The organism is Rugamonas fusca, from assembly GCF_014042365.1.
GTDB lineage: Bacteria > Pseudomonadota > Gammaproteobacteria > Burkholderiales > Burkholderiaceae_D > Rugamonas > Rugamonas fusca.
Map to the genome: position 1 here is coordinate 227,959 of NZ_JACEZS010000001.1, position 112,692 is coordinate 340,650.

The 112,692-nt window shown below is 65.0% G+C and carries 103 protein-coding genes and 2 tRNA genes (2 of these 105 cut by a window edge); 71 read left to right on the plus strand and 34 right to left on the minus strand.

What is annotated here, in order from left to right; translation table 11 throughout:
* Positions 1-1,265, minus strand: partial view of a putative bifunctional diguanylate cyclase/phosphodiesterase gene (locus H3H36_RS00910; protein ID WP_229219653.1) — the 5' portion only. Its footprint begins 409 nt before the window's first position; 1,265 of the gene's 1,674 nt are visible here — the first part of the coding sequence; its start codon is at positions 1,263-1,265; its stop codon lies off the left edge, out of view.
* A gap of 469 nt (positions 1,266-1,734) precedes the next feature.
* On the opposite strand from H3H36_RS00910, the gene H3H36_RS00915 reads away from it, so the two are divergent.
* The 4 genes from H3H36_RS00915 to H3H36_RS00930 all read left to right on the plus strand — a co-directional run bounded on the left by H3H36_RS00915 (position 1,735) and on the right by H3H36_RS00930 (position 5,144).
* Positions 1,735-3,420 carry an isovaleryl-CoA dehydrogenase gene (locus tag H3H36_RS00915; RefSeq protein WP_182213099.1) on the plus strand — a complete coding sequence of 562 codons (1,686 nt, stop codon included), beginning with the start codon at positions 1,735-1,737 and terminating at the stop codon, positions 3,418-3,420.
* 182 nt (positions 3,421-3,602) lie between these two features.
* Positions 3,603-4,256: a uracil phosphoribosyltransferase gene (upp, locus tag H3H36_RS00920; RefSeq protein ID WP_182213100.1), complete on the plus strand. Its 654-nt coding sequence runs from the start codon at positions 3,603-3,605 to the stop codon at positions 4,254-4,256.
* Between the two features lie 9 nt (positions 4,257-4,265).
* Complete coding sequence (locus H3H36_RS00925) at positions 4,266-4,619, plus strand: Hpt domain-containing protein (RefSeq protein ID WP_182213101.1); 354 nt, start codon at positions 4,266-4,268, stop codon at positions 4,617-4,619.
* 321 nt (positions 4,620-4,940) lie between these two features.
* Complete coding sequence (locus H3H36_RS00930) at positions 4,941-5,144, plus strand: cold-shock protein (RefSeq protein ID WP_107142119.1); 204 nt, start codon at positions 4,941-4,943, stop codon at positions 5,142-5,144.
* 89 nt (positions 5,145-5,233) lie between these two features.
* Here H3H36_RS00930 and H3H36_RS00935 read toward each other — a convergent pair whose 3' ends face one another.
* The gene (locus H3H36_RS00935; RefSeq protein ID WP_182213102.1) at positions 5,234-6,145 is read right to left on the minus strand and encodes a LysR family transcriptional regulator; all 912 of its coding nucleotides are present in this window, start codon (positions 6,143-6,145) and stop codon (positions 5,234-5,236) included.
* A 204-nt stretch (positions 6,146-6,349) separates the two neighbouring features.
* On the opposite strand from H3H36_RS00935, the gene aceB reads away from it, so the two are divergent.
* On the plus strand, positions 6,350-7,942 hold the full coding sequence (aceB, locus tag H3H36_RS00940) for a malate synthase A (protein WP_182213103.1): 1,593 nt from the start codon (positions 6,350-6,352) through the stop codon (positions 7,940-7,942).
* 103 nt (positions 7,943-8,045) lie between these two features.
* Here aceB and gloB read toward each other — a convergent pair whose 3' ends face one another.
* Entirely contained in the window at positions 8,046-8,852 is an 807-nt protein-coding gene (gene gloB, locus H3H36_RS00945) for a hydroxyacylglutathione hydrolase (protein ID WP_182213104.1), read from the minus strand.
* A gap of 20 nt (positions 8,853-8,872) precedes the next feature.
* On the opposite strand from gloB, the gene H3H36_RS00950 reads away from it, so the two are divergent.
* The 9 genes from H3H36_RS00950 (at position 8,873) to H3H36_RS00990 (ending at position 16,785) form a co-directional block, all read left to right on the plus strand.
* Positions 8,873-9,667 carry a class I SAM-dependent methyltransferase gene (locus H3H36_RS00950; RefSeq protein WP_182213105.1) on the plus strand — a complete coding sequence of 265 codons (795 nt, stop codon included), beginning with the start codon at positions 8,873-8,875 and terminating at the stop codon, positions 9,665-9,667.
* A complete protein-coding gene (rnhA, locus tag H3H36_RS00955; protein WP_182213106.1) occupies positions 9,660-10,103 on the plus strand; it encodes a ribonuclease HI in 444 nt (147 codons plus the stop codon). Before H3H36_RS00950 ends, rnhA begins: the two co-directional genes overlap by 8 nt.
* Before the next feature lie 520 nt (positions 10,104-10,623).
* A complete protein-coding gene (locus tag H3H36_RS00960; RefSeq protein ID WP_182213107.1) occupies positions 10,624-11,430 on the plus strand; it encodes a hypothetical protein in 807 nt (268 codons plus the stop codon).
* Positions 11,420-12,634: a cation:proton antiporter domain-containing protein gene (locus H3H36_RS00965; protein ID WP_182213108.1), complete on the plus strand. Its 1,215-nt coding sequence runs from the start codon at positions 11,420-11,422 to the stop codon at positions 12,632-12,634. Before H3H36_RS00960 ends, H3H36_RS00965 begins: the two co-directional genes overlap by 11 nt.
* Positions 12,627-13,841 (plus strand): YbdK family carboxylate-amine ligase, encoded by a 1,215-nt coding sequence (locus tag H3H36_RS00970; protein WP_182213109.1) that lies wholly within the window; start codon positions 12,627-12,629, stop codon positions 13,839-13,841. Before H3H36_RS00965 ends, H3H36_RS00970 begins: the two co-directional genes overlap by 8 nt.
* 113 nt (positions 13,842-13,954) lie before the next feature.
* Positions 13,955-14,668 (plus strand): DNA polymerase III subunit epsilon, encoded by a 714-nt coding sequence (dnaQ, locus tag H3H36_RS00975; RefSeq protein WP_182213110.1) that lies wholly within the window; start codon positions 13,955-13,957, stop codon positions 14,666-14,668.
* A gap of 73 nt (positions 14,669-14,741) precedes the next feature.
* Positions 14,742-14,816, plus strand: a tRNA-Val gene (locus H3H36_RS00980).
* Positions 14,817-15,036: 220 nt separating this feature from the next.
* On the plus strand, positions 15,037-16,626 hold the full coding sequence (locus H3H36_RS00985) for a hypothetical protein (RefSeq protein WP_182213111.1): 1,590 nt from the start codon (positions 15,037-15,039) through the stop codon (positions 16,624-16,626).
* Between the two features lie 84 nt (positions 16,627-16,710).
* Positions 16,711-16,785: transfer RNA gene (locus tag H3H36_RS00990), tRNA-Val, on the plus strand.
* 67 nt (positions 16,786-16,852) lie between these two features.
* On the opposite strand, the gene H3H36_RS00995 is transcribed toward H3H36_RS00990, so the two are convergent.
* From H3H36_RS00995 to nirK, 3 genes are read right to left on the minus strand one after another with little or no spacing between them, the layout of a single operon-like run.
* Positions 16,853-17,461: an SCO family protein gene (locus H3H36_RS00995; protein ID WP_220459553.1), complete on the minus strand. Its 609-nt coding sequence runs from the start codon at positions 17,459-17,461 to the stop codon at positions 16,853-16,855.
* Positions 17,458-18,219 carry a formylglycine-generating enzyme family protein gene (locus H3H36_RS01000; RefSeq protein WP_182213936.1) on the minus strand — a complete coding sequence of 254 codons (762 nt, stop codon included), beginning with the start codon at positions 18,217-18,219 and terminating at the stop codon, positions 17,458-17,460. The genes H3H36_RS00995 and H3H36_RS01000 overlap by 4 nt, the downstream gene beginning before the upstream one ends.
* A gap of 46 nt (positions 18,220-18,265) precedes the next feature.
* Complete coding sequence (gene nirK, locus H3H36_RS01005; RefSeq protein ID WP_182213112.1) at positions 18,266-19,765, minus strand: copper-containing nitrite reductase; 1,500 nt, start codon at positions 19,763-19,765, stop codon at positions 18,266-18,268.
* A 345-nt stretch (positions 19,766-20,110) separates the two neighbouring features.
* On the opposite strand from nirK, the gene H3H36_RS01010 reads away from it, so the two are divergent.
* From H3H36_RS01010 to fabG, 5 genes are all read left to right on the plus strand, one after another.
* A complete protein-coding gene (locus H3H36_RS01010; protein ID WP_182213113.1) occupies positions 20,111-21,163 on the plus strand; it encodes an OmpA family protein in 1,053 nt (350 codons plus the stop codon).
* A 72-nt stretch (positions 21,164-21,235) separates the two neighbouring features.
* On the plus strand, positions 21,236-21,808 hold the full coding sequence (locus tag H3H36_RS01015; RefSeq protein ID WP_182213114.1) for a glycine zipper 2TM domain-containing protein: 573 nt from the start codon (positions 21,236-21,238) through the stop codon (positions 21,806-21,808).
* A gap of 143 nt (positions 21,809-21,951) precedes the next feature.
* The gene (locus H3H36_RS01020; RefSeq protein ID WP_182213115.1) at positions 21,952-23,085 is read left to right on the plus strand and encodes a CaiB/BaiF CoA transferase family protein; all 1,134 of its coding nucleotides are present in this window, start codon (positions 21,952-21,954) and stop codon (positions 23,083-23,085) included.
* A gap of 307 nt (positions 23,086-23,392) precedes the next feature.
* Positions 23,393-24,574: an acetyl-CoA C-acyltransferase family protein gene (locus H3H36_RS01025; protein ID WP_182213116.1), complete on the plus strand. Its 1,182-nt coding sequence runs from the start codon at positions 23,393-23,395 to the stop codon at positions 24,572-24,574.
* A 160-nt stretch (positions 24,575-24,734) separates the two neighbouring features.
* The gene (gene fabG / locus H3H36_RS01030; RefSeq protein WP_182213117.1) at positions 24,735-25,478 is read left to right on the plus strand and encodes a 3-oxoacyl-ACP reductase FabG; all 744 of its coding nucleotides are present in this window, start codon (positions 24,735-24,737) and stop codon (positions 25,476-25,478) included.
* Positions 25,479-25,501: 23 nt separating this feature from the next.
* Here fabG and H3H36_RS01035 read toward each other — a convergent pair whose 3' ends face one another.
* Together H3H36_RS01035 and H3H36_RS01040 are read right to left on the minus strand one after the other, a co-directional pair.
* Positions 25,502-26,203, minus strand: coding sequence for a hypothetical protein (locus H3H36_RS01035; RefSeq protein WP_182213118.1), 702 nt, complete (start codon positions 26,201-26,203; stop codon positions 25,502-25,504).
* An 18-nt stretch (positions 26,204-26,221) separates the two neighbouring features.
* Complete coding sequence (locus H3H36_RS01040; protein ID WP_182213119.1) at positions 26,222-28,588, minus strand: bifunctional serine/threonine-protein kinase/formylglycine-generating enzyme family protein; 2,367 nt, start codon at positions 28,586-28,588, stop codon at positions 26,222-26,224.
* Between the two features lie 280 nt (positions 28,589-28,868).
* Here H3H36_RS01040 and tagH point away from each other — a divergent pair, with 280 nt between their 5' ends.
* From tagH to tssM, 3 genes are read left to right on the plus strand one after another with little or no spacing between them, the layout of a single operon-like run.
* The gene (gene tagH / locus H3H36_RS01045; RefSeq protein ID WP_182213120.1) at positions 28,869-30,497 is read left to right on the plus strand and encodes a type VI secretion system-associated FHA domain protein TagH; all 1,629 of its coding nucleotides are present in this window, start codon (positions 28,869-28,871) and stop codon (positions 30,495-30,497) included.
* A gap of 51 nt (positions 30,498-30,548) precedes the next feature.
* Positions 30,549-31,913 (plus strand): type IVB secretion system protein IcmH/DotU, encoded by a 1,365-nt coding sequence (icmH, locus tag H3H36_RS01050; RefSeq protein ID WP_182213121.1) that lies wholly within the window; start codon positions 30,549-30,551, stop codon positions 31,911-31,913.
* A 58-nt stretch (positions 31,914-31,971) separates the two neighbouring features.
* Positions 31,972-35,502, plus strand: a complete 3,531-nt coding sequence (tssM, locus tag H3H36_RS01055; protein ID WP_182213122.1) for a type VI secretion system membrane subunit TssM — start codon at positions 31,972-31,974, stop codon at positions 35,500-35,502.
* A 13-nt stretch (positions 35,503-35,515) separates the two neighbouring features.
* Here the strand turns inward: tssM and H3H36_RS01060 are convergent, their stop codons facing one another.
* Positions 35,516-36,790, minus strand: coding sequence for a putative glycoside hydrolase (locus H3H36_RS01060; RefSeq protein WP_182213123.1), 1,275 nt, complete (start codon positions 36,788-36,790; stop codon positions 35,516-35,518).
* Entirely contained in the window at positions 36,787-38,658 is a 1,872-nt protein-coding gene (gene ftsH / locus H3H36_RS01065; protein ID WP_446033174.1) for an ATP-dependent zinc metalloprotease FtsH, read from the minus strand. The genes H3H36_RS01060 and ftsH overlap by 4 nt, the downstream gene beginning before the upstream one ends.
* A 339-nt stretch (positions 38,659-38,997) precedes the next feature.
* On the opposite strand from ftsH, the gene H3H36_RS01070 reads away from it, so the two are divergent.
* The 6 genes from H3H36_RS01070 to H3H36_RS01095 are packed head-to-tail and all read left to right on the plus strand — an operon-like array spanning position 38,998 to position 45,681.
* Complete coding sequence (locus tag H3H36_RS01070) at positions 38,998-40,500, plus strand: wax ester/triacylglycerol synthase family O-acyltransferase (protein ID WP_182213125.1); 1,503 nt, start codon at positions 38,998-39,000, stop codon at positions 40,498-40,500.
* Positions 40,497-41,471 carry an HlyD family secretion protein gene (locus tag H3H36_RS01075; RefSeq protein WP_182213126.1) on the plus strand — a complete coding sequence of 325 codons (975 nt, stop codon included), beginning with the start codon at positions 40,497-40,499 and terminating at the stop codon, positions 41,469-41,471. The genes H3H36_RS01070 and H3H36_RS01075 overlap by 4 nt, the downstream gene beginning before the upstream one ends.
* Positions 41,468-42,421 (plus strand): ABC transporter ATP-binding protein, encoded by a 954-nt coding sequence (locus H3H36_RS01080; protein ID WP_375539559.1) that lies wholly within the window; start codon positions 41,468-41,470, stop codon positions 42,419-42,421. The genes H3H36_RS01075 and H3H36_RS01080 overlap by 4 nt, the downstream gene beginning before the upstream one ends.
* Positions 42,418-43,410 (plus strand): ABC transporter ATP-binding protein, encoded by a 993-nt coding sequence (locus H3H36_RS01085; RefSeq protein ID WP_229219654.1) that lies wholly within the window; start codon positions 42,418-42,420, stop codon positions 43,408-43,410. The genes H3H36_RS01080 and H3H36_RS01085 overlap by 4 nt, the downstream gene beginning before the upstream one ends.
* Positions 43,407-44,543, plus strand: a complete 1,137-nt coding sequence (locus H3H36_RS01090) for an ABC transporter permease (protein ID WP_182213127.1) — start codon at positions 43,407-43,409, stop codon at positions 44,541-44,543. Before H3H36_RS01085 ends, H3H36_RS01090 begins: the two co-directional genes overlap by 4 nt.
* Positions 44,544-44,547: 4 nt before the next feature.
* The gene (locus H3H36_RS01095) at positions 44,548-45,681 is read left to right on the plus strand and encodes an ABC transporter permease (protein WP_182213128.1); all 1,134 of its coding nucleotides are present in this window, start codon (positions 44,548-44,550) and stop codon (positions 45,679-45,681) included.
* Between the two features lie 7 nt (positions 45,682-45,688).
* On the opposite strand, the gene H3H36_RS01100 is transcribed toward H3H36_RS01095, so the two are convergent.
* From H3H36_RS01100 to H3H36_RS01115, 4 genes are read right to left on the minus strand one after another with little or no spacing between them, the layout of a single operon-like run.
* Complete coding sequence (locus tag H3H36_RS01100; protein WP_182213129.1) at positions 45,689-46,126, minus strand: universal stress protein; 438 nt, start codon at positions 46,124-46,126, stop codon at positions 45,689-45,691.
* 45 nt (positions 46,127-46,171) lie between these two features.
* The gene (locus H3H36_RS01105; protein WP_182213130.1) at positions 46,172-46,672 is read right to left on the minus strand and encodes a TPM domain-containing protein; all 501 of its coding nucleotides are present in this window, start codon (positions 46,670-46,672) and stop codon (positions 46,172-46,174) included.
* 2 nt (positions 46,673-46,674) lie between these two features.
* Positions 46,675-47,523 (minus strand): TPM domain-containing protein, encoded by an 849-nt coding sequence (locus tag H3H36_RS01110; RefSeq protein ID WP_182213131.1) that lies wholly within the window; start codon positions 47,521-47,523, stop codon positions 46,675-46,677.
* On the minus strand, positions 47,520-48,146 hold the full coding sequence (locus H3H36_RS01115; protein ID WP_182213132.1) for a LemA family protein: 627 nt from the start codon (positions 48,144-48,146) through the stop codon (positions 47,520-47,522). The genes H3H36_RS01110 and H3H36_RS01115 overlap by 4 nt, the downstream gene beginning before the upstream one ends.
* Before the next feature lie 260 nt (positions 48,147-48,406).
* On the opposite strand from H3H36_RS01115, the gene H3H36_RS01120 reads away from it, so the two are divergent.
* Genes H3H36_RS01120 through H3H36_RS01130 form a run of 3 tightly spaced genes read left to right on the plus strand, consistent with a single transcriptional unit; the run spans position 48,407 to position 51,104 of the window.
* Complete coding sequence (locus H3H36_RS01120) at positions 48,407-48,832, plus strand: carboxypeptidase regulatory-like domain-containing protein (protein WP_182213133.1); 426 nt, start codon at positions 48,407-48,409, stop codon at positions 48,830-48,832.
* Between the two features lie 27 nt (positions 48,833-48,859).
* On the plus strand, positions 48,860-49,480 hold the full coding sequence (locus H3H36_RS01125) for a SagB/ThcOx family dehydrogenase (RefSeq protein ID WP_182213134.1): 621 nt from the start codon (positions 48,860-48,862) through the stop codon (positions 49,478-49,480).
* 46 nt (positions 49,481-49,526) lie between these two features.
* A complete protein-coding gene (locus tag H3H36_RS01130; protein WP_182213135.1) occupies positions 49,527-51,104 on the plus strand; it encodes a bifunctional aminoglycoside phosphotransferase/ATP-binding protein in 1,578 nt (525 codons plus the stop codon).
* Between the two features lie 42 nt (positions 51,105-51,146).
* On the opposite strand, the gene H3H36_RS01135 is transcribed toward H3H36_RS01130, so the two are convergent.
* On the minus strand, positions 51,147-51,947 hold the full coding sequence (locus tag H3H36_RS01135; protein WP_182213136.1) for a helix-turn-helix domain-containing protein: 801 nt from the start codon (positions 51,945-51,947) through the stop codon (positions 51,147-51,149).
* 21 nt (positions 51,948-51,968) lie between these two features.
* The gene (locus tag H3H36_RS01140) at positions 51,969-52,760 is read right to left on the minus strand and encodes a helix-turn-helix domain-containing protein (protein WP_182213137.1); all 792 of its coding nucleotides are present in this window, start codon (positions 52,758-52,760) and stop codon (positions 51,969-51,971) included.
* 380 nt (positions 52,761-53,140) lie between these two features.
* Here H3H36_RS01140 and H3H36_RS01145 point away from each other — a divergent pair, with 380 nt between their 5' ends.
* From H3H36_RS01145 to H3H36_RS01165, 5 genes are all read left to right on the plus strand, one after another.
* On the plus strand, positions 53,141-53,521 hold the full coding sequence (locus H3H36_RS01145) for a translational machinery protein (protein ID WP_182213138.1): 381 nt from the start codon (positions 53,141-53,143) through the stop codon (positions 53,519-53,521).
* A gap of 63 nt (positions 53,522-53,584) precedes the next feature.
* Positions 53,585-54,226: a Clp protease ClpP gene (locus H3H36_RS01150; protein WP_182213139.1), complete on the plus strand. Its 642-nt coding sequence runs from the start codon at positions 53,585-53,587 to the stop codon at positions 54,224-54,226.
* A 421-nt stretch (positions 54,227-54,647) separates the two neighbouring features.
* Complete coding sequence (locus H3H36_RS01155; RefSeq protein ID WP_375539560.1) at positions 54,648-54,854, plus strand: YgaP family membrane protein; 207 nt, start codon at positions 54,648-54,650, stop codon at positions 54,852-54,854.
* A gap of 26 nt (positions 54,855-54,880) precedes the next feature.
* Entirely contained in the window at positions 54,881-55,303 is a 423-nt protein-coding gene (locus H3H36_RS01160; protein WP_182213140.1) for a bacteriohemerythrin, read from the plus strand.
* A gap of 18 nt (positions 55,304-55,321) precedes the next feature.
* Positions 55,322-55,759, plus strand: coding sequence for a universal stress protein (locus H3H36_RS01165; RefSeq protein ID WP_182213141.1), 438 nt, complete (start codon positions 55,322-55,324; stop codon positions 55,757-55,759).
* 71 nt (positions 55,760-55,830) lie between these two features.
* On the opposite strand, the gene H3H36_RS01170 is transcribed toward H3H36_RS01165, so the two are convergent.
* Positions 55,831-56,223: a TraR/DksA family transcriptional regulator gene (locus H3H36_RS01170; RefSeq protein WP_182213142.1), complete on the minus strand. Its 393-nt coding sequence runs from the start codon at positions 56,221-56,223 to the stop codon at positions 55,831-55,833.
* Between the two features lie 336 nt (positions 56,224-56,559).
* Here H3H36_RS01170 and H3H36_RS01175 point away from each other — a divergent pair, with 336 nt between their 5' ends.
* The 13 genes from H3H36_RS01175 to H3H36_RS01235 all read left to right on the plus strand — a co-directional run bounded on the left by H3H36_RS01175 (position 56,560) and on the right by H3H36_RS01235 (position 69,301).
* Positions 56,560-58,071, plus strand: coding sequence for a sensor histidine kinase (locus tag H3H36_RS01175; RefSeq protein ID WP_182213143.1), 1,512 nt, complete (start codon positions 56,560-56,562; stop codon positions 58,069-58,071).
* Positions 58,072-58,485 (plus strand): response regulator, encoded by a 414-nt coding sequence (locus H3H36_RS01180; RefSeq protein WP_182213144.1) that lies wholly within the window; start codon positions 58,072-58,074, stop codon positions 58,483-58,485. It abuts the gene before it with no gap.
* A gap of 15 nt (positions 58,486-58,500) precedes the next feature.
* Positions 58,501-59,982, plus strand: a complete 1,482-nt coding sequence (locus tag H3H36_RS01185; RefSeq protein ID WP_182213145.1) for a hybrid sensor histidine kinase/response regulator — start codon at positions 58,501-58,503, stop codon at positions 59,980-59,982.
* Complete coding sequence (locus tag H3H36_RS01190; protein WP_182213146.1) at positions 59,972-60,613, plus strand: response regulator transcription factor; 642 nt, start codon at positions 59,972-59,974, stop codon at positions 60,611-60,613. Before H3H36_RS01185 ends, H3H36_RS01190 begins: the two co-directional genes overlap by 11 nt.
* Positions 60,614-60,799: 186 nt before the next feature.
* Positions 60,800-61,627 (plus strand): fumarate/nitrate reduction transcriptional regulator Fnr, encoded by an 828-nt coding sequence (gene fnr, locus H3H36_RS01195; protein WP_182213147.1) that lies wholly within the window; start codon positions 60,800-60,802, stop codon positions 61,625-61,627.
* Positions 61,628-61,782: 155 nt separating this feature from the next.
* The gene (locus H3H36_RS01200) at positions 61,783-62,232 is read left to right on the plus strand and encodes an Hsp20/alpha crystallin family protein (protein WP_182213148.1); all 450 of its coding nucleotides are present in this window, start codon (positions 61,783-61,785) and stop codon (positions 62,230-62,232) included.
* A gap of 167 nt (positions 62,233-62,399) precedes the next feature.
* Positions 62,400-62,837 (plus strand): universal stress protein, encoded by a 438-nt coding sequence (locus H3H36_RS01205; RefSeq protein ID WP_182213149.1) that lies wholly within the window; start codon positions 62,400-62,402, stop codon positions 62,835-62,837.
* Between the two features lie 34 nt (positions 62,838-62,871).
* Positions 62,872-63,855, plus strand: coding sequence for a zinc-dependent alcohol dehydrogenase family protein (locus H3H36_RS01210; protein WP_182213942.1), 984 nt, complete (start codon positions 62,872-62,874; stop codon positions 63,853-63,855).
* Positions 63,852-64,454 carry a hypothetical protein gene (locus tag H3H36_RS01215; RefSeq protein ID WP_182213150.1) on the plus strand — a complete coding sequence of 201 codons (603 nt, stop codon included), beginning with the start codon at positions 63,852-63,854 and terminating at the stop codon, positions 64,452-64,454. The genes H3H36_RS01210 and H3H36_RS01215 overlap by 4 nt, the downstream gene beginning before the upstream one ends.
* Positions 64,451-65,968, plus strand: coding sequence for an efflux transporter outer membrane subunit (locus tag H3H36_RS01220; RefSeq protein WP_182213151.1), 1,518 nt, complete (start codon positions 64,451-64,453; stop codon positions 65,966-65,968). The genes H3H36_RS01215 and H3H36_RS01220 overlap by 4 nt, the downstream gene beginning before the upstream one ends.
* Positions 65,965-67,341 (plus strand): efflux RND transporter periplasmic adaptor subunit, encoded by a 1,377-nt coding sequence (locus H3H36_RS01225; RefSeq protein WP_182213152.1) that lies wholly within the window; start codon positions 65,965-65,967, stop codon positions 67,339-67,341. The genes H3H36_RS01220 and H3H36_RS01225 overlap by 4 nt, the downstream gene beginning before the upstream one ends.
* Positions 67,338-68,093, plus strand: coding sequence for an ABC transporter ATP-binding protein (locus H3H36_RS01230; protein ID WP_182213153.1), 756 nt, complete (start codon positions 67,338-67,340; stop codon positions 68,091-68,093). Before H3H36_RS01225 ends, H3H36_RS01230 begins: the two co-directional genes overlap by 4 nt.
* Positions 68,093-69,301 (plus strand): ABC transporter permease, encoded by a 1,209-nt coding sequence (locus tag H3H36_RS01235; RefSeq protein ID WP_182213154.1) that lies wholly within the window; start codon positions 68,093-68,095, stop codon positions 69,299-69,301. Before H3H36_RS01230 ends, H3H36_RS01235 begins: the two co-directional genes overlap by 1 nt.
* Before the next feature lie 42 nt (positions 69,302-69,343).
* Here the strand turns inward: H3H36_RS01235 and H3H36_RS01240 are convergent, their stop codons facing one another.
* Positions 69,344-70,258, minus strand: coding sequence for a LysR family transcriptional regulator (locus H3H36_RS01240; protein WP_182213155.1), 915 nt, complete (start codon positions 70,256-70,258; stop codon positions 69,344-69,346).
* A gap of 116 nt (positions 70,259-70,374) precedes the next feature.
* Between H3H36_RS01240 and H3H36_RS01245 the strand changes: the two genes are divergently transcribed.
* From H3H36_RS01245 to H3H36_RS01255, 3 genes are read left to right on the plus strand one after another with little or no spacing between them, the layout of a single operon-like run.
* On the plus strand, positions 70,375-71,466 hold the full coding sequence (locus H3H36_RS01245) for a porin (protein ID WP_182213156.1): 1,092 nt from the start codon (positions 70,375-70,377) through the stop codon (positions 71,464-71,466).
* Positions 71,467-71,485: 19 nt separating this feature from the next.
* Entirely contained in the window at positions 71,486-72,271 is a 786-nt protein-coding gene (locus tag H3H36_RS01250; RefSeq protein WP_182213157.1) for a substrate-binding domain-containing protein, read from the plus strand.
* Between the two features lie 27 nt (positions 72,272-72,298).
* Positions 72,299-73,639 carry an MFS transporter gene (locus H3H36_RS01255; RefSeq protein WP_182213158.1) on the plus strand — a complete coding sequence of 447 codons (1,341 nt, stop codon included), beginning with the start codon at positions 72,299-72,301 and terminating at the stop codon, positions 73,637-73,639.
* A gap of 63 nt (positions 73,640-73,702) precedes the next feature.
* Here the strand turns inward: H3H36_RS01255 and H3H36_RS01260 are convergent, their stop codons facing one another.
* The 9 genes from H3H36_RS01260 to H3H36_RS01300 form a co-directional block, all read right to left on the minus strand.
* Complete coding sequence (locus H3H36_RS01260) at positions 73,703-74,983, minus strand: MgtC/SapB family protein (protein ID WP_182213159.1); 1,281 nt, start codon at positions 74,981-74,983, stop codon at positions 73,703-73,705.
* 714 nt (positions 74,984-75,697) lie between these two features.
* Positions 75,698-76,633: a hypothetical protein gene (locus H3H36_RS01265; RefSeq protein WP_182213160.1), complete on the minus strand. Its 936-nt coding sequence runs from the start codon at positions 76,631-76,633 to the stop codon at positions 75,698-75,700.
* A gap of 117 nt (positions 76,634-76,750) precedes the next feature.
* Complete coding sequence (locus H3H36_RS01270; RefSeq protein WP_182213161.1) at positions 76,751-76,900, minus strand: hypothetical protein; 150 nt, start codon at positions 76,898-76,900, stop codon at positions 76,751-76,753.
* 383 nt (positions 76,901-77,283) lie between these two features.
* Complete coding sequence (locus H3H36_RS01275; RefSeq protein WP_182213162.1) at positions 77,284-77,574, minus strand: hypothetical protein; 291 nt, start codon at positions 77,572-77,574, stop codon at positions 77,284-77,286.
* Between the two features lie 22 nt (positions 77,575-77,596).
* Complete coding sequence (locus tag H3H36_RS01280; RefSeq protein ID WP_182213163.1) at positions 77,597-78,049, minus strand: hypothetical protein; 453 nt, start codon at positions 78,047-78,049, stop codon at positions 77,597-77,599.
* Positions 78,050-78,392: 343 nt separating this feature from the next.
* Entirely contained in the window at positions 78,393-79,148 is a 756-nt protein-coding gene (locus tag H3H36_RS01285; RefSeq protein ID WP_182213164.1) for an LEM-3-like GIY-YIG domain-containing protein, read from the minus strand.
* A gap of 241 nt (positions 79,149-79,389) precedes the next feature.
* Positions 79,390-79,809, minus strand: coding sequence for a DUF4019 domain-containing protein (locus H3H36_RS26815; RefSeq protein WP_182213165.1), 420 nt, complete (start codon positions 79,807-79,809; stop codon positions 79,390-79,392).
* Between the two features lie 213 nt (positions 79,810-80,022).
* Positions 80,023-80,703, minus strand: coding sequence for a hypothetical protein (locus H3H36_RS01295; RefSeq protein WP_182213166.1), 681 nt, complete (start codon positions 80,701-80,703; stop codon positions 80,023-80,025).
* A gap of 247 nt (positions 80,704-80,950) precedes the next feature.
* Positions 80,951-81,385 (minus strand): hypothetical protein, encoded by a 435-nt coding sequence (locus H3H36_RS01300; protein ID WP_182213167.1) that lies wholly within the window; start codon positions 81,383-81,385, stop codon positions 80,951-80,953.
* Between the two features lie 997 nt (positions 81,386-82,382).
* Between H3H36_RS01300 and H3H36_RS01305 the strand changes: the two genes are divergently transcribed.
* Complete coding sequence (locus tag H3H36_RS01305; protein ID WP_182213168.1) at positions 82,383-84,503, plus strand: sensor domain-containing protein; 2,121 nt, start codon at positions 82,383-82,385, stop codon at positions 84,501-84,503.
* 24 nt (positions 84,504-84,527) lie between these two features.
* Here H3H36_RS01305 and H3H36_RS01310 read toward each other — a convergent pair whose 3' ends face one another.
* Together H3H36_RS01310 and H3H36_RS01315 are read right to left on the minus strand one after the other, a co-directional pair.
* Entirely contained in the window at positions 84,528-85,031 is a 504-nt protein-coding gene (locus H3H36_RS01310) for an SRPBCC family protein (RefSeq protein ID WP_182213169.1), read from the minus strand.
* Positions 85,021-85,365, minus strand: a complete 345-nt coding sequence (locus H3H36_RS01315) for an ArsR/SmtB family transcription factor (RefSeq protein ID WP_182213944.1) — start codon at positions 85,363-85,365, stop codon at positions 85,021-85,023. Before H3H36_RS01315 ends, H3H36_RS01310 begins: the two co-directional genes overlap by 11 nt.
* A gap of 276 nt (positions 85,366-85,641) precedes the next feature.
* Here H3H36_RS01315 and H3H36_RS01320 point away from each other — a divergent pair, with 276 nt between their 5' ends.
* The 3 genes from H3H36_RS01320 to H3H36_RS01330 are packed head-to-tail and all read left to right on the plus strand — an operon-like array spanning position 85,642 to position 89,404.
* On the plus strand, positions 85,642-87,003 hold the full coding sequence (locus H3H36_RS01320; RefSeq protein WP_182213170.1) for an MBL fold metallo-hydrolase RNA specificity domain-containing protein: 1,362 nt from the start codon (positions 85,642-85,644) through the stop codon (positions 87,001-87,003).
* A complete protein-coding gene (locus tag H3H36_RS01325; protein ID WP_182213171.1) occupies positions 87,000-88,511 on the plus strand; it encodes a thymidine phosphorylase family protein in 1,512 nt (503 codons plus the stop codon). The genes H3H36_RS01320 and H3H36_RS01325 overlap by 4 nt, the downstream gene beginning before the upstream one ends.
* Positions 88,508-89,404 carry a ribose-phosphate diphosphokinase gene (locus H3H36_RS01330; protein ID WP_182213172.1) on the plus strand — a complete coding sequence of 299 codons (897 nt, stop codon included), beginning with the start codon at positions 88,508-88,510 and terminating at the stop codon, positions 89,402-89,404. The genes H3H36_RS01325 and H3H36_RS01330 overlap by 4 nt, the downstream gene beginning before the upstream one ends.
* A 24-nt stretch (positions 89,405-89,428) precedes the next feature.
* On the opposite strand, the gene H3H36_RS01335 is transcribed toward H3H36_RS01330, so the two are convergent.
* From H3H36_RS01335 to mgtA, 3 genes are all read right to left on the minus strand, one after another.
* The gene (locus H3H36_RS01335) at positions 89,429-90,268 is read right to left on the minus strand and encodes a universal stress protein (RefSeq protein WP_182213173.1); all 840 of its coding nucleotides are present in this window, start codon (positions 90,266-90,268) and stop codon (positions 89,429-89,431) included.
* 37 nt (positions 90,269-90,305) lie between these two features.
* Positions 90,306-90,770, minus strand: coding sequence for a hypothetical protein (locus tag H3H36_RS01340; protein ID WP_182213174.1), 465 nt, complete (start codon positions 90,768-90,770; stop codon positions 90,306-90,308).
* A gap of 130 nt (positions 90,771-90,900) precedes the next feature.
* The gene (mgtA, locus tag H3H36_RS01345) at positions 90,901-93,522 is read right to left on the minus strand and encodes a magnesium-translocating P-type ATPase (protein WP_182213175.1); all 2,622 of its coding nucleotides are present in this window, start codon (positions 93,520-93,522) and stop codon (positions 90,901-90,903) included.
* 239 nt (positions 93,523-93,761) lie between these two features.
* Here mgtA and H3H36_RS26640 point away from each other — a divergent pair, with 239 nt between their 5' ends.
* The 7 genes from H3H36_RS26640 (at position 93,762) to H3H36_RS01380 (ending at position 101,900) form a co-directional block, all read left to right on the plus strand.
* On the plus strand, positions 93,762-96,620 hold the full coding sequence (locus H3H36_RS26640) for a patatin-like phospholipase family protein (protein WP_220459556.1): 2,859 nt from the start codon (positions 93,762-93,764) through the stop codon (positions 96,618-96,620).
* A gap of 144 nt (positions 96,621-96,764) precedes the next feature.
* Entirely contained in the window at positions 96,765-97,265 is a 501-nt protein-coding gene (locus H3H36_RS01355) for a hypothetical protein (protein ID WP_182213176.1), read from the plus strand.
* Positions 97,266-97,323: 58 nt separating this feature from the next.
* Positions 97,324-98,454, plus strand: a complete 1,131-nt coding sequence (locus H3H36_RS01360; RefSeq protein WP_182213177.1) for a cytochrome c oxidase subunit II — start codon at positions 97,324-97,326, stop codon at positions 98,452-98,454.
* A gap of 26 nt (positions 98,455-98,480) precedes the next feature.
* Positions 98,481-100,247 carry a cytochrome c oxidase subunit I gene (gene ctaD, locus H3H36_RS01365; protein ID WP_182213178.1) on the plus strand — a complete coding sequence of 589 codons (1,767 nt, stop codon included), beginning with the start codon at positions 98,481-98,483 and terminating at the stop codon, positions 100,245-100,247.
* Positions 100,244-100,876, plus strand: a complete 633-nt coding sequence (locus H3H36_RS01370; protein ID WP_182213179.1) for a cytochrome c oxidase subunit 3 — start codon at positions 100,244-100,246, stop codon at positions 100,874-100,876. Before ctaD ends, H3H36_RS01370 begins: the two co-directional genes overlap by 4 nt.
* A gap of 21 nt (positions 100,877-100,897) precedes the next feature.
* Positions 100,898-101,578 (plus strand): heme-copper oxidase subunit III family protein, encoded by a 681-nt coding sequence (locus H3H36_RS01375; protein WP_182213180.1) that lies wholly within the window; start codon positions 100,898-100,900, stop codon positions 101,576-101,578.
* Positions 101,579-101,585: 7 nt separating this feature from the next.
* Positions 101,586-101,900 (plus strand): cytochrome C oxidase subunit IV family protein, encoded by a 315-nt coding sequence (locus H3H36_RS01380; RefSeq protein WP_182213181.1) that lies wholly within the window; start codon positions 101,586-101,588, stop codon positions 101,898-101,900.
* A 1-nt stretch (position 101,901) separates the two neighbouring features.
* Here H3H36_RS01380 and H3H36_RS01385 read toward each other — a convergent pair whose 3' ends face one another.
* Complete coding sequence (locus tag H3H36_RS01385) at positions 101,902-104,040, minus strand: ATP-dependent helicase (protein ID WP_182213182.1); 2,139 nt, start codon at positions 104,038-104,040, stop codon at positions 101,902-101,904.
* A 205-nt stretch (positions 104,041-104,245) separates the two neighbouring features.
* Between H3H36_RS01385 and H3H36_RS01390 the strand changes: the two genes are divergently transcribed.
* Entirely contained in the window at positions 104,246-104,797 is a 552-nt protein-coding gene (locus H3H36_RS01390) for an FxDxF family PEP-CTERM protein (protein WP_182213183.1), read from the plus strand.
* Positions 104,798-104,812: 15 nt separating this feature from the next.
* Here the strand turns inward: H3H36_RS01390 and H3H36_RS01395 are convergent, their stop codons facing one another.
* Entirely contained in the window at positions 104,813-105,904 is a 1,092-nt protein-coding gene (locus H3H36_RS01395; protein ID WP_182213184.1) for a LacI family DNA-binding transcriptional regulator, read from the minus strand.
* A gap of 240 nt (positions 105,905-106,144) precedes the next feature.
* Between H3H36_RS01395 and H3H36_RS01400 the strand changes: the two genes are divergently transcribed.
* From H3H36_RS01400 to H3H36_RS27420, 7 genes are all read left to right on the plus strand, one after another.
* On the plus strand, positions 106,145-107,395 hold the full coding sequence (locus tag H3H36_RS01400; protein ID WP_182213185.1) for an Hsp70 family protein: 1,251 nt from the start codon (positions 106,145-106,147) through the stop codon (positions 107,393-107,395).
* A 24-nt stretch (positions 107,396-107,419) separates the two neighbouring features.
* A complete protein-coding gene (locus tag H3H36_RS01405; RefSeq protein WP_182213186.1) occupies positions 107,420-108,049 on the plus strand; it encodes a 3'-5' exonuclease in 630 nt (209 codons plus the stop codon).
* Positions 108,050-108,170: 121 nt separating this feature from the next.
* A complete protein-coding gene (locus H3H36_RS01410) occupies positions 108,171-108,488 on the plus strand; it encodes a hypothetical protein (RefSeq protein WP_220459558.1) in 318 nt (105 codons plus the stop codon).
* Between the two features lie 70 nt (positions 108,489-108,558).
* Complete coding sequence (locus H3H36_RS01415) at positions 108,559-110,034, plus strand: putative porin (protein ID WP_182213188.1); 1,476 nt, start codon at positions 108,559-108,561, stop codon at positions 110,032-110,034.
* 9 nt (positions 110,035-110,043) lie between these two features.
* Positions 110,044-110,961, plus strand: coding sequence for a metal ABC transporter substrate-binding protein (locus H3H36_RS01420; RefSeq protein ID WP_229219655.1), 918 nt, complete (start codon positions 110,044-110,046; stop codon positions 110,959-110,961).
* Positions 110,958-111,740, plus strand: coding sequence for a metal ABC transporter permease (locus H3H36_RS01425; protein ID WP_182213189.1), 783 nt, complete (start codon positions 110,958-110,960; stop codon positions 111,738-111,740). The genes H3H36_RS01420 and H3H36_RS01425 overlap by 4 nt, the downstream gene beginning before the upstream one ends.
* A 241-nt stretch (positions 111,741-111,981) precedes the next feature.
* Positions 111,982-112,692, plus strand: partial view of a tetratricopeptide repeat protein gene (locus tag H3H36_RS27420; RefSeq protein WP_182213190.1) — the 5' portion only. It continues 660 nt past the right edge of the window; 711 of the gene's 1,371 nt are visible here — the first part of the coding sequence; it begins with the start codon at positions 111,982-111,984; its stop codon lies off the right edge, out of view.

Below are 112,692 nucleotides of genomic sequence, written 5' to 3' on the forward strand. Positions count from 1 at the left end.
ATCAGGGTGCCTTCAGTAATTTCTAGAACCAATTGCTCACCAGATAAACCAGAGAATGCGAGCGCGTCATCGAGCACGTCAAGGAATTTGTCGTTGCGGAATTGGCGCGGGCTGATATTGACGGAGATGTACAGGCGCCGCTTGGCCACTTCCTCGAACTGCTTGAGCTGCACGCTGGCCGCCTTGAGCGCCCAGGCGCCGAGCAGGTTGATCAGGCCATTGGTCTCGGCGATCGGGATGAAGCGGGCCGGCGGCACCATGCCCAGCGTGGGGTGCTTCCAGCGCATCAGGGTTTCAAAGCCCTGGATCTCGCGTGTGCGGGCGTCCACGATGGGCTGGTAATACAGCAGGAATTCGCCTTCGCGCACGGCCTGGAACATGGCCGCCTCCAGCGAAATGTCATGTTCCGGCGGGCCGCTGTGCTTGGGGCTATAGACCACGCAGCGGGCCTTGCCCGTCTCCTTGGCGCGCCCCATGGCCGCGTCGGCCAGTGCCACCAGCCGCACTTCGTCCTCGGCGTGGTGGGGATAGACGGACACGCCGACCGAGGCGCCGACGTAGATGGTGTGGCTGTCGACCTCGAACGGCGATTGCAAGGTGGCGATCAGGCGGCCCGTGACCAGCTTGATCTGCGCTTCCGTGCTGGTGCCGGGCAGTACGGCCACGAATTCGTCGCCGCCCACGCGGGCCAGGGTGTCGCTGTCGCGCAGCGTCTTGCGCAGGCGGGCGGCGGCCATGCGCAGCACGGCGTCGCCGACCGGGTGGCCGAGGCCATCGTTGACCTTCTTGAAACCGTCCAGGCCCACGGTGGCCACGGCGAAGCCCTGGCCGGAGCGGCGCGCGTTGGCGATCACCATGCGGATGCGGTCCGACAGCAGCAGGCGGTTGGGCAGCTCCGTCAGGCCGTCGTGGGTGGCCATGTGCCGCAACCGTTCCTCGGTCGCGTGCTGGACCGACATGTCGCGGCCCACCACCAGCAGTTCCGGTACCTGGTCCTGGTTCAGGAAGCAGGATACGCGCAGTTCGAACCACACTTCATGTTCCGGCGTCTTCAGGCGCACTTCGACCAGGCTGGGGGCGAGCGCTTGCAGCACCTCGGCCAGCGCCGCCTTGAGGGCCGGCTGGTCAGCCATCGCCACGTGGGTGGCCAGCAGGTCGCCCTGCAGGTCATGGGGGCTGGCGATCAGGGCCACGGCCCGCTTGCTGGCAAACAGGACCTGGCCGGGCGCATTGAGTCTGAAGACAACATCACCTGCCTCTTCCATGAGGTGATCTAATTCATGACGCGGATCGCGTTGAGGCAGGGATGGGGAACTGGAAAGCATTGTAACGATCTAATCTCTCATTTTGTCACGTAACAAATTTTACAACGTTTGGTGGCGGCCCATCAGGGGTGCGGCACGGCTGACTTGCAAAACCAGAACGAAATGTATCACTGATGGGAAAGCTTTTACATGAAAAAAGACAACATCTGCGCATGTTTTGATGAAATCAGCCAGGTTGTGGAGAAAAATCAGGCGTCAGAGGGGAATGGACTGAATATTTCTTGAAATTACGACCATTTGACGAGCAAATGCTCGGTCATTGTGGTGCGCCGTCGCTTGTCTACAATCAAGGGATGCGCAAACCCTGTCCGGATTTAATCAATCAATCGCTTGCTTGAGAAAGCGTTCTCGGCTAGCCTGTCAGAATCGCCACACCGGCCTTGGACACCAAACTATTCTGGAGCACAACATGCATCCCTTCGATACCCATGCCGTCAGCAATACGGTGCCGCCATTTGAGAACGTCAACCTGTACGCCTGCGATCCCGCGCTGCAGGAAGCGCTGGAACGGGAGGGCGGCGCCAGCCAGGCCGCCTCGCTGCACGCCCTGGGTGAGCGGCTGGGACGCGCCGAGGTGCTGGACCTGGCCCGGCTGGCCAACCTGCACACCCCGCGGCTGCACAATTTCGATCGCGGCGGCCACCGTATCGACGAGGTCGAATTCCACCCGTCCTGGCATAGCCTGATGGCGCTGCTGATCGAAAACGGCGCGCACGCCTCGCCCTGGGAGGGGCAGGGCAGCGGTGGCCAGGTGGCGCGGGCGGCCCGCTACATGCTGTTTGGGCAGCTGGAAAACGGCTCGCAATGCCCGGTGACGATGACGTACGCTTCCGTGCCGGCGCTGCGCCAGGCGCCGAAGATCGCCGCCAAGTGGCTGCCCAAGATCCTGTCGCGCGAATACGATCCCCGTTCGCTGCCGGTCGAGCAGAAGCGCGGCGCGCTGGTGGGCATGGGCATGACGGAAAAGCAGGGCGGCTCGGACGTGCGCGTCAACACCACGATGGCCGAGGCGCTGCCGCCCGAGGAGGCCCGGCGCCTGTTCGGCGACGATGGCGAGGATGCCTGGCGCATCGTCGGCCACAAATGGTTCTTCTCCGCGCCCCAGAGCGACGCCCACCTGATCCTGGCGCAGACCGAGGCGCACGGCAGCGCGGGCCTGAGCTGCTTCTTCGTGCCGCGCTTCCTGCCCAATGGCCAGCGCAATGCCATCCGTGTGCAGCGCCTGAAGGACAAGATGGGCAACCGCTCCAACGCCTCGTCGGAAGTGGAATTCACGGGCGCCTACGGCTGGCTGGTGGGCAAGCTGGGACGCGGCATCCCCACCATCCTGGAGATGGGCAGCCATACCCGGCTGGACTGTGTGCTGGGCAGCGCCGGCACCATGCGTGCCGCGCTGACGCACGCGCTGCATCACGCGCGCCGTCGCCACGCGTTCGGCAAGGCGCTGTCCGAGCAGCCGCTGATGCAGAACGTGCTGGCCGACCTGGCGCTGGAATCGGAGGCCGCCACCGCGTTCGCGCTGCGCCTGGCCCGCTGCTACGACGAGAGCCCCGATCCGGCCCAGGCCCTGCTGGCGCGCGTGCTCACGCCGGCCGGCAAGTACTGGATCTGCAAGCGCGGCCCGGCGTTTGGCGCCGAGGCGATGGAAGTGATCGGCGGCAGCGGCTACGTGGAAGACTGCCCGCTGGCGCGGCTGTATCGCGAACTGCCCGTCAACTCGATCTGGGAAGGCTCGGGCAACGTGATGTGCCTGGACCTGCTGCGTGCGTTCGGCAAGACGCCGGCCGCGCGCGATGCGCTGGCGGCTGAACTGGCGCTGGCCGGCGACACTAACGGGGATTATGTGCGTTACACCCAGGCGCTGCTGGCCGACCTGGGCCAGCCGCAGGCGGACGAATACGGCGCGCGCCGCCTGGCCGAGCGCATCGTGGTGGCGGTACAGGCCGGTCTGCTGCTGCGCCACGCGCCTGCCTATGTGTCGCAGGCGTTCGTGGCTTCGCGCCTGGCCCATGACGTGGGCGGCGCGTTTGGCCGCCTGCCGGACGGCGTCGACTGCGCCGCCATCCTGGCGCGCGCGCTGGTGGAGCCGGCATGAGCCGGCCGCCGCCGGGCCGCCGCTGACGGGCTTACTGCATGAGCGGAATTAATTTTCATGAAACGGTTCCCTCGTGGCGCGAGGGCTGGGATAATGCGGCTTACAACCGATGACGGCAGCGCGCCCCGTCCCGTACCCCTGGGACTGGCCGCCTCCGTCGAGAATATTGCGAGCCCATAACAATGAAACAAGATCCGCGTTTCCCCAACCTCTACATCACCAACCATCCCCTGATCCAGCACAAACTGAGCCACATGCGGGCCAAGGACACGTCCACCCGCACGTTCCGCGAGCTGCTGAAGGAAATTACGCTGCTGATGGGGTATGAGATCACGCGCGACTTGCCGCTGACCACCCGCACCATCGAAACGCCCCTGATGACGCTGGACGCACCCGTCATCGCCGGCAAGAAGCTGGCCATCGTGCCCGTGCTGCGTGCCGGCATCGGCATGAGCGACGGCTTGCTCAACCTGATCCCGTCGGCCCGCGTGGGCCACATCGGCGTCTACCGCGATCCGGAAACCCACCAGCCGGTGGAATACCTGGTGCGCCTGCCCGACCTGGCCGAGCGCACCTTCATCCTGTGCGATCCGATGGTGGCGACCGGCAATTCGGCCGTGCACGCGGTCGACGTGCTCAAATCGCGCGGCGTGAAGGACGAGCAAATCATCTTCCTGGCCCTGGTGGCCGCGCCGGAGGGCATCACCGTGTTCCAGAACGCCCATCCGGGCGTGAAGATCTACTGCGCCGCGCTCGATTCGCACCTGAATGAGCACGCTTACATCGTGCCCGGCCTGGGCGACGCGGGCGACCGCATCTTCGGTACCAAGGGCTGACGGCGCGCCATGGCCACGCTGACTGACCAGGAATTCCACGCCCGCATGCAGGCGCTGGCCGACAAGTTCGCCGCCACCGTGCCCGTCACGCTGGACAAGATCACGCGCGCGCTGGCCGCCTGCCGCGCCGACGGGCCGGACGGTCCCGAGTCCGGCCACCTGCACGACTTGCACGAATTGCTGCATGGGGTGGCCGGTTCCGCCGGCACCTTCGGCTATGGCACGCTGGGCCAGTATTGCCGCGTCGTCGAGCAGCAACTGCGGGCCGTGCTGGCCGGGCAGGCCGAGTGGCCGGCCGTGGCGTCCCAGGTGGACGCGCTGCTGCTATGGGCGGCCCGTGACCCGCGCGCGCCGTCGTGGTAAGAACGCCAAGTGTGGCGCGCCTGCTATTCTTTTTGATGCATCTCAAACCTAACGCTGATTTTCAGGCTATAGTGACACCGTTACCTGTTAAAAGAGCAAGGTTGAGGTCGCTAATTGGCGGTCAGAAATGCGCTAAGTGCCGGTTTCTACAGCCATTTTCAGCCTCGCGCATTTATTTTTGCGAAAACGTCCTTTTCTCTTGTAATTGGGTATAATGCGGCATCGTTTAGATTCAAGAGTAGTGCAGTTTGTCTGTCATTTCTTTCTTGCCTCAAACGATATCACGGGCGCAAGCCCAACTTAACTGAAATAGGAATTGTAATGGCAACTGGTATCGTAAAATGGTTCAATGACTCGAAGGGTTTCGGCTTTATCACCCCTGACGAAGGCGGCGAAGATCTGTTCGCTCACTTCTCGGCGATTCAGACGACCGGCTTCAAGTCGCTGCAAGAGAACCAACGTGTTTCTTTTGAAGTGACCGCTGGCCCTAAGGGCAAGCAAGCTTCGAACATTCAGCCACTGTAATACGCTGAGTCAAACGACATAAAGAAATCCTCGGTATCCGAGGATTTTTTTTCGTCTCAAGGTTTGGTTTTTGCCACGATTTCCTGCCATTATTTCCATGCCTTGCGCCAATAATCAGGCTGGGCATAAGTGTGGCGCAGGAAATCCACGAAGGCGCGGATGCGCAGCGGCAGGTGACGGCGCTGCGCGAACACGGCGTAGATGTCGTTGCCCGGCGCCGAGTACTGGTCCAGCACCGTCTGCAGCTGGCCTGACTCGATCTCGCTGCCCACTTCCCACATCGAACGCCAGGCCAGGCCCTTGCCGGCCAGCGCCCAGTCGTGCAGCACCTGGCCGTCGTTGCAGCCCATATTTCCCGTCACCTTCAGCGTGACGATCTTGCCGCCGTCGCGGAAGGTCCAGCCGCGCTGGCTGCCTTCGCTGGAAATGGCCAGGCAGTTGTGCCTGGACAGGTCGGCCAGGGTCTTGGGCTCGCCATACCGTTTCAGGTAGGCGGGCGCGGCGACGAGCACCCGCTCGTTGTCGGCCAGCTTGACGCTGACCAGGTTGGAATCGGACAGGCTGGCGATGCGGATCGCCACGTCCACCCCTTCGCCGATCAAATCCACCACGCGGTCGTTCAAATTGAGTGTGCACTGCACGTCGCGGTGCTCGGCCAGGAAGGAGGGCAGCAGCGGCGCCACGTGCTGGCGGCCGAAGCCGGCCGGCGCCGAGATCATCAGGTGGCCGCTGGCGCGCGCGCTGCGCTCGGCCACGGCGGACTCGGCATCCTCGAGCTCGGCCAGGATGCGCTGGCAATCTTCCAGGAAAGCGGCGCCTTCGTTGGTCAGCGCCAGCTTGCGCGTCGTGCGTTGCAAAAGCTTCACACCCAGGCGTGCTTCCAGCGCATCGAGGCGGCGGCCTATCATGGCCGGGGCGATGCCCTCGGCGCGGGCGGCGGCCGACAGGCTGCCCTTGGAAACGACTTCGACGAAGGTGGAGATTTGCCTGAACTGACCCATGGATGCCCGTTGCCTGTCACTTGTGAGAAAAACGCAAAGATGAAGTGATCTTTTGTCTTGTTTGTATAACTAAATAGTGAATATACTTGAAATCAGATCGTGATGTAACCGAGTCCCCACACTAAAAGAATCGGTTAGCAACAAGATTAGCAATGCTTATAATTTCGGATAGCAGTTCACATTACCTTATACGGAGAGACATCCATGACGACCATCAACGTACCGGCTGGTATGCAAATTACGGGCGAGATCAAGCCCGGCTATGAACAGATCTTGACGCCGGACGCGCTCGCCCTGGTGGTCAAGCTGTCGCGCGCGTTCGAGTCGCGCCGCCAGGAACTGCTGGCCGTGCGCGTGGAGCGCGCCAAGCGCCTGGACGCCGGCGAGCGTCCTGACTTCCTGCCAGAAACGGCCCACATCCGCAACGGCGACTGGAAGATCGCCCCGATTCCCAAGGCGCTGGAATGCCGCCGCGTGGAAATCACCGGCCCGGTCGAGCGCAAGATGGTCATCAATGCCTTCAACTCGGGCGCCGACAGCTACATGACCGACTTCGAGGATTCGAACACCCCGAACTGGGACAACCAGATCACCGGCCAGATCAATATGTTCGACGCCGTGCGCCGCACCATCTCGCTGGAGCAGAACGGCAAGTCGTACAAGCTGAATGACAAGATCGCCACCCTGGTGGTGCGCCCACGCGGCTGGCACCTGGACGAGAAGCACGTGCTGGTGGACGGCAAGCGCATCTCCGGCGGTATCTTCGACTTCGCCCTGTTCATGTTCCACAACGCCAAGGAACAGCTGGCCCGCGGCGCCGGTCCCTACTTCTACCTGCCGAAGATGGAATCGCACCTGGAAGCGCGCCTGTGGAACGACATCTTCGTGATGACCCAGAACGAACTGGGCCTGGCGCAAGGCACCATCAAGGCCACCGTGCTGATCGAAACCATCCTGGCCGCGTTCGAGATGGACGAGATCCTGTACGAACTGCGTGAACACAGCTCGGGCCTGAACGCCGGCCGTTGGGACTACATCTTCTCCTGCATCAAGAAGTTCAAGCTGGACAAGGACTTCTGCCTGGCCGACCGCGCCAAGGTGACGATGACCTCGCCATTCATGCGTGCATACGCGCTGCTGCTGCTGAAGACCTGCCACAAGCGCAACGCACCGGCCATCGGCGGCATGGCCGCGCTGATCCCGATCAAGAACGATCCGGAAAAGAACGAAGTGGCGATGGGCGGTGTGCGCAACGACAAGGCACGCGACGCGACCGACGGCTACGACGGTGGCTGGGTGGCGCACCCTGGCCTGGTGGACCTGGCCATGGCCGAGTTCAAGAAAGTGCTGGGCGACAAGCCTAACCAGATCGACAAGCAGCGTCCGGACGTGAACGTGACGGCCGCCGAACTGCTGGACTTCAAGCCGGAAACGCCGATCACGGAAGCGGGCCTGCGTTACAACATCAACGTCGGCATCCACTACCTGGGCAGCTGGCTGGCAGGCAACGGTTGCGTGCCTATCCACAACCTGATGGAAGACGCGGCCACGGCCGAGATCAGCCGCTCGCAAGTGTGGCAGTGGATCCGCTCCACCAAGGGCGTGCTGGAAGATGGCCGCAAGGTCACGGCCGAGATGGTGCGCGCCATGATTCCGGAAGAGCTGGCCAAGGTGCAGCGTGACGCGCCAGGCGGCGAAGGCCCGACCTACCCGCGTGCCGCGCAGATCTTCGAAGAGATGTCGACTTCGGAGTCGTTCGCCGAGTTCCTGACCCTGCCGCTGTACGAAGAAATCTAAGCCAGCGCACATGCCGCTCCCGGGCGGCATAAAAAGCCAAGGGCAAGTCCAGTACATGGACTTGCCCTTTTTTTATATTGGGGACGGACCCCGATTATGTCGTTCAGAAATCGTTTTTCCACAGGCGCAGGGCCGTGAAGGTGGCCAGCGCCGTGTCGCCGGGCGACAGGCGGTCGGCCTTGACCAGCTGGGCGGCGATGGCCGGGTCGCGGTAGCGCAGGAAAGGATTGGTGGCTTTTTCCACGCCAAGCGTGCTCGGCACGGTGGGCACGTCGTGTTCGCGCCGGTCCGTTTCCAGCACCACGCGCGCGCGCAGGGCTTCGTTGTCCGGGTCCACCACGCGCGCGAAGCGCAGGTTGGACAAGGTGTACTCGTGGGCGCAATAGATCCTGGTGTCGTCGGGCAGGGCGGCCAGCTTGCCAAGCGAGCTGATCATCTGCGCCGGCGTGCCTTCGAACAGGCGCCCGCAACCACCCGCGAACAGCGTGTCGCCGCAGAACAGCCACGTGGGTTCGTCGCCGGTCGCTTCGCGCACGTAGGCGATGTGGCCCATGGTGTGGCCGGGCACGTCGAGCACGGACAGGCGCAGATCCAGACCGGGCACATCGATACGCTTGCCTTCGCCCACCGGCAGCGTGACGCCGGCGATGCGTTCGTTGCGTGGCCCGAAAACAGGAACCGGATAATGCTGTAATAATGCAGGCACGCCCCCGATATGGTCAGCGTGGTGGTGGGTGAGTAAAATGGCAGTGAGCTTGAGGCCGTTTTCTTTCAGCGCCGCCAGGATGGGCTTGGCGTCACCGGGGTCGACCACGGCGGCATGCTTGCCATCATGTATCAGCCACAGATAATTGTCATGAAAAGCAGGTACCGTGAGGACATGTAACGTGTGGGGAGATGAGATGGTCATTGGGTCACGAAAGGCTAGACATGGATAACGCTGCATCCGACCAATCCATTATAGCGCTGGACGGCTGGCTGCAAACCCCGGCAGGCAGGTACTTGTGTGCGTGGGAACAAACCTGCCTCGATAATCTGACGGCGGATATCTTCGGTTTCAATGCCCTGCAAATCGGTATGCCGCAAATTAATGCGCTGGCCGCGAACCGCATGCCGTATCAGTGGCTGGCCGACAACCGTGTGCGCCCGCGCAGCGTGGGCGCGGCGCCGGAAGACGTGCCGCGCCAGGTGGCCGTCGCGCTCGATTACACGGAACTGCCGTTCGCGTCGCAGAGCATCGACCTCGTCGTGCTGCCCCATGTGCTGGAATTTTCCGCCGAACCGCACCAGGTGCTGCGTGAAGTGGAGCGCGTCCTGATTCCGGAAGGGCAGGTCATCATCTGCGGCTTTAATCCGGCCAGCCTGTGGGGCGCGCGCCAGGCCGTGGGGCGGGTGACGGGCTCGGATTTCCTGCCCCGGGCTCAGGAACTGATCTCCATGCCGCGCATGCGCGACTGGCTAAAATTATTGAATCTGGGCGCCAGCCAAAGCCACTTTGGCTGCTACGCGCCCGCCTGTCGTACGGAAAAGTGGCTGCACCGCTACGCCTTCATGGATAATGCAGGCGCGCGCTGGTGGCCTTATCTGGGCGGCGTGTATATCGTGCAGGCCATCAAGCGCGTGAAAGGCATGCATTTGATCGGTCCGGCATGGATCAAACGAACGGCGGCGGCCCCGGTGGCCGTGCCGGTAACTAACAAGAGGCGGAAGCAGCAGGATGGATAAAGTCGATATTTTTGCCGATGGCGCATGCAAGGGCAATCCCGGTACGGGCGGCTGGGGGGCGTTGATGGTGGCCGAAGGGGCGGAAAAGGAAATTTTCGGCGGCGCGTTGAACACCACCAATAACCGCATGGAATTGCAGGCCGTGATCGAGGCGCTCAACGCGCTCAAGCGTCCCTGCGCCGTGACGCTGTACACGGACAGCCAGTACGTGCAAAAAGGCATCAGCGAATGGATACACGGCTGGAAGGCGCGTGGCTGGAAGACGGCGGCCAAGGAGCCGGTCAAGAACGAGGACTTGTGGAAGGCGCTGGACGCGGCCCAAGCCGTGCACCAGGTCGAATGGCGCTGGGTGCGCGGCCATAATGGCCACCCCGGCAATGAGCGCGCCGACATGCTGGCCAACCGCGGCGTCGACTCGGTGCGCAGCAAGCGCTAAGCGCGTAGGCGGGCATCCAAGGGGCTGTCATCTGGAATGTTGACCTGCGTAACAACGGATGGTACACGGCTATCACGACGCGCTGAATGCTTCCTGAAGATCAACGCTGCGTCTCCCGGAATTTCGTGGAGACGAAAAAAAATCCCCGTAGCCCTGGGGAGGCCGCGGGGATAAAAGCCTTGAAATAGGCCTGCTGTCATACCCAGATGCATAATACATTTGTACAAATGTATTATGCCGTCCTATAATTTGTCAAATGTATCGACCTAATCAACTGGTTTGCCCCACTGTATGGGGGCGCGCCATCCTGGCTGCGCTCATCTGTTGCGGTTTTGCCGACATGGTGCGGGCTGCGGCACCGGCTGCGGAACCTGATCTTGCTGCCGTCGTCCGCTCGCTGGCGACAATGAGTCGCGACCGACCGGTCTTGTGCGACTTGCCGCCGGGTCCCGCACCGGCCGGCTGGATCGCAGCGCCCGCGCAATGCGCCTGGCACAAACGGCTGACTATGCGACGGTGGGTGCTCGACCCGAGCAGCAAGTCCGGTTGTGCCAGCCCGCAAGCGGCCTGGTGGCACTGGCAACAGCAACATGACCCGGCCGCCGGCAGTTCGCCCGTGTGGGATGCGTCATGGCGGCGCCAGGTCCTCTTCCAGGGGGGCGCCGACCAGAGTTCCGCCCAGGTTGTCACGTTCATCGCCCAAGGTGCGGATAGCGGCTGGACCGTCACCACCTGGCGCTGGGATATGCCCGACCGGGCCGCCACGCGCCGGTGGGAGCAAAAGCGGTGGGACGAGCTCAGGCAAGCGCTCCAGCGATCGGCCGACGCGGACCGGACTGTCGCACCGCGCTCGCTGTTGGGGCTTGGCTATCGTAATTTGCGCAATCGGCCAGCCGAGCGGCTGGAAAATGGCTTGGTCTGGCAAGCGAACAATCAGTGCATGCGCCTCTCGGTGGCGGACATGTCAAGGGAGTCCGACATTCCTCTTCCTTATGTGCGTGAAGATAGCCGCCTCGAACAGCGCGCGGCCATCCAGGTGCAGCTGGCGCGCAGCGACCCCAGCCAGACCTGGCCGGCGGTGTTTCACTTGATGCTGCCCATTTTGCCGCATCAGCGCAGCGCCACCTATGCGGCAGTGTCGCGGAAGGACACGCAATTGATCGGCCATGTTTGGTTGCCGGCGAAAAACGAAGAACCCCAACAGCTGCGCATCGAGACGGCAGTGGCTGCGAAGCCCGGTTCGCCTGGGGAGGCGCAGCGCGTTTCCGAACTGGATCGCGAGCTGGCCGCGCTGGCCGCATTATGGGTAGCTGACCATGAACGCTGATATGCTCTCGTGGCCGCTCTGGTTGTCGTCACCGCTTGCACTGTTGGGCGCTGGCCTGCTGCTCGCGCAGGTGCTCGGCCTGGTGCTGGAAGCGCGCGGCTTACCCAAGTTGTACGGTGCCGTGGTCGCCGGCCTGGTGCTCGGCGTCAGCGGCGTGGGGATGATCGATACCGCTGTCGCCACCCAGTTCCAGGAATTGTTCAACGCCGCCACGGCCCTGGTGCTGTTCGAAGTCGGGCGCAAGATGGACCTGGCCTGGCTGTGGCGCAGCCGGCGGCAGGGCGGGAGCCTGTTGCTGGCCTGTTTGTTGCGCGGCACGGTCATTTGGGGCGTGCTCGTTGCCTGCGGACTAAACTTGGCCGAGGCCAGCTTGATGGCAGCGATGCTGATCGCCTCCAGCCCCATCATTTACGCTTCCATGGTGTCCGATTCTCAAGCCAGTGGCGTGACGGTCTTCGCGGGCGCCAATTTCATTGGCCTGGCCAATGTGACGGCCTTGCTGCTGCTGGTGCCGACCGTCGCCTGGCTGCGCAGCAGCGCCGATGGCGAGCTAAGCAGCTATGGGGCGGAGTTGCTCAAGCAATTGAGCCGCCTGGGGTGGGGCGTGGTGATCGCCTTGCTGTGCTACGGCCTTTACGTGCTGGCCACGCGCCTTAGCCGGGCCCGTGCACGCATGCGCCCGGGTATGCTGCTGGCCGTGCTGCTGATGGACTTGGGCTTGTGTTCGGTGAGTGCCGCAAGTGCATTGCTGTCGCTGCTATTGATGGGGGTGTTGCTGCGCAATGCGGAAAAGCGCGACAACGTATTTCAGGCAGAGCTGCGCACCGGCCAGGATATGGGATATGCGCTGCTGTTCATGATGTCGGCCTCGCTGGTACAGATCCAGCAGCTGTTGCATTGGCAGGCGCTGGCGGCGGCGCTGATCTTGTTCGCGGCGCGGGTGGTGGTGACGCGTGCCGCGCTGGTCCCGGCGACAGCCTGGGGTAAGGAAAAAAAGAACGCGCTGGCTTTGTCGATGTGTTCGCTCGTCAGTTTTGGCTCCCTCATGGTCGACAATTCCATGAACGGCTACCCTGGCCTGAGTGAAGCTGCGCAACAGATCATGGCGGCGCTGCTGGCCATTAATGTGCTGGCTGCGCCTGGCCTGACCTGGTATGGCTTGCATCTGGCCGGCGAAAACCACGAGGAGAATCTGCATGTCTGAGGCTGCCTTGCATTCCGCTGACGCGCAGGCGGCGGCCGTGGCCGGAAGCGGGCCGGCCTACTTGCCCCCGTTTGGCCAGGCCCGGCTCGGCACCATGGGCATCGAACTCGAACTGATGGTGCTGGACCGCCTGACCTTCGACCTGATGCCGGCGGCGCCCGATATCCTGCGACTGCTCGACAGGCAGGAGAAACGTTGGGTGGCGACGCCGGAAATCACCACCTCGATGCTGGAGGTGGCCACCTCGATCCTGGAAAGTTATCAGCAAGCTGCTGCGGAGCTGGAAGAGATACGCGCCAGTGTCGAGCGGGCGGCGTTTGAAGTGGGGGCCGTGATTTCCGGTGGTGGGGCCCATCCATTCCAGCAATGGAGCGATCAGCGCATCTATCCAAAGGAGCGCTACCGGGCCTCGGCCCGCAAGTTCGGCTATCTCGCCAAGTTGTTTACCGTCTTTGGCATGCACGTCCATGTCGGTGTGCCCGGTGGTGATGAGGCAGTGCGGCTGTGCGCGTGGCTGACCCAGCGCGCGCCGTTATTTATCGCGCTTTCAGCCAACTCCCCCTGCTGGCAAGGTGAGAACTCGGGTTTTTGCAGCGCCCGCAGCAATGTCGTTGGCGCCTTCCCCATGAGTGGCACGATGCCCGCGCACATACGCTCGTGGCAACAGTTCGAACAGCATTTCCACCGGCTGGCGGGATTAGGGATCGTCAGCAGCATCAAGGATTTCTACTGGGATGTGCGCCCGAAGCCGGAATATGGCACCATCGAGCTGCGCGTGCTCGACACGCCGTTACATCCATCCTATGCGGCGGCGCTGGCCTGCTATGCGCGCGCTTTGTGTATCGAAGCCAGCCAGCAGCCGGGACGCTGGCCCACCAACGACGGTCCGGAACTCTATACCTGGAACCGGTTCAACGCGGCGCGCGACGGCGTCGCCGGGCTGTGGATCGACCCCGAGACCGGCACCAGCCGTACGATCGCCGAAGTCATCACTGCGGATATGGCGCGCCTGGCGCCGCTATCCGATGATCCGGGCTTTGGGGCGGCGCGCGCGCAGATCGAGCAGCTGCTGCTCGATGGAGGTCAAGCGCGCTGGCTCACGGCGCAGCTGGCCGCGGGCTATGGCATGAACGATCTGGCCAGGCACGCGAGCGAGCTATTTAGCCGGCCGGCGCCACGCTTGCCAGGATATGCCGGCATGAAATAATGGTCCCGCTGCCGTTGCGTTTGCCTGGAAAGGGGCCGTGTGGCATGCCGCCCGGGCCGCGCTTTGTTATACTGCGCGGCTCGCTTTAGCAACCGATCACTCAGGCAGACACCATGCGTCAAATCGTACTCGATACCGAAACCACCGGCATCAATCCCAAACTGGGCAACCGCATCATCGAAATCGGCTGTGTCGAACTGCGCAACCGCATGTTGACGGGTAATAACTACCACGTCTACATCAACCCGGAACGCGATTCGGAAGAGGGCGCGCTGAACGTCCACGGCCTGACGACGGAATTTTTGAGCGACAAGCCCAAGTTCCACGAGATCGTCGAGGAATTGCGTGCCTACGTGGCTGGCGCCGAGATCATCATCCACAACGCGCCGTTCGACCTGGGTTTCTTGAACCATGAATTCAAGCGCCTGAACCTGCCGGACTTTACCGACCACGTGGGTAATGTGATCGACACGCTGGTGCAGGCCAAGGAACTGCATCCCGGTAAGCGCAACTCGCTGGACGCGCTGTGCGACCGCTATGGCGTGTCGAACTCGCACCGCAAGCTGCACGGCGCGCTGCTGGACGCGGAACTGCTGGCCGACGTCTACCTGGCCATGACGCGCGGCCAGAACAGCCTGGGCATGGATGTGGAAGAAGAGGTGGGCGCGGGCGGCGCCAGCCTGGAGCAGGTGGCGCTGGCCGACATTATCGTCCTGCCCGCTTCCGAAGCGGAGCTGGCGGCCCACGAGGACAACCTGAGCGGGCTGGACAAGGCCGTCAAAGGCAGCTGCATCTGGCGCACCATCAGCGCGCCGCCAGCTGAATGAATGAAATTTTGGGGAAATTTCGCTGCAACCCTTCCATTTTCCTAAAGTTGTATGCGATAATTCGCCCCGCTTCGGGAGGTTAGCTCAGGGGTAGAGCACTGCATTCACACTGCAGGGGTCGCAAGTTCGAAACTTGCACTTCCCACCAGAATTTCAAAAAGGCTTACGGATAAAACCGTGAGCCTTTTTTCGTTGGGCCGTCTCGCAGGCACAGGCCGAGCACCGGCCCAGCGAAACAAAGAAGGAATTTCAGGATGCTGGAAGCGTGGAAGGACGGCCACAATGAGTGAGAATTTGGCGTCAGCTGAATGGTTATAATTGAAAAATTGTTTTAACAATCACTTTCAACCTTCATCGGATCGCCGCACATGACCACGATCGTCGTCCTTCCCAGTGGCCGTACAGCGCCATACACCCCATCGGCCACGCAGGCAGTGGAACAGGCGTCTGTTGTCAGCCCGGCGCCCGCAGCCGGCGGTGCCGTCAAGCTCAGTCCTGGAGGTCTTGCCGCCGCCCGCCTGGACGCGGTGCCAGGGCTCGACCCGGACGCCACGCCGCTGCTGTGGGAATCGCCCGCGCGCGACAAGGTCACTTCGCTGATCGCCCGTAACTTCTTCGAACCATCCCTGGCCGGCCGCCTGCATGGCCTGGGCAGCGCCTTGCTGGCGCGTTTCTACGGAGATGGTACGGATGCCAGCCAGGCGGCACGTCCGCCGCGAAACGGCGCCGGGCTGTATTCCCCGGTTGCGGCTGCCGCTTTGGGCAAGCCAGTGGTCCATGGACAGGGCGAGAATCGGATTGCGCTCACCATTGCCACCACCGGCGGCGCACAAGTGTCGTTGACGCTCGACAGTGGCGAGGATGGCCTGGCCGTGCAGATGAAGAGCACCGGCACGCTGAATCAGGCTGCGCGCGCCGCGCTCGCCAAACTGGCGGACGCATTCCAGGAGGCGGTGGACGGCATCGCGCAAAGTCCGCCGCAACTGAAACTGGGTGGCTTGCTGCAATTCGATCCGACCGTGCTGGCGTCGGTGGACCTGCACAGTGTGGTAAAGGTGGCGACCGAGCCGGCAACCACGCAAACGCTGGACCTGCACGCCGACAGCGCCCGACGCAAGGTCAGCTTCAACGGCGCCGCTGGTGCGGTGCATGTCAACGTTGACATGAGCCAGGTGGCTGCCCTCGGTAACAAGGCCCAGCAAGCCAGGGCCGTGGGCAGCTATTTGCAACAGGTTGACCTGGCCGCCGCGCGCGGGCACGGCGATGCATCGCTGGTGTCCATGTTCAAGGATGCGTTCGCCGAAATGAACAGCGGCTACGACGCGGCCAGCCTGCCCGCGGCGGACGGCGTCCGCACCAGCACACTGACGTTGTCCGGCGAAGACCACGCGCTGCTGACGGGGCTGGCCGATTTTGATGCGGGGATCACGCAAACGTCGAAGGCGGTCAACAAGATGCGCCCGCTTGAGCATGATGGCTTTTCGTACCAGGTGGCGCAAAACACCAGTATTGGCGGGCGCAGCCAGGGTGACCGTTTCATCGCCCAGCACCAGCGCTCGCAACTTTGTGCGAGTTACCACATGCCGGCCGTGCCGGGTGGCCAATTGCGGCTGGACGGCGGGCCGGAAGACCAGAACTACGATTACTATCAGCTCGACGACAATGCCAGCTCGGATGCGCTGATGGCATACGATCAGGGGCGCTTGAAAGCGGCGTCATTGCGGCAGTCGGCCACGCAGGCGACCCATGTGATGAAGTATGCGATGGGTCACCTGATCTCGGACCGCACTACGCCGGTCCGGCGCAACCTGCAACGCGACCTGGTGGAAGCATTGGCGCCAGACGTGAAGGGCGCGCACCCGCGCTCGCTGGATGAGATCTTGCGCCGCCAGCAGCAATTGCAGGAAGTGGCCGGACTGGTCCCGCTGCAGGCGTATGGTGACGGAGCCGGAAATTGACCCGACGATTTACACTTTTTTCGGCAATATTGAAAATTGGCCTTCCCAAGCCGGGCGTTTGTGTGTGATAATTCGCCCCGCTTCGGGAGGTTAGCTCAGGGGTAGAGCACTGCATTCACACTGCAGGGGTCGCAAGTTCGAAACTTGCACTTCCCACCAGAATTCAAAAGGCTTGCGCGCAAACGCAAGCCTTTTTTTATTTGCGCGGCCGCCACACTTGGGTGTGTCAGTGCGCCGCCACCGTGTCCTTGATCAGCTTGACGAACTCGGGATCGACCGCACCTATCTTGCCCGTGCGCCCCAGCACGCGGCCCTCGCTGTCGAGCAGCACCAGCACCGTGGTGTGGTTGTATTCGCCGCTTTCCAGCCGGCGGTACTGGATGTCGAGCGTGGCCGCGATCTTGCGCACGCTGGCCGCGTCGGTGCGGGCCACGGTCCAGTGGGATGGATCGAGTTCGCGCTGGCGCGCCACCTGCTTGAGCGCCTTGAGATCGTCGCGCGCCGGATCGAAGGTGATCAGCAGCATGGACAGGCGGTCGCGCGCGTCCTGGTCCAGCGCCTGCTGGGTCTGGCGCATGGTATCGATCAGCATCGGGCAGACAAATTCACATGAGTTGTAGAACATGCTGACCACGACCGGATGGCCGCGCAGGTCGCGCAGCTTGAACGGCTTGCCGTCCTGGTTGTTCAAGGTAGCCGGCAACTGGTAGAGCGAGGTGGACGGCAAAGCGGTAGCAGGCGCCGCTGGCGCGTCCGTGGCCGAGGCGGGCAGGGCCAGCGCACACAGGGACGACAGCAGCAGGGCCGACAGGCGAGTACGGAGCATGGCGTTCATTTCTTTTCCTTGGTCAGGCTACGGGCGCAGCGGAAGCCCAGGTCGTTGGTGCTGTCGGCGCCCTTGAGCGACGATAGCAGCGCCACCCGCATCAGGATGGCGAAATTGTCGCGGTCTTGCAGGCTGATGGCGCCCGCCCCGCAGTATTGCAGCTTTTCCGGATCACCCTGGTCACGGCTGTCGGCGCTCACCAGCAGGGCGTTGAAGTCATCCACCCATTCCCAGATCAGGCCGTGCATGTCACGGATGCCGTAAAAGTTCGGCTTGCCGCCGATCGCCCCGTGGCTGCCGGTCGACGCCTGTGAATACCAGGCCAGGATGCGGGCCCGCCAGGCCGGGTCCTTGCGGGCATCGCGCCGGTGCTCGTCGGCGGCCGCCACGTATTCCCATTCGTACCAGGTGGGCAGGCGGGCCTGCTCGCTTTCGCAAAACGCCTGCGCCGCGAACCAGCTGACGTTGGTGACGGGCTGCTTGTCCAGGCCATCAACGGCGACGGCCTGGTCGTATTGGCGCAGGTAGTTCGCGTCCACGAAGATGGGCGGCGCCGCGCCCCGTTGCCATTCCGGGTGCGTGGCGATGAAGGCCTGGAACTCGCCGTTGGTGACCGGTTCGCTGCGCATGGCGAAGCGGTTCACCTTGACGGGCGGATTGCCCGCGTTCCCGCCCGAGAGCACCGTGACAAGCCGGCCCGCCGGCACGGCCACATAATCGGCCGCGCCGGCGTGACCTCCCCAGGCCAGCACCGCTGCGGCCAGCATGGGGAGGAACGGGCTTGTCGGTGGCAGCTTCACGTTGCGACCCGCTTCAGTGGGCGGCCTGTGCCTTCGGCGCCGGCTTGGCCCGCACCGCTTTCACGTCGGCGGCCTTGATCTGGCCGCCCTTGTTGTCCCAGCTGTTGAGCACGTAGGTGAGGATGTTGGCCACCTCGTCGTCGTTCAACTGGTTCATCGGTGGCATCACCGAGTCATACTGCTTGCCGTTCACCTGCACCTTGCCGGTCAAGCCGTGCAGCACCACGCCCACGGTGCGCTTGGGATCGGCATTCAGGAAGTCGGACTTGGCCAGCGGCGGGAACACGCCCGGCAAGCCTTCGCCGTTGGCCTGGTGGCAGACCGAGCAGGTGCCGGCGAACAGCGATTTGCCGGCGTTGATCTGCTCCTGCACGGTCAGGTTGCCACTGGCGGCGGCCGTCGCCGCCGTGGCGACCGCTTTCATGTTCGGTGCGGCGCGGTCGCCCAGGTAGACGGAATCGACTTCTTTGCCGGAGTAGATGGTCTTGTCCTCGGGGCCGTCCACCTTGAGGATGGCCAGCGCGCCTTTGTTGAAGGCGCGGAAGATCGAGTGGTCCACCATCACATAGCTGCCCGGCACCTTGGTGGTGAATTCCGCGATGGCGGCGCCGCCGGCCGGAATCAGCGTCGTTTGCACGTTGGTCTGGCTGTTGGTGCCGCCCTCGAAGCGTACGCGGTCGAAGATGGCGCCGATCACGTGGAAGCTGGACACCATGTTGGGGCCGCCGTTGCCGATGAACAGGCGCACTGATTCATTGGTCTTGGCCTTGATCGCGTTGTCGCCCGTGAGCGCGCCCTCGGCGCCATTGAACAGCACGTAGGTGGGCTTCTCGTCGATGGCTTTTTCCATGTCGAATGGCTGCAAGCCTTTCTCGCGGTACTTGCCGGTGGTGTAGAAGTCACCCTGCATCACGTAGTACTCGTGGTCGACGGGCGGCAAGCCTTCCGGCGGCTCCACCAGGATCAGGCCATACATGCCGTTGGCCACGTGCATGCCGACCGGCGCCGTGGCGCAGTGGTACACATAGATGCCCTCGTTGAGGGCCTTGAACGTGAATTGCGACTCGTGGCCTGGCGCCGTGAAACTGGAGGCGGCGCCGCCACCCGGTCCCGTGACGCCGTGCAGGTCGATGTTGTGGGGCATCTTGCTCGATGGATGGTTCTTGAGGTGGAACTCCACCGTGTCACCCTGGCGCACCCGGATGAAGCTGCCCGGCACGGAGCCGCCGAAGGTCCAGAACGTGTAGCTCACACCTTCCGAGATCGGCATCTGCTTTTCCACCACTTCCAGGTTGACGATCACCTTGGCCGGGTAGTTGCGGTTGGTGGGCGGTGGCACCATGGGCGGGCTGGTCAGCACTGCCGTGATGGGCGCGCCCTGGGGCGGGCCGAAGTCGCCAGGATATTTGCCTTTGGCATCGGCCGCCTGGGCCGAGGGAAGACCTGCCAGCAGGGCGGCGCATAGTCCGGCGGCGCGTAGCAGTGTGGACAGGGACAAGGTGGAAGTTTGCATGTCGGTACCCTTTTCTTATCGTTCCGGCCTGACGGCGCCGGTTTCGTTGGCGAGCATTCAAATAACGTTCTTACAACATTGGTCTTGAGGCGTGTCAAAGACTGCTACAGGTATACCTGATGAAATGTGGAAAAAGTTGACTCAGATCAAATTGGCAAGAGATCGGGCCGCCTGGATGGGGAGGGGCGGCGGCAAAGATACAATCTATTACATCTTTCAAATAAAACCTTGTCTACCTGAAATGTTTGGATTTCGTTTAGTCCATAACCGGATCGCAAGCAGGGCAGCCGCCCGCTGCGGACTGGGCATGACAAACAGCCATAACATTTAAGAATGGGAACAGACATGTTGAAATCCAAGAAAATCGCCCTGGCGGCACTCGCACTGTGCGCCTCTTTCTCCGCCGTTGCCGCGGACGAAGCGATCAATCCATCGTGGTACATCCAGCCCAGCGTCAACGCCATGAAGCCTGACGGCGACTTCGGCGTGGACAAGCACGGCTTCGGCGCCGGCCTCAAGTTCGGCAAGGCCGTCAGTGACAACTGGGACGTGCAGATGGGCACCACCTACGCCCGTTCCCGCGACAACGGCGAGCGCTACCAGCAAAACACCTTTGGTGTCGATGGCCTGTACCTGTTCTCCCGTTCTACCTTCCGTCCGTTCGTGCTGGTGGGTGCCGGCATGGAGCATGACAAGGCCAACCTGAACACGGTGGGCCAGTTGTCGAAGAACTCGCCGTTCGTGAGCGCCGGCCTCGGTTTCCAGGCCTCGCTGAACGACCAGTGGTCCATGCAGGCGGACCTGCGCGATGTGCACGGCTTCATCCGCGGCAATGAGTTCGGCACCAGCAAATCGAACAATTATTACCTGACCGTGGGCCTGAACTACGCGTTCAACAAGCCAGCCGCACGCCCCGTGCCGGTGGCACCCGTGGTGGCGCCGCAGCCGGTGGCCGAAGTGGCGCCGCCGCCCCCAGCGCCGGTCGCGCCACCGCCGCCTGCGCCAGCACGGTTTGAAAAGGTGACGATGTCGGCCACTGAATTGTTCGGCTTCGGCAGCGACAAGCTGCACGCCGGCCAGCCCAAGCTGGACGACATGGCCAAATTCCTCAACGAGAACGCCAGCGTGGAACACGTGATGGTGACCGGCTATGCCGACCGCCTGGGCAGCAGCAAGTCCAATCACGCGCTGTCGCTGCGCCGCGCCGAAGCCGTCAAGGCCTACCTGGTGGGCAAGGGCGTGGCCGCCAGCCGCATCAACACGGCGGGCAAGGGCGAGGAGCAGCCAGTCGTCCAGTGCGACAACAAGAAGCAAAAGCGCGCAGAGCTGATCAAGTGCCTGGAGCCTAACCGCCGCGTGGAGATCGAACAGGTCACCGTCGAACGTCGCGTCAACTAAGCCTTGCGGCCCGCACCGCGCCCGATGGCGCCGGCGCGGGCCGGTATCACCCCAACGAATCAGGAGTCTCACATGAACAAGCAAACCATCCTGCTGGCAGCCATGCTGGCCACCGGCTTCATCACCTCGCACGCTTCGGCGGCAGGCCAGAGTGCCCAGGACGCCGCGGCCCGCTACGACAGCGACAAGAAACTGTGCGCCGATGAGCGCGAAGCGTCGCTGCGCATGCAGTGCCTGCGCGACGCCAAGGCCACCTACACCAAGGCCATGGAAAGCGCCAAGCCCGCCTCGCAAGCCAACGGCCATGCCGTGTGCGCGACCTGCGGCAAGGTCACTTCCGTCCACGTGACGGAGCAGGCCGGCCAGGGCGGCGCGCTGGGCGTGGTCGCCGGCGGTGTGGCCGGCGCGCTGCTGGGCCACCAGGTGGGCGGCGGCACGGGCCGTGACCTGGCCACCGTGGCCGGCGCGGCGGGCGGCGCCTACGCGGGCAACCAGGTTGAGAAAAAGATGACGGCCAAAAAAGTGTGGACCGTGGCGGTGCAGTACGAGAACGGCCGCCAGGCCCGGTTCACCTTCGACAAGGACCCCGGCATGGTCGCCGGCGACAAGGTCAAGAACGCCGGCCACAGCATCGTGCGCTATTGATCCACAGGGGCCGGACCGTGCGGTCTGGTCCCGACGCCCGGTCCTTGCGGCCGGGATTCGTCCGATGCGACGATGTACCTGTCCACGCGTGCGGTTACACTGCTGGTATCAGCCAATAACCACACCAACCGGGGACACAACGCATGGGCATACTGTCGGGCATACGTATCATCGAAATCGCTGGCATCGGGCCGGCCCCATTCTGCGGCATGCTGCTGGCCGACATGGGCGCGGACGTGATCCTGGTGGAACGGGCGGCCGGCAAGTCCGGCGATCCGCTCGACCTGGGCGACAAGAACATCACCAACCGCGGCAAGCGCTCGCTGGCGCTGGACCTGAAGGACCCGCAAGCGATCGCCACCTTGCTCGACCTGATCGCCGGGGCCGACGCCCTGATCGAAGGCATGCGCCCCGGCGTGATGGAGCGCCTGGGCCTGGGGCCGGCGGCCTGCCTGGCCCGCAATCCCAAGCTCATTTATGGCCGCATGACCGGCTGGGGCCAGGACGGCCCGCTGGCCAAGGCGGCCGGCCACGACATCAATTACATCGGCCTGTCCGGCGCCCTGTGGTACAGCGGCGCGCCTGACCAGGCGCCGCTGGCCCCGCCCACGCTGGTGGGCGACATTGGCGGTGGTGCGCTATACCTGGCCATGGGTGTCTTGGCCGGCGTGCTCGGTGTGCGCAACGGCGGCACGGGGCAGGTGGTGGATGCCGCCATCGTGGACGGCAGCGCCAACATGATGAACCTGCTGCTGTCGCTGCACGCGGCCGGCATGATGCCGATGCGGCGCGGCGAGGGCCTGCTCGACGGCCCGCACTGGTACGGCACCTATGTGTGCCAGGATGGGCTGGGTGTGACCATCGGCGCGCTGGAACCGCAGTTCTACGCGCTGCTGCTGGAAAAGCTGGGACTGGCCGGCGATCCCGAATTTGCCCGTCCCTACGACAAGCGCTGCTGGCCGTCTCTGCGCCTGAAACTGACGGCGCTGTTCCTGACCCAGCCGCGCCAGCACTGGACTGATCTGCTCGAAGGCAGCGATGCCTGCTATGCGCCGGTGCTGTCGCCCGTCGAGGCGCAAGCCCATCCCCACATGGCGGCGCGCGCCGTCTACAGCGAACGTGGCGGCGTGCTGCAGGCCGCGCCCGCGCCCCGGTTCTCGGCGGCCGCACACGCGCCGGGCGCCGTGCCCCGGCGCGGCGAGCACGGTGCCGCCATCCTGCGCGAGGCCGGTTGCAGCGACGCCGATATCGCCAAATTGCTCACCCCGCGCGACTGAGAGGGTGATACGCAGTGCAACATCGGCCCCGCCGTGCGGTCGTCGTGGTGTCATAAAATGCACAGCGATTGTCATAAAATGATCAGCGCCCGCTGGCCGACAGGCGCTACCATTGAGGGGTATTTTGCAACAACGCCGGGGCAAATGTCGCGTAGTGGCCGGGAACCGGGGCGACAAAATTGACAGCGGGCCGCGAAAGCCCCAGACTTCCTGTCGGAAATGACGCACTGCGGCATAATATGGCCGTTCCGGCGCCCGTGCGCCGGCGTGCACCAGCCCTTCGATTACCCGCTTTTAAGGAATTATCATGACTAAAGACGTAGTTGTACTGAGCGCCGCCCGTTCCCCCATTGGCGCCTTCGGTGGTTCGCTGTCGGAGATGGAGCCGGCCGAACTGGCGGGTATCGTGATGAAGGAAACCATCGCCCGCTCCGGCGTCGAGGCTTCGGCCATTGGCAACGCCGTGGTCGGCACCTGCATCCCCACCGATGGCCGCTATGGCTACGTGTCGCGCGTCGCGTCCGTGCAAGCCGGCATGCCGATGGACTCCATCGCCATGCAGGTGAGCCGCCTGTGCTCGTCCGGCCTGCAAGCGATCGTGACGGCCGCGCAAGGCGTGATGCTGGGTGACTTCGAATACGGCATCGGCGGCGGCGTGGAAGTGATGTCGCGCGGCGGCTACATGCTGCCGGCGCTGCGCTCGGGCGCGCGCATGGGCGACACCAAGGCCATCGACTTGATGACCTCGATCCTGACCGACCCGTTCGGCGTGGGCCACATGGGCATCACGGCGGAAAACCTGGCCGAAAAATACGGCATCACCCGCGAGCAGCAGGACGCGTTCGCGCTCGAATCGCAGCGCCGCGCCGCGCTGGCCCAGGCCGAAGGCCGCTTCAAGTCGCAGATCGTGCCGATCGTACGCCAGACCCGCAAGGGCGAAGTGGTGTTCGACGCCGACGAGCACCTGAAGCCTGCCACCACGCTGGAATCGCTGGCCAAGATGAAGCCCGCCTTCAAGAAGGATGGCACGGTGACGGCCGGTAACGCCTCGGGCATCAACGACGGCGCCGCCTTCATGGTGCTGGCCGACGCCGCCCTGGCAGCCCAGCGCGGCCAGACCCCGATCGCCCGCATCGTCAGCTACGCCGTGGCCGGCGTGCCGAACGACGTGATGGGTGAAGGCCCGATCCCCGCCAGCCGCAAGGCGCTGGCCAAGGCCGGCCTGAAGATGGACCAGATGGACGTGATCGAATCGAACGAAGCGTTCGCCGCCCAGGCGCTGGCTGTGACCAAGGTGCTGGAGCTGGACCCGGCCAAGACCAACCCGAACGGCGGCGCGATCGCGCTGGGCCACCCGGTGGGCTGCTCGGGCGCCTTCATCGCCACCAAGGCGATCTACGAACTGCAACGCACCAACGGCCGTTACGCGCTGGTGACGATGTGCATCGGCGGCGGCCAGGGTATCGCCGTGGTGTTCGAACGCTGCTGATTCTCGTTCGTTCGTGACGGACCGGCGCCGCGCCGGATGTCCGCCTCAGGCGGCATCCCGCGCGGCGTCCTTTTTTCCGTGGCGCGAGCGGTCGGCTATACTGCCCCGCAGGCCCGGCTGTCGGCCAGGGCGACATTCAACCAATTGAAGGAAGTGCAGCATGAATTTGACTGACAAGGTAATCATCGTCACGGGCGGCGCCCAGGGTATCGGCCTGGCCATCGCCGAGCGCTGCGCCGTGGCCGGCGCCAGCGTGGCGATCTGGGACAACCGCGCCGACGCCATCGAGGCGGCCGTGGACCACGTGCGCGCCAAGGTGGCCGGCGTACAGGTGGCCGGCTACGCGGTGGACGTGTCGGACCTGGCCAGCGTGCAGGCGGCCGCCAGCGCCACGCGCGAGCATTTCGGCCGCGTCAATGGCCTGGTCAACAACGCGGGCGTGGTGGCCGATGCCCAGCTGACCAAGATGACCGAGGCCCAGTGGGACCGCGTGATCGACATCAACCTCAAGGGCGTGTTCAACTGCGCCAGCGCCAACGTGGACGCGCTGCTGGCCACGGCCGGCGCCATCGTCAACATCTCGTCCATCGTGGGCTTGTCGGGCAACTTCGGCCAGACCAACTATGCGGCCGCCAAAGCCGGCGTGCTGGCCATGACCAAGACCTGGACCCGTGAACTGGGCCGCAAGGGCGTGCGCTGCAACGCCGTGTGCCCCGGCTTCGTCAACACCCACATCGTCAAGGATATTCCGGCCAACGTGGTCGAGGAGATGCTCAACATGATCCCCCAGCGCCGCATGGGCCAGCCCGGCGAGATCGCATCGGCCGTCGTGTTCCTGCTGTCGGACGAGGCCAGCTACGTCAACGGCGCCACGCTGGAAGTGGCGGGCGGCCTGACGCTCTAAGCCTTGCCGGCCGGCCCGTCAGGTTAGTCGGACTGGCGGGTCGGCAGCGGCGAGGCGGAGATACGCTGCACCGTCATCACCAGGTCGGAATAGCTGCTGCGGTAGTTGCGGTTCTTCGCTTCCACCGACTTGGGATCGACCAGCGAGACGTCCTTGCGGTGCACATACCCCAGCCGTGGCGCCATGTAGAACTGCACCGTGCGCGGCACGGAGCGCACCACGTTCTGGGTCTTGCCTTCGCACGTGCTGGAGACGCATTCGAGTGTCTCCACATAATCGATCACCACGTCCACGTTCACGTTGTAGGTGCCCACGCTCAGGTGTACCGGACTGCCGGGCAGTTGCGTGAGCATCAGCCGCAGCTTGCCGTTCTTGGACGAATTGAGTTCAAACACACCCAATGCGTTGGGCTTTTCCTTGAATCCGGCCTGGATTTCGGACAGCTTGAAGATCTGGAACAGATTCTTCTGATACGACATCAGGCGCCGCGTCTCATCCTCCACTTCCTGTTTTTGCAGCGACTGCCGGGCCTTGCTTTCTTCCTCTTCCTGGGGCACCGGCTGCGGGGTGGCCGCCGGCGCGGGCGCGGGCGTGGCCACGGGCGGGCGGCGTGGAACGTCGGCCGGATTGCGCGGTGGCAGTCGGGTCACTTGTGGCTCCTGCGTGGCGCAACCGGCCACCAGCAGGGCCAGGCTAATACTTGTGGCTCGATACAGGACGTTCATGTAGGCCTTTCTCCTTCGTCAATAAGCGTTTGCCGGCGGCGTGGAGGCGGCGGGTTGTCTGGCCGCCGCAGGCGCAGTCCTTGCGCCTGACCTGCCACCATGCCTGGGCCCCGACGCGGCCTCGCTCGCGGCCCCGGCGGCGGCGGGCGCGCTGGCTGACGCCGACGACAATGCGGCGGCGGGCGTGGACGCGCTGGCCGGAGCGGAGGCCGGTGCTGATGCGCCGACGGCGGCCGCTGCCGCAGCCGCTGGTGCCGGTGCGGGCGCCGGCGTGCGGCCGATGCGGAAGCCAACGCGCGGATCGGTGCTCGCGCGGTCGCCGAAGGTGCGCGCCACCGGGCGCACATCGCCGGCGGTGGAGTCAAAGGCGCCGCCTTTCTGCACCCGCTTCTTGCATGCGGCCGTGGCCTGTGCCGGCGTCATTTTCGGATCGTCGGCATGGCTGGCATGCCAGCAGTCGTCCACCCACTCATAGACGTTGCCCACCATGTCGTACAGGCCGGCATAGGCCTTGAAGCTGCCCACTGGCGCAGGACGATGGAAGTCCAGGTGGCTGCCGCACTGGCCGCAATGGGCGTTGTCCTGGCCTGCGCGATCGCCCCAGGGGAAGGTGGTGTTGACGCCGGCGCGCGCCGCGTATTCCCATTCCGCTTCCGTGGGCAGGCGGTAGCTGCCGCCCGTCTTCTTCGACAGCCAGTCGGCATAGCCCTTGGCTGCGTCCCAGCTGATGCCGGTCACGGGCAGCTTGTCCAGGTCCGGGCCGGCCATGCCTTGCGGCGCGGGGCAGGCGCGATCCTTCACGCACAACTGCCACTGCGCGTAGCTGATTTCCTGCGCCGACAGGTCGAAAGCGGCGATCGGCGCCGGCCTGGCCCCCAGCTCTTCGGGCAGCGCGCCCGGTTCTCCGGCCACGGAACCCATGCGGTAAGTGCCGGCCGGGATCGCGACCATCACGGGGCAACCGGGCGTGCCGTCGGCCAGTTTCAATGGGCACGGTGGCGGCGGTGGTGGCGCGGGCGGAGCCTCCGTGACCGGCGCCGCCGCTTCGGCGGACGCCGTTGCTGATGCGGATGCCGCGGCTGATTCCACCGGCGCTGGTTCCGGCGCGGGCGCGATCACGGGTGGCGGCGGCGCCACGGCCAGCACCGGCGCAGGCTTGGCGCCGGGGGGAGGGGGCAGGTAGGGAATGTCGAACGGCAGCGCGTTGTTCCACCACAGCCAGCCGCCGCCTCCACCGGCGCCCAGCACGGTCAGGCCAAACAGACTGAGCACGACGGCTTTCCAGCGGCGCTTGCGTGGCGGCTCGGCCGGCGCTTCCTCCTTGGCTGCCTGGCCCGTCGCGCGCGACTGGGTGGGGCCGCCCGTGCGGCCCGCGCCGCCCTGGGTGGTGGCGCCCGGCTGCGTCACCGCGCCAGATTGTCCGGCTGCGGTCCGTGGCGCCGTCGCCCGCTGCGGTTGTTCGATGCCCAGCAAGGCCCGGAACTCGCCGACATTCTGCGGACGCTGCTCGGGACGCACGCCCAGCGCCACGTCGATGGCGCGCAGGAATTCGGCGCTGTAGCGGCCGGCGGCGCTTTCGGACAAGGGCGTGAGCGAATCGGAGACCAGGCGGGTGAGGGCGGCCGGCGGCACCTTGTCGGTGATGATGAAGTAGACCACCGAGGCCAGCGCATAGAAGTCGGTCCACGGCCCCTGCGACATATTGGTCATGTCGCCATATTGCTCGATGGGCGCGTAGCCGGGCTTGAGGATCACGGTCAGCGCCTGCGTCATGTCGCCGATCACGCGCCGCGCGGCGCCGAAATCGAGCAGCAGCGGGCGGTCGTTCTCCAGCATCAGGATGTTGTCGGGCGCGATGTCGCGGTGATAGCACTGCTTGGCGTGCAGCACCTCGAGCGCGTCGAGGATGTGGGCCAGGAAGTTGCGCAGCCAGTCCTCCTGCGCCAGCATCTGGTGGTCTTCCTTCAGCAGCTGCTTGAGCGTGGGCGCCTGGTAGAACGGCATGGCCATGTAGCCGGTGCCATTGGCTTCCCAGAAGCGATAGACCTTGACCAGGCAGGGATGGTCGAACTGGGCCAGCAATTGGGCCTCGTTGACGAAGCTGTGCAGCCCGACCTGGAACGTCTCCGCGTAGTGCTCCGACAGCATGGTGACCTGGGTGCCGCCCACGCGGCCGGCGAAGGCGGCCGGCATGTATTCCTTGAGCGCGACGTCGCGTCCCAGCGAGTGGTCCTTGGCGTGGTAGACGATGCCAAAGCCGCCCTGGCCGACCACGCAAGTGATTTCGAATTCGCCCAGCTTGGTGCCCGGCTGCAGCGCGTTGGGGAATGCGGCGCCTGAGGCCAGCACGGTGTGGTCATTGTCACTGTTAGGTGGTGGGTTCATATGAGACTAACCGTATTCAGGTTGAATTCATCTTCAACGCGCGGGCCAGAGTCACGGAGCCCGAACGATGAAAAAACCGGCGCTACCAGTACCAATTGCTTGCAGACGGGGAGCATGGTGTTCAAATGCTCATATGGTCTGTCAGGCACGAGTATAAACGAAGACTTGCCCGCCCAAACGAGTTGTGCGCATAATTGCTGCGAATATAAGAAAAGCAACGGAGCGGGCCGGCTTCCAGCCCGGAAGCGGCTTACCATCCTCTAGCTACACGGACCGATCGATGCCCATTACATTGACCGTGCAAACCCATCGTGCCGCGCCGCCGGCGGAACCGTTGTCGGCCGTCTTCGACCGGCTGGGCGGTACCATTGGACGTTCGCCCGGCAATGGCCTGGTACTCGACGATCCGGGTAAATACATCTCCCGCAATCACGCCAAGATCGAATTCCAGGATGGCGGTTACTGTCTGGCCGACATCGGCGCCAATCCCAGCCTGGTCAACGGCCGGCCGGTCGGCAATGGCCGCCAGGTTCCCCTCAATGACGGCGATACGGTGGTGATCGGTCCTTACCTGCTGGCGGTGGTGGTCACACCGGAACCGGGCATGGGCGGCCGCGCCGCCGTCGCCGGCGCGGCCATGTACGGCGCGGCGGCGCCGTCCGGCCAGCCGGTGCTCGATGCGCTGGCCGCGTCCAGCCTGCTCGACTGCGCGGTCGCGCCGGGCACCGATCCGCTGAATGTGGACTGGCTGGCGCCGCAGGATGCGGTGACGCGCCAGGTGACGGTGGCCCGGCCCGTGACCAGGGTCGAGGTGCGCATGGAGTCCCCGGCCAGCGCGGCCCCTGTGGTGCCTGCCCAACAGCTATACCCGCAGCCGTCGCCCGTGGTCCAGGCGCCGGCGCCGGCGTTCGCCATTCCCGACGACTACGATCCACTGGCCGACCTGCTGCGGCCCGTTCCCCCGGCGGCGCCATCGGCACCGCCAGCGATCGGCGCCGTCGCCGCTGACGCTGACGGTCCGCCTGCCGCGCCGCAGGCTGCTGGTGCTCTGCCGTTGCAAGCTGGCGTGGCGGCCCCGCCTGTCGCCGCGGAGCCGACGCCGGCCCCTTCGCCGGTCGCGTCCCTTGCCTTGGACGTCGCGCCAGCGCCCCAGCCGCGCGCCGTGGAACCGTTGGCCGTCGCATCGCCGCAGCCAGCCAGCCCCGCGCCGCTGGCGGCTGGCATGGCGCCGGCGCCGGCAACACCGCACCCCGTAGCTGCCCCTGTGCCCCAGCCGGGCATGGCCGCGTCAGCGCCGCCGCAAAGCGCTGCCGACGCCTTGCTGCTCGATGCGCTGCTGCGCGGCCTGGGCATGACGGGCATGAAAGTGGAGCGGCCTGCCGCCGAATTCGCCGAACTGGTGGGCGCCATGCTGCGCGCGGCCACGGCCGGCACCATGGGCGTGCTGCTGGCGCGCACCCTGACCAAGCGCGAAAGCCGCATGGCCGTCACCATGATCGCCAGCCAGGCCAACAATCCGCTCAAGTTCTTCCCCGACCCTACCAGTGCGCTGTTCCAGATGCTGGGCAAGCCGGGCAAGGGCTATATGCCGCCGGTGGCCGCCTTCGATGGCGCGTTCGACGACATGAAGGCGCACGAAATGGCGCTGCTGGCCGGCATGCGCGGCGCGCTGGAAGGCATGCAAGCCCATTTCGATCCGGCCGAGATCGAGCGCACCATGGCGCTGCCGTCCGTGATGGACAAGATGTTGCAGGCGAACCGCAAGGCCAAGCTGTGGGATCGCCATGTGGAATCCTACCGCCAGTTGGTGCAGGACGCCGACGAGGAATACCAGCGCCGCTTCAGCGAGCAGTTCGCGCGCGCTTACGAGGAGCAGATCGCGCGCATGCGCAAGAATCGCACGCCCTAGGACACGAACAAGTACGTACTGCCGTCATCCGCCTACCGGAGGTCATGCATTGTGAGTACCAACGATCCGCAGCAACCGTCGCCCGACGACGAGCGTACCATCCTGATTCCCAGTCCCGGCGGCAAGCGCGGTGCCGCCGCCTCCGCGCCTGCGCCCGCACCCGCGCCGCAAGCATCGACGGTGCAGCCCCCGGTGCCGTCGTCCGGCCCCGCCGATGCGACCGCCGCTGCCGCCATGCCCCGGATCGGCGGCTATGGTCTCAATCCGCTGGTGGCGGCAGCCAGTCCCTTGCTGGACCTGGTGCTGCCGCTGCGTCACATGGCGGCCTATCCGCAGGTGGAGCACCTGCGCCAGCAACTGGTGGCGGGCATCAAGCGTTTCGAGCAGGAGGCCAAGGCGGCGCAGGTGCCCACTGATGCGATCGCCGTGGCCCGCTATTCGCTGTGCACTTTTCTCGATGAGACCATCTCGGCCACGCCCTGGGGCAGTGGCGGCGTGTGGTCCAGCCGCAGCCTGCTGGTGACGTTCCATAACGAAGCGTCGGGTGGCGAGAAGTTCTTCCTCGTCTTGCAGAAGCTGTGCCAGGACCCCGGCACCCATATCGACGTGCTGGAGTTGATGTATTTGTGCCTGTCGCTGGGCCTGGAAGGGCGCTATCGCGTGCTCGACGGCGGCCGGGGCCAGCTGGACATCCTGCGCGAACGGTTGCTCGAACTGATCGCCAGGCAGCGCGGCGCCGTGGAGCCGGCCTTGTCGCTGCACTGGCAGGGCGCCGGCGGCAAGGGCGAAGCCTTGTGGCGCATGCTGCCCGTGTGGGTGGTGGCGGCCATCGCGCTGTCCGTGCTGGTACTGCTGCACATGGCCTTGAGTTTCAGCCTGAGCCGCGCATCCACGCCCGTGCATACGCGGCTGCACGGGATCGCCGTCGCGGCCTGGCCGGCATCGGCCGCCGCCGCGCCGCTGCCGGCGCCGGCTGCGCCGGCCAGGGTCGCCAAATTCCTCGCGCCGGAAATCGAACAGGGTCTCGTGAGCGTGAGCGAGCTGCCGGACCGCTCCATCATCACCTTGATGGGCAACGGCGTGTTCGCACCGGGCAGTGCGGAAGTGACGCCCAGCTTTGTGCCGCTGCTGCAGAAAATCGGCGATGCGCTGCGCCCCGTCGAGGGCAAGGTCAAGGTGGTCGGCCACACGGACAACACCACCGGCTTCTCCACCCGTTTCCCGTCGAACTGGGAGCTGTCCAAGGGCCGCGCCGCGACGGTGGCGCGCATGCTGGGTGAGCGGGCCGGCCCGCCCGAGCGCTACAGCGTCGAAGGGCGGGGCGACACGGAACCAGTAGCGCCCAACGACAGCGCCGCCAACCGCGCGCGCAACCGGCGCGTGGTGATCATGCTGCTCGCGCCGCCATCGGCCTGATGGCCTGAAGTTCCCCGCAACCGAAAACTGGACGATTAAACTGGACGAATACATCGATATGAAGCGTATCTTTTCCTGGTTGTTGCGGCCCGCGCCGCTGTCGCTGATCGGCGTGCTGCTGCTGTCGCTGGTGATCTGGTTCGAAGGACCGCTGCTGGCCTTCAACGGCAAGGAGCCGTTCGCATCGACCGGCGTGCGCTGGTTCTGGATCATCGTGCTGCTGTTGATCTGGGCCGGCTACTTCCTCACCAGGTGGATCATGGCACGCATGGCCAATGCCAGGCTGGCCGCCGGCGTCGCAGGCGCGCAGCAGGCGCCGAGTCCGGAGGCGCTGGAATCGCAGGCCGAGGTTGCGTTGCTGGGCAAACGGCTGCAGGAGGCGATGGACATCCTGCGCAAGAGCAGCGGCCGGCGCGGCGGCCAATACCTGTACCAACTGCCGTGGTATATGTTCGTCGGCGCCCCGGGTGCGGGCAAGACCACGGCGCTGGTGCAATCAGGCCTGAATTTCCCGCTGGCCGACGCGCTGGGCAAGAACGCGATCGGTGGCGTGGGCGGCACCCGCAATTGCGACTGGTGGTTCACAGACGAAGCGGTGCTGCTCGACACGGCCGGCCGCTACACCACGCAGGACAGCCACGAGGAAGTGGACCAGGCCGCGTGGCGCGGCTTCCTGCAATTGCTGCGCAAGCACCGGCGGCGGCGTCCCATCAATGGCGTGATCCTGGCCGTCAGCGTGGCCGACCTGCTGCAACAGGGCGAGGCGGCGCGCAAGCAGCAGGCGCTGGCCATCCGCGCCCGCCTGCAGGATCTGCATGAGCAGTTGGGCATGCGCTTCCCGATCTACGTAATGGTCACCAAGTGCGACCTGCTGGCCGGCTTTACGGAGTTCTTCGGCGAGATGGGCAAGGAGGAACGGGGCCAGGTGTGGGGCATGAGCTTCCCGCTGGTGGAGCCGGAACAGGTGATGGCCTCGCTGGCCGCCTTCCCGGCCGAGTTCCAGTCGCTGGAGCGGCAATTGCAGGCGCGCCTGCTGCAACGCATGCAGGGCGAGCGCGACATCCAGCGGCGCGCGCTGCTGTACGGCTTCCCCCAGCAATTCGCCGGCCTGGGCGAGGTGCTGCACGCCTTCCTGACGGACGTGTTCCAGTCCACCCGCTACGAAACGGCGGCCTTGCTGCGTGGCGTGTACTTCACCAGCGGCACCCAGGAAGGCCACCCGATCGACCGCGTGATGGGCGCCATGGCGGCCGCCTACGGGCTGGAACGGCAGGTCCTGCCGGCCAACGCAGCCAGTGGCCGCAGTTACTTCCTCACTCGCCTGCTGCGCGAAGTGATCTTCGCCGAAGCGGAAGTGGCGGGCGTGAACCGCCAGTTCGAACGCCAGCGCCGCCGCCTGCAATGGGCCGCGAGCGTCGCCATCGGTCTGGTGCTGGTGCTGGGCACGGCCGGCATGGTCACCAGCTACGCCCGCAACAGCCGCCTGGTGAGCCAGGTGGACCACAAGGTGCCGGAGATCGCCAGGCTGGCGCAAGCCGTCACGCCCGACACCAGCGCCGCGCAGACCTTGCCGCTGCTGGACGCCGTGCGCGACCTGCCGGCCGGCTACGCGGCCCAGGGCCAGGACGTGCCGTTCCTGATGACGCTGGGCCTGTACCAGGGTGACAAGCTGGGCGCGGGCGCGCAATCGCTGTACCTGCGCACGCTGCGCGCCACGCTGCTGCCACGCATCGTGCACCGCATGGAGCAGCAACTGCGGCGCGGCAGCGCCAACAACCTCGATTACCTGTACGAAGTGCTGCGGCTGTACCTGATGCTGGGCGACACCCGCCACTACGACGCCGCTTCCATCGCCGGCTGGGTGGAACTGGACTGGCTGCGCAACATGAGCGACGCCAGTCCAGCCCAGCGCGAGGCCTTGATGGGCCACGTGGCCGCGCTGCTCAAAGCCTACCCGAGCTTTGAACTGCCGCAGCAGCTGGACGCGCAACTGGTGGCCGATACACGTCTGGCATTGGCCCGCATGCCGTTGGAGCAGCGCTTGTACAACGGCCTGAAACGTTCGCTGGCCCGTGCCCAGCTGCCTGAATTCAGCGCCACGGCGGCCGGCGGGCGCGATGCGCCGCAAGTGCTGGTGCGCCGCAGCGGCGAGGCGCTCACGCGCGGCGTGCCGGGCATGTTCTCGGTGGCCGGCTACGCCAGGTTCCTCGAACTGAGCGGGCAGGCAATGGATGACGTGAGCCGCGACAACTGGGTGCTGGACCGACAGGAAGCCGTCACCGGCAAGGCCGGCAACGAGCAGATCCGGGCCGCACTGCTGCAGTTGTACTACAACGACTATATCGCGGAATGGGACCGCTACCTGGCCGACCTGAGCATCGTGCCATTCTCCACGCTGGACCAGGGCGCGCGCGTGACGACCATCCTCTCGAGCGTCGATTCGCCGCTGCGCAAGGTGCTGGTGGCGGCCGCGCGCGAAACGACGCTGGCCGCCGGCGCCGCCAAGAAGCCCGAATCGTCCGTGCTGGCCTCGCTCAAGGATAAGAGCGACAGCTACAAGAAGAAGCTGGAAGGGGTGCTGGGCATGGGCGATGGTGACGGCGCTTCGGCCGCCGCCGCGCAGCAGATCCCCGTCGATGCGCACTTCGACGACCTGCACCGCATGGTGGCCGGTTCACCTGCGCCGCTGGACGGCCTGCCGGCCATGCTGCGCGACGTGGCCACCTATTTCGACGCGGCGGCCGCCGCCAAGCGGGCCGGCCAGCCGCCCCCACCGGGCGACGCGCTGGCCAAATTGAAGCGGGAAGGGGATGGCAAGGCTGCGCCGCTGGGCCAGATGCTCAAAAATATCGACAGTGGCGGCGCCGGTCTGACCATGGGCAGCGAGCGCGAACGCCTGAACGCCTTGTGGACGGCCAGCGCCGCCCAGTTCTGCCGCCAGGCCATCGCCGGCCGCTACCCGCTGGTGCGCAGCGCCGCCCAGGAAGTGACGCAGGACGACTTCGGCAAATTCTTCGCGCCCGGCGGCCTGGTGGATCAGTTCTTCCAGCAAAACCTGCTGCCCTACGTGGACATGGGGGGCCGCCAGTGGCGCTGGCGACCCAATGGCGACAAGGTCACGCTGGGCATCCCGCAGGACGTGCTCGACACCTTCCAGCGCGCGGCGCAGGTGCGTGATGCCTACTTCGCCAGCGGTGGCAAGCAGGCGTCGATGCGCTTCGACCTCAAGCTGCTGAGTGCCGACCCCGCGCTGAGCCAGGTGACGCTGGACATCGACGGCCAGCCCGTGCCGTTCGGCGCGCCCGCCACGGTGCGCGCCGCGTCGCTGCAAGTACCCAGCGGCAAGGGCACGGGCCTGGTGCGGCTGGAGGCCACGCCGGCCGGCCGCACCTTGCGCACGGAAGGTGCGTGGGCCTGGCTGCGCATGATAGACCAGGGTACGCTGGAGCCGACGCCGCAGGGCGAACGGTTCAAGCTCACCTACGACCTCGACGGCCACAAGATCAGCTACATGCTCACGGCCAGCAGCGTGATCAACCCGTTCCGGCGCGAGGCGCTGGAACGATTCCGCTGCCTGGACCGGCTGTAACGGCGGCCTTGCTTCAGGGCGGACAGCCGCCGTCATCGCACGGCAGGCCGTCGCGCCCGTAGTGGTTGCGGGGATTCCACAACATCCAGCCGTTGCTGCCGGCCGCGCGTGCCGCCTCGATCTGTGCCTGCACCTCGTCGGCATCGAATTTGCGGCGGTCGAACGCGTAGTCAGTGAAGTCCTGCAGCCAGGGGCGGAAGCGCAGGCCGGGCAGGCCGGTGCGCTGTTTGGCCTTTTGTAGCGAGCGAAACACGATGTCGTAGGGATGTTCGACCGGGTTGGACGTGCCGGGCAAGCCCCACGTGAAGCCGGATGGATAGAGCATGGGGCAGACATAATCGACGGCCTGCACCAGCTGGTTGATTTCCTGGCCGATGGCCGTGTCGTCGGGGTTCCACAGCACGTAGCCGAAGATATCGGCCGCCACGAACACGTTGTACGGCGCCAGCCGCTTGCGGGCCGCGTTCAGGAAGCCCGTGATGGCCGCCACCCGGTTGGCCTGCGTGTTGGGCTGGGCAAAGCGCAGGCCGGGCGCGTCGGGGAAGCGGACGTAGTCGAACTGGATCTCGTCGAAACCGAGGCGCGCCGCTTCCTCGGCCACGTCCAGGCTGTAGCGCCAGCCTTCCTCGCGCATCGGGTCCAGCCAGGCCAGGCCTTCGCGGTCGTGCCACAGCGCGCCATCGGGGCCATGCAGCGCCAGCTCCGGATGGGCCGTGGCCAGCAGGTCGTCCTTGAACACGACGATGCGGCCGATCAGGTAGATGTTCTTCTGCCGCAGCAGCTTGATCATGGCCGGCATGTCGCTCACGGAGCGCACTTTTTGCGCGCCTATGGTGCTGGCCAGCGGCAGGGCGCTCGGGTAGGGGATCAGGCCGCGGTCGCCCTTGACGTCGATCACCAGCGCATTGAGCGCCGTCTGGTCCTCCAGCTTGAGCGCGGCGTCGCGCAGCACGCTGCTGCCGATGCCGTACACGGACAGGTACACGGCCTTGGGCTGGAATGGCGCCAGCACGATGCGCTGCGCCTGGTCCTGCCCGGCCGCCAGGACCAGCTGCCTGCGTTCGTAGCCGGCGGCCCGCACGGCCAGCGCGCCGTTCGACACGGGCAGCTGGAAGTGGCCCGCCGCGTCGGTGCGGGTGGTGAGGGCGCCCGAGGTGACAATGGCCCCGGCCAGCGGCGCCTGATCCGGCTTGCTCAGTACCGTGCCTTCAATGGCCAGCACCGGGCGGCAGATGGCGCAAACAAGCAGGGCGAAGGCAACTGGCCGGAACCGGATCCGCCGCCTCATTGCGCCACCGGGGGCTGGCTGCCCGAATCGGCGCCATTGCTGGCCAGGAGCGCCGTCAACGTCGCCCGATCGACCACTTCCTTCTCCAGCAACCGCCTGGCCAGCGCGTCGAGCACTGGGCGGTGCTGCTCCAGCGTGGCGCGCACGCGCGTGCGCGCGTCGGCCAGCAGCTGCGTCACTTCGGCGTCGATCATGCGCGCCGTGCGCTCGCTGTAGCCCTTGCGTGCGCCGGGCATGCCGCCCAGGCCGTTGTACCAGCTGTTCTGGCCCGCTTGCTCATACGTGGCCAGGCCGATGCGGCTGCTCATGCCATACTGGCTCACCATCTGCACGGCCAGCTCCGTGGCCCGCTGCAAATCGTTCTGCGCGCCGGTCGAGACGTCGCCATACACCAGTTCCTCGGCCACGCGCCCGCCCAGCAGCACGTCCAGCCGTTCCAGCAGCTCGCTGTAGCGCATCAGGTAGCGGTCCTCGGTGGGCGTTTGCTGGGTGTAGCCCAGCGCCGCCACGCCGCGCGGGATGATGGAGATCTTGGCCACCCGGTCGGCATGGGGCCGCAGTTCGGCCACCAGCGCGTGGCCCGATTCGTGGTAGGCCACGGTTTCCTTTTCCATGTGGTTCATCACCCGCGTTTTCTTTTCGATGCCGCCGACGATGCGGTCCAGGGCCTGCTCGAAGTCGTCCATGTCGATCTGGTCCTTGTCCGCGTTGGCCGCGTGCAGGGCCGCCTCGTTGACCAGGTTGGCCAGGTCGGCGCCGGCGAAACCGGCCGTGGTGGCGGCCAGCCGCTCCAGGTCCACGTCCGGCCCCAGCTTGACCTGCTTGACGTGCACGTCCAGGATCTGGCGCCGGCCTTTCAGGTCCGGCCGGTCGAGCGCGATGTGGCGGTCGAAGCGGCCGGGCCGCAGCAGGGCCGGGTCCAGCACTTCCGGGCGGTTGGTGGCGGCCATGATGATCACGCCCGTGTTGGCGTCGAAACCATCCATCTCCACCAGCAGCTGGTTGAGCGTTTGCTCGTGTTCCTGGTGGCCGCCCATGGAGGCCAGGCCGCGCGCCTTGCCCAGCGCGTCCAGTTCATCGATGAAGATGATGCACGGCGCCTGTTGCTGCGCCTGTTCGAACAGGCTGCGCACGCGGGCCGCGCCCACGCCGACGAACATTTCCACGAACTCGGAACCGCCGATGGAAAAGAACGGCACACCCGCTTCGCCGGCCACGGCCTTGGCCAGCAGGGTCTTGCCAGTGCCCGGCGCCCCGACGATCAGCACGCCCTTGGGGATGCGGCCGCCCAGGCGCCGGTAGCGTTCGGGATGCTTGAGGAATTCCACCACCAGCATCAATTCGTCGCGCGCCTCGTCGATGCCGGCGATGTCCTTGAACGTGACACCTGTGTCCTTTTGCATGTAGACGCGGGCCTTGCTCTTGCCCACCTCCATCAGCCCGCCGATCCCGCCACCGGCCGGCATGGCCAGGCGCCAGAACAGCAGCAACAGCAGGCCCGGCGCCAGCCACGACAGCAGCATCGGCAGCCGGCTTTCCTCCTCGGCCGTGTAGCTGATATGCGACGCTTCCAGTTCTTTCACGAGGTCCGGGTCGGTCACGCGCAGCGTAGTGAAGCCGCCACGGGTCTTGGCGGCCGCGCGCACGGCCTCGGCCCGCTCCTGGCTCAAGGGCGGGTTGAGCGGCCCGTCCACCAGCGCGCCGCTGACCTGCCGTTCGCTCACGAAAAGATCACGTAACTTGCCCGCATGGAGCAGTGACTTGAACTCGCTGTAGGGCAGGGGCGCGCCGGGTGGCGTGTTGCCAAACAGTAGCCACAGCGACATGGCCAGCAAGCCGACGGCCCAATACCACGACGCGCGGGGGATGCGGTTGTTTGGGCTCGGCAACGGTGGGCGGGTGGGTGGCTGGTCGGTCACATTCATTTCCAGTGCGGCAAGAGTTATGCAAAGTCGAAGTTAGTGTATCCGCAAGCGGCCCAAACTGACGCAAATCATGCGGCGCGCGATGAGAATTGTTGTGTTGGTAAGATATGCTGCTATTTGTGAATTTGATACAGGTCAATGCAATATCATTTTCATCAGTCCACCATGTGCGGATGACTTGACAAGATCGGCGGGCGAAATCAGCCCGGCCCGACACAGCCACGAGGAGAGATGCGATGACCCATCAACCCGGCAACGGCCACGCGGCCGCCCCACGACGCCATGGCCGCTGAACGCGAAGCGCTGTCGGTGGTCGATCATGCCTGGCTGCGCATGGACCGCCCGACCAACCTGATGATGATCTGCGGCCTGATGAGCTTCGCCGGCAAACTCGATCTGGCGCGGCTCAAGTCCCTGGTGCGCGAACGCATGCTGTGCTTCCACCGCTTCCGCCAGCGCGTAGGCTGGCAGGGCGGCGATGCCTACTGGGAGACCGATCCCGGCTTCGACCTGGACTGGCACGTGCGCCAGCTGGCCTTGCCGCGCGGCGCCGGCCAGCGCGGGCTCGACAAGCTGGCCGGGGAATTGGTCAGCACCGCGCTCGATCCCAGCAAGCCGATGTGGCAAATGCACATCATCGACGTGGACGCCAGCCACAGCGCGTTGATGCTGCGCATCCACCACTGCTACGGCGACGGTTTCGCGCTGTCGCACGTGATGGGCGCGTTGACCGACAATAGCGCCACCCACCACGCGCTGCCGTCGCCGGACCTGGACGGCACGCCACCGCCGCGGGCCGCATGGGAAAAGGTGCTGGGCCAGGTGACGGAACTGGCCGGCGACGGCGTGCGCCTGGCGCGCACGGCCTACGGGCTGGCGGCCGACTGGAGCGGTCACCCGGATCGCGCCTTGGCGGCGGCCCGGCGCGGCATCGACCTGGCCACGGAGCTGGGCGTGATCGCCACCATGGAGCCGGACTGTCCCACCCGGTTCAAGGGGCCGCTGGGCGTGATGAAGCGGGTCGCCAGCGCCCGCACCCTGGCCCTGGATGAAGTGAAGGCCGTGGCCAGCGCCTTGTCGTGCTCCGTCAACGACGTGCTGTTGTCGTGCGTGGCGGCCGCCCTGCGCGGCTACCTGCTGGACCAGAACGATCCCGTGGACGGCGTGGAAGTGCGGGCGCTGGTGCCCGTCAACCTGCGCCCGCCCGGTCCCGTGCAGGAGCTGGGCAACCATTTCGGCCTCGTGTTCCTGGACCTGCCGCTGGGCGAGGCCGATGCCTTGCGCCGGACCAAGGCCGTGCATAAAAGGATGGAGGCGCTCAAGCATTCGGAGCAGGCGACGGTGGCGCTGGGCATCCTGGCCTGCATGGGCGCCGCCCCCGATGGACTGCGCGAGACGCTGGTGCAGGCGCTGGCCGCCAATGCCAGCGCCGTCGTCACCAACGTGCGCGGCGCGCCCGAAGCGCGTTACATGGCGGGCCAGCGTATCGAGCGGCAGGTGTTCTGGGTGCCCCAGTCGGGCGGCATCGGCCTCGGTATCAGCATTCTCAGCTACGCGGGGCAGGTCAACCTGGGCGTGGTGTCGGATGTGCAGCGTGTGCCCGATCCCGAAGTGCTGGCCAGCCACATGGTGACGGAATTCGAAGCGCTGCTGCTGCGCTGCCTGACCATGCCGTGGCCGGCCCGTTTCGCCGCCGACGTGGGCAAGGCATCGGTCACCGCGCCGCCACGGCGCAAGCGCAGCACCGCCAAAACACCACGGCCCGGAACAGAACCTATTTCATGAACAAGAAAAAACTGACGATCGCCAGCGGCGTCATACTGGCCGTATCGGCCCTGTATTTCAGCGGCGTGCTGCCGCAGTGGCACCGCGCACAGCCGGCGCAAACCATCCACCTGTCGGGCAATATCGAAGCCCACGAGAGTGTGCTCAGTTTTAACGGCTTGCAGGCGCGCGTGGTGCAATTGCCGTTCAACGAAGGCCAGTGGGTGAGCAAGGGCACGGTGCTGGCCGTGGTCGACCAGCAGGAGTTGATCCAGCAGGTGGCGGTGGCGGCGGCTGGCGTGGCCGTCCAGCGCAGCCAGCTCGACATGGCGCGGGAGAACGTGGCCGCCAGCCGCAAGACGGTGGAGGCAGACCTGGCCACCGTGGCCCAGCGCAAGCTGGACCTGGAACGCAGCCAGGCCTTGCAGCACCAGGGTTTCCTGGCCACGGCCGCGCTGGACAACGCGGCCACGGCGCTCAAGCAGGCGCGCGCGCAACTGGACCGCGACCGCGCCCTGGCGCTGGTGGCGCAGCGCAGCGTCAAGGTGGCGCAGGCCGGCGTCCACAGTGGCGAACAGACGGAGCAACTGAGCCGCATCATGGCCAGCTATGCCACGCTGGCCGCGCCGTTCGACGGCGTGGTGCTGACCCGCCAGGCGGAACTGGGCGAGGTGGTGGCGCCCGGCACGCCCGTCATTACGCTGGCTGACCTCGACCATGTGTGGCTGCGGGCCTACCTGAACGAGACGGACCTGGGGCGCGTGCGGCTGGGGCAGGAAGTGGCCATCACCAGCGACAGCTTCCCCGGCCAGCGCTTCAGCGGCAAGCTGTCGTTCATCGCAGCCAAGGCGGAATTTACGCCGCGCAGTGTGGAAACGCATGCCGAGCGGGTCACGCTGGTGTACCGCGTGAAGATCGACATCGACAACCGCGACCGCAAATTCGTGCCCGGCATGCCGGCCGATGCGGTGTTGGCGGTGGCCCGTCCATGATGGAGCCGACCGGGGAGCAGCCGCTGGCGCTCGACGTGCGCGGCGTGAGCAAGCGCTTCGGCGCGCTGATGGCCGTGGACAACGTGAGCTTTTCCGTGCGCCGGGGCGAGATCTTTGGCCTCGTGGGGCCGGACGGCGCCGGCAAGACCACCACCATGCGCATGCTGGCCAGCGTGATGCGGGCCGACGCGGGCGCCATCCGCATCGACGAGGTGGACGTGGTGGCCGATCCCGAACGCACCAAGCGCCACGTGAGCTACATGCCGCAGCGCTTCGGCCTGTACGATGATTTGACGGTGGACGAGAACATCCGCTTCTTCGCCGACCTGTTCGACGTGCCGCGCAAGGTGTGGGAGGAGCGCGCCGTGCAGTTGCTCACGGCCTCGCGCATGATGCCGTTCCGCCAGCGGCTGGCCGGCCAGCTGTCGGGCGGCATGAAGCAGAAGCTGGGACTCACGTGCGCGCTGGTCCACGCGCCGCGCGTGCTGCTGCTGGACGAACCGACCACCGGCGTCGACCCCGTGTCGCGGCGCGAGTTCTGGCAGATCCTGTATTCCTTGCGTGCCACCGGCGTGGCGATGGTGATCTCCACGGCTTACCTGGACGAAGCCGAGCGTTGCGATCGGCTGGCCCTGTTCGACGAGGGCAGCATGATGTACTGCGACACGCCCCGGCAGCTCAAGCGCGAGCTGCCCGGCGCCATCGTGCGCGTGGCGAGCGCGCGCCCGCGCGAGGCGGCGGCCGCCATCGAGCCGGTGGCCGGCGTGCGCGGCGTGCTGCTGGTGGGCGACGGCGTGCACGTGCACGTGGACGACGCCGAGGCCAGCCGCGCGCCGCTGGCCCAGGCCCTGCAGGCGGCCGGTGTACCAGCCGGTCCGGTGGAGACCATCGAACCGACCATCGAAGACCTGTTCGTGGCCCTGCTCGAACGCAAGCACAAGGGGGCATGATGGACAGCGCGATGGACCAGCAGCCAGCCATCCGGGTGGACCGCCTGAGCAAGCATTTCGGCGCCTTCCGCGCGCTTGACGAGGTGAGCTTCGACGTGGGCCGGGGCGAGATCATGGGCTTCCTCGGCCCCAATGGCGCCGGAAAATCGACGCTGATCCGGGTGCTGTGCGGCCTGCTGCGCCCCAGTGGCGGACGCGCCGTGGTCGAAGGCATCGACATCGCCAAGGACCCGGAGGCCGTGCGCCAGCGTATCGGCTACATGTCGCAAAAGTTCTCGCTGTACGGCGACTTGAGCGTGGCGGAGAACCTGCGCTTCTTTGGCGGCATTTACGGCGTGGCGCGCGAGGCCATCGACGAGCGGGTGGCATACGCGGTGCGCATGGCGGGCCTGGAGGGCAGGGAGGATGCGTTGGTGAGCACGCTGGCCGGCGGCTGGAAGCAGCGGCTGGCGCTAGGTTGCGCCATCCTGCACCGGCCCGGCGTGCTGTTTCTCGATGAGCCCACCTCCGGCGTCGACCCCGGCTCGCGGCGCCGCTTCTGGAACCTGATCCACGACCTGAGCGCGGACGGCGTGAGCGTGCTGGTCTCCACCCACTACATGGACGAGGCGGAATACTGCATGCGCATCGCCATGATCGAATCGGGCAAGCTGGTGGCGCTGGGCACGCCCCACGAATTGAAGCACCAGTCGGTCGGCGGTGCGCTGGTCGAACTGGAATGCCCCAATCCCGGCGCGGCGCTGGAACTGCTGTCCGGCGCACCCGGCGTCCATGACGCGGCCGTGTTTGGCAACGCCCTGCACCTGCTGGTGGACGACGCGGCCCGCGATGGCGCGGCCATTGTCGCCTTGCTGGAGCAGCGCGGCCTGCCCGGCGCACGCTGGCGCGCCATTGAACCGGGCATGGAGGATATGTTCGTGCACCTGGTGCGCCAGTCGCGGGAACATAACGGCAAAGCGGGCAAAGCGCCGGCGGGAGCGGCGCCATGAAGCTGCGCCGCATCGCCGCCATCGCCCGCAAGGAGACCTTGCAGGTGCTGCGCGACCCGCGCAGCCTGATGATCGCCTTGCTGCTGCCGCTGATGCAGATGTTCATGCTCGGTTACGGCGTGAGCCTGGACGTCGATTCGATTCCCATTTGCGCGTTCGACCAGGAGGGCAGCCAGCAAAGCAAGGACTTGCTGGCGCGCTTCGCCAGTTCGCGCTATTTCCAGCCGCCCGTCACCGCCACCAGCCATGCCGACGTAATTCGCGGCCTGGACGCGCGCGCCTGCACGGTGGCGCTGGTGATTCCATCGAACTTCACGCGCAGCCTGGCCGACCAGGGCGCGGCCACGGTGCAGTTGCTGGTCGATGGCACGGATTCCAACACGGCCAACATCGCCGCCAACTACGCGCGCCTGGTGGTGGGCGGCTACGCCAGCGAAGTGCAGTTGAAGGCCATCCAGCGCCAGGGAGGGCGCATCCAGACCCAGACCCCGGTGCTGGTGCAACCGCGCGTGTGGTTCAACGAGGAGCTGGAAAGCCGCAACTTCATCATTCCCGGCGTGGTGGCGCTGGTGATGGCGGTGGTTGGCGCACAACTGACCTCACTGACCATCGCCCGCGAATGGGAACGGGGCACCATGGAGCTGCTGGTTTCCACCCCGGTCAAGCCGATGGAACTCATGATCGGCAAGCTGGCGCCGTACTTCGTGCTTGGCATGCTGGACGCGGTCATCTGCCTGACGTTGGCCGTGGGCTGGTTCGCGGTGCCGTTCCGGGGCACCGTCGTCACGCTGATGCTGACCACGGCGCTGTTCCTGACGGTGGTGCTGTGCATCGGCTATTACGTGTCCGTGGCCTTGCGCAGCCAGGTGGGGGCCAGCCAGGTGGCGCTGGTGCTGACCATGCTGCCCACCACGCTGCTGTCGGGCTTTTCCTTCCCGATCGACCAGATGCCGGCCGTGGTGCGGGCCGTGACTTACCTGGTCAGCGCGCGCTACTACGTGACCATCCTCAAGGCCGTGTTCCTCAAGGGCTCCACGCTGGCCGAACTGGCCGTGCCGGTGGCCTGCCTGGCCGTGTATGCCGTGGCGCTGGTGGTGCTGGCCGCGCGCGTGTTCCGCAAGACGTTGGACTGAAGCCATGTTGCGACGCATCGCCCAACTGCTGATCAAGGAATTCCTGCAACTGAAGCGGGACAAGTCGGCCCGCTTCCGCTTGCTGGTGCCGCCCATGATACAGATGCTGCTGTTCGGCTATGCGGCCACGTTCGAAGTGTTCAACGTCTCGACGGCGATGCTGGACCAGGATCACACGCCCGAAAGCCGTGCGCTGGTGGCCGCCTTCGCCCACAGCAGCCGCTTCGAACTGACCACCACGGCCAGCAACCGGGCGCAGGCCGAGCAGGCCGTGGCCAGCAGTTCGGCGCAAGTGGGCATCGTGGTGCCGCCCGGTTTCGCGGCGCTGCTGCGCAAGGGGCAAAGCGCGCCGCTGCAGGTGCTGCTGGACGGGACCAACTCGAACACGGCGCTCATCGCGCTCGGCTATGTGAACGATATCGCGAACACCTTTGGCCAGAGCATGGCGCTGGAACTGGCCCAGCGCACCGGCCATGCGCTGGCGCGGCCGCTGGTGCACGTGGACGTGGCCCAGCGCTACTGGTACAACCCCAACCTGAACAGCCGCTGGTTCTTCGTGCCGGGGGTGATCGGGACGCTGACGCTGGTCACCATCGTCAATCTGACGGCGTTCGCGATCGTGCGTGAACGCGAGGTGGGCACACTGGAGCAGTTGCTGGTCACGCCGATCCGGCCGGCCGAATTCATCCTGGGCAAGACGCTGCCGTTCTTCCTGATCGGCCTGGTCGAAGTGGGGCTGGTGACCGGCCTGGGCATGTACTGGTTCCACATCCCGTTTGTCGGCAACCCCTTGCTGCTGTTCGGCGCCACTTGCCTGTACCTGATCAGCATCTTGTCGATCGGGTTGTTCATCTCCACCATCTGCACCACGCAGCAGCAGGCGTTCGCGGCCAACTTCTTCGTGCTCAATCCGATGTTCATCCTGTCGGGCTTCAGCTTCCCCATCAGCAGCATGCCGCATTTCCTGCAGTGGCTGACGCTGCTCGACCCGCTGCGCTATTACCTGGTCATCATCCGCGGCACCTTCCTCAAGGGCGTGGGGCTGGACGTGCTGTGGCCGCAGCTGGCGGCGCTGGCCGCCATCGGCGTGGTGCTGCTGACCGTGTCCGTGCTGCGCTTCCGCAAGGCGCTGGACTGACGCCCCACTAGCGGTAGACCAGCACCGGCACCGGGCTGTGGGTGGTGACGAGGCGGGTCTGGCTGCCCAGCAGCAGCTGGCCCACGCCGCGCCGGCCGTGCGTGGCCATGCAGATCAGGTCGCAGTGATATTGTTCGGCGGCCTTGAGGATTTCCTCATACGGGCTGTACGAATCGACCACGTGGACGGTGCAGGGCACGCCCGTTTCGGCCGCGTCGTCGGCCACGCGCTGGGCCGCCTGTTCCGCTTCGGCCTGCATCTGCTTGCCGTAAGCTTCCACGTCCAGCACCGCGCCAAACTCCGCGTACGGCGAATAGGGATAGGACTGCCATACGGCCAGCACTTCCACTTTGGCGCCGCAGTCGCGGGCGAACTGGATGGCGGCGTGGGCGGCGCGCTCCGACAATTCGGAGCCGTCGGTGGGAACGAGGATGGTGGTGAACATGATGGCCTTCGCTTGGTGAGTGGTTGAAAAATGCGGTGGACGCCGCTACAGCACGACCACCTTGTCGGGTAATTCGTTGGGCCGCCCAGGCACGGGCGGGTAATGGCGGGCGAGCATGCGGGTCACCATGCGCACCGCGCTGGCCGTGCCGCGCTCGTAGCTGCCGTGGCGGAAAGCGCGCTCCATGCGGTGGCACACGCGGCCCCAGTGCGGCGCGCCGGCCAGCGCATGCACGCCGCGGTCGGCCACGATCTCCACGGCGTGATCGGCCAGCAGCAGGTAAATCAGCACGCCATTGCGCTCGCTGGTGTCCCACATGCGCAGGGTCGAGAACAGGTCGATGGCGCGTTCGCGCGCGGTCGCGCCACGCCACAGGGCCGGCAGGGGCAGGGCCGCTTCCACGGCGAAGCGCACTTCACCGCCATGCAGCCGTTCGCTGGCGCGGATTTCCCGTTCGATGGCGTGCAGGGTGGACGGTGGAAAGGCGCGGCGCAGGGTCCAGTGGGGCGTGCACAGGTGGCGCAGCATGCGCTTCAATGTGGCCATCGCTACCACCTGCCGGAAGCGCCGCCGCCGCCGAAGCCGCCGCCGCCTCCCCCAAAGCCGCCACCGCCGCCACCGCCGAAACCACCACCGCCGCCAAATGGGCCGCCGTAGTGCCGCCCCGGCAGGCCGCGCATGCCGCCCAGCAGCGTGGACATCAAGGCCGCCAGTGCGACCAGCAATGCCGCCGGGATGGTGGCCAGCACGGCCCAGGCCAGCCAGCCGCTGACGCCGGCCGCCACCAGCGCGCCGGGAAAGCGCCCCAGCAGCGCACGCAGCACGCCGCCGATGGCCAGCGCCGCCAGCAGCAGGGCCGGCAGGTAAAGCGAGGCGTCGGCCAGGTTGTCTTCGCGTGCGCGCGGTGGCGCCGGCAGCGGCTCGCCTTCCACCACCGCCATCATGGCGTTGGTGCCGGCCACCAGCCCGCCGTAGAAGTCGCCCTGGCGGAAGTAGGGCGTGATGATCTCGCTGATGATGCGCTTGCAGACGGCATCGTTGAGCGCGCCCTCCAGGCCGTAGCCCACTTCGATGCGCAGCGCGCGGTCGTCCTTGGCCACCAGCAGCAGGGCGCCGTCATCGACTTTCTTGCGTCCCAGCTTGGTCTGCTCGGCGGCCTTGAGCGCGTATTGTTCGATGCTGTCGGGCGCCGTGCTGGCGACCAGCAGGACGGCGATCTGGCTGCCCTTGCGCGCTTCGAAGTCGCGCAGCGTCGTTTCCAGCGCGGCCGTCTGCTGCGCGCTGAGCGCGCCGGTCTGGTCGGTCACGCGGGCCGCCAAGGTGGGCGCGGCCACCGCAATGGCCGGACCCTGGGCCAGCACGGCCAGCCAGAGCAGCAGGCGCGCCAGCCATTTCATTTGGGTGCCTCGGGCGTGGCGGGCGCAGCGGGCGCCGGGGCAAACTGGACCCGCGGCGGCGTGGCGATGGCGTTCGCGTTGTCCACCGTGAAGTTGGGCTTGACGTCGAACGAGAACATCTTCGCCGTGAGATTGGATGGGAAGGTGCGCACCGTTGTGTTGTAGGCCTGGACTGCCGCGATGTAGCGGTTGCGGGCCACGGTGATGCGGTTCTCCGTCCCTTCAAGCTGCGCTTGCAGGTCGCGGAAATTGGCGTCCGCCTTCAGCTGCGGATAGTTCTCCGAGACGGCCAGCAACCGCGTCAAGGCGCCCTGCAATTGGTTCTGGGCGCGCTGGAAGTTGGCCAGCGCGGCCGGGTCATTGAGCGTGGCGGGGCTGGCCTGCAGCGCGCCAACCTGGGCGCGCGCCTGGGTGACGGCCGTCAGCACCTCCTTCTCGTGGCTGGCGTAGCCCTGCACCGTGCTGACCAGGTTGGGGATCAGGTCGGCCCGGCGCTGGTATTGGTTCAGCACTTCGGACCACGATGCCTTGATCTGCTCATCTTCCGACTGCAGCGTGTTGTAGCCGCAGCCGCCCAGCATGGCCAGCAGCGACACCATTCCCAGCAATTTCAACAGCTTCATATCCGGCCTCCCGTGGATGGATGGGCTGGCGCCCCTATGTCGCACTATGGTCGTTCGGGCAAGCAAAATCTTTGATTTGTATCAAAACGCTCGCACAAGCTTGTACTGAAGGATAGTCCCTGGCGGGCTGCCGGCCCCGGTCGCTATTTGATCGGGTCTATTGACTTGGATCAAACAACAGACGTGATAAAAAACAACTTGCGCGCTACTGTGAACGGGTTGGCGCGACCGCGCGCGGATTCATCGTGAAGGAGCGTATCATGCGAGTCAAATTTCGCACCTTGATGCTGTCGTTGCTGGTGGCGCTGCCGGCCACCGTGGGCGTCGCGCCGGCCATGGCGGCGGACGCGCAGCAAGTGCCGTTCTTGAACGGCGGTGTGGGCGAGGACCAGCAGCAGGAGATGTTGGCCGCCCGCAAGGATTACAACCTGTTGTTGACGTTCGCCACGCGCGGCAGCGGCGAATATGTGTCCGATGTGCATCTGACCGTCACCGACCATGAGGGCAAGGCCGTGCTGCAACTGAATGGCGCCGGCCCGCTCGTCTACGCACGCGTGGCGCCTGGCAACTACAAGGTGGAAGCGGTGGCACGCGGCGTCACGCAGACCCAGGCCGCCACTGTCGCTAAGCAGGGCGCGCGCGACCTGTATTTCTACTGGGCGCCCGATGCGCCAGCCGGGCAGTGAACCGCGCGTCACACCACGGAGGATGCCATGAACAAACCACATGAAACCCAGCCCGCGCTGCAACTGATCGCGCCGTCATCGCTGGAACTGGATGCCGACATCACGCCGCTGAGCATGTCGCTGATGGAGGTGCTGCGCCAGCGCAAATCGAGCCGCGAATTCAGCACCCGCCAGCTGTCGATCTATAAGCTGTCGCGGCTGCTCTGGTGCGCGTTCGGCATCAACCGCGAGGAAGGCAGTCTCCGCACGGCGCCGTCGGCCAAGGACGCGCAGGAAATCGACATCTACGTGGCGCTGGCGAGCGGCCTGTACCGATTCGATCCGCTGCAGTTGCTGTTGCAGCCCGTGCTGGCCGACGACATCCGCGCCGACACCGGCAGCCAGGACTTCGTGGGCGTGGCGCCCGTCAACCTGATCTACGTGGCCAACCTGGACCGCATGAGCGCCGCCTCGCGGGTGGAACAGAAGTTCTATGCCGCGCTCGACACGGGCTTCATCAGCCAGAACGTCTACCTGTTCTGCGCGGCCGAAGGACTGGCCACCGTGACGCGGGGCTGGGTGGACCGGCCCGCCCTGGCCAAGCGCATGGGGCTGGGCCCCGCGCAGCGTATCGTGCTGGCCCAGACGGTCGGCTACCCGCGCGAATGAGGCTGGTCACGTGACCAGCCGCCGTCGGACAACTTAAGGAAGTGCAATGAATGACCGTTCCGACCTGGCTCAGCAGGCCTCACTGGTGCAGCGACTGGCCAGCGCCCTGACGGCGCAGGACCAGCCGTGCCAACTGTTCGAGACCCATATCTCGTGGGTGCTCGTCACGCCCACGTATGCCTACAAGATCAAGAAGGCCGTCAAATTCGACGTGCTCGATTACAGCACCTTGTATGCGCGCCACCGCCTGTGCGAGGAGGAGCTGCGCCTGAACCGGCGGCTGGCGCCCGGCATCTACCTGGACGTGGTGCCGATCACGGGCAGCTTCGCCCAGCCCCTGCTGGGCGGCGACGGCGGGCGCATCGAGTATGCCGTGCGCATGCATGCCTTTCCCCAGCAGGCGCTGTGGTCGGCGCGGCTGGAGCAGGGCCAGCTGGATGCCGCCGAGGTGGAAGCGTTGGCCGACAAGCTGGCCGCTTTCCACGCCAGCGCTGCCGTGGCGCCGGCCGGCACGCCCTGGGGCAGCGGCCGCTTTGTCGACAAGGCTGCGCGCCAGGACCTGGCCACGGTGGAATCGCTGGCCGAGTCGGGCGAGCTGCGCGCCCAGGCCCATTTGCTGACGGTGTGGCAATCAACCCAGGAGCGGGTGCTGGACTTGATCGCGCAGCGCAAGGCCCAGGGTTTTGTGCGCGAATGCCACGGCGACCTCCATTGCGGCAACATCCTTACGCTGGACGGCAAGGTCGAGGTGTACGACTGCATTGAATTTAACGACGACCTGCGCTGGATCGACGTGATCGACGACCTGGCCTTCGTGGTCATGGACTTGCGCTTCCACGGCCAGCCTGGCCTGGCGGCCATGCTGCTGGAGCGCTACCTGGAAGCGAGTGGCGATTACTCCGGCCTGGCCGTGCTGGGCTACTACCTGACCATGCGGGCCGTGGTGCGGGCCAAGGTGTGCCTGCTGCGCGCGCGCGCGCTCGATGGCGCGGCGGCGGCCGGGCATGCGGCGCTGGCACGCCGCTACCTCGACTTCGCGGCCGCCTCCGTCCAGCCGGGCAAGCCGCCGCTCGTGATCGCCCATGGCTATTCCGGCAGCGGCAAGACGTATTATTCGGGCCGGCTGGCGCGCGCGCTGGAGGGCATCCGTATCCGCTCCGACGTCGAGCGCAAGCGGTTGCACGGGCTGGCGCCCAGCACCCGCATGGCCGCGCCGGCCGGGGCCGGCATCTACTCGGACGACAGCACCCGCGCCACCTACGCGCGCCTGCTGGAACTGGCGCGCTATGGGCTGCGGGCCGGCCTGCCGGTGGTAGTCGATGCGTCCTTCCTGCAGCGCTGGCAACGCGAGCCGTTCGAGCGCATCGCCCGCGAGCGTGGCGCCGAGTTCCGGATCATGCACCTGCGGGCCGCCGCGCGCACCTTGCGGGCACGCCTGGCGCAGCGCGTGCGCGACGGGCGCGACGCATCCGACGCCGGCCCCGAGTTGCTGGCGCGGCAGGTGGCCATCAGTGAAAGGCTGGGCGCGCGGGAACGGCCCCAGGTTTGCCTGATCAACACCGAGTCGGGCGACGCCGACCGGGTGCTGGCGGCACTGGCCGCTTCCTTGCGGACGGATCGTTGAGGGCCGCCGCGCCGCTGTGAGCAATGGCGGCGCGGCCGCCGTTCAGGCCAGTTGCAACGCCGGGCTGGCCGCGCGCGCGGGGACGGCCGGCGCCGGATGGGGCGTGCCGGTGGCGATGCGCGTCAGCATGGCCTGGTCGAGGATGATGATGTTGCGGCGCACCGCCTTGATGCAGCCCTGGCCCTTGAAGTTGCAGATCAGGCGGCTGATGGTGGCCGCCGTCAGGCCCAGGAAATCGCCGATCTCCTGGCGCGACATGGGCAGCTGGAACAGGTTGGGCGCGCTGCCGCGGGCCGCGTAGCAGCGCGACATGCGCAGCAGGAAGTTGGCGAACTTCTGGTCGGCGTGGCCATTGCGCAAGAGCAGCGTCGTATCCTGCTGGCGCGCCAGTTCCTTGCTCAGCAGGTTATGGAACAACTGCGACAGCGGTTCCATGCGCTGGGCCGCGTCGGCCAGGCGGTGGTAGGAGAATTCACACACTTCGGCGTTGGTCAGGGCCACGGCGCTGCCGCGGTGCACGTGCAGGCCGATGGCGTCCAGGCCGAGGAATTCGCCGCTCATGTGGAAGCCCGTCACGCGCTGTTCGCCTTCCGGGGTCAGGTGGTAGGTCTTGAACTGGCCGCTGCGGATGGCGTACAGGTGATCGCTCAGCGGCTCGTTCATCTGGTACAGGTGTTCCCCGCGTACCAGTTGCACGCGGCGCTCGACCAGCTGGTCGATGGCGGCGCAATAGGTGTCGTTCATGCCGGTGGGCAGGCAATGGGCGCGCGCGGGGCAGGTGCCGCAACTGGCCGCCTGGGCGGCGTGGCGCGACAGGGAGGAGCTGGACGTGAGGCGGTTCATGATGGCATGCCTTTCCATGATTTAAAGCTCCCCTCTGGGCAGGGGCAGGGTCTGCGGCGTAGCGTCGAGCGCGGCGCCGGGCGCGCCGCCGGCGTTGGCGGCCAGCTGCTTGAGGCCGATTGCGTCGACCAGCGTGACATCGCGTCCCGTGACGTTGATCAGGTTCTGGTCCTTGAACTGGAACATTAGCCGGCTCACGCTCTCGGGCGTCAGTCCCAGGAAGTCGGCGATGTCGCGGCGCGACATGGCGAGCCGGAAGCGGGCCGGCGAGAAGCCGCGCACGCCATAGCGCCACGACAGGTTCAGCAGGAAGGCGGCCAGGCGCTGTTCGGCGCGCGTATTGCGCAGCAGCAGGGCCACGTTTTGCTCGTCCGTGATTTCCTTGCTCAGGATGCTGTGGAAGAAGGGCAGCAGCGGCTTCATGCTGCCGCACGAGATTTCGCACACTTCGCTGTCTTCCAGCGCCACGGCGGTGCAGTTATGCTGCTGCAGGCCGATGGCGTCCAGCGCCAGGAATTCGGCGCTCATCTGGAAGCCGGTGATGCGGGGCTGGCCGGCCGCGTCGGCCCGGTAGTTCTTGAAGCTGCCGTAGCGGATGGCGTAGAAGCGGTTGCCCACCAGGTCGCCCGCCTTGTACAGGTTGCTGTCGCGGGACACCTTGATACGGCGGCCCACCAGTTTGTCGACGTTGCGGTGATCGGTGGCACCGGCCGGCAGGCACAGTTGGCGGGCACGGCAGGACGAGCATTCAACGGGAGCGGAGAAGCGGGCGGCATCACGGGTGCCATGGCCAGCGGAGAGATAGTTTAACAAGTTCGCCTCGCGTCAAAAGTGGCTGGGCCGGGGGCGGCGCACAGCGGGGTTATTCAGGGCGCCGCGGGGAAGGGCGGCGGGATGCGGCAAATCTGCCAGCTGATTCCGGCCACGGGGCCGGGCAAATTTGCGCTGTCGACAGGTTCATGGTCGGAGCGGAGCGCTGCATCATGCTTGGTTTGCAGCATCCATATCAATATACGCGAAGCAATACGCAAATTTGCTTGATCTGGATCAAAGAACCTGAACTTAGTCGTGCTAGACGACATGTGGTTGCTTCCATCTTTGTCGTCAGGGAAAGATTTGATCTAGGTCAATGATTTTTGTCTTGGTGGCGCTCATAGTGGTTCGCATCAATGTCGCCAACCAGGAGAAACCGCATGACGTTCCAACACGCAGTAGCATGGATAGACCACGCCGAAGCCCACGTGATCCACTTCAATCCCGAAACCTCGACCACGGCCGTGATCCGCTCGCACGCCGGCAACCCGCACCTGCACACCAAGTCCGCCGGCGGCAGCGGCCGCGCGGCCGAGAACGCCCAGTATTTTGAGGCCGTGGCCGAGGACTTGCGGCAGGTGGCCGAAATCCTGCTGGTCGGGCCCGGCACGGAAAAGCTGGAGCTGATGAAATACCTGCTCAAGCACCAGCCCGCCGTTGCCGAGCGCGTGATGAGCGTGGAGACGGTGGACCACCCGACGGACCGCCAGCTGCTCAAGCATGCGCGCAAGTATTTCCTGCGTGCCGACAAGATGCTGTGAACCCCGCCGCGCGGCCTAGGCAGTTGGCCGCGCCACCCCACCCATGCTCACCGGGAGTGCCACATGCGCAGCCAGTCACCGAGCGCCCAGGACCCGGAACAGGATGACCTGGAGCCATTCGTGTTCCAGGGCCTGAGCCGGTTCGAGCGCCAGACCCAGATCCGGCAGATTTCGTATTACCTGTCGGGCGCGATCCAGCAATCGTGCTATTACACCGAGCTGTTCCACACGCTGCGCACGGCCAGCGAAGTGGACCTGATCTACCTGCACCTGAACACCTCGGGCGGGGATTTCGACACGGGCTTGCAGATCATTAACAACATGCAAGCGTCGGACGCCCACGTGATCACCGTGCTGGAGGCGCGCGCCTATTCGATGGGCGCCTTCATCTTCCTGGCCGGCGACGAATTGCTGGTGCACGACAATTGCCAGTTGCTGTTTCACATCTATTCGGGCGTGTTTACGGGCAAGGGCAATGAGCAACAGGCCGAATCGCTGGCCCTGAGCAACTGGTTCGAGAAGTTCATGACGCGTACCTGCCAGCCCTTCCTGTCGGCCACGGAGATCAAGAATATCCTCAAGGGTTCCGACCTGTGGATGGACTCGGACGAGATCCAGCGCCGGCTGGCCCGGCTGCAGCGCGAGCGGGCCAAGCTGAGCCAGCCGCGCAAGCTCAAGGCGGCCGCCGATGCGCCCAAAGGCTGAGCCCATGACCTGTGTCAGATCAATCGGGCGCGCAAAATTGGCCGGCATGGGGGGCGGCATCCATTAAGCTGCAAGGCATGTAGGGGAAGCACGACAGGAATTGGTCGGCATATCCACGACAGGAAGCGGCGGGAAAGACCGATAACGATGACAGGCGCTGGCGCCAATACTGAATCACGGGAGCGCGATTCGCGCCATTCAGTCAGCGAGGTCATCATGGAAACGCAACAACAGACGTCCCCGGCGCACGTTGCGCCGGCACCGCGGCCAGGCGCCGCACCGTGGCCACAACTGGCCGTGCCAAGCGCCGAGCGCGTGCGGGAAATGCTGGGCTGGCGGCTGATTCCTGCCAACGCCGGGAGCAGGCCGTGGGACTAGCGGCACGCGCGTCCGGGCGTCTTGCGGCGCAAGAGTTTTTGTCATGTTACTGGAGGTTATGATGCAAGCGAACGTAGGAAATATCGACCGTGTGATCCGCATCCTGGCGGGCTTGTTGTTGATCGGCGGCGCACTGACGGGCGCCATCGGCGCCTGGGGCTGGATCGGCGTGGTGCCCCTGCTGACGGGTATCTTCCGCTTCTGCCCGGCTTACCTGCCGTTCCACTGGAACACTTGCGAGAAGAAATGAGCGGGGCCGCCATGACAGGAGTGAGCGTGGAAGAACCGATCTGGACGCCGGACATGGCGTTGGGCGTGCCGTTGATGGACGATGCGCACCAGGCGCTGGCGCAGCAAATCAGCGCCTTGCAGCACATGCCCGAGGCGGGCGATTTCGACGCCGGCCTGGCGCGCCTGACCGAGGCGCTGGAAGCCGACTTCCGTGCTGAAGAAGAGCTCATGGAGGCGATCAACTACCCGGCCATCCGCAGCCACCGTGAGCAGCACGCCCGGGTACTGGGCACGTTGCACAGCCTGGAGGGCGGCGACCATGCCTCGCGGCGCCGGGCCGTCGAGTTGTTGTTGCCTTGGTTCCATGTCCACCTGGAAACGGCCGACACGGCGCTGGCGGCGGCCCTGCAAGTGGCCGGCGTGCGCTTCGACACCGGCCCGGAGCCGACCTCCGGCAGGCCGGCCTGAGCCAGGCGGGGGGGCGCGATGTTCAAGCACATCCTGCTGGCGACGGACGGCTCGCCCGCCTCGCGCGCGATGGTGGGCAAATGCATGCGGCTGGCGTCGGAGACGGGCGCCTGCGTCACGGGCATCCACGTGTTGCCGCCAATACACAACATCGGCATGCAGGCGGCCATGCTGCGCGACAACCGCGCCGAGGAGCAGGAGCACAACGTCGAGCTGGCGCGGCGCTACCTGCACGAGGTGCTGGAGGCGGCCAGGGGCTACGGCGTCACGTGCGACACGCTGTATGTGGTCCATGAACAGCCCTACGAAGCCATCATCCAGCACGCCAAGCTCTTTGGATGCGACCTGATCTGCGTCGCCTCGCATGGCCGCAAGGGGGCGCGCAGCTTCCTGCTGGGCGGCGAAACCCAGAAAATCCTCACGTTCAGTCCGGTGCCGGTACTGGTCTACCGCTAGTGCCCAAACAATTCGGGACGTAACACGATGTGGCACATCGTGTTACGTCCCGAATTGTTTTTGGGTACTGCTCAGCCCAGCTTGCGCATGCGGTGCGGCTGGCGTTCCAGTTCTTCCTGGCAGGCAAGACACATCTGGGCCCCTGGCTGGGCCCGCAGGCGGTCGAGCGCGATCGGCACGCCGCAGGCGGCGCAGTGGCCGTAGGTGTCGGCGGCGATGCGGCCGATGGCCAGGTCGATGGTGCGCAGTTCGGCCAGCTCATGGCTTAGCTGGGCCACGTCGTAGTCGGCCATCTGGCTGGACGTGGCGGCGTCGTCGAGCGAGGCGAAATAATTGAACAGGGCCATCTCCACCTGGTCGTCGGCCTGGTGCAAGCGCTGGCGCAAGGCCGCGATCAGCTCCTGGCGGCGCTGGCGCAGTCGTTCGCCCAAGTCCGCCAGGTCGGCGGCCGACAGCTGGCTCATGGCGCGCTCCCGCAGTGGGTGAGGGCGATTGTGGGTGGCATGGTGCTTCCTTCGTGGTGAGTGCGGCCTTACAATGACGCTATGGCAGACCGGCGGCCCAAGGGGCGCCTGATCCTACGGCCTCAATTTAACTGTGAACTTTCAGCACGTCACTGATCGGAGTTGATCTAGGTCAAAATTGCATGGAATCGAGCGCTGCGCACAAGTGGCTGGCAGGGTTTAACTTCTGGTGGCAGAGAAGGCGGCGCTCATGGTATTGTTGCAAGTTGTTATAGTTTGCGCGTGGGCGGGTTCACAGTTGGCCGGCCGGCGCCGGCATCCACCAGGAACAAGTCGTTGAAAAACCTCGTCATAGAAGGACAGAGTCTGGAATGGCTGCTCGTGGCGGCCACCGACCCCATGTTGATCGTGGACCGTGAGGGCCGCATCGTGCTGGCCAATCCGGCGCTCGAACGCCTGTTCGGGCATACCCAGGACAGCTTGCTGGGGCAGTCGCTGGAAATGCTGGTGCCCCAGCGTTATCGGGCCCACCACGGCGCCTTGCGGGCCGATTTTTTCAGCGCGCCGCGCCCGCGCGCGATGGGCGCCGGCTCGGAATTGCTGGGCCTGCATGCCGATGGCCAGGAGTTTCCCGTCGAAGTGAGCCTGTCGCCGCTGCGCACGGCCCAGGACTTGCCGTTGGTGCTGGCCACCATCCACGACATCAGCAGCCGCCGCGCGGCCGAGATGGCCTTGCAGGAAAGCGAGGCGCGCATGCGCGCCATCTTCGAGACGGCCGTGGACGCCATCATCACCATCGACGAGCGCGGCCGCCTCGAGCGCCTGAATCCGGCCGCCGAGCGCCTGTTCGGCTACACGGAGGCGGAGGTGGCGGGCCAGAACGTGTCCATCCTGATGCCCGAGCCGCACCGCAGCCAGCACGACCATTACCTGGCCAACTACCTGGGCACGGGCGAGAAGAAAATCATCGGCAAGGGCCGCGAGGTGGAGGGCATGCGCAAGGATGGCTCGCTGTTCCCCATGGACCTGGCCGTGGCCGAGATGCGCCTGGGCGAGCGCCGCATGTTCACCGGCATGGTGCGCGACATCAGCGATCGCAAGCTCAACGAGGAAAAGAACCGCCTGCTGCTGCAGGAACTGAGCAGCGCCAACGAGGAGCTGACCAACTTCGCCTACGTCGTGTCGCACGATTTGAAGGCGCCGCTGCGCGGCATCGGCTCGCTGGCCGACTGGCTGGCCACGGATTACGCCGAGCAGTTCAACGACGAGGGCCGCGAGCACATGCGCCTGCTGATCAACCGCGTGCATCGCATGAGCAGCCTGATCGACGGCATCTTGCAGTATTCGCGCGTGGGCCGGGTCAAGGAAGCGCTGCTGCCGGTCGATTTGAACCGCTTGCTGGCCGACGTGGTGGACTTGCTGGCGCCGCCGCCCCACATCCGGGTCACGGTCGCGCCGGACCTGCCCACCATCGTGACGGAGCCGACCCGTATCCAGCAGGTGTTCCACAACCTGATCTCGAACGCCATCAATTACATGAACAAGGAGCAGGGCGAGGTGGAGGTTGGCGTGAGCGACGCCGGGCGCTACTGGCGCTTCCACGTGCGCGACAACGGTCCTGGCATCGAGGAACGCCATTTCGAACGCATCTTCCAGCTGTTCCAGACGCTGGCCTCGCGCGACCGCGTCGAGAGCACGGGCGTGGGCCTGGCGCTGGTCAAGAAGATCGTCGAGATGTACCACGGCCAGGTCGGCCTGGAATCGACCGTGGGCGCCGGCACGACATTCTGGTTCACGCTGCCCAAGACGGGCCAGCGCAACGCATTTGACAACAGGAGCCGTACCTAAATGAAAATTAACAACAAGCCGATCTTGCTGGTGGAAGACGACCACGTGGACGTGATGACGATCCTGCGTGCCCTCAAGGAAATTCATGTCGTCAACCCCGTCGTCAGCATGGAAAACGGCGAGGCGGCGCTCGACTACCTGCGCGATCCAGGCAAGGAGCGGCCCTGCATCATCCTGCTGGACTTGAACATGCCCATCATGAACGGCATCGAGTTCCTGCAGATGATCAAGCACGACGCCGACCTCAAGCGTATTCCCGTGATCGTGCTGACCACCTCCGAGGAACAGCAGGACAAGGTGCACAGCTTCGACCTGGGCGTGGCCGGCTACATGGCCAAGCCCGTCGATTACCGGCGCTTCGTGGAAATGATGCGCTCGATCGACCTGTACTGGACCATCAGTGAAATGCCTTGACGGCGCGGGGCAGCCATGAACCGACCACGGGTAAAGGTGTTGATCGTCGAGGATGACTTGGTCGACCGCATGGCATGCCGGCGTGCGTTCGCGGCCGACCCCGACAGCAATTTCGAGCTGATCGAGGCCGACAGTGGCCAGCAAGGCTTGCTGCAGGCGCGCAGCGCGGCGCCCGACTGCATCCTGCTCGATTACCACCTGCCCGACGTGACGGGCCTGGAATTCCTGGCCCGCCTGAGCGTGGACGGGGGCGGCGCCGCCATCCCCGTCATGATGCTGACCGGCGCCGACAGCGCCACCGTGGCGGCCGAAGCGATGCGCCGCGGGGCGCGCGACTACCTGGTCAAGGACGTGGACGGGCGCTACCTGGACATGCTGCCCACGGCCATCCACCGCATGCTGCGCGAGCAGCGCCTGCTGGTGGACAAGCGCCAGGTCGAAGCCAAGTTCCGCACCCTGGTCGAGCAGATCCAGGCCATCACCTACATCGCGGCGCTGGACGCACCCCAGACGCTGCTCTACATCAGCCCCCAGATCCAGACGCTGGGCTTCACCCCGGCCGAGTGGCTGTCCGATCCCAAGCTGCATGCGTCGCGCATGCATCCGGCCGAGCGCGGCTGGGTGCAGGCGGCCATCGAGGAAAGCCGCATGGCCGGCGCCGCCATGCGGCTCGAATACCGGCTCATGGCCCGCAATGGCGACGCATTGTGGTTCCGCGACCAGGCCGAAGTGGTGCGCGACGAGGCCGGCGAACCCCTGTTCATGCAGGGCATCCTGGTCGACATCACCCAGAACAAGCTGGCCGAGCAAGCCTTGCAGCAGTCGCAGGACGAACTGCGCCGGCTGGCCGCGCACCAGGAAAACATCAAGGAACACGAGCGCAAGCGCATCGCCCAGGAAATCCACGACGAGCTCGGTGGCTTGCTGACGGGCATCAAGGCCTATATTTCCGTCGCCATGGAGCGCGCGGCGGCGGCCGGCAGCCCGGCCGAACCGCTGCTGGCCGACGCGTCCGCGCTGGCCCAGGACGCGATCCAGACCGTGCGCCGCGTGATCACGGACTTGCGCCCCAGCGTGCTGGACCAGCTGGGCGTGTGGGCCGCGCTCGAATGGTACGCGGGCCAGATCGAACAGCGCTCCGGCCTGCACTGCATCAGCCACGTGACGCCGGCCGCCGCCGCGCTGGAGCTGGGTCCGGAACGCAGCACCATGCTGTTTCGCATCGTGCAGGAAGCGTTGACCAACGTGGTGCGCCACGCCGAAGCGAGCACGGTGCAACTGGACGTCGACTTGCAGGATGATATCCTTCAGCTCAGCATCATCGACGACGGCAAGGGCATCGACACGGAGCGCCTGCTCAACCGCGAGTCCTGGGGCATCCTGGGCATGCATGAGCGCAGCCGGCATTTTGCCGGAGAATTGAAAATTACCGGCAAGCCGGGGCAGGGCACCACGCTGCTGCTGCGCTTGCCGTTGGAGGGCAGCAATGAGCAGTAAGCAAATCCGGGTGTTGCTGGTGGACGATCACGCGATCGCCCGCAACGGCGTACGCCTGATGCTGGGCACGGCCGACGACATCGAAGTCACGGGCGAGGCCAGCAACGCGCAGGAAGCGCTGCAACTGGTGCAGCAGCAGGAATTCGACGTGGCCTTGTGCGACATCACGATGCCCGGCAAGAACGGACTGGACTTGCTCAAGCAGTTGCGGGCCGACCGGCCCCGGCTGGCGGTATTGATGCTGAGCACGTATTCGGAGGAGATCTACGCCGTGCGCGCCCTGAAGCTGGGCGCCTCGGGCTACCTGACCAAGGACGCGCCCACCACGGTGCTGGTGACGGCCGTGCGCAAGGCGGCCGCCGGCGGCAAGCACGTCAGCCCGGCCCTGCTGGAAAAGCTGGCGACATTGATCGGCGGCGGGGGCGGTATGGCCAACCACGAAGCGCTGTCGAACCGCGAACTGGAAGTGTTCAAGCTGATCGCGGCCGGCGAATCGCTGGTGCGCATCGGTGAAATACTGCACCTGAGCCCCAACACGGTCACCACCTACCGCACCCGCATCCTCGACAAGATGGGCTGCGCCAGCAACGCCGAGCTGACCCGCTACGCACTGGAAAACGGCATCATTTGAGGCCCAGTGCCGCTTGCGGCCTCTTGTCACGGATCCCCTACACGATTTCATCCGCAAATCCCCTACACGACACGGTGGCCTTGCCCGATAACGGAAAAGCCGCCTGTCGTTGATACTTGTCGTATGCACAAATCACGACCCGTCCAGCGACCAAGGACGGGCGACATACGAACAGGGAGCTTTGCCATGACATCCACCATCTTCTCGATCGCCCCTTCGAGCGCGCAAACGGCCCCCAGCCAGAACAAATGCGCCGTCTGCAGTTTCAAGAAGCTGTGTCTGCCTGTCGGCCTGGATGACAACGCCGTCTCGCGCCTGGACAAGATCATCGGCCGCCGCCGCCGCATCGCGCGCGACGAACACCTGTACCGCATGGACCAGCCGTTCAACAGCCTGTACGCGGTGCGCTTCGGCCACTTCAAGACGGCCCAGGTCAATTTGCGCGGCGAGCAGCAGATCACGGGCTTCCAGATGGCCGGCGACCTGCTGGGCATGGATGCCATCGGCGCCGGCCGCCATGCCTGCAGCGCCGTCGCGCTCGAGGACGCGGAAGTGTGCGAAATCCCGTTCGCCCGCCTGCAGGAACTGTTTGGCGAAATGCCCCAGCTGCTGCAGCACTTCCACCGCATCATGAGTCAGGAGATCACGCGCGAACAGAATGTGATGCTGCTGTTGGGCAATATGCGGGCCGAGCAGCGCTTTGCCGTGTTCTTGCTCAATTTGTCGGCACGCTACCAGGCGCGCGGCTATTCGCCGTCCAGCTTCCAGCTGCGCATGTCGCGCGAGGACATGGGTGACTACCTGAGCCTGACGATCGAGAGCGTGAGCCGGTTGCTGTCGCGTTTTCGCAAGCAGGGCTGGATCAGCATCGACAACCGCGACCTGACCATCCTCGACCGCGCCGCGCTGGAGGCGTTGTCGACGGGCGCGGCGCTGGAAGTGGCCGAGCAAAAGGCGGCCCGCGCCGAGGAAGCCATGCGCGGCAAGTCCCGCATGACCCTGTGCGCCGCCTGAATAGGCGCAGTGTTATCGTATTGTTTAACTTCTTGATGTAGGTCACAAGCCCCGGCTGACATGGCCAGCGCGGCCAATTACAGTGGGGTAACAGGGATGCGGTTGCCGGCGCGTCCCGGCACTTCGATCCGGCATACATTGCATGGGAGTTGAAAATGGCTAACCAACTGCGACACTTCGACCCGTTTGGCGACTTGGCTCGTATGGAACCGCTGCGCAGCGTGGAGGACTTCTTCCGCGACTTCGGTGTCAAGCGCGCGATGCGCGACCTGCAGAGCGATGCGTTGATCAAGCTGGACGTGACGGAAAGCGACCAGGCTTACAGCGTCAAGGCGGAAATGCCGGGGCTGAAGAAGGAAGACATCAAGGTCGATGTCGACGGCAACCGCGTCTCGATTTCGGCCGAAACCAAGCGCGAAACCGAGGAGAAGAAGGGTGAAACCGTGGTGCGCAGCGAGCGCTACTATGGCCAGCAATACCGCAGCTTCTCGCTCGAGCACGACATCGACGACAGCCAGGTGGTCGCCAAATACCAGGATGGCGTGCTGGAACTGACGCTGCCCAAGCGTGCCAACGGCAGCGCCAAGAAGATCGTCGTCAACTGACGCCGCCGCCGCCGCCGCCGCGTCCCGTCCGCCGCGCGCCATGCGCGTGGCCTGGCACGGGGCGGCACCGGCCAGCGTCTTTTGATCGCTGAGCGTTGACACATGGCGCCTGGCGCCATGACCGCAGTTACCGAAGTTACCGAAGTTACCCTTACCGAGACCACATCATGTTCAAGCACATCCTGTTGCCCACCGACGGTTCCTCCATCGCCTCCGCCATGATCAAGAAGACGATGGCATTCGCCAAGGAGTCGGGCGCGAAGGTCACCGGCATCCACGTCGTCGCCGATTACCATATCTTCACCTACCAGCCCGAAATGCTGGCCGACACCCGTGAGCAGTATGCGCGTGACAGCGCCGCCCATGCGCGGGTGTTCCTGGACGAGATCGAGAATGCCGCCAAGGAGCTGGGCGTGCCCTGCGAGACCAAGCTGGTCACGGACGAACAGCCTTACGAAGCCATCTGCAAGGCCGCCACGGATGCCGGCTGCGACGTGATCTGCATGTCGTCCCACGGCCGGCGCGGCGTGAAAGGCCTGCTGCTGGGCAGCGAGACGCAAAAAGTGCTCACCCACGCGACGGTGCCGGTACTTGTGTTCCGCTGATGCCATGAACGGGCTGGAGACAGCGCCAGCGACCATGCTGGCCATGTTGCTGGACCAGCCCGGCACGGCGCTGCGGGCGGCTCAGGTGCCCGTCCCCCAGCCCGGCCCGTGGCAAGTGCTGGTGAGGGTGAGCGCGTGCGGCGTGTGCCGCACCGACCTGCACATCGTCGACGGCGAACTGCCGCCGCACCACCGTCCCCTGATCCCCGGCCACGAAGTGGTCGGCCGTGTGGTAGCCCGTGGCCGGGAAGTGCATGACTATGCGCTGGGCGAACGGGTGGGCGTGGCGTGGCTGGGCGCCAGCTGCGGCAGCTGCCCGTATTGCGCCCACCACACGGAAAACCTGTGCGGCGAGGCCCGCTTCACCGGTTACGACCTCGATGGCGGCTACGCCCAGTACATGGTGGCCGACGCCCGCTACATCTTTCGCCTGCCCAGCCGCTACGACGACGTGGCAGTGGCGCCGCTGCTGTGCGCCGGCCTGATCGGCTACCGGGCCTACGCGCTGGCCGGCGACGCCCAGCGCATCGGCCTGTACGGTTTTGGCGCCGCCGCCCACTTGCTGGCGCAGTTGGCCAGCCAGCAGGGCCGCCAGGTGTATGCCTTCACCCGGCCCGGCGATGAACGCAGCCAGGGCTTCGCGCGCGCGCTGGGCGCCGTGTGGGCCGGCCCCTCGGACCAGCCGCCGCCCGCGGAACTCGACGCGGCGCTGCTGTTCGCCCCCGATGGCGCGCTGGTGCCGCTGGCGCTGCGCGCCGTGCGCCGCGGTGGCACCGTGGTGTGCGCCGGCATCCACATGAGCGATATCCCGTCCTTCCCCTACAGCCTGCTGTGGGGTGAGCGCACCCTCCGTTCCGTGGCCAACCTGACCCGCGCCGACGGCCAACAATTCTTCGCGCTGGCCCAGCAATACCAGCTGAACGCCAGCACCACCGTGTTCCCCCTGCGCGAAGCCAATACGGCGCTGGCGGCCTTGCGCGCCGGCGCCTTCGACGGCGCGGCCGTGCTCGTGCCATGAATCCGCGCATAGAGGAGCTGCTCGAGCGCATCCGCCAGATCGAGGAGGAACTGGAGCTGGAGGTGCAGCGCCGGCGCCAGGAATTGCATGCCGATTTCTCGAAGCGGCGCGTGATGTTCGCGCGCGAGGTGGTGGAGCAGCAGCGCCGCTTCAAGACCGGATTGCTGACCTATGTGCTGCACGCGGAGTGGCGGCACATGCTGTCGGCCCCGTTCATCTATGCCGTGTTCGTGCCGCTGGCGTTGCTGGACTTGTTCGTCTCCCTGTACCAGCTGGTATGCTTTCCCTTGTACCGGATTCCCAGGGTGCGGCGCCGTGACTATTTCGTGTACGACCGCGCGCACCTGGCGTACCTGAACGCGCTGGAGCGTTTCAACTGCCGTTACTGCGCCTATGCCACCGGCCTGATCGGCTACTGCCGCGAAGTGATAGGGCGCACGGAACAGTACTGGTGCCCCATCAAGCACGCGCGCCGGGTGCTGCACGCACACGACTATTATCATGGCTTTGTAGACTTCGGCAATGCCGCCACCTACCGGGCGGAACTGGCCAAATTGCGGGAGGAACTGGAACGCCTGCAGAACGAGGAGTCGCCATGACCCACACTGTTTCGAGCACGCCACAGGCGCCGCGCATGGCGCGGGCGGCGGGCGTCCTGTGCGCGCTGGCGGCAATGGCCGGCTGCACGGCCTTCAGGCAGGTGCCACCGCCACCAGCGCCGGCCCCGTTCGTGGCGCCGGCCGGCTGGTCCGGCGCGCCCGGCATGCCGGGCGCGACAGGGGCCCAAGCCAGCCTGGTGGACTGGTGGCAGCGCTTTCACGATCCCATGCTGGACCGCCTGATCGGCCAGGCGCTCGACGTGAATACCTCGGTCGCCGTGGCGCGTGCGGCGCTGCTGCAGGCGCGCGCCACGCGCGACGTGGCGGCGGCCGGACTGGGCACGACGGTGTCAGTGTCGGCCTCGGCCCAGCGCAGCAAGACCGATGGCGCCAACGCCTCCAACAGCTACGCGGCCGGCTTTGACGCCAGCTGGGAGCCGGACGTGTTCGGCCGCAACGGCTATGCGCTGGCGGCCGGCGAGGCCACGGTGCGGGCGACCGAAGTGAGCCTGGCCGATGTGCGCGTGACGGTGGCGGCCGAAGTGGCGCGCAACTACATCGACCTGCGCGGCGCCCAGGCCAGGCTGGCCATCGCGCGCGACAACGTGGCCAGCCAGGAAGCGACCATGCAGATCACGGACTGGCGCGTGCAGGCAGGCTTGCTGACGTCGCTGGAACAGCAGCAGGCGCTGTCGGCGACGGAGCTGGCCAAGGCCCAGTTGCCGCTGCTGGAGACCAGCGTGGCCCAGCTCACGCACAGCCTGGCCGTGCTGTGTGGCCAGGCGCCCGCCACGCTCGACGCGATGCTGGCGTCGGCCGCGCCCATCCCCGAAGGCGGCGCCGAGCTGGCATTGAGCCTGCCGGCCGACACCTTGCGCCAGCGGCCCGACGTGCGCGCGGCGGAGTTCCAGGTGCGGGCCGCGATGGCGCGGGTAGGGCAGGCCGATGCGGCCCGCTATCCCTCGTTCCGGCTGGAAGGGTCGATCGGCCTGCATGGCCTGGGCATAGGCGGCACTGGCTCGACCATCCTGCGCGCCTTGCTCGGCAGCGTATCGGGCAATGCCTTCGACGGCGGCGCCAGCGTGGCCCAGCTCAGACTGGAACAGGGCGCGCTGGCGCAGTCGCATGCGGCCTACCGGGCCACCGTGCTGGCGGCCTTGCAGGATGTGGAGGATGCCCTGAGCGCGCTGGCCGGTGACCGGCGCCGTCTGGAACACTTGCGTAGCGCGGCCGCGGCGGCCAACAACGCGGCGCTGCTGGCGCGCCAGCGTTACGCCAGCGGGCTGGTGGACTTCCAGACCGTGCTGGAAACGCAGCGCACGCTGTATTCGGCCCAGGACAGCGTGGCCGCCACCAGCGCCAGCCTGGGCGACGACCAGGTGCGCCTGTACAAGGCGCTCGGCGGCGGCTGGCAGCCCGATGGCGCGCCGGCCGCCGCCCCCGCGCCGGCCGCGGCAGCCAAGACCGGGGCCACGGCGCCGGCATCACCTTCCAAAGGACACGACGCATCATGAACCTTGCCGAAACCCCCTTGGAGCCTGGCGGTACGCCTGCCGCCGCCGGCCCGGCTGCCCCGGCCACGCCATCATCGACCGATCCCGCAGGCGCCGCGCCGGCCGTGGCCGACCCGTTCGGGGACGCCGAGGGCGGCAAGCGCTGGCGCCATGTCCTGGCCTGGACACTTGCCGGCCTGCTGCTGTTGGCGGGCGCCGGCGGAGTCTATACCTGGCGCGCCCACCATTCGGCCGGTCAGGCGGGCGTCTACGTGACCAGCCCCGTCAAGCGCGGCAACCTGGTGTTGAACGTGACGGCCAACGGCACGCTGCAGCCCACGCGCGCCGTCAATATCGGCAGCGAGCTGTCGGGGACCGTGGCGCGGGTGCTGGTCGACATCAACGACCAGGTGCGCACTGGCCAGGTGCTGGTGGAACTGGATACGGCCAAATTGAACGACCAGATCGTGCGTTCGCGCGCCGCGCTGGCGGCCGCCCGGGCTGCCGTGGCGGTGGCCGAGGCCACCCAGTCCGAGGCGAAGACAGCGCTGGCGCGGCTCGAGGAAGTTGCGCGCCTGTCCGACGGCAAGGTGCCGTCGCGGGCGGAGCTGGACACGGGCCGCGCCACGCTGGCGCGCGCCGACGCCAATGTGCAAAACGCGAAGGCGGTCGTGGACAGCGCCCAGGCGGCCCTGTCGACCGACATGACCAACCTGGCGCGGGCCTCGATCCGCGCGCCGATCGATGGCGTGGTGCTGAGCCGCAGCGTTGACCCCGGCAACGCCGTGGCGGCTTCGCTGCAGGCCGTCACGCTGTTCCAGCTGGCCGAGGACTTGCACCACCTGCGCTTGCTGGTCAACGTGGACGAGGCCGACGTGGGCGCCGTGCGCCTGGGCCAGACGGCCCTGTTCACCGTCAGCGCCTACGCCAACCGGCCATATCCGGCCACCATCACGCGCGTGGCCTACGGCTCCACCATCACCGACAACGTGGTGACTTACGTCGCCTATCTCGACGTGGACAACGCCGACCTCACGCTGCGCCCCGGCATGACGGCCACGGCCACCATCCGCGCCGCCCAGCGCGACCATGTGCTGTTGATCCCCAACAGCGCGCTGCGCTTCTCGCCGCGCGATGGCGGCAAGGCGGCTTCGGGCGGTATCGTGGCGTCGCTGATGCCGCGCCTGCCCGCACGCGCGCCGCGCCAGGCAGGTGTGGCCGGCGGCGCCGGGACGGGGCAAAGCCAGCGCCAGGTGTGGGTGCTGCGCGGCGACACGCCGCAGGCGATCACGGTGCAACTGGGGATCAGCGATGGCCGCAACACGGAAGTGAGCGGCGACGCCATCCAGGAAGGCATGCAGGTCATCACCGACCAGCGCGCCGCCGCGCAATGAACGCGCCGCGCGACACGGACGGCGTGGCGGCGGCCGCCCCCCTGATCCGGCTGCGCGAGGTGTGCAAGCGCTACGGCAGCGGCGCCACGGCGCTGATGGCGCTCGACCACGTGAATCTCGACATCGCGCAAGGCGAATTCGTCGCCATCATGGGCCCCAGCGGCTCCGGCAAGTCCACCGCCATGAACATCCTCGGTGCGCTCGACACGCCCACCAGCGGCCGCTACCTGTTCCGCGACGTGGACGTGGGCGCCACCACGCGCGACCAGCGCGCGCGGCTGCGCCGCAGTTCCATCGGCTTCGTGTTCCAGGGCTTTAACCTGCTGGCGCGCACCTCGGCGCAAGAGAACGTGGAATTGCCGCTGCTGTACCGCGGCGAGAGCGCCGTCGCGCGCCACGCGCTGGCGGCACGCGCGCTGGCCGCCGTCGGGCTGGCCGGCTGGGAAGGCCACACGCCGGCCGAACTGTCGGGCGGCCAGCAGCAACGGGTGGCCATCGCGCGCGCCATCGTCACCGCGCCGGCCTTGCTGCTGGCCGATGAACCGACAGGTAACCTGGACAGCCAGCGCAGCCGCGAAATCATGGAGCTGCTGGCGGCCCTGAACCGCGAGCAGGGCATCACGGTCGTCATGGTCACGCACGAGCCGGACATGGCGCTGTACGCGCACCGCATCGTGCGCTTCCGCGACGGCAGGATAGACAACGACAGTGTCAACCCCCAGCAAGCGGGCGCGGCGACGGAGGCTGGCTGATGCTGCTCAATACCTTGCTGCTGGCGCTGCGTTCGATCCGGCGCAACCTGCTGCGCTCCTTCCTCACCATGCTGGGCATCGTGATCGGCGTGGGCGCCGTGATCACCATGGTCACGCTGGGCAATGGCGCGACCCAGGCCGTGCACGACCAGATCGCGAGCCTGGGCAGCAACCTGCTGATGGTGCGGCCCGGCCAGCGCATGGGGCCGGGCGGGGGCGGCGCGGGTGCGCCCGCGTTCAAGGAGGCCGACGCGGAAGCCATCGCGGCCCAGATCGGCGGCATCCGCGCCGTGGCGGCCGAGTCGCGCAGCGGCCAGACCATCATCGCCAATGGCCGCAACTGGTCCAGCAGCGTGATCGGCGGCAGCGCCGACTGGCTCACGGCGGCCAACTGGACACTGGCCGCCGGCCGGCCGTTCGACGATGGCGAGCAGCGCGCCGGTTCGGCCGTATGCGCCGTGGGCGCCACCGTGGCGCGCGAGCTGCTCGGCCAGCGCGACCCGCTCGGTGAACGGCTGCGCATCAAGCAGTTCTCGTGCGTGATCGTGGCGGTGCTGGCGTCCAAGGGGCAGGGTGCGATGGGCAACGACCAGGACGACCTGGTGGTGGTGCCGCTGCACACCTTGCAGCGCCGCGTGACGGGCAACCAGCGGGTGGGTACGCTGCTGATCTCGATGGAAGAGGGCAGCGACAGCATGGCGCTGCAGGCGCGCCTGAGCCAGTTGCTGCGCGAGCGGCGCAAGCTGAGCGTGACGGAGGAGGACAACTTCAATATCCTCGACACGCGCCAGCTGGCCGACACCATGTCCGGCGCCACGCGCGTGATGACCACGCTGCTGGGTGCGGTGGCGGCCGTGAGCTTGCTGGTGGGGGGCATCGGCATCATGAACATCATGCTGGTCAGCGTCACGGAGCGCACGCGCGAGATCGGGTTGCGGCTGGCCATCGGCGCGCTCGAGCGCGAAGTGCTGCTGCAATTTCTGATCGAGGCCATGGTGCTGGCCGCGCTGGGCGGCCTGACCGGCGTGGTGTTGGCCGCCGGCGCCACCGTGGTGGCAGCCAGGGCGATGCAATTGCCTTACCTGTTCAACCCCGGCATCAACCTGCTGTCGTTCGTGTTCTCGGCCGGCATCGGTGTCGTGTTCGGCTATGTGCCGGCGCGGCGCGCGGCCCGGCTCGACCCGATCGAGGCGCTGCGCCACGAGTAGAAGAACGGCCTCGCTGGCCAGGCCGGGCTGGCGCCAGCGCGCTTAACGGGCGCGGGGCCGGCGCGGCAGCAGCGCCGCGCCGAGCATCTCGAACAGGGTGCGCGCGGCCGGCGGCATGCTGTGGTGGCGCCGGCTGATCAGGCCCAGGGTGCGCTCGACCGACGGGTTCACCAGCGGCACGCCAACGATGCCGTCCGGGCGGCCGGGCAAGACTGACAGGCCCGGCACCGCGGCCACGCCCATGCCTGCTTCAACCAGGGCCAGCACACCGGACACATGGTTGACTTCGCAGAATATCGGCGGATGCTTCTCGATCCCCGCCAGGGCGGTGTCGATCAGGCTGCGGTTGCCGCTCGACTTGGCCACCGAGATAAAGCGTTCATTGATCGTCTCCTTCCAGCTGAGTTTTTTACGCCGCGCCAGCGGGTGATCGTGGCGCATGGCCAGCACATAGCGTTCCACGTAAATGGCTGCAAACTCGATTTCCGCGTCTTCCGCGCCGGTGAAATTGATGCCGAAGTCGGCTTGCCCGTCCTTGACCAGGTTGAGCACGTCCTGCGCGCTCTCGTCATGCACGCGCACGCGGATGCGCGGATAGCACTCGCTGAACTGTTTCAGCACCTCGGGCAGGAAGTGCCACACGGCTGAAGGCACGCAGGCCAGCGTCACCGTGCCCGTGCGGTGCGCCGCCAGATCCGCCACACCCAGTACGGCGTCTTCCAGCCCGTCCAGCGCGGTGCGCACGTTGACCAGGAACGCCCGTCCCACATTGGTCAGTTGCACCCGTCGCGTGGTGCGCTCGAACAGCTTGACGCCCAGGCCTTCTTCCAGTTTGTCGATGCGGCGGCTGAGGGCGGGCTGTGACAGGAACAGGTCGCTGGCGGCCTGGCGGAAACTGGCGCGCTCGGCCACGGCGACAAAGGACTTCAAGTCTTGCAGATCGTAATTGATGCGCATGGTGCATTAATCTCCTCAAAATATGCAATTGTTAAATTATGCCAGTTGGCCGATGATTCGGCCATCAACTCATCGGCCGCGCCAAGCAGCCCAACAATAACTACCAAGGAGACAAAATGCGCCGATCGTGCGTACTCACCGCTTTGCTCGTCATGAGCGGCACCAGCCTGGCCCAGACCAGCATCGACCTGTACGGCATCGTGGATGTCGGTGTGCGCGGCAGCAGTGGCCTGGGCGCCAGTAACGCGCCCACGGCGGCAGGCCATGTCAGCGCGGTCAGCAGCGGCATCGACCAGACCAGCCGCTGGGGCATCCGCGGCCGCGAGGCGCTGGGCGGGCACTGGGCCGCGCTGGTGCGCCTGGAAGGGGGCATCAACGCTGACACCGGCGCCTCGGCCAAGAGCGACCGGCTGTTCGACCGCGATGCCTGGGTCGGGCTGGAAACGCCATATGGCACCCTCGCCGCCGGGCGCCAGCCCACGCTGCTGTCGGACGCCCTGACGCCGGTCGACCCGCTCGGCAAGCGCGACGCCAGCTTCAATCCCAACATCAACGTTGCCGGCCTGAGCAATACCGCCTTCGGCACCCACGGCTTCGGGCGCCAGTACGGTCCCAGCGGCTATAACGACAATTTCTACCGCCTCGACAACACCCTCAAGTACAGCGTCAAGTCCGGCCCATGGCAGGCGCGCGCGTCGTGGTCGGCCGGCGAAGTGGCTGGCGATACCCAGGCCTCCTCCGCGCGCGGCGCGGCACTGGCTTACCAGGAGGGGCCCTGGGCCGTGTCCGGCGCGACCATGCGCTTGCGCAGCAAGGAAGACTTGCCGCTGGACGCCTGGCTGCTGGGCGCCGCCTATCGCCTGGACGCCTGGCAGTTCAAGGCCACCATCGCCCGCAACGCGGCCGACACCGGCCCGAACCAGACGGTGCATCAGCATGTGTACTCGGCTGGCGTGAGCCGCGCCCTCGGCCCCGGCCTGATGCTGACCACTGCCTGGTACAGCGTGCGGCGCGAAGCCACCGGCCTGGCCAACGATGGCCTTGAGCGCGGCTTTGTGTACCTGGAGCAGGCGCTGGGGCCGCGCACCACGACCTATGCCGAAGCCGACTACACGAGCTGGCGCGGCAATGCCGCCGGCCTGACCGGCAACCGCCCCAATGACCGCCATGGCGCCGGCCTGACGCTTGGCCTCATGCAAAAATTTTAACCCACACCAGGAGACTCTCATGCGACCAATCACTTTGCGCCACAAAATGCTGGCGGCCTGCGCCGCGCTCGCGTTCACTGCCGCGGCACCCGCCGCCGACTTGCGCGTGGTCAGCTCGGGCGGCTTTGCGCAGGCCTACAAGGACCTGTCCGGCGCCTACGAGCGCAGCAGCGGCAACCACCTGCAGTCGGAGTGGGGCCCGTCGATGGGGAACACCCGCAACGCCATCCCGGCGCGCCTGGCGCGCGGCGAGCGCATCGACGTGGTCATCATGGTGGGCGATGCGCTGGACCAGCTGATGGCCGAAGGCCGTCTGGAACCGGGCAGCAAGGTGGTGCTGGCCAATTCGCCGATCGCCTGCGCCGTACGCCAGGGCGCGGACCAGCCGGACATCCGCACCGTGGACGGCTTGCGCCAGGCCTTCCTGCAGGCCCGGCACGTGGCGTATTCGGACAGCGCCAGCGGCGAATACATCAAGCGCGAACTGCTGGACAAGCTCGGTATCAAGCAGCAGATGGAAGGCAAGGCGGCGCAGATTCCCGCCACCCCGGTGGGTGAGATCATCGCCCACGGCCAGGCCGACTTCGGCTGCCAGCAGCGCAGTGAGCTGAAACCGGTGGCCGGCATCGCCATCGTCGGCGTGCTGCCGGCGGCAGTGCAGCTCAACACCCAGTTCGCCGGGGCGGTGGTGCGTGGCGCCAGCCAGCCGCAGGCGGCGCGCGAGCTGCTGCGCTTCCTGGGCGCGCCGCAGAACGCCGGCGTCATCGAGGCCACCGGGCTGGAACCGGTCGCTTCCCAGCATTAACCCCTTTTCACGCACCGCGAGGCCATCATGTCCAATCATTCCATCGCTGCCGCAGAACTGGCTGTGCCGGCGATCCCGGCCGCCCCGGCGGCGCTGCGCAGCCCATCCAAGCTGGGCAGCGTCATCCGTGTCACGAGCGGAAACTTCATCGAAATGTATGATTTCTTCCTGTTCGGCTTTTATGCGCAGCAGATCGCCGCCGCCTTCTTCCCAGCCGCCAGCGACTACGCGGCGCTGATGATGACTTTTGCCACCTTTGGCGCCGGCTTCTTCATGCGCCCGCTGGGCGCCATCCTGCTGGGCAGCTACGTCGACCGCATCGGCCGCCGCAAGGGGCTGGTGCTCACGCTCGGCATCATGGCTTCGGGGACGGCGCTGATCGCCTTCGTGCCCGGCTATGCCAGCATCGGCCTGCTGGCGCCGCTGCTGGTGCTGATCGGGCGTCTGCTGCAAGGTTTTTCGGCCGGGGTGGAACTCGGTGGCGTGTCGGTCTACCTGTCCGAGATGGCGACCCCAGGCAACAAGGGTTTTTACGTCAGCTGGCAGTCGGCCAGCCAGCAGGTGGCCGTGATCTTTTCCGCCGCGCTCGGCTATGGCCTCAACCATGCCATGCACAAGGACGTGATCGCCGACTGGGGCTGGCGCATCCCGTTCTTCATCGGCTGTTCCATCATCCCGGTGGTGTTCTATATCCGCCGCTCGCTGCAGGAGACCGAGGCCTTCCTGGCGCGCAAGACGCACCCGAGCTTCGGTCAGATGATGCGCACCATCGGCCGCAACTGGCCGCTGGTGACCGCCGGCGCCATGCTGGTGGTGCTGACGACGGTAGCGTTCTACATGATCACGGTCTACACGCCGACCTTCGGCAAGAGCGTGCTCAAGCTGAGTACCGAGGACAGCCTGCTGGTCACCCTGTGCGTGGGCGCGTCGAATTTCATCTGGCTGCCCGTGATGGGCGCGCTCTCGGACCGCATCGGACGCTGGCCCGTGATGGCGGCCTGCTCGGCGCTGATGGCCGTGACCGCGTACCCTGCGCTGGCGTGGCTGGTCGCCAACCCCAGTCTGGGCCACATGCTGATGGTTGAGTTGTGGCTGTCCTTCCTGTACGCCAGCTATAACGGCGCCACCATCGTCGCGCTGACCGAGATCATTCCGGTGCAGGTACGGACCACCGGATTCTCGCTGGCCTACAGCCTGGCGACTGCGCTGTTCGGCGGCCTGACGCCCTTGCTGTCGACCTGGCTGATCGAAGCCAGCGGCGACAAGGCTGCCCCCGGCTACTGGATGGCAGGCGCCGGCCTGATCAGCCTGGCCGCGACCTTCCTGGTGTATCGCGGCATCGTCAGCGAGCGTGCGGCCAGGGGCTAGCCAAGCGCGCCGTGGCACAGGCGTCGAGGAAGGCCATCGCAGGAGCGCCTGGCCAATCAGGCATCAGTGCTCACGCACCATGGCTGGGGACACGCTCGGCAGCGTGGGCTGCGACAGCAGATAGGGCAGCCACATGGCGAGCAGCATCAGCAACAGGCCTGGCCCCACGGCCAGGAAGAAACGCCAGCCGCCGCTGGCCGCCGCCAGCAGCTTGCTGATACTGTTGGCCGACACGGCCAGCAGGAAGGTCGGCACCAGTTGCGGCGCTTGCACGGTGCCGCTGGCGGCCAGCGACAGGATGGAACTGGCGGCCGCGTGGACGTCGGCCAGCGCGGCCAGCATGGCGCCCGCCTGGGCCGCCGTGGGGCCGAGGTAGGCGTTGGCATAGGAGACGATGCCGGTGGCGCCGCTCAGCAGGGCGGCGAAGATCAGTGCCTGCCGGATGCTGAACGCGCGGCCGATGCGCTGGCCGCGCCGCGTGGCGCCGTCGGACGCCGTCCGCAGCCGCCAAGCGGAAATGAGCAAGGTGGCCAGCAGCGCGCTGCCCAGGCTGGGCGCCAGATGACCCACATGATCGGGGGCGATGGTCAGCGTCACCACCAGCAGCAGGATGTAGGTGGCGATATTGGACAGCGTGGCGGCGCTGGCCGTCACGCCCAGCAGCGCCGGTTCGTGGCGGTAGCGCTGGCCCATGGTGGCGATGGTGGCCGTGCTGGAGACGAAGCCCGAGGCCAGTCCCGTCAGCGCCAGTCCCATGCGCGGGCCAGCCATGCGCAGCGCGATGTGGGCCGCGCCCTGCATCGTCATGATGACCAGCACCAGGCCCCACATGCGGCGCGGATTGGCGCCCAGCAGCCAGGTGTTGGCCTGGTCGGGCAGCAGTGGCCAGACGATGAGGGCGGCGCCAGCCAGGATCAGGGCGTCGCGCAGTTCGCCGCTCTTGAGCGTGACGCGCACGAAATGGTGCAGCGGCCCGCGCAGGTTGAGCAGCGACGCCACGACGACGGCCGCGCCGGCCGAGATGGCAGGGTTGGCGATGGCGTTCACGCCCAGCAGGAAGGCCAGGAACAGCGCCAGTTCCGTCGTCACGCCCGGATCGTCGGAGCGGTCGCGCCAGTGCGAAATCGCGCTCAGGGCCAGTACCAACAGGGCCGCCGCCAGCACCAGGCTGGCCGACAGGCTTTGCGCCAGCCCGCCCATGAACGACACCAGCGCGAAGCTGCGCACGCCGACAAAGGCCCGGGTCGGCCCGCTGCCCTTGCTGCGCTCGCGCTCGACCCCGATCAACAGGCCACAGCCAAAGGCGACGCCGAGTCCGGTCAGGGTGGTGGCTTCAAATATCATGGATGGATTCTGCCAGCCATTGTGGACTGTTGCAATGGGACCAGGCCGCCGGCGCAGTTTGTGCTTGTCTTGCGGGTAGTTCGTATAGTTGGGTTACGGAGCGCCGTGATGAGGGAGCTGGTGTCTCAATTTGCCTTTGAATTGTTCCGGCGAATGTAGCGGGCGCAAATCGGTCGTCGTCATTCAGGCACTGGCTGTGCCAACTCGGGTTGCGGAACTTGTCCGGCGGGGTGTTCGGCAGCCGGATGTTCACCGACATTCCGAGGAGTCGCTCCATTTCGACCTGGATCGTTGCGATGTGAATGAGGGCGGGTAGTTTGGAATAAATCAACAGGGCATGACCGTTGGCGTAGAAGATCGGCTGCCTGAACAAACAGGCGTAACGGGGAACGCTTGCCGGAGGGTTTCAGTTTTTGATTAACAGGTAGGCGTATGCAATCTGAGATCGTCAGCTGCGACCTTAAGACACGGAAGCCGAAACTTGGCCTGAAAAACAAGTGACTGGGACTTACTTCCGTTACCGCCCCAAAGCGGAAGTTCGTTTGTCAAGGCCTCGGATGTTTTATAGGTAGTGTTCTACGGACGTCATGTAATGACCTCGAACGTATAGCCAAAATAACCGAGTTCCTCGGATAACCGCCAGCCTAATAATTCACGCATGACCGGAGTGGATCTAAAAATCGCAAGAACATCATTAGATCCTCTAGAAAATCGTCACTTCAACTCAAAAGTCGGCACATCTTTATGTACAGAATATTCTCGAGCAGTGCTCTTAACTTTCTCAATCAAATCAACCGGCGGAAATGGATTGCAAATGTGAATAGTAGTATTTTCTGGCAGTAGGTCAAGAATTTGATCAATTTCTGGGCGATCCACTTCCCCATATGAATGGCCAATAATTAAACAGTGTTGAACGGCCCCGAGCCTAGAGTGCATCTGATTCCAGATCGGTTTTTGAGTCTGAAAGTGTTTAAAAATATTCCTTTCATGGGGAAGAACACAGTAGCTCTCTCGACGAGGAACCATTGTCTCGGAATATTCTAAATAGTCAAATTCATCAAAGTCGTTACTCTCCCGCCAACACTTTAAAGGATATCCTAGATGAGGATTTCCATGTTCATCCTCAATCAATATTCCCTTACTGGTGCCATCCATCCGGCTACACCCATGTGGCTTAAAAACCGAGGGCAGATGGTTATGTGCACTATGAAGAACATAGCCTAAAACTACCATACTAAGTGCACGCTCGACAATAGTGTCATAGTTAAATGAAATAATATCAGAAATTCTGGGCGCGTACTGTTGAATAAATCTAGGCCATTTCCAAAACCTAGAGGGAAAGACATGATTATCGTAATATGAGAATGCAAGCGCAAGAAAATGACGAGCCTCTATTCTTAGCTGATAGTCGTCATGCTTGCCAATATCTCTAAATAGTAAAAAATTATCCCTATCAGCTTCTTCCTTATTTGACTGATAATAATCAAAAAACTTCGGAAACGCTTCTTTCCATGAAATCTTACCTGACTTTTGATTTATATAGAAATCCCAAGACAGCGGTTTACTTGGATTAAATTTCCAAAAATACTTTTTTTCGTAACGAAGGTCAATTGACAATCCGTTCCCAACAATCAAAGCCAAATTCCCCATAATGCTCCCGTTAAGAAGAAGGTCTCATCGAAAAAAAACGGATATCTGAGCTGCGACCACCAACTCATCTGCTTTTTACTGAGCGGAAGTCCGCTATTGGCCGGAAGTGGAAGCGTTTCAATTCACTGAACTGTCACGAATTCGCTTGAACAACACCAGTTCAAATGCCACGCCAGCAAGAAAGACGATGCCGGATCCATATTCGAATCCCTGGTAGTAAGCAACCAGTGCCGCAGCGACAAATCCAGCGGTAATCAGATGACGCATTTTATCTCCTAATTTTCATTGAAACATTTCAAAGGAGCGTCCGCGGCCGATGTACGACATTCACCAACCACCGCTTTACGAATTTAATCTACACTAGCTATTGCGGCGGTATGGTGAGTCACCAATACCAGCAAGTCCAGCAGTGTCCGTCCTCGTGTTGGCGCCGCTATTTATTTACCTCTCCACTTATTCCCCAAGACCTCGTGGCACACAAGCCTTCCACCGTCCGACTCTGGCCGAACTTGACCGACGGTGTTTAAGATAGAAGCTTGCTCATCTGTAATTAAATAATCCTCACTCGAGGCCGAAGTCGCCCCAAAAGTATGCAGCCGTATATTAATGATATTCGCATAGGTCTTGTCAATCGCTGGGTTTAGCTCTGGCTATAGTTGAAAAAATACATAAACCATCGCCCTATCGTTGCGGCGATAATCAGGTCGTTGTGTTAACTCTTCCTTAGTGCGATGCAGCGAAAAAACATCGCGCACTTTGAGAAGTTTCCAGCCGATGGATTCACCACTCGCGCTGCCACCTGAGGTTTGAAAACAGCGAAGTATCTCATCGCCTCCCTTATCGCGTCCATATGCATGGGGCTCGACAAATCTGGAATAGCCTCGGTATCGCAATTCCAAGACGTTCTTGCCGCGAATCGATTCACCAATAATAGTGTTCATAATAGTCTCACGATTGACCTGCCTATGGGGCCTTGGGGGGGGGCTGAATAGTTCCAACCATACGCCCCTCGTAACGATGTCCGCAGGATGTGCACACGCGTGTTTGGTGGTCCCTTGCATCATGCACTAGCTGGCGTTTCTTATGATCGTTCTCCCAGCACCGCAAGCAATAAGGGATCCCTGTCGGATTGCCGCAATTGTCTGCTACGTAATAGGCATCATAGTGGCGCACGAAGGCGTCCTTGCTTTGAAACGCTTCCTCCAATTCGACGATACGTTTGTCTTTTTCGGAAAGCGTATCCTGAACCTCGACAAGCTCAAGCTTGGTATCGGCAAGAGCTCCCACCAGATCGGCGAGCTTAAGTTTAAGTTCAGCGCGCTCAAGCGATAAATCACTCTCGCGCAAGAACTTGACGATGTCTGTTGCCGTCTTAAGACTATTCAGCGCAGCAGCAATGATAGTAATGTCGGGCATTTTGAAACCTCAAAATCAATATTTACATAACATTGTCTGCGTGATTTGCTGAGCATCGGCTTGTGGCCGGATTTTACCAGTGATATCAACGTTTGACTTAACTGGCGCCGAAGCGCCGCGCAAAGTGTACCTCCATGATGGTAAGGCACTCGAGCAAATTTATGCTACACTAAACTCAGCGGCGGTATGGCGAGCCACCCCCTACTATCAAGTCCAGCAGTGTCCGTCCTCGTGTTGGCGCCGCATTCGTTCCAATCTAGTTATCGGTTCTTATTTCGGTCCAACAAAATCCGCCGCGCTTTGTTTGATTGGCTCATTATGCCCGAGTACCGACAAATGCATATCAGCAACAAATGTATTTGATCGGGTTTTGACTTCCGCCTGTGTATAGGTGAGCAACCGACTTGCCAACAAAGGATTGATATCTAGCCGCATCCGACTCGCCTGTCATTTTCTTTCGTTTCTTGTTATTGCTTTCCTCCCAGCCCGACGGCACGAAAACACCGCGAACTATTCCTCGTGCTACCGCGAGCACACAAGCAGCTTGGCTGGCTCGCTTAATACTTAATACCCAGTTACCTTTCACAGCATCGAAGATATCAGAGCGTTCAATGCTCGCGGCGCTATTGTTGCAATTCTCCAGCAGTTCGCTCCATTTGCGTTCAATCTTAATTATCAGCAATGGAGTCTCTTCAAAATTATCAAATTTTTCTGCGTGCAACGCGGTTTTTAAATCACGCGCATCTATGATTCCTTCGGCCGCTCCATGACCGGATATTTCGTTTGTCAACGCCTCTGGTTCGATATGATTAACCATGTCAATAAGGGAAGCTTCTACCTTTATCGCTTCCTCATGCGACATCCCATAACGAACAATTTTATGCATTACTTCTTTGCCCGATTTTATGATTTTCGCAATAACTTCTTGCTTGGCCGACATAACATCATCCGACTCCAGGCGCACAATCTGACCTTGCGCATGTGCGAAGACACGATTTCCTACCCCTTTCCCAACGTAAAAAGGCAGATTCGGTCTATTTGGGTCAAATAACGCATATACGTAATGCCCCAGGGTCGGCCACGCATCTTGATGGAACATCTGCCCCTCCCAAATTAGTTTTAAGTTTCTGATTTTGTTGATGTGCAAAGCAGGTGGTGACAGGATGTATAGCGGTTATGTGTTGGCGTCAGAGTCGAATGCGCCATCAAATTTTTTTGCTCCGCAACAGCTATGGCTTAGCGACTAGTGAAGGTGAAACTAGAGCAACTGTTTACAAATAATTCCTGATTGCCTAGGGCCGCTTCTGGCCGCATTCGGCTGTTGAATCAGCTTGTTGACTTCACTTGATGAAATATCCTGATACGCGCCATGTGCCATCCGGGCCCTTCATCGGGGTTATCGTTTCGACTGCCGTATGCTTTTTTGAAAATTTAGACTTGTACTGAATAACCACGTACTGACCGCGGGGCGCAGATGGTAACTCCTCCGTGTACGACGCTGAAATTAGGACACGCTGTTCTAGTTCACCAACCGGAGAACGCGCAGCTGCCACGGCATTTTCCCAATCTGACTTTGTAATTGCCGCCTTAAAAGGTGGTGCCGCTTGCTCCCAAGTAGCTGCGTACTGCTTAGTATCGACAAGAGCAAGCCAGCTTTGTGCTGATTTGTTTGCCTTGTCGATGGCATCTGAATCTGGTTGTGCGGCAGAGGCGCATGCCGCAGAAAATACAAAGAAGATACTAGCAACAATTTTCCGCACAGCCGCTCCTCAATGAAATTGAATGTTATTCCGCGAGAGCATATCATCTAAAACCTCAGGAAAATCCGCCCTTTGTCACGCGACGAGCGGCAGCTCCTGGCCGGCTACTGCCTTCCAAAGTGGTCACTCGCCTATAGTTAAGTAGCAGCTAGCCTCATACTTCTTAATTTGGCCAGCAGCATATTTTCTGGTCGTTGACTTTCGGCTAGGCTACTAAGGGGCCGAGCTATACTTCTTTTTTCGACGTTGCCATAACGCAAGAAGAATCAGCCCACCGACGAACATTGCGTTACCCTGAGGTTCTGGCACCGACGAGGTGACGGTGAAAGTGTCGATGTGCTGAGACGAGAAATTAGCGACGCGCTCGTCGTAAATGGAGAATCGTGCATTGCCGCTAAAGGAAGAGTCCAATGCCAAAGCGAAATTCTGGTCGAAACCATTGGTCGTGAGAAAAGATCGGTTTGGGTCTTTTATGTTTTTACTGATTTGATTCTCCACGTTAATGTAATCATTACTGTGTTGAGTGAGCAAGCCTGCCGGTGATAGTGCATCGTCAGTTGTCACCATCAGCATGCCTTCGGCCGGTCTGGAGGCGTAAAACGTCACACTGTGACCGCTAACGGTCACAACGTCCTTGAAATCGGGACCCCACCCATACGTATAATGCTCGCCACCAAACTGCCTCTCTCCTTGGTAATAATCGGTATCGGTGCTGACGGTAATGGCCTGCGAAAATGACATGCCTTCCAGATTTTGACCGGCCATGCCAAATACACCAGTTGTATCAAATCCGTAATCGACAATCCCGGAAGTGGTGACGGTCCAAGTCTGCGCCTGCGCCGTAAGTACAACCATGGTGAGGACACCAACGGCAAATGATCGGATGACTTTCATTGAGTTTTCCCCATCGTTTTAAGATATTATCAAAATTTTACAGTTATTTGATTTGCAATCATACTTGATAACGATTTGGGATGCTACTTTTTATTGGCCTTTGCATGCGAGAGAGCTCTATGACTACGAGTGTGTTCGAATAGCAGAACTGCCTTGGCTCACTCGCCAACGAGCGACAGCTGCTGGCCGTCAACGGCCAATCCGGCAGCGCAGCAACGTCCAGCCCCTGGACAACCCGGTCGTAATGTTAGATCTTTTCGTCACAAGAGCCGCATCTTCCGTGCCAAACAATTTGATAGTATGGGTTCATGTCACGAGCGTCATTTGCAGATCCAAAAACACTTTTTCCGCAGCGTGGACATAACGCCGTGCCAGAATATATCGCCGCAAAAAGGACAAGCAACGGGATCATGATCACCGCAACGCCTATGGAAATTCCTCCAAAATTGGCAGCCAAGGCACCAAATAGTGAGGCCAGACAAACTATTAAAAAATAGCAAAGTCTAATTTTTTTGGAGATTTTCATGATATTTCTTCTCACATGAATTGGTTTTTTTCTTGAAAAAACCAATAACACCTCCGCAGTAATTGGTCTAGACATATCTTTAAAACCCGACATGCCTCCCGGTAGTCCAGATCCTATTGATGCACCGGCTCCGACAAATTTACCATCAGAATCCATGTGCCAATACCTGCATGGTTTCGAGGAAAAAAACTAATATCAATAAGGTCCGCTGGTGGCCGAATTCAGTCAACGACACCAGCTCTCCAATTTAGCTCCGGTATTCCAGAATCGCTAATGTTGTCAATTATTCGAGTCAAATGACTTCATCCGATGCCGAGCAAACGCACCTATCGCGACAAATAGTCCGCTCGTTGCCGCAAGGATTGAGGGCAGCAGCCTCACCGGTGCTATAGGCAATGTCTTTGCCCATAAATTGAAGTCCACAAAAAGAGCGGAAACAAGGAGGAACGAAGCTAACGCGAGCACGACGGACAACCCCACGATACAAATAGTCTTACTGAGTTTCATTCTATTATTTACTGGCATATCACAAGAAATATCAAAAGTCATAGACGGCAGCTTTTGGCCGAACGCGGCCGAAAATAGTCAGGATAACATCTTGCTCGCATGCAAAGTTCACGGTTTGTCACGATGCGGCAGAAGTTGCCCAGCGGGCGCCAGCGCACGACCGACTTCGATAGACCTGATAAATACACCTGGCCAAATGCCGTTTGGAGCCCATTGAGTATGTCATGCGGTGCGGGGATGCGTGGAAGCGTGCTGCCGGCAATGGCCTCGGTATCGTGGGGTTTCATCCGCCAGGTATTAGCTTGTACAGCCAGGCGTGGGTCTATCAAGAATTGTAGCCGCCACCAGTTCGATCGTTCTACCCGGACGTACTCCCTGGACCGCCTGGAATGATGGCTCAAGATTGTCCAGAAGAATCGTGCCGATTCACCGCCGCGATGCCGGAAATCAATCGTAAATATGCGATGCACGAACGGGATAAATAATTTATACCATTCATAAAGTCTGCCGTTCGCTGCTTGCCCCCTCCTGTCTGCAAAAAATTTGTCAAAAGGTATCAATCTACAAGATAATCTTCTCAGTGAGCATACGGCAGTGAGCCCTTCCAGGAAAAGCGACTAGGCGGAATTCGTATTTGGAGCAATGCATGATGCACTCTGAAAGGCTGTACCGCGCGGTTTTTGAACACAGCATGGAGGCAGTGTTCTTTACCACCCCCGAGGGTGTTGTCCTGGCGGCCAATCCTGCCGCGTGCAAATTGTTTCAGCGTACCGAGGAAGAAATCTGCAAAGTGGGGCGCTATGGCTTGGTGGATGCAAGCTCGCCGCGTCTCGCTGACTTTCTCGCGGAGCGGGCCCGTCATGGCAGGGCGCGGGCAGAGCTTGTTCTTGTCCGCGGAGACGGAACGCGATTCTTCGGCGAGGCCAGTTCGGAACAGTTTGTCGATGATGAGCAACAAGTTCGAACCATTCTGATCGTCCGCGACCTCAGCGAATCCAAGAAATCAGAGCAATTACTCGCGGAGAGTGAAGCGCAGTATCGTCTCTTGGTGGCTGCGATGGAGGAAGGCGTGACATTGCAGGACGAGCACTCCGCAATCATCACCTTCAACAAAAGCGCCGAACGGATACTGGGCCTGACTGAGGATCAACTCAGGGGCAAAACCTCGTTCGACCCCGATTGGTACCCCATCCATGAGGATGGATCGCCATTTCCCGGCGAGACGCATCCGGTGGTTGAAACGTTGAGAACCGGATTGCCGCAATCGAATGTCGTCATGGGGATTCACAAACCCGATGGGAGATTGACCTGGATTTCGATCAACGTCCAGCCCATCTTCAAGGAAGGCGAGACCAAGCCCTATCGTGTGGTGGCGACCATGCACGACATCACGGAAAGCAAACTTTCAAATGAGCGGATCGTAAGGCTGGCGCACTTCGACCAACTCACCGGCCTGCCCAATCGGACCTTGTTGAATGACCGGTTCAGATACACCCTCAGTCTGGCGCAGCGGAGCGGCGAGACATTGGCGGTGATGTTCATTGACCTGGATAATTTCAAGGACATCAATGACACCCTGGGGCATAACGTCGGAGATCAAGTCCTGATGGAAGTGGCCACGCGCATCAAGTCCATTTTGCGCGAAGAAGACACGCTGTCTCGCCAGGGGGGAGACGAATATATCTTGATTCTTCCGAACGCCGATGCCGATGGTGCGGCGTTGGTGGCATCGAAATTGATAGAAGTCGTTGCCCAGCCATGCCATATCGCGCCACATGAATTGATTGTGACGCCGTCCATCGGGATCGCCATCTATCCGCACGATGGGGCGAATCTGGAATCGCTGTCGAAAAATGCCGACGCGGCCATGTATCGCGCCAAACGCGAGGGACGCAACGGCTTCCGATTCTATACCTCCGAGATGCAAGCCCATTCGGCCCGTAACTTGAAGCTGGCCAATATGTTGCGGCACGCGCTGGAACGCGATGAATTGCAGCTGCACTACCAGCCGCAATTTTCCTTACAGGACGGCCGCATCGTCGGCGTGGAAGCGCTGCTGCGGTGGGCGCATCCTGAAATGGGGATGATTGCTCCTTCAGAATTCATCCCGATCGCGGAGAGCACCGGCCAGATTATCCAGATCGGTGAATGGGTGTTGCGCACCGCGGCCCGGCAATTGAGAGTCTGGTTCGATAAGCAGCTGCCGGCGATGGTCATGGCAGTGAATTTGTCCGCGGTTCAATTTCGCCAGAAGAATTTCCCGGAGCTGATCGATCGCATTCTCGCGGAAGAGAAATTGCCGCATCACTTCCTGGAACTGGAATTGACCGAGGCGACCGCCATGGATAATCCAAAGGCGGCCATAGACGTGATGGACAAGTTGCACGAACGGGGCATTCGCATGTCCATTGACGATTTTGGCACAGGCTATGCCAGTCTAAGCTACCTGAAGCAATTCAAAGTCTGCAAGCTCAAGATCGACCAGGGTTTTGTCCGCGACATCATTGACGACCCGGAGGACCGCGCCATTGTCACGGCCATCATTAACATGGCCAGCAGCCTCGGCATCCAAACCATCGCCGAGGGCGTGGAAACGGCCAGTCAGCTGAACTTCTTGCGCTTGCAGGGCTGCAATGAAGTTCAGGGCTACTACTTCAGCAAGCCATTGCCAGCTGAGTTGTTTGAGGCGTTCGCGACGGGTAATGCGGATGATAAAGGCGCTGAGCAACCCTTCGGTCCCTGGGGCGCCCCCGGACGGACGGGCTGATCCAGCCATCAGCCCGTCCGCCTTTCACGCGCGCAGCGTCAGCAACAGTTCATCGAGGCGTTCCAGGGTCGACGCCATGCCTTCTTTCATGCCCATATCGATGACTTTCTGTACGTCTTCCGGCGAGTTGTAATGCACGACCGTCGTGACCAGGGTGTGTTCCTTCAGGTCCGAAAACGTCACATCCCAGCGCGAACGCGGCATGTCTGGATTGACGACACCCGTTTCATCGGTGAAGCCATCCAGTGTCGAATAGCTGTCGATCGGGTGGATGCGCTGGTAATCCACGCGGCTCCAGTAGGCCTGCCCGTCGGGCGTGACCATGGCGTAGTGCCAGTAGCCGCCTTCCTTGAATTCCATGTGCTTGGTCTTGGTGCTCAGTGGCTTGGGCGCAAACCAGCGGTCGAGCAACGCGCTCTGCGTATGGCAATCCCAGACCAGCTGGCGTGGGCCAGCAAATTCCCGCGTCACGGTGAGGGTGCTGTTTTCCTTGTCCGCCACAAAATCGAATTGAAGCTTAGCTACCATTGCCATCTCCTTGCAGTTGTTCCAAAAGGTTGTCCAGGTTTTCGTATCGGCTGCTCCAGAGCGCGCGCTGTTCCTCGAACCAGCGTTCGGCCCTGGCGAGCTTGTCCCGTTCGAGCGTACAGGTGCGCACCCGTCCGTGCTTGCTGCTGCTGACCAGGCCAGACGCTTCCAGTACCCGCATGTGCTTCATGAACGACGGCAGTGCCATGTCGAAGGGTTCCGACAATTCACTGACGGTCGCCGGGCCCGCGCCCAGCCGGTGCACCACGGCCCGGCGCGTTGGGTCCGACAAGGCGTGGAAGATCGCGTCCAGCGCAACTCGATAGTTATCCATGTGGCTAACTATACGCACAAAAAATAGGGCGCGCAAGCACCTGCAACGAACGAAATCACCGAGCCAGCTGCGCTGCACCAGCAGGAAACTTTGCATTCCGTTGGGGGCATGTCTTGCGCAAGACGCATGCGTGAAAAAGTTTTGCCATTTTTCGAAGCTTGATTGAGAATTATCAAGAACTTGATCCAGCGCAAGGTTTTGACGTTTAAATCCGCTCATATTGCTCTGCATGGCCGGGAGCGCCGGCCAGCACCAGCAATAAGAAAGAAGGCGAAGATGAAACTGACATTCCTCGGAGCGACCGGCACCGTGACCGGCTCCAAATACCTGCTGCAATCGGGCGCCAAGCGCATCCTCGTCGATTGCGGCCTGTTCCAGGGCTACAAGCAGCTGCGGCTGCGTAACTGGGAAGAATTTCCCATCCCGCCGGACGAAATCGACGCCGTCGTACTGACCCACGCGCACCTGGACCACAGCGGCTACCTGCCCCTGCTGGTCAAGAACGGCTTCCGCGGCAAGATCTATTGCAGCGAAGCCACGCGCGACCTGTGCAAGATCCTGCTGCCTGACAGCGGCCACCTGCTCGAGGAAGAGGCCATGCACGCCAACCTGCACGGCTACACGGGCCACGCGCCGGCGCTGCCCCTGTACTCGGAAGCGGATGCCATCCGCGCGCTCGATTACTTTCATCCCGTGCCATTCGACCAGGCGTTCGACGTGGTGCCCGGCCTGACGGCGCAACTGACGATGGCCGGCCACATCCTGGGTGCGGCCATCGTCACGATCCGCTCGGCCTCCTGCCGGCTCACGTTCTCGGGCGACCTGGGGCGCTTGCACGACCCCATCATGGTCGCCCCCGGCATCATCGAGGAAACGGACTACCTGGTGCTCGAATCGACTTATGGCGACCGGGTGCACGATCCGGCCGATCCGGCCATCCTGCTGGGCCAGACCATACGCGAGACCTCCAGCCGTGGCGGCGTGACCATCATCCCCTCGTTCGCCGTGGGCCGCGCCCAGTCGCTGCTGTACGAGATCTACAAGCTGAAACAGAAGGGCGAAATCCCCGACGTGCTGCCCGTGTACCTGAACAGCCCCATGGCCACCGACGCCACTGCGCTGTACATGCGCTACCGCCACCAGCACCGCTTGAACAAGCACGACACGGAAGCCATGTGCCACGCGGCCAAGATCGTCAACAGCGTGGAGGAATCGATCGCGCTGAACCAGCGCCAGGTGCCGATGGTGATCATCGCCGCCAGCGGCATGGCCACCGGCGGGCGCGTGCTGCACCACCTGAAGGCGTTCGCGGGCGACTCGCGCAACACCATCCTGTTCGCTGGCTTCCAGGCCGGCGGCACGCGTGGCGCGGCCATGCTGGAAGGGGTCCCGGCCATCAAGATCCACGGCGAGTACGTGCCGCTCAACGCCCAGGTGCGCCAGATCGACAACCTGTCGGCCCACGCGGACGGCAATGAGCTGATGGCGTGGCTGCGTCACTTCCGCAAGGCGCCCAAGCGCACCTTCATCACCCACGGCGAACCGCCGGCGGCCGACGCGCTGCGCCGCCGCATCAAGGAGGAGCTGCACTGGGATTGCCGGGTGCCCGAGTACCGTGACCAGGTGGAGCTGCCATGAGCCGCGCCCACGAAGCATTGCAGCTGCACCGGCTGGGTATCGACACCTACCAGGAGCCGGTGGTGTTCCTGCGCAGCGATTGTCCGATCTGCCGCTCGGAAGGTTTCGAGGCCCAGTCGCGCCTGGAAGTGTGGCGCGGCGACCATCACATCGTGGCCACCCTCAACGTGGTGCACGGTAACCTGATCGAGCGCTGCCAGCTGGGCCTGTCGGAGGCGGCCTGGCGCGCGCTGGGCGGCGCCAACGGCGATCCGGTGCGGGTCAGGCACGCGCCGCCGCTGCTGTCGTTTTCTGCCGTGCGGGCCAAGATCTATGGCCGCCCGCTTGGCGCCGAGGCGGCCAGCAGCATCGTGCAGGATATCGTCGAGGGCAAGTATTCCGATATCGAGATGGCGGCCCTGATCACGGCCTGCTCCGGCAACCGGATGGACGTGGCCGAGACCATCGCGCTGACCCGTTCCATGATCGCCGTCGGCCAGCGCCTTCACTGGGACAGCGAGATCGTGGTGGACAAGCACTGCGTGGGCGGCCTGCCCGGCAACCGCACCACGCTGATCGTGGTGCCCATCGTGGCCGCCTGCGGCCTGACCATCCCCAAGACGTCCTCGCGCGCCATCACGTCGCCGGCCGGCACGGCCGACACCATGGAGACGCTGGCCCCTGTCGGCCTGGACCTGGCCAGGATGCGCGCCGTGGTGCAGAAGGAGGGCGGCTGTATCGCCTGGGGCGGCGCCGTCTCGCTCAGTCCCGCCGATGACCTGCTGATCCGGGTCGAGCGCCCGCTGGGGCTCGACAGCGATGGCTTGCTGGTGGCATCCGTGCTGTCCAAGAAAATCGCGGCCGGCTCCACCCATGTGGTGATCGACATTCCCGTCGGCCGCACGGCCAAGGTGCGCTCGGCGGCGGCCGCCGAGGGCCTCGCCAAACGGCTGGTGGACGTGGGCCAGGCGCTCGGCATCGCCGTCAGCACGGTGCTGACGGACGGCTCGCAGCCGGTGGGACGTGGCATCGGCCCGGCGCTGGAAGCATGGGATGTGCTGGCCGTGCTGCGCAACGAGCCGGGCGCGCCGGACGATCTGCGCCAGCGCGCCTTGCTGTTGGCATCGCGCCTGCTGGAACTGGGTGGCAAGGCGGCGCCGGGGCAGGGCATGGCGCTGGCCGAATCGGTGCTGGCCAGCGGCGCGGCCTACAAGAAACTGGAAGCGATCTGCGCGGCCCAGGGCGGCATGCGTGAGCCGCCGCGCGCGGCTTACACGCACGAGCTGCTGGCGCTGCACCAGGGCCAGGTGGTGGCCATCGACAACCGCAGCCTGGCACGGCTGGCCAAGCTGGCTGGCGCGCCGCTGGCGCCGGCGGCCGGTTTGATGATGCACGCGGCGCTGGGCAGCCGGGTCGCCGTCGGCCAGCCGCTGCTGACGCTGCACGCGGAGTCGCCCGGTGAACTGGCCTACGCGCTGGCCTATGCCGAATCGCAGGAAAACCTGTTCACCATCGAGGAGCCGCAATGAGTCCCATGTTACTGGCGCTGCCAGGCGCGCAGGCATTCGCGGCGCGGTTGGCGGCCTGCCTGCCCTACGAGACGGGCGAGCTGGAGATCCACCGCTTTCCGGATGGCGAATCGTGCCCCCGTTTCCCGCCCGGCGTGGCGGGGCGAGACGTGCTGCTGGTGGCGGCGCTGGATCGCCCGGACGAGAAGTTCATGGCGCTCTATCTGGCCGCCGGCGTGGCGCGGGAATTGGGCGCGCGCAGCGTGGGACTGGTCGCGCCTTATCTGCCCTACATGCGGCAGGATGCCGTGTTCGCGCCGGGCCAGGGGATTACGGCCCGCCATTTCGCCCGCCTCGTGTCCGGCTGCTGCGATTACATGGTGACGGTCGATCCCCACCTGCACCGCTTCCACAGCCTGGACCAGATCTACACCATCGCCACGGAAGTGGTGCCGGCCGCGCCGGCCATCGCGGCCTGGATTGCGGCCAACGTGGCGCAGCCGGTGGTGGTGGGGCCGGACGAGGAGAGCGGCCAGTGGGTGGCGCAGGTGGCGGCGCTGGCCGGCTGCCCGTCCACGGTGCTGAGCAAGGTGCGCAGCGGCGACCGGGCGGTGCAAGTGTCGGCGCCGGCGGCCCAGCTGCTGGCCGGCCGCACCCCGGTGCTGGTGGACGACATCGTGTCCACCGCGCGCACCATGATCGCGGCCAGCGGCCAGTTGCAGCGGGCTGGCGGCATGGCGCCCGTGTACGTGGGCGTGCACGCGCTGTTCGCGGACGACGCCTACGCCGCGCTGCAGGCGGCGGGGTCTGGCCGCATCGTCACCTGCAACACGGTGGCCCACGCCAGCAACGCCATCGACGTGGCGCCCGGCCTGGCGGCGGCCGCCGCCCGCCTGCTGGCGGCGCGCGGCTGACGCCGCAAGGCGTGCTGGCGGCGCTTAGTGCGCCATCAGCACCGGCAGCGTCATCTCGGCCAGGATGGTCTTGGTGACGCCGCCCAGCACCACCTCGCGCACGCGCGAGTGGCCGTAGCCGCCCATCACCAGCAGGTCGACGTTGATGTCGGCCGCCAGCGACAGCAGGGCGTTGCCGATGTCGAGGTCGGTGGCCTGCTGCAGCACTTCGACCGTGATGCCGTGGCGGGCCAGGTACAGCGCCATGTCGGCGCCTGGCTGGGCGCCGTGGGTGTTGTACTCGGCGTAGGGGTTGAACACGGCCAGCGTGACCTTGTTGGCCCGGCGCAGCAGGGGGATGGCGCAGGTAATGGCGCGGGTGGCTTCGGCACTGCCATCCCAGGCCAGCAGCACGTGCTCGCCCAGCTTGTCGAACTTGCCCGCGTACGGCACCACCAGCACCGGACGGGCGCTGTGCAGCATCACGTACTGGGGCAGGTCGCCGTTGATGCTGGGCGCCGGTTCGTCCGGGTCGGTCTGGCCCACGATCACCAGGTCGGCGTAGCGCGCCTGCAGCGTCAGCCCGCTTTCGGACTCATCGTCGATGCGGCGGTGTTCGAACGACTTCACGCCCAACTGCGTCACCTGGGCCTCGAAAGCGGCCAGCGCGGCATCGGCCCGTTCGTTCAGGAAGCTCAGGTCGGCCGGCGCCACGGCCGCCTCCGGCGCCATCGACGCGCACTGATAGATGAACTGCGACAGCCCCGTCATGGCCGCGCCCACCAGGTGGGCCTCGTCACGGTTGGCCAGTTGCGCGGCCAGCGCCACCCGGCCCGCCAGGTGCTGCGATTTTTCGACGTGCACCAGGATCGTCTTGTACGACATGTGTTTCCCCTTGAGGTGAGTGTTGTGGGCGGGCCGCTTACTTGGCGGGCGGCGCCTGGTCCAGGCGGTCCATCATCATCTGCATCATGTTCTGCATCATGTCCATGCGCTGCTCCATGTCGCGGCCAGGACCGGGGCGAGCGCCCATCATGCCCGGCCCGCCCTGGGGACCATTGCGTGGGCCGCCTTGCGGACCGCCCTGGGGGCCACAGCCTTGGGGGCCGCCCATCATGCCGCAGCCGCCCATGTGGTTCATCATGGACATGCTGTCCTGCATCAGTTTCATGTGTTCGTTCTGCAAGGCGCGCCGTTGCTCCGGCGTGGCATGGATCATCTTCTCGTGCATGTCGCGCATGGCCTTGATCTGGGCATCCACGTCGAACGCGGGCTTGGCCGCTTGCGGGGCGGGCTTGGCCGGTGGCGCGGAGGCCGGCGTGGCGGCGCTGGCGGTGCCGGCCAGCAACAGGGACAGGGCGAGCGGCAGAACGTGATTTTTCTTCATGATAGCTCCTGGTGGGTTCGGTTCTCGCGCACGGGCGCGCACGGTAAGATTGATGGTAGTGAGATGGCTCTGAAAAATGATTGATCCAAATCAAATTGCTAACAATTCACACTGGACATCGGCGCGCTGCCTAACGCATGCCGAAGCGACGGCTGAGCCAGCTCTTGATGGCCTGGGTCACCGCCAGGTAGCCGGCCAGGATCAGGGGCAGCAGCAGCCAGTAGCGTGCCGGCATCGGGACGAAGCCCAACGCCGGCCCCAGCGGTGACGATGGCAGCCACAGGCCCAGCAGGCAGATGCCGGAGGTGGTCATCAGCAGCGGCAGGCTGGGGCGGCTTTGCAGGAACGGCACACGGGCCGTGCGCAGCACGTGCACCACCAGCGTTTGCGACAGCAACGACTCCATGAACCAGCCGGTCTGGAACAGGGCCGGCGCCGTGGCCGCGCCGCAGGCGTACCACAGCACGGCGAAGGTCGCATAGTCGAACAGCGAGCTGATGGGCCCCAGGCCGAGCATGGCGCGGCCGATGTTGGCGATGTCCCAGCGGCGCGGCCGCTTCAGGTATTCGGCGTCCACGTGGTCGCTGGCCAGCGTCGTTTGCGACACGTCGTATAGCAGGTTGTTGAACAGGATCTGCACCGGCGCCATCGGCAGGAAGGGCAGCAGCACGCTGGCGCCCAGCACGCTGAGCATGTTGCCGAAGTTGGAGCTGGCGCTCATGCGGATGTATTTGCTGATGTTGCCGAACACCTTGCGGCCTTCCACCACGCCATCCTTGAGCGCCAGCAGGTTCTTCTGCAGCAGGATGATGTCAGCCGATTCCTTGGCGATGTCGACCGCGCTGTCGACGGAAATGCCGACGTCGGCCGTCTTCAGGGCGGCGCCGTCGTTGATGCCGTCGCCCAGGTAGCCGATCACGTGGCCGCGCGCTTGCAGGGCGCGGATCACGCGCGCCTTCTGCTGCGGGTTGAGCTTGACGAACAGGGTGGCGTGGACGGCCCGCGTGGCCAGATGCGCTTCGTCCAGCGCGTCGATGTCGGCCCCGTGCAATACGTCCTGGACCGGCAGGCCCACGTGGCGGCACACGTTGCGCGTCACCGCCTCGTTGTCGCCGGTGAGCACCTTGACGGCCACGCCGTAGTGCTTGAGCGCGCGGATGGCGTCGGCCGCGCTATCCTTGGGCGGGTCGAGGAAGGCGATGTAGCCGACCAGCGTCAGGCCCGCCTCGGCGCGGTTGTCGAACACGTGTTCCTCGGGCGCCAGTTCGCGGCAGGCCACGGCGATCACGCGGAAGCCATCCTCGTTCAAGTCCTGCACCACGCGCCCCAGCGCCATCCCGTGGTGCTCCTGCAGCGAGATCACGCCGCCCTGGCGTTCGGCCTGGGTGCACACGTCCAGCACTTCCTCGACCGCGCCCTTGCAGATCAGCACACGGCTGCCATCGGCCCGTTGCACGATGACGGACATGCGGCGCCGCTCGAAGTCGAACGGCAGTTCATCGACCTTGTGAAAGGCGGTGTCGGCTTGCAAGTGTTCATGCACGTCCACGTACTTGAGCACGGCCACGTCCAGCAGGTTCTTGAGGCCGGTCTGGTAGAAACTGTTGAGGTAGGCGTATTCCGTCACCCGGGCCGAGTCGGCGCCATCGATGTCCACGTGCTTTTCCAGGATCACGCGGTCCTGGGTCAGCGTGCCCGTCTTGTCGGTGCACAGCACGTCCATCGCGCCCAGGTTCTGGATCGCGTTCAGGCGCTTGACGATCACCTGCTTGTCCGACATGGCCAGCGCGCCCTTGGCCAGGTTGATGGTGACGATCATCGGCAGCATCTCCGGCGCCAGGCCGACGGCCACGGCCACCGCGAACAGCAGCGCCTGCAGCCAGTCGCCCTTGCTGTAGCCGTTGATGAGGAACACCAGCGGCACCATGACCAGCATTACCCGTATCATCAGCCACACGAATTTGTTGACGCCCAGGTCGAAGCTGGTCAGTTCGCGGGCGCCGGCCAGCTGGTCGGCGATCTGGCCGAAGCAGGTGTTGGCGCCGGTGCCGACCACGAGCGCCGTGGCGCTGCCGCTGAGCACGGTGCACCCCATGAAGGCGACATTGCCCAGTTCGAGCGGCGGCACGGTGGCTGGCACGGCTTGCGCCAGCTTCTCCACCGGCATCGATTCGCCCGTCAGCGCGGCCTGGCTCACGAACAGGTCGCGGCAGGCCAGGATGCGCACGTCGGCCGGCACGATGGCGCCCACGGATAACTGCACGACGTCGCCGGGCACGATCTGTTCCAGCGGCACGTCGATGGCCTGGCTGGCCCCATTATCGCCACCATCGCCACCATCGCCACCATTGCCGCCATCGCTGCGCAGTACGCTGACGGTGGTGCGCACCATGGCGCGCAGCTTTTCGGCCGCCTGGTTGGAGCGGTGCTCCTGCAAGAAGGCCAGCAGCGACGACAGCACCACCATGAGGGCGATCAGGCTGGCGCCCCACGCTTCGCCGGTGGCGAAATTGACGACCGCCAGCCCCAGCAACAACAGCGACAGCGGGCTGGCCAGCAGCTTGAGAAAGCGCACCACCACGCCACGCTGGGTGGCGTGTGCCACCACGTTGGGGCCGTGCTGGAGCAGCCGTTGCTGGGCTTGCTGGGCCGTCAGGCCGGCGGGGCCGCTTTGCAGGCGGGCCAGGGCGGCGTCGGGCGTGTCGGCGGCCACGGCCAGCAGCACGGCGCTGGTGGCGGCATCGGCGGCCATGGCTGTCTCGGGGACGGACGCGGGTGACGGGGACACAGTGGCTGGCTTTCCTTGACGGGGAGGGCGGCGGCGCGGCGCACCGATGCACGATGGTGCAGGATAACAATGTCAAGGTTAAATTTGTTTGATCTGTGTCAAATATGGCAAGTCCGGGCAACGACGTACCATGCCAGGCCAATACGCCGTGCCGCCAGGCGTGGTATGGCTACCCTTATTTGCATCGCGAAAGGGTAGAGGACATGGCGGACCAGATACAGCCCGATGCATATCCCGACCCACAGCCCGGCCCGATAGCGGGCCCGCAGCCGCTCGATTTTGACGCCGTCAAGGCGCAGGAACATGCGCTGCTGGGCTTGGCGGGGGCGGGAGCGGGCGCGGGCGCGACCCGGGGGGCGGGCCTGGCCTTGTCCGGGGGCGGCATCCGCAGCGCCACGTTCGGCCTCGGGGTGCTGCAGGCACTGGCCGCGCGCCAGGCGCTGAGCCAGTTCGATTACCTGTCCACGGTATCGGGCGGCGGCTACATCGGCGCCTGGCTGAGCGCCTGGATACACCGGGCCGGATTGGAGCAGGTGCAGGCGGCGCTGGCCCGGGCCGGCGGCGGGGATGGGGCCGCGCCGGACACGCCGGAGCCGGAACAAGTGAGCTGGCTGCGCCGCTACAGCAACTATCTGACGCCCAGGGTGGGGCTGTTCTCCGTCGATTCGCTGACCCTGATCACCATCTGGACCCGCAACGTGACGCTGAGCCTGATTATCGTGCTGGCCTTCTTCGCCCTGTTGCTGTTGCTGCCGCGGCTGGCGCTGCTGTACGTGACAGCGCTGATCGATACTGCGCCCCCGGCGCTGGGCTACCCGGCCGGGCTGATGGGGGCGGGCGTGTTCCCGGCCGTGCTGGTGGCCAACATGGTGGAACTGGAGCGGCCGCCCGGCGTGGCCCGCTTCCGGCTGGCCACCACGCCGGCCGTGCTGTGGACGGTGCTGTTGCCTGGCGTGCTGGCCGCCCTCAGCGGCAGTTTCTGGCTGTTTGGCCCGGACCAGCGCGACGGCGCAGCCCACCGCATGCTGGCCTGGTGGTCGGCCGGCTTGCTGTTGCTGGTGGGCTTGGGCTGGCTGCTGTGCAAGCTGTACCATGGGCTGCGCTTTGGCCCGCGTGACGCGCGCGCGGGCGCCGTGCGCGCGGCACTGCTGGAATCGGCCGTGTTCCTGCCTGCGGGCGCGGCTGGCATCGCGGCCGGCATGGGGGTGCTGGCCGTGCTGCATGGCCGCGTGGGCTGGGAGACGGGTACGGCGCATGCGGCCGCCGTGCTGACCTTCGGCCCGGCGCTGTTCCTGCTCGTGTTCGGCGCCGGCGGCTCCATTTTCGTCGGGCTGGTGGGGCGCAACTACTTCGAGCGCTCGCGCGAATGGTGGAGCCGCATGAACGCCTGGTTCCTCATCATCGGCATGGCGTGGCTGGCGCTGCACGGCTGCGCGTTCTACCTGCCGGCGGTCACCGAATGGGCGTACGCCAACGCCGGACCGTGGCTGCGCGGCGCGGTCGGGGCCGGCTGGCTGGCCAGTCTCATCGGCCTGCTGCTGGCGCCGCGCCAGGGCGGGGGCGATGCGCGCCGCCACCTGCGTCTGCTGACCATGGCCAAGCTGGCGGCCGCCTTGTTCCTGCTCGGTTTCGTGGCGCTGGCCGCCAGCCTCACCGATGTCGGGCTGGCCAGCGCGGGCCGCTTGACGCGCACGGTGGTGCAAGCGCCGGGTGGCCTGGCCGAACTGGACTGGCGCGTGCTGGTAGCCGGCGGCCAGTTGCGCCAGCATCTGGACGTGGCCGCTCGCCTGCCGGGCATGGACGCCTACGTGGCGGCCCGGATGACGGACCTGCACGGCCAGCTGCAGGCGCAAGCTGGTCCCTTGCCCTTCCTGTGGCTGGCCTTGGCCGCGGTGGTGGCCGTGTTGCTGGTGTTTGGCTTGCGGGTCGATGTCAACAAGTTCTCGCTGCACAATATGTACAAGACCCGGCTGATCCGCTGTTACCTGGGCGCCAGCAATCCCCATCGGCGGGCCCAGCCGTTCACGGGCTTCGACGATGGCGACGACATTGCCCTGTCCAGCCTGGCCGGCGCCGGGACGGTGCAGCGGCCCATGCACATCATCAACACGACACTCAACCTGTCGCAAGGCAAGAACCTGGCATGGCAGGAACGCAAGGCCGCCTCGTTCACGCTGACGGCCCTGCATGCGGGCTTCGCGCTGGGCCACACGCAGGGGGTGTCGTCCGAGCAACAGGCCAAGCAAAGGCTGGTCCGGCCGGCGCAGGCGCTGGCCGAGGGGGACGACGCGCTGGCCGGCTACCGGCCCACGCGGCTGTACGCGGCCAGCAATGGCGAGACGCGCGCATTCACGCTGGGCATGGCGGCCGCCACGTCCGGCGCGGCCGCCAGCCCCAACATGGGCGCGGCCACCAGTCCGGCGCTGGCGTTCCTGATGACTTTATTGAATGTGCGCATAGGACGCTGGAGTCCCAATCCGGCCCGCAAGCTGTGGCGGCGGGCCAGCCCCCGGTTTGGCTTGCTGTGCCTGCTGCAAGAATTGTTCGGTTATTCCAATGACGAGTCGTCGTTCGTCTACCTGTCCGACGGCGGCCATTTCGACAACACGGGCATCTACGAGCTGGTGCGGCGGCGCTGCCGGCTGATCCTGCTGGTGGACGCGAGCGAGGACAGCCAACGCGGGTTCGATGACCTGGGCCGGGCGATCCGCCAGTGCCGCATCGATTTCGGGGTGGAGATCCGCATTGACCTGGCCGCCTTGCGCGCGTGCCCGCCCGCGTTGCCCGCCTGCGGCCATGCCAGGGGCGAAATCCGGTACGGCTCCGGCGCCGCCGAGGGGGAGCTGCTCTACATCAAGCCCACCCTGTGCGCGGCCCGCCACGAGCCGGTCGACGTCTTGAACTACAGCAGCAACCATCCCAGCTTTCCGCACCAGTCGCCGGCCGACCAGTTTTTCGACGAAAGCCAGTTCGAAAGCTACCGCCAGTTGGGCCTGCACATCGCGGTCGCCTGCCTTGACCAGTATGGCCACTTGCTGCCGCACGGCAGCGGCCGGCGCTAGCCGGGCGGCAACGCGTCACAACAGTTGCCGCGCGACACAGCGGTTGGTGAAATTTGCATGTTTGGCATTTTGATCTAGACTAAACCCATGACGTCGGTGCAAACGGTCGCGTGGCGGGGCGCCTGCCGCGGGGAGGAGAGAGTCATGGAACTGCATCTGCATTCGCACCGCTGGGAGGCGCGCCTGCCCGACTGGGCCGCGGCCACCGTGGCGGGTTTTGGCGCCGGCGGTATCCTGATGCTGCTGGAAATCGTGTGGGCCGCCAGTACGGGACGCGATCCCTGGTTGACGTCGCACATGATCGCGGCCATGGTGCTGGGCTGGAACGCGCTGCAAACGAGCGGCTACAGCCTCGGTATCGTCGTCTGGGCGCTGGTGATCCACTATGTGCTGGGGATGGCGTTCGGGGTCATGCTGGCGGCCATCGTGGCGCCGTTCCACCTCGATTCCAGTGCCGGCATGGCCTTGCTGGCGGGCGCCGTGTTCGGCCTGCTGCTGTACCTGCTCGATTTCTACGGCATGTCCGGCGCGTTCACCTGGGTGCGCGAGCTGCGGGGCTGGCCCACTGCCATCGGCCATGTCGTGTTCGGCATGTCGGCGGCCATCATCTACCTGAAGCTGGAACAGCCTGAGCAGCCACGCTAGCGTTGCGGCGGGCCGGGTTGTGTTCACTGCGCCAGCGGGCTGGCATGGGGTCACAGATATGGCGCTCCCCTTGGTGTTGATCCTGATCGTCGCGGGTGCCGTGGCCTTTCACCTGGCCAGTCCGTGGTGGCAGACACCTGTGGCGTCCAACTGGCAACAGATGGACGACGCGCTCATGCTCACCCTGGTCATCACGGCCGTCGCGTTCGTCGCCATCAACCTGTTCCTCGCGTATGTCGTGCTGCGCTTTCGCCACCGCGAAGGCAGGCGCGCCGCCGCCGAACATGGCAACAAGGCGCTCGAAGCGTGGCTGGTGGGCCTGACGACGGTGGGCATCGTGGCCTTGCTGGCGCCGGGCCTGTCCGTGTACGCCAAGCTGATCCATCCGCCGGCCGATGCCATGGTGTTCGAGGTGATGGGCCAGCAATGGCAGTGGCACTACCGCCTGCCGGGCAAGGATGGCAAGCTCGGTATGACGGACGTGCGCTACATGGGGGCCGCCAACCCTTTCGGCATCAACCCGGACGACCCCAACGGGCAGGACGACGTGCTGGTCGAAGGCCAGGAAGTGCACCTGCCCATCAACCGGCCGGTGAAGGTGATGCTGCGCTCGCAGGACGTGCTGCACGACTTTTTCGTGCCGCAGTTCCGCACCCGCATGAACATGGTGCCGGGCATGGTGACCTCGTTCTGGTTCACGCCGCAAAAGGCCGGGAAATTTGAAGTGCTGTGCGCGCAGTTGTGCGGTATTGGCCACTTCAATATGCGCAGCTACGTGGTGGTGGAGGATGCCGGCGCCTACGCCAGCTGGCTGGCGGCCCAGCCCGTGTTCGGCGCCCGCACGACAGCCGTGGCGGCCGGGGTCGTGCCGGACGTGGCCGCCGGCATCGACCCCGGACACCAGGGGCGCTTGCTGGCGCAGTCCCGCGGCTGCGTGGCCTGCCACAGTGCGGATGGCAGCGCCGGCGTCGGGCCCAGCTGGAAGGGCTTGTACGGCCGGATGGAAACCATGGCCGATGGCCAGACCGTCAAGGCCGACGAGGCGTACCTGAAGCAATCGATCATGGATCCCAGGGCGCGCGTCGTGAAGGGCTACGCGCCCGTGATGCCGCAGCAGCAACTCAGCGCCGCGGACCTGGATGCCTTGCTGGCCTACATCAAGTCGCTGGGCGGGCCGGCGCCACCGTAGCGCCGGCGTGGAGGGAGGAGGTTGGCATGTCTTATGGCAGCGAACATGGTTCCGGCAGCTTCTGGACCCGTTATGTGTGGAGCCAGGACCACAAGGTGATCGCCGTGCAGTACACCATCACGGCCATCGCGGTGGGACTGGTGGGGATGGTGTTGTCGGACCTGATGCGGCTGCAGCTGGGCTTCCCGGGCCGGTTCGCCTTCATCGACGCACCGCGCTACTACCAGTTCATCACCATGCACGGCATGATCATGGTGATCTACCTGCTGACGGCGCTGTTCCTGGGCGGCTTTGGCAACTACCTGATCCCGCTGATGCTGGGCGCGCGCGACATGGTGTTCCCGTTCCTGAACATGCTCAGCTACTGGGTCTACCTGCTGGCCGTGCTGATCCTGCTGGCCAGCTTTTTCGTGCCCGGCGGCCCCACGGGCGCCGGCTGGACCCTGTATCCGCCACAGGCCATCCTGCCCGGCACGCCGGGCGTGGAGTGGGGCATCGTCGTGATGCTGCTGTCCCTGCTGGTGTTCATCGTGGCCGCCACCATGGGCGGGCTCAACTACGTGACCACCGTGCTGCAGGCGCGCACCCAGGGCATGACGCTGATGCGCATGCCGCTGACCGTGTGGGGCATTTTTGTTGCCACCATCCTGGCGCTGCTGGCGTTCCCGGCCCTGTTCGTGTCGGCCGTGATGATGTTGCTCGACAAGACGCTGGGCACCAGCTTCTTCATGCCGGCCGTCGTCTCCATGGGGCAGCATCTGGCGCACCAGGGCGGCAGTCCTCTGCTGTTCCAGCACCTGTTCTGGTTCTTCGGCCATCCGGAAGTGTATATCGTGGCGCTGCCCGCGTTCGGCATCATCTCCGACCTGATCAGCGTGCACGCCCGCAAATGCATCTTCGGCTACCGCATGATGGTGTGGGCCATCGTCGCCATCGGCGGTCTGAGCTTTGTCGTCTGGGCCCACCACATGTACGTGAGCGGCATGCATCCGTATTTCGGCTTCTTCTTCGCCACCACCACCCTGATCATCGCCGTGCCCACGGCGCTCAAGGTCTACAACTGGACGCTGACGCTGTGGAAGGGCGACATCCACCTGACCGTGCCCATGCTGTTCGCCATCGGCTTCATCAGTACCTTCCTGATCGGCGGCCTGACGGGCCTGTTCCTCGGTAACGTGAGCGTCGATATTCCCTTGTCCAACACGTATTTTGTCGTCGCCCATTTCCACATGGTGATGGGGGTGTCGCCCGTGCTGGCCGTGTTTGGCGGCCTCTATCACTGGTATCCCAAGGTCAGCGGGCGCATGTTCAACGAGACGCTGGCGCGGCTGCATTTCTGGGGAACCTTCATCGGCACCTACCTGATCTTCTTCCCCATGCACTACCTGGGCATACTCGGCATGCCGCGGCGCTACTATGCCTATGAGAACTATGCCTTCATTCCGCCCTCGGCCCAGTCGCTCAATGCCTTCATCACCGTGGTGGCGCTGGTGGTGGGCGCGCTGCAACTGCTGTTCGTGTTCAACCTGGCGTGGAGCGCCACGCACGGCAAGGTGGCCGATGGCAATCCCTGGCGCGCGGCCAGCCTGGAATGGCAGACGCCGCACACGCCGCCGGGCCATGGCAACTGGGGCCCGGCATTGCCGGTCGTGTACCGCGGCGCCTACGATTATGGCCGCCAGGACGGCGACAGCGACTATATCGCCCAGAACTGTGGCCCCGAAGAGGCGGACCCGACGCAGGATGTGGTCCTGCCCGCCCCGGTGGCGCCGCACGGGGAGCTGCCGTCATGACCACCCTCCACGTGCTGCCTGGGCAAGCGGCCTGGTGGCCGGGGCCGGGGCCGGAACGGCAAGCAGTGCGCCGCGCCGGCCTGTGGGTGCTGACGGGCGTGATCTCCATGCTGTTTTTCCTGTTCGGCGCGGCCTATGTGATGCGCATGGCCGTGGCGGACTGGCGTCCCTTGCCCGTGGTGCCGTGGCAGCTGTGGTGTGGCAGCGCGTTGCTGCTCGCGGCCAGCATGGCGTGGCAGCTGGCGTGGCGCGCCGCGTCGCGCGGCAGGGAACTGGCCGCGACACTGGCCGTCGCCGTGGCCTGCGCCAGTTCCGTGCTGTTCCTGGGCGCCCAGCTGTGGGCCTGGCAAGCGATGAGCGGGCGCGACCTCACCGTGGCGGCCAACCCGGCCAACAGTTTCTTCTACCTCATCACGGGCCTGCATGGCGTGCACGTGATCGGCGGCCTGGTGGCCGCCGGCCTGGCGGCCTGGCCCCTGGTGCGTGGGGGCGGCGTGTTGCGGGCCAGCGGCGGCATCGAACTGTGCGCGCGCTACTGGCATTTCCTGCTCGTATTGTGGCTGGCCATGTTCGCCATGCTGTTCCTGGTGACGCCGGCCGTGGTGCAAGCGGTGTGCGGTATTACCTAGCTGGCGCTGGCAGGAGGGAACATGAACCAAACAACACAAGCAGAATTGCCCGCAGGCTCAGGCTGGCGCAGCGTGGTGGCCGACTGGTCCGGCGACAAGGTGGCGTTCCAGGTGCCGTGGGGCAAAGCGATGATGTGGATCTTCCTGCTCAGCGACACCTTTATCTTCGGCACCTTCCTGACCGGCTACATGTCAGTGCGCATCGCCGCCACGGCCGCCTGGCCCAATCCCGGTGAGGTGTTTGCGTTGACGATAGGGCACACCAAGTGGCCGTTGCTGCTGATCGCCATCATGACCTTCATCCTCATCAGCAGCAGCGGCACCATGGCCATGGCCGTGCACTTCGCCTACCGGCGCGAGCGCGCCCGTTGCGCCGCCCTGATGTTGCTGACGGCGGTGCTGGGCGCCACCTTCGTCGGCATGCAGGCGTTCGAATGGACGGAGCTGATCGGGGAGGGCGTGCGGCCCTGGGGGAATCCCATGGGCGCGGCCCAGTTCGGGGCGTGCTTTTTCATGATCACGGGCTTCCATGGCCTGCATGTGTCGGCTGGCGTGGTGTACCTGGGCACGATCGCGCGCCGGGTCTGGGCTGGCCGCTACGAGCATGCCGGTCATTACGACGTGGTGGAGATCGCGGGCCTGTACTGGCACTTCGTCGACCTCGTGTGGGTGTTTATTTTCGCGCTGTTTTACTTGTGGTAGGAGCATCATGGACGCACCCCATCAACGCCAGCACCCGATTGGCCTGTACCTGAAGGTGTGGTTGCTGCTATTTGTGCTGAGCACGTTTTCTTACCTGGTCGATGTGTTCCACTTCACCGGCTATGTGCGCTGGACCCTGATCGTGGCGCTGATGCTGGCCAAGGCGGGATTGATCGTGGCCATCTTCATGCATCTGCGCTGGGAACGGCTGGCGCTGATCGGCGCCATCCTGCTGCCGCCGCTGTGCTTGCTGGTGCTGAGCGGCATGATGATGGTGGAATCCGACTACACCCTGCTGACGCGGCTGGCCAATTTCCGTTAGTTCATACACGCTTGAGCCAGCGCGCGAACGGTTGCAGGTCCCGGCCCGGCGGCACGAACCATGCGCGCCGGGTCAAGTCGTATTCGGCACCGAGCGCCTTGACCTGCTCCTTTTCATGGAAGGTGGCCGTCAGGTAGTACCGGGTGGGGGCGGCGGGCGGCGGGGTGGCGTTGCGCGCGAGCGCCGCGTCGGCGGCGGCCGCGCTGCTGGCCAGCTTCATCTGCGCGATAAAGGGGCTGCGCCGGGCCGTGTCCTCCGGCGAGAGCAGGGTCAGGCGCGATTTGGCGCGGGTGGCGGCCACGTAGAACAGGTTTTCCTCCTCGCCCCGCGCGCACAGCGGCTGGGGAAACTCCCCCGTTTCCAGGAAGGGCAGGATGACGTGGGCAAATTCCTTGCCCTTGGCGTTGGCCACGCATTCGATCAGCACCGCCTCGCGCTCGCGCTTGCGGGTGGCGAACGCTTCACCCGCGCTGAGTGCCTGCCAGAATTGCGCCAGCGTCTGCCCCGACTGGGCGGCCGCCTCCACGAAGCCGGCCACCGAGCGGGCCACCACGCTGGCGTCGTAGGGACGCAGGAAGATACGCCGGGCGGCCGTCTCCAGCCCCATGCGCTCGCACACGGCGCTCAGCACCCCGGCCGCGCTGGCGTCCGGTCCCACACCATGCAGGTAGGCGACCGTGTCCGTGACCAGGCGCTGGGCCGAGCCTTGCTGCTCGCGGTCGATGTAGGCGCTGAAGAAGTCGCCCAGGATGTGCGGGTCCTTGCCGATCGCGTACTTGGCCTGCTCCATTTTCTGCGGCGACAGCTCGACTTCGGCGAAGATGGCCAGCGCTTCCACGATGGCGGTGCGCACTTCGTAGGATTTGACGGCGGCCAGGTCCTTGAGGGCGATGGCGATCATGCCGCGCAAGAACAGGATTTCGTCGCGCTGCAGGTAGCCGGCCATTTCCGGCGTACGGTAGCCTATGCCCGCTTGCATCAGCGCGTTCTCGATGGCGATCGACTGGTGGCGGTCGCGGATCAACACGGCGCAGCCATCCAGGGGCAAGCCATCGCGCTTCCACTGGCCGATGGCGGCCACCACCCTGGCGGCGCAGTCGGCGGCGCCGGCGGCGTAGTGGGCCTGGCGGATTTCCGTGTGCAGCGGCAGGCGCGAATCGACGGCCTTGTGCTTGAATTCGGCCATGGCGTAGGCCAGGTGCGGGCCGTGGCGGTAGCTGTGGGTGAGCGGATAGCGCACCAGTTGCGGATACGCTTCCTTGAACCGGCGGTTGAGGAAGGTGTCGCTGGCGCCGAGCCGGGCGTGGATCACCTGGTCCTTGTCGCCGGCGCCCACGAAGAAGCACTGGGGCTGGGCGATGAGCGCGTTGAGGATGCGGAACGTGGCCTCGTTCAGGTCGTGCAGCTCGTCGCATACCACCACCCGGTAGGCCGGCAAGTCGTCCGCCCCGGCGCCGTCCGCGCCCAGCGCGCACGCCAGGTCGTAGGTGGCGTCGAACGGACCGCGGAACTGGGCGCCTTCACCGCTGCCAAGGCGCAGACGCTCATATTCCATGGTGACCAGGTAATCGGTGACAGGCACGTTGAGCAATTCGGCCGCGTCTTCCACGCCCATGCATTCCACATCGGCCTCCAGCGCCATGGTCGCCTTCAGGGTGAGCTGGAAGTCGAGGAACTGGCTCAGCGCGATGTTGTGGGTGCGTAAATCCAGGCCATCGACGCTGCCCGCGTAGCGCTCGCCCGCCCGCGCGATGGCTTGCAGCGCATATTTCCTGAGTTGCCGCACGTGGGGGCAGGGTTGCACGTCGTCCACGTCGCCGCGCGCCAGCATTTGCCCGGCGAAGTCTTCGAACGTCAGCACGGCGATGCGGGCCGCCGTCGCGTGGGGGATGCCAACCTCGCGCAGGCGCTGGCGCATGACGTCGCGCGCCTCAGGGGTGAAGGTGAGCGCCAGGATCTGCTCGGGCGCCAGCTTGCGGGCCAGGGCCTCGCCGATACGGATGGCCAGGGTGGTCGTCTTGGCGGCGCCGGCATTGGCGTCGATCAGCACCACCTTGTTCTGGGCCAGCTGGATGGCGGTCTGCTCCGGCGTGGGCTGCAGGCCTTGCGGGGTAAAGCGGGGAGCGTTGGTGTCGTTCATCGACCGCATTATAGCCGGCCCCGTGCCGGGTTTCGGCGCGGCCTGCGAGGCATGCCTGACGGCAAGATTATTCTTGCTACATGATAAATTGCAAAGCAACGTTATTGCATTGATATGTTATACTTTCGCCAAGTGATTAATTGTCTACGTTTTTTCTTGGCAAGCATTTGGCGCCAACGGCGCCCCCCCATTTTTCTGGCTACCCATGCACCATTCGACTATGACCAACATCGCGGCCGCCGGCCTGCTGCTGGCGGGCTTGTTCAGCGCCCCGTTCGCCTGTGCCGCGCCCACCACGCTGGACCTGAGCGGCGGCTATGCCACCTTCGGCCATAACCATGCGGCGTCCATGGTCCGTTTCACGGACGAATACCTGTTCGACGTCGCGACGGGAACGCTGGCCTACCTTGCCGGCACTTACACCGAAGGCAACAGCAACATCGGTGGTCACGTGCACAGCAATGCCGCCCTCGAGGACATCAGCTGGTTCAGGATCAACGACGACCTGACGCGCACCAGCCTGGGTAACAGTTTCGGCAGCGGCAGCTTCGGCCTGTTCGCGCCCCTGGCCGCTGGCCACTATGGCTTCGACGTCAGTGGCCGCACGCTGCTGGCCAACCGCGGTGGCAATTATTCGGGTACCTTGAGTGTCGAGGTGTCGCCCGTGCCGGAACCGGACGTGCTTGCGATGGCGGCCATGGGTCTGGGCCTGATCTGCATCCGGCGCCGTCCCAAGGTCAATCCCAAGCTGGGTTGAGCGCGACGGCGGGGCTCAGGCGGCCAGCATGTCCGGTTGCAGCGGGGCGAGCCGCGCCGTTGCGCCTTCGATGAACTGGGCGCTGAACAGGCGGCCACGGGCTTCCGTTTCACGGCCGTCGATCTGGGCCACCAGCAGGTCGGCCGCGGCGGCCGCCATCTGCTGCATGGGCTGGCGCAGCGTGGTGAGGTTGTAGCTGAGCCAATTCGATGGCTCCACGGCGTCGAAGCCGGCCACCGACAACTGGCCCGGTACGTCCAGGGCCAGTTCATGGCGCGCGCAGTCGAGGCAGCCAATGGCCATGACGTCGCTGGCGCAAATGACGGCGTCGGGCACCCGGCCCAGCTGGCGGATGATCTCGCGCAAGCCCGTGCCGCCGCTGGCGTAGTCATATTGGCCCGTCACCACGAGCGGGGCCGGCAAACCCAGCTCCGTCAGCCGCTGCCACGCCCCGCGCCTGCGTTCCTGTGCAGTGCAGGAGTCCGTCGGGCCTTCGATGAGGGCGAACTGGCGGTGGCCGGCGGCGGCCAGGCGCGACACCAGGGTACGGGCCGCCTGCACCTGGTCACAACTGACCGTATGGGCCACCTGGCCGGGCGCGCGGCGGTTGAGCAGCACCAGCGGCACCCCGCGGCGGCGAAATTCCACGATATGTTCATCGGACAGGCTGGCCACGGAGATGGCGCCGTCCACCTGGTATTGCCACACGTCGGCCAGCGCATGGGCGACGTCCGCCTCCTGGGCCAGCGAAAACAGCAGTACCCGCTTGCCATGGCGGGCGATCTGCTGGCTCAGGGCCGACAACACTTCCGGGTAATGCAGATTGGAGGTATTGCTGATCAACACGGCCACCATGTTGCTACGCCGGGTGATCAGGCTGCGGGCGGCGGCGTTGGGAATGTAGTCGAGGCTGGCGGCTGCCTTCATCACGCGCGCATACGTGGCCTTGGAGACGCTGGCGCCCGGCTTGAAGCAGCGCGACACGGCCGACTGCGACACCCCGGCCAACAGGGCCACGTCATAGGACGTGACGCGGCGGGCCGCCGGCAGGGCGGTGGCGGAGGGCGACGCGGTGTCGGCGCCCGGGGGCGTGGTGGTTTTTGCCATAATCTCGTGATCGCCGGCCAGGCGCCGGCCGGTGGCCGTTGATGGCCAAATATTTCTCTTAAGCATAACTTAAATTATTACCGCGTGGCAATAGCATGGTTTCATCTTTATATCAACATGTGTGCTGTTAGTCCGGCCGGTTGCAGGCGTTGACGCCGTAGGGGCTGGTCGCGGGCAAAGTGGGCCGTGGGCGGCCAAGTCTGATAGAATGACGCCCCTTTATTATCGGGAAGGGTCGACATGGCCATTGCTTGCGGTGTCGATTTTGGCACATCAAATTCCACGGTGGGCTGGGTGCGGCCCGGCCACCCCGTCATGCTGGGGCTGGAGGATGGCAAGGAAACCTTGCCGTCCGTGGTGTTCTTCAATGCGGAAGACGATGAGGTCAGCTTCGGCCGGGCCGCGCTGGGCCAGTATCTGGCCGGCTACGAGGGGCGTTTGATGCGTTCGCTCAAGAGCCTGCTGGGCACCAGCCTGATCGACGGCCAGACGGAAGTGGGCGGGCGCGCCTTGCCGTTCCGTATGTTGCTGGCCCAGTTCATCGGCGAACTCAAGCGCCGCGCCGAACTGGCGGCCGGACGGGAATTCACCTCGGCCGTGTTCGGGCGGCCCGTCTTTTTCATCGACGACAGTGCCGTCAACGACCAGCTGGCCCAGGATACCCTGGCCGAGGTGGCCCGCTCCGTCGGCTTCAAGGATATTTCCTTCCAGTTCGAGCCGATCGCCGCCGCCTTCGATTATGAGTCGCAGATCAGCCGCGAGGAGCTGGTGTTGATCGCCGACATAGGCGGCGGCACGTCCGACTTCTCGCTGGTGCGGCTGTCGCCACAGCGCGCCAGTCTGGCCGAGCGGCGCGACGACATCCTGGCCAACGGCGGCGTACACATCGGCGGCACCGACTTCGACAAGTACCTGAGCCTGTCCTCCGTGATGCCCTTGCTCGGCTACGGTAGCCGCTTGCGCAACAACAGCGAGGTGCCGTCGAGCTATTACTTCAACCTGGCCACATGGCACACCATCAACCAGGCGTACACCAAGAAAATGTGGGTGCAACTGGCTGACATCTGCCGCGACGCGGCCGAGCCGGACAAGCTGGGCCGGCTGCAAAAGCTGATCGACCACCGGGCTGGCCACTGGCTGGCCATGCGCGTGGAGGAGGGCAAGATCGCGCTGTCGGACGCGCCGACCGTGGCGCTGGAACTGGACCGGCTGTCGCCGGCCACCACCTTGCAGCTGGAGCGCCCCCAGTTCGACGCGGCCATCGGCCACCTGGTCGGCGCCGTCGAGCAGACCGTGCTCAAGCTGCTGGGCGACGCCGGCGTGGCGCCCGACGCCGTGGACACGGTATTCTTCACGGGCGGCTCCAGCGGCGTGCGGCTGCTGCGCGAGCGCATCGCGGCGCTGCTGCCAGCCGCACGCAAGGTGGAAGGCGACCGCTTCGGCAGTATCGGCGCCGGCCTGGCGCTGGACGCCGTGCGCAAATTTGGTTGAATGTTCAGACAGGGGAAAGACGCGATGCAGGTGTTTGACAAACCGATCGTCATGATCGACTTCGAGACGACGGGCCTGTCGCCCGACATGGGTGACCGCATCACGGAAGTGGCGGCCCTGCGCATTGCCGGCGGACGGGTGGTGGAACGCTACGTGTCGCTGATTAACTGCAATGTGCGTATCCCGCCGTTCATCACGGGCCTGACGGGCATCACCCAGGCCATGGTCGACAGGGCGCCGCCGGTGGCTCAGGTGGTGCCGGCCTTGCTCGATTTCATCGGCAACGATACCCTGTCGGCCCATAACGCCAGCTTCGACGAGAAATTTTTGCGGGCCGAGAGCGCGCGGCTGGGCCTGGCCCCGGCCCATGCGGGGCTGGTGTGCTCGCTCAAGCTGTCGCGCCGCGTGTTCCCGCAACTGGCCAGCTACAAGCTCGGCAATCTGTCCGAACAATTGGGCATCCGCTTCAAGAGCGCGGCCCACCGGGCCGAGTCCGATGCGGAAGTGGCGGCCGAGGTGCTGCTGCACATCGGCCGGCATCTGGACCAAAGCTATGGACTGGGACCCGTCGATCCGGCGCTGCTGGTGTCGGTCAACCAGCTGGCCGCTGCCAAGGTGCACGCCTTCCTGCAAAAGCAAGTCCCCGTGCCTTGAACTTTCAACGGCCATTCGATACAAAAAAGCGCGCAAACCTGGCGCCGATAGCATTACAATACGGCCATCGTTTCCCGCTCGTTGCTAATTTGTGAACGTCCGCCGCACCTTTGCCTATGTGATGCTGTCGCTTCTGCTGGTACTGTCCCAGCAGATGGGGATATCGCATGCGCTGTCGCACTGGTCCGGCAGTGGCCGCGTGACGGCCAACGCTGGCGGCGGCGAACGGCAGCTTCGCGCCAACAAGTCGCTGGCGCTGGACCAGAGTTGCGAACAGTGCCTGGCGTTCGCCCAGATCGGTTCCGCGCTCGATACGGCCATCCATGCCATCCCCGCCATGCGTGCCGGCGCCGTGGCCGTCATCGGCGGCCCGGAAACGTCGTGCCACCGGCGCACCGTCTGCGTCTTCCATTCCCGCGCGCCACCTGTCCTGGCCTGATTGCAGCCCATCGTCCCGTCGCCCTGCCTGGCAGGCGGCGGCGCGCATACTCATTCAAACAAGGATCATCATGCTGAAACGCAGCGTAATGGCGCTCGCCGTGAGCGCCGCCGTGGCCGCGCCGATGGCGCACGCCGCCAACAAGTCGGAACAGAAAGAACTGGCGGCGATTCGCGCCCAGATCGCCCAGATGCAAAAAAATTACGAAGCCCGCCTGCAGTCGCTGGAACAGCGCTTGCAGCAAGCCCAGGCCGCTACCGCCACCGCCCAGGCGCAATTGGCCACGCTGGCCGCCGCACCTGCGGGCAAGCCGGCCGAGCCGGCCGTGGCCCAGCAGGTGGCGACGCCCGCGCCAGCGGCCGAGCCCGCCCCATCCGTGGCGCCGGCCGCGCCGGTGGGGGGCGCCGCGCCGCCGGCCAACCTGTTCAATCCGAACATTTCCATGATCCTGGGCGGCACCCTGCAAAACCTGTCGCAGGACCCCACGCAATACCGCCTGCAAGGTTTCATTCCCAGCGGCGGCGAGGTGGGACCGGGCAAGCGCGGCTTCAGCCTCGGGGAGTCCGAGCTGACCATGGCCGCCAACATCGATCCGCAGTTTGCCGGCCAACTGACGTTCTCGCTGGCCGGCGACAATACGCTGAGCGTGGAAGAAGCGTTCATGCAGACCCGTGACCTGCCCAACGGCATGAACTTGAAAGCGGGCCGTTTCCTGTCTTCCATCGGCTACCTGAACAGCCAGCACGCCCACACCTGGGACTTCGTGGACGCGCCGCTGGCCTACCAGGCTTTCCTCGGCGGCCAGTACAAGCCCGATGGCGTGCAAGCCAAATGGCTGGCCCCGCTCGACCAGTTCCTGGAACTCGGCGTGGAAGCGGGCGACGGCGCCGCCTATCCCGGCAACGACCGCAACAAGAACGGCGCCGGCGCCTGGAGCGTGTTCGCCCACCTGGGCGACGATATCGGCGCGTCGGCCAGCTACCGGGCCGGGGTTTCTTATCTGCACACGGGGGCGCAACAGCGCGGCTATGAAGACGGCGGCCTGAACTACGCGTTCAGCGGCAAGTCGGCCACCTGGATCGCCGACGCCATCTACAAGTGGGCGCCCAACGGCAATCCCACCCACACCAATTTCAAGCTGCTCGGCGAATATTTCCGGCGCAAGGAAGATGGCAGCCTGGCCTACGCCGCCGGCACCCCGGATGCGGCCAGCGGCGGCTACCGCAGCGTGCAGTCCGGCTGGTATGCGCAGGGCGTCTACCAGTTCATGCCGTACTGGCGCGTGGGCGCGCGCTACGACCGGCTGTCGTCGGGCACGCCGCGCATCGGCCTGGTCGACAGCGGCGCGCTGGCGCTGGCCAGCTTCCCCGTGCTGGAAGGTTACAACCCGACGCGCAGCAGCGTGATGGTGGACTACAGCCCGTCCGAGTTTTCCCGCCTGCGGCTGCAGCTGGCGCGCGACCAGTCGCGCCCCGGCGTCACCGATAACCAGATTTTCCTGCAATACATCATGAGCCTGGGCACGCACGCTGCCCACGCTTTCTAAGGAGCCGTCATGCTGAAACAACGTCATTTTTTCCTGCGGGCCGCCTTCGCGTGCGCGAGCGCCGTGTTCTGCCTGCCATCCCATGCCACCGTCAACGTGCTCGCCTGCGAGCCGGAATGGGAAGCGCTGACAACCGAGCTGGGTGGCGACAAGGTCAAGGTGTCCAGCGCCACCAACGCGCTGCAGGACCCGCACCGCATCGAGGCGCGTCCCAGCCTGATCGCCCGTACCCGCAACGCCAACCTGCTCGTGTGCACGGGGCTGGAACTGGAAGTGGGCTGGCTGCCCGTGTTGATCCAGCAATCTGGCAACGGCAGGATAGGCGCCGGCCAGCCTGGCAACTTCGAGGCAGGCGCCTATGTGCCCAGGCTCGACGTGCCCGGCAAGGTTGACCGCAGCGAAGGCGACGTGCACGCGGCCGGCAATCCGCACATCCAGCAAAATCCGCACAATATCGCGCTGGTGGCCGTGGCCCTGGCCAAGCGGCTGGCGGAACTGGACCCGGCTAACGCGGCTTACTACCAGGCCCGCCAGAAGGACTTCGCGGCCCGCTGGGATGCCGCCATGCAGAAGTGGGAGAAACAGGCCGCACCGCTGAAGGGCGTGGCCGTGGTCGAGCATCACAAGAACATGGAGTACCTGATGAACTGGCTTGGATTGCGGCAGGTGGGCACGCTGGAACCCAAGCCGGGCGTGGAGCCGAGCGCGGCCCACCTGTCCGAACTGCTGGGCCAGTTGCAGCGCCAGCCGGCCCGCATGGTGCTGCGCGCGGCCTACCAGGATGGCCGCGCCTCGCAGTGGCTGTCCGAGCACGCGAAGATTCCCGCCGTCGTGTTGCCGTTCACGGTGGGCGGCGACGACCGCGCCAAGGATCTGTTCGGCCTGTTCGACTCGACCGTGCAACGCCTGCTGGATGCCAATAAATGACGGCCGCCTCGTTTGACCTGATGATCATCCTGCCGGCGCTGCTGGCGGGCCTGCTGGTGCTGGTCACCCACATTCCGCTGGGCGCCCAGGTGCTCAAGCGCGGCATCGTCTTCATCGACCTGGCCATCGCGCAGATCGCCGCGCTGGGAGTGATCGTGGCCGGGGTGGCCGACCTTGATCCGCAAGGGTGGGCCGTGCAGGCGGCCGCCGCGCTGGCGGCCGTGCTGGGCGCCGTGCTGCTGACCTGGACTGAGAAGCGCTGGCCGGAAGTGCAAGAGGCCCAGATCGGCGTCATGTTCATCCTGGCCGCCACGGCCGGCTTGCTGCTGGTGGCGCACAACCCGCATGGCGGCGAACATTTGCAGGACTTGCTCGCCGGCCAGATCCTGTGGGTGCGCTATGATCAGTTGCTGGTGCCGGCCATCGGCACGGCCGTCATCAGCGCGCTGCTGTTCCTGTTCCAGGAGCGGCTCAGCCGGCTGGGCTTCTACCTGATCTTCGCGCTGGCCGTGACGGCGTCCGTGCAACTGGTGGGCGTCTACCTGGTGTTTACCAGCCTGATCGTGCCGGGCCTGGCCGTGCGCCACTACACGGGCAAGCGGCGGCTGGTGCTGGCCTACCTGATCGGCGCGGCCGGCTATGCGAGCGGGCTGGTGCTGTCGACCCTGTTCGATCTGCCATCGGGCGCGCTGATCGTCTGGTGCCTGGCGGTACTGGCCGTGTTCGTGTACGCCGCCGGTCCCAAGCGCCAGGGGCCCGCGCGTCGCCACCACGCCTGAACGCGGACACCCGGGCGCGTCATCGTGGACCAGTCGCTCCATACGGCGGCGGCTGGTCCGCATCCAACACATTTCCTGCTGAACAGCAAACGATAACAATTTGCCATGCCATTTGAGCTAGCTCAAGCCGGCTCGGGTCTGTCGATTTAAAATGTAGACAACATTGTTGCGCTTTGCCGGTGCGGCCCTCTTGGGCGCGGGCCGACGGCGGCAATCCAGGTGCGTCAGCTGGAGGTGTCGTATGAAAAACCAGAACTCAGCCAAGGACAGCTACGATAGCTACGTCTGGTTTCGCGACGCGGCCGAGCAAGGCAACGCCTACGGCCAATTCAATCTGGCACTGATGTACAAGACGGGCCAGGGCGTGGCCCGCGACGACGCCAGTGCGTTTCGCTGGATGCGCCTGGCCGCCCAGCAGGGCCTGGCATTTGCACAGAACCATGTGGGCGCCATGTATTACAACGGCCGCGGCGTGGCGGCCAGTGACCTGGAGGCGGCCCGCTGGTTCCGGCGCGCGGCCAAGCAGGGCGACGCGTCGGCCCAGCAGAACCTGGGCATGATGTACAAGCGCGGCCGCGGCGTGCCGCGCAGCGACGAGATGGCGCTGGCCTGGTTCTGCCGCGCCTCCGAGCAGGGTGTGGCCAGCGCCCAGACCTTGCTGGGCGAGGCCTACGCCCAGGGCCTGGGCACGCGGCGCAATTACGCGCTGGCGCTGGCCTGGTTCCGCAAGGCGGCCTTGCAGGGGGATGCGACGGCCCAGCTCAATCTGGGCTTGATGTACAAGCGCGGCCAGGGCGTCACGCCCAGCGACGCGCAGGCGCTGGCCTGGTTCCGGCAAGCCGCGTCGCAGGGCGATGCAGTGGCGCAGCGCCAGGTGGGCGTGGCCTATGCACAAGGGCGGGGCGTGGCGCCGGACGCCACGCGGGCCTATGCGTGGCTGTCGCGCGCCGCC

What these genes read in the sequence shown, in the direction of transcription:
- H3H36_RS01405 (WP_182213186.1), top strand. Translation starts at nt 107,420, where the DNA reads ATGCAGGTGTTTGACAAACCGATCGTCATGATCGACTTCGAGACGACG.
- H3H36_RS01380 (WP_182213181.1), top strand. Translation starts at nt 101,586, where the DNA reads ATGGACGCACCCCATCAACGCCAGCACCCGATTGGCCTGTACCTGAAG.
- H3H36_RS01150 (WP_182213139.1), top strand. Translation starts at nt 53,585, where the DNA reads ATGCGCAGCCAGTCACCGAGCGCCCAGGACCCGGAACAGGATGACCTG.
- H3H36_RS00935 (WP_182213102.1), bottom strand. Translation starts at nt 6,145, where the DNA reads ATGGGTCAGTTCAGGCAAATCTCCACCTTCGTCGAAGTCGTTTCCAAG.
- H3H36_RS01170 (WP_182213142.1), bottom strand. Translation starts at nt 56,223, where the DNA reads ATGAGCCAGCTGTCGGCCGCCGACCTGGCGGACTTGGGCGAACGACTG.
- H3H36_RS01280 (WP_182213163.1), bottom strand. Translation starts at nt 78,049, where the DNA reads ATGCCCGACATTACTATCATTGCTGCTGCGCTGAATAGTCTTAAGACG.
- H3H36_RS01125 (WP_182213134.1), top strand. Translation starts at nt 48,860, where the DNA reads ATGAACAAACCACATGAAACCCAGCCCGCGCTGCAACTGATCGCGCCG.
- H3H36_RS01075 (WP_182213126.1), top strand. Translation starts at nt 40,497, where the DNA reads ATGAACAAGAAAAAACTGACGATCGCCAGCGGCGTCATACTGGCCGTA.
- mgtA (WP_182213175.1), bottom strand. Translation starts at nt 93,522, where the DNA reads ATGGCCGCCGATGCCGCCACCAGCGCCGTGCTGCTGGCCGTGGCCGCC.
- H3H36_RS01020 (WP_182213115.1), top strand. Translation starts at nt 21,952, where the DNA reads ATGGGCATACTGTCGGGCATACGTATCATCGAAATCGCTGGCATCGGG.
- H3H36_RS01385 (WP_182213182.1), bottom strand. Translation starts at nt 104,040, where the DNA reads ATGAACGACACCAACGCTCCCCGCTTTACCCCGCAAGGCCTGCAGCCC.
- H3H36_RS01095 (WP_182213128.1), top strand. Translation starts at nt 44,548, where the DNA reads ATGTTGCGACGCATCGCCCAACTGCTGATCAAGGAATTCCTGCAACTG.
- H3H36_RS01090 (WP_182213127.1), top strand. Translation starts at nt 43,407, where the DNA reads ATGAAGCTGCGCCGCATCGCCGCCATCGCCCGCAAGGAGACCTTGCAG.
- H3H36_RS01205 (WP_182213149.1), top strand. Translation starts at nt 62,400, where the DNA reads ATGTTCAAGCACATCCTGTTGCCCACCGACGGTTCCTCCATCGCCTCC.
- H3H36_RS01265 (WP_182213160.1), bottom strand. Translation starts at nt 76,633, where the DNA reads ATGGGGAATTTGGCTTTGATTGTTGGGAACGGATTGTCAATTGACCTT.
- H3H36_RS00970 (WP_182213109.1), top strand. Translation starts at nt 12,627, where the DNA reads ATGTCTGAGGCTGCCTTGCATTCCGCTGACGCGCAGGCGGCGGCCGTG.
- H3H36_RS01190 (WP_182213146.1), top strand. Translation starts at nt 59,972, where the DNA reads ATGAGCAGTAAGCAAATCCGGGTGTTGCTGGTGGACGATCACGCGATC.
- H3H36_RS01255 (WP_182213158.1), top strand. Translation starts at nt 72,299, where the DNA reads ATGTCCAATCATTCCATCGCTGCCGCAGAACTGGCTGTGCCGGCGATC.
- gloB (WP_182213104.1), bottom strand. Translation starts at nt 8,852, where the DNA reads ATGACCATCTCATCTCCCCACACGTTACATGTCCTCACGGTACCTGCT.
- H3H36_RS01015 (WP_182213114.1), top strand. Translation starts at nt 21,236, where the DNA reads ATGAACAAGCAAACCATCCTGCTGGCAGCCATGCTGGCCACCGGCTTC.
- H3H36_RS00925 (WP_182213101.1), top strand. Translation starts at nt 4,266, where the DNA reads ATGGCCACGCTGACTGACCAGGAATTCCACGCCCGCATGCAGGCGCTG.
- upp (WP_182213100.1), top strand. Translation starts at nt 3,603, where the DNA reads ATGAAACAAGATCCGCGTTTCCCCAACCTCTACATCACCAACCATCCC.
- H3H36_RS01235 (WP_182213154.1), top strand. Translation starts at nt 68,093, where the DNA reads ATGCTGCTCAATACCTTGCTGCTGGCGCTGCGTTCGATCCGGCGCAAC.
- H3H36_RS01025 (WP_182213116.1), top strand. Translation starts at nt 23,393, where the DNA reads ATGACTAAAGACGTAGTTGTACTGAGCGCCGCCCGTTCCCCCATTGGC.
- H3H36_RS00985 (WP_182213111.1), top strand. Translation starts at nt 15,037, where the DNA reads ATGACCACGATCGTCGTCCTTCCCAGTGGCCGTACAGCGCCATACACC.
- H3H36_RS01215 (WP_182213150.1), top strand. Translation starts at nt 63,852, where the DNA reads ATGAATCCGCGCATAGAGGAGCTGCTCGAGCGCATCCGCCAGATCGAG.
- tagH (WP_182213120.1), top strand. Translation starts at nt 28,869, where the DNA reads ATGCCCATTACATTGACCGTGCAAACCCATCGTGCCGCGCCGCCGGCG.
- H3H36_RS01245 (WP_182213156.1), top strand. Translation starts at nt 70,375, where the DNA reads ATGCGCCGATCGTGCGTACTCACCGCTTTGCTCGTCATGAGCGGCACC.
- H3H36_RS01165 (WP_182213141.1), top strand. Translation starts at nt 55,322, where the DNA reads ATGTTCAAGCACATCCTGCTGGCGACGGACGGCTCGCCCGCCTCGCGC.
- H3H36_RS01110 (WP_182213131.1), bottom strand. Translation starts at nt 47,523, where the DNA reads ATGAAATGGCTGGCGCGCCTGCTGCTCTGGCTGGCCGTGCTGGCCCAG.
- H3H36_RS01295 (WP_182213166.1), bottom strand. Translation starts at nt 80,703, where the DNA reads ATGAAAGTCATCCGATCATTTGCCGTTGGTGTCCTCACCATGGTTGTA.
- rnhA (WP_182213106.1), top strand. Translation starts at nt 9,660, where the DNA reads ATGGATAAAGTCGATATTTTTGCCGATGGCGCATGCAAGGGCAATCCC.
- H3H36_RS26640 (WP_220459556.1), top strand. Translation starts at nt 93,762, where the DNA reads ATGGCGGACCAGATACAGCCCGATGCATATCCCGACCCACAGCCCGGC.
- H3H36_RS01035 (WP_182213118.1), bottom strand. Translation starts at nt 26,203, where the DNA reads ATGAACGTCCTGTATCGAGCCACAAGTATTAGCCTGGCCCTGCTGGTG.
- H3H36_RS01130 (WP_182213135.1), top strand. Translation starts at nt 49,527, where the DNA reads ATGAATGACCGTTCCGACCTGGCTCAGCAGGCCTCACTGGTGCAGCGA.
- H3H36_RS01325 (WP_182213171.1), top strand. Translation starts at nt 87,000, where the DNA reads ATGAGCCGCGCCCACGAAGCATTGCAGCTGCACCGGCTGGGTATCGAC.
- H3H36_RS01285 (WP_182213164.1), bottom strand. Translation starts at nt 79,148, where the DNA reads ATGTTCCATCAAGATGCGTGGCCGACCCTGGGGCATTACGTATATGCG.
- H3H36_RS01370 (WP_182213179.1), top strand. Translation starts at nt 100,244, where the DNA reads ATGACCACCCTCCACGTGCTGCCTGGGCAAGCGGCCTGGTGGCCGGGG.
- H3H36_RS01070 (WP_182213125.1), top strand. Translation starts at nt 38,998, where the DNA reads ATGGCCGCTGAACGCGAAGCGCTGTCGGTGGTCGATCATGCCTGGCTG.
- H3H36_RS01100 (WP_182213129.1), bottom strand. Translation starts at nt 46,126, where the DNA reads ATGTTCACCACCATCCTCGTTCCCACCGACGGCTCCGAATTGTCGGAG.
- H3H36_RS01040 (WP_182213119.1), bottom strand. Translation starts at nt 28,588, where the DNA reads ATGAACCCACCACCTAACAGTGACAATGACCACACCGTGCTGGCCTCA.
- H3H36_RS01010 (WP_182213113.1), top strand. Translation starts at nt 20,111, where the DNA reads ATGTTGAAATCCAAGAAAATCGCCCTGGCGGCACTCGCACTGTGCGCC.
- H3H36_RS01135 (WP_182213136.1), bottom strand. Translation starts at nt 51,947, where the DNA reads ATGAACCGCCTCACGTCCAGCTCCTCCCTGTCGCGCCACGCCGCCCAG.
- H3H36_RS01420 (WP_229219655.1), top strand. Translation starts at nt 110,044, where the DNA reads ATGCTGAAACAACGTCATTTTTTCCTGCGGGCCGCCTTCGCGTGCGCG.
- H3H36_RS01415 (WP_182213188.1), top strand. Translation starts at nt 108,559, where the DNA reads ATGCTGAAACGCAGCGTAATGGCGCTCGCCGTGAGCGCCGCCGTGGCC.
- H3H36_RS01300 (WP_182213167.1), bottom strand. Translation starts at nt 81,385, where the DNA reads ATGGATTCTGATGGTAAATTTGTCGGAGCCGGTGCATCAATAGGATCT.
- H3H36_RS01360 (WP_182213177.1), top strand. Translation starts at nt 97,324, where the DNA reads ATGGCGCTCCCCTTGGTGTTGATCCTGATCGTCGCGGGTGCCGTGGCC.
- H3H36_RS01220 (WP_182213151.1), top strand. Translation starts at nt 64,451, where the DNA reads ATGACCCACACTGTTTCGAGCACGCCACAGGCGCCGCGCATGGCGCGG.
- H3H36_RS01330 (WP_182213172.1), top strand. Translation starts at nt 88,508, where the DNA reads ATGAGTCCCATGTTACTGGCGCTGCCAGGCGCGCAGGCATTCGCGGCG.
- H3H36_RS00950 (WP_182213105.1), top strand. Translation starts at nt 8,873, where the DNA reads ATGGATAACGCTGCATCCGACCAATCCATTATAGCGCTGGACGGCTGG.
- H3H36_RS01425 (WP_182213189.1), top strand. Translation starts at nt 110,958, where the DNA reads ATGACGGCCGCCTCGTTTGACCTGATGATCATCCTGCCGGCGCTGCTG.
- H3H36_RS00995 (WP_220459553.1), bottom strand. Translation starts at nt 17,461, where the DNA reads ATGAACGCCATGCTCCGTACTCGCCTGTCGGCCCTGCTGCTGTCGTCC.
- H3H36_RS00965 (WP_182213108.1), top strand. Translation starts at nt 11,420, where the DNA reads ATGAACGCTGATATGCTCTCGTGGCCGCTCTGGTTGTCGTCACCGCTT.
- H3H36_RS01145 (WP_182213138.1), top strand. Translation starts at nt 53,141, where the DNA reads ATGACGTTCCAACACGCAGTAGCATGGATAGACCACGCCGAAGCCCAC.
- H3H36_RS01060 (WP_182213123.1), bottom strand. Translation starts at nt 36,790, where the DNA reads ATGAGGCGGCGGATCCGGTTCCGGCCAGTTGCCTTCGCCCTGCTTGTT.
- H3H36_RS01185 (WP_182213145.1), top strand. Translation starts at nt 58,501, where the DNA reads ATGAACCGACCACGGGTAAAGGTGTTGATCGTCGAGGATGACTTGGTC.
- H3H36_RS01080 (WP_375539559.1), top strand. Translation starts at nt 41,468, where the DNA reads ATGATGGAGCCGACCGGGGAGCAGCCGCTGGCGCTCGACGTGCGCGGC.
- H3H36_RS01260 (WP_182213159.1), bottom strand. Translation starts at nt 74,983, where the DNA reads ATGATATTTGAAGCCACCACCCTGACCGGACTCGGCGTCGCCTTTGGC.
- ctaD (WP_182213178.1), top strand. Translation starts at nt 98,481, where the DNA reads ATGTCTTATGGCAGCGAACATGGTTCCGGCAGCTTCTGGACCCGTTAT.
- H3H36_RS01115 (WP_182213132.1), bottom strand. Translation starts at nt 48,146, where the DNA reads ATGAAGCTGTTGAAATTGCTGGGAATGGTGTCGCTGCTGGCCATGCTG.
- H3H36_RS01305 (WP_182213168.1), top strand. Translation starts at nt 82,383, where the DNA reads ATGATGCACTCTGAAAGGCTGTACCGCGCGGTTTTTGAACACAGCATG.
- H3H36_RS01275 (WP_182213162.1), bottom strand. Translation starts at nt 77,574, where the DNA reads ATGAACACTATTATTGGTGAATCGATTCGCGGCAAGAACGTCTTGGAA.
- H3H36_RS01210 (WP_182213942.1), top strand. Translation starts at nt 62,872, where the DNA reads ATGCTGGCCATGTTGCTGGACCAGCCCGGCACGGCGCTGCGGGCGGCT.
- H3H36_RS01390 (WP_182213183.1), top strand. Translation starts at nt 104,246, where the DNA reads ATGCACCATTCGACTATGACCAACATCGCGGCCGCCGGCCTGCTGCTG.
- H3H36_RS01340 (WP_182213174.1), bottom strand. Translation starts at nt 90,770, where the DNA reads ATGAAGAAAAATCACGTTCTGCCGCTCGCCCTGTCCCTGTTGCTGGCC.
- tssM (WP_182213122.1), top strand. Translation starts at nt 31,972, where the DNA reads ATGAAGCGTATCTTTTCCTGGTTGTTGCGGCCCGCGCCGCTGTCGCTG.
- H3H36_RS01310 (WP_182213169.1), bottom strand. Translation starts at nt 85,031, where the DNA reads ATGGTAGCTAAGCTTCAATTCGATTTTGTGGCGGACAAGGAAAACAGC.
- H3H36_RS01335 (WP_182213173.1), bottom strand. Translation starts at nt 90,268, where the DNA reads ATGTCGTACAAGACGATCCTGGTGCACGTCGAAAAATCGCAGCACCTG.
- H3H36_RS01085 (WP_229219654.1), top strand. Translation starts at nt 42,418, where the DNA reads ATGATGGACAGCGCGATGGACCAGCAGCCAGCCATCCGGGTGGACCGC.
- H3H36_RS01000 (WP_182213936.1), bottom strand. Translation starts at nt 18,219, where the DNA reads ATGCTGGCCGCAGCGGTGCTGGCCTGGGGAGGTCACGCCGGCGCGGCC.
- H3H36_RS01240 (WP_182213155.1), bottom strand. Translation starts at nt 70,258, where the DNA reads ATGCGCATCAATTACGATCTGCAAGACTTGAAGTCCTTTGTCGCCGTG.
- H3H36_RS01375 (WP_182213180.1), top strand. Translation starts at nt 100,898, where the DNA reads ATGAACCAAACAACACAAGCAGAATTGCCCGCAGGCTCAGGCTGGCGC.
- H3H36_RS01395 (WP_182213184.1), bottom strand. Translation starts at nt 105,904, where the DNA reads ATGGCAAAAACCACCACGCCCCCGGGCGCCGACACCGCGTCGCCCTCC.
- H3H36_RS01225 (WP_182213152.1), top strand. Translation starts at nt 65,965, where the DNA reads ATGAACCTTGCCGAAACCCCCTTGGAGCCTGGCGGTACGCCTGCCGCC.
- H3H36_RS01315 (WP_182213944.1), bottom strand. Translation starts at nt 85,365, where the DNA reads ATGGATAACTATCGAGTTGCGCTGGACGCGATCTTCCACGCCTTGTCG.
- H3H36_RS01320 (WP_182213170.1), top strand. Translation starts at nt 85,642, where the DNA reads ATGAAACTGACATTCCTCGGAGCGACCGGCACCGTGACCGGCTCCAAA.
- H3H36_RS01250 (WP_182213157.1), top strand. Translation starts at nt 71,486, where the DNA reads ATGCGACCAATCACTTTGCGCCACAAAATGCTGGCGGCCTGCGCCGCG.
- H3H36_RS01105 (WP_182213130.1), bottom strand. Translation starts at nt 46,672, where the DNA reads ATGGCCACATTGAAGCGCATGCTGCGCCACCTGTGCACGCCCCACTGG.
- nirK (WP_182213112.1), bottom strand. Translation starts at nt 19,765, where the DNA reads ATGCAAACTTCCACCTTGTCCCTGTCCACACTGCTACGCGCCGCCGGA.
- H3H36_RS01180 (WP_182213144.1), top strand. Translation starts at nt 58,072, where the DNA reads ATGAAAATTAACAACAAGCCGATCTTGCTGGTGGAAGACGACCACGTG.
- H3H36_RS00915 (WP_182213099.1), top strand. Translation starts at nt 1,735, where the DNA reads ATGCATCCCTTCGATACCCATGCCGTCAGCAATACGGTGCCGCCATTT.
- H3H36_RS01120 (WP_182213133.1), top strand. Translation starts at nt 48,407, where the DNA reads ATGCGAGTCAAATTTCGCACCTTGATGCTGTCGTTGCTGGTGGCGCTG.
- H3H36_RS01230 (WP_182213153.1), top strand. Translation starts at nt 67,338, where the DNA reads ATGAACGCGCCGCGCGACACGGACGGCGTGGCGGCGGCCGCCCCCCTG.
- H3H36_RS01200 (WP_182213148.1), top strand. Translation starts at nt 61,783, where the DNA reads ATGGCTAACCAACTGCGACACTTCGACCCGTTTGGCGACTTGGCTCGT.
- aceB (WP_182213103.1), top strand. Translation starts at nt 6,350, where the DNA reads ATGACGACCATCAACGTACCGGCTGGTATGCAAATTACGGGCGAGATC.
- H3H36_RS00930 (WP_107142119.1), top strand. Translation starts at nt 4,941, where the DNA reads ATGGCAACTGGTATCGTAAAATGGTTCAATGACTCGAAGGGTTTCGGC.
- fnr (WP_182213147.1), top strand. Translation starts at nt 60,800, where the DNA reads ATGACATCCACCATCTTCTCGATCGCCCCTTCGAGCGCGCAAACGGCC.
- H3H36_RS01410 (WP_220459558.1), top strand. Translation starts at nt 108,171, where the DNA reads ATGCTGTCGCTTCTGCTGGTACTGTCCCAGCAGATGGGGATATCGCAT.
- H3H36_RS01355 (WP_182213176.1), top strand. Translation starts at nt 96,765, where the DNA reads ATGGAACTGCATCTGCATTCGCACCGCTGGGAGGCGCGCCTGCCCGAC.
- H3H36_RS01155 (WP_375539560.1), top strand. Translation starts at nt 54,648, where the DNA reads ATGTTACTGGAGGTTATGATGCAAGCGAACGTAGGAAATATCGACCGT.
- H3H36_RS01400 (WP_182213185.1), top strand. Translation starts at nt 106,145, where the DNA reads ATGGCCATTGCTTGCGGTGTCGATTTTGGCACATCAAATTCCACGGTG.
- dnaQ (WP_182213110.1), top strand. Translation starts at nt 13,955, where the DNA reads ATGCGTCAAATCGTACTCGATACCGAAACCACCGGCATCAATCCCAAA.
- H3H36_RS01270 (WP_182213161.1), bottom strand. Translation starts at nt 76,900, where the DNA reads ATGCGTCATCTGATTACCGCTGGATTTGTCGCTGCGGCACTGGTTGCT.
- fabG (WP_182213117.1), top strand. Translation starts at nt 24,735, where the DNA reads ATGAATTTGACTGACAAGGTAATCATCGTCACGGGCGGCGCCCAGGGT.